112 protein-coding genes, 2 tRNA genes and 2 pseudogenes (2 of these 116 running past the window's edge) are annotated in these 112,911 nt (G+C 75.5%); 60 read left to right on the forward strand and 56 right to left on the reverse strand.

All coding sequences use genetic code 11. The annotated features are described in order from the left end of the window. From PGB27_RS00520 to PGB27_RS00540, 5 genes are all read left to right on the forward strand, one after another. Positions 1–402: the 3' end of an acyl-CoA carboxylase subunit beta gene (locus PGB27_RS00520; RefSeq protein ID WP_274198375.1), read on the forward strand. 1,242 nt of this gene lie to the left of the window's left edge; only the last 402 of its 1,644 coding nucleotides appear in the window; its start codon lies off the left edge, out of view; it ends in the stop codon at positions 400–402. Positions 403–485: 83 nt separating this feature from the next. Next, on the forward strand, positions 486–728 hold the full coding sequence (locus tag PGB27_RS00525; RefSeq protein WP_274198376.1) for an acyl-CoA carboxylase subunit epsilon: 243 nt from the start codon (positions 486–488) through the stop codon (positions 726–728). Between the two features lie 27 nt (positions 729–755). Next, positions 756–1,646 carry a YceI family protein gene (locus tag PGB27_RS00530; RefSeq protein WP_274198377.1) on the forward strand — a complete coding sequence of 297 codons (891 nt, stop codon included), beginning with the start codon at positions 756–758 and terminating at the stop codon, positions 1,644–1,646. 80 nt (positions 1,647–1,726) lie between these two features. Next, positions 1,727–2,470: a DUF899 domain-containing protein gene (locus PGB27_RS00535; protein WP_274198378.1), complete on the forward strand. Its 744-nt coding sequence runs from the start codon at positions 1,727–1,729 to the stop codon at positions 2,468–2,470. Between the two features lie 99 nt (positions 2,471–2,569). After that, positions 2,570–3,205, forward strand: coding sequence for a Maf family protein (locus tag PGB27_RS00540; RefSeq protein ID WP_274198379.1), 636 nt, complete (start codon positions 2,570–2,572; stop codon positions 3,203–3,205). A gap of 13 nt (positions 3,206–3,218) precedes the next feature. On the opposite strand, the gene PGB27_RS00545 is transcribed toward PGB27_RS00540, so the two are convergent. Next, positions 3,219–3,983: a hypothetical protein gene (locus PGB27_RS00545; RefSeq protein ID WP_274198380.1), complete on the reverse strand. Its 765-nt coding sequence runs from the start codon at positions 3,981–3,983 to the stop codon at positions 3,219–3,221. A 222-nt stretch (positions 3,984–4,205) separates the two neighbouring features. Here PGB27_RS00545 and PGB27_RS00550 point away from each other — a divergent pair, with 222 nt between their 5' ends. The 3 genes from PGB27_RS00550 to PGB27_RS00560 all read left to right on the forward strand — a co-directional run bounded on the left by PGB27_RS00550 (position 4,206) and on the right by PGB27_RS00560 (position 8,151). After that, on the forward strand, positions 4,206–6,020 hold the full coding sequence (locus PGB27_RS00550; protein ID WP_274198381.1) for an acetyl/propionyl/methylcrotonyl-CoA carboxylase subunit alpha: 1,815 nt from the start codon (positions 4,206–4,208) through the stop codon (positions 6,018–6,020). Between the two features lie 19 nt (positions 6,021–6,039). After that, entirely contained in the window at positions 6,040–6,471 is a 432-nt protein-coding gene (locus PGB27_RS00555; protein WP_274198382.1) for a DUF1707 domain-containing protein, read from the forward strand. Positions 6,472–6,669: 198 nt separating this feature from the next. After that, positions 6,670–8,151, forward strand: a complete 1,482-nt coding sequence (locus tag PGB27_RS00560; protein ID WP_274198383.1) for an MDR family MFS transporter — start codon at positions 6,670–6,672, stop codon at positions 8,149–8,151. Positions 8,152–8,166: 15 nt separating this feature from the next. On the opposite strand, the gene PGB27_RS00565 is transcribed toward PGB27_RS00560, so the two are convergent. Continuing rightward, the gene (locus PGB27_RS00565; protein WP_274198384.1) at positions 8,167–8,640 is read right to left on the reverse strand and encodes an anthrone oxygenase family protein; all 474 of its coding nucleotides are present in this window, start codon (positions 8,638–8,640) and stop codon (positions 8,167–8,169) included. 139 nt (positions 8,641–8,779) lie between these two features. Beyond that, positions 8,780–10,507 (reverse strand): glycerol-3-phosphate dehydrogenase/oxidase, encoded by a 1,728-nt coding sequence (locus PGB27_RS00570; RefSeq protein WP_274198977.1) that lies wholly within the window; start codon positions 10,505–10,507, stop codon positions 8,780–8,782. Between the two features lie 411 nt (positions 10,508–10,918). On the opposite strand from PGB27_RS00570, the gene PGB27_RS00575 reads away from it, so the two are divergent. Together PGB27_RS00575 and glpK are read left to right on the forward strand one after the other, a co-directional pair. Beyond that, positions 10,919–11,641: an MIP/aquaporin family protein gene (locus PGB27_RS00575; protein ID WP_274198385.1), complete on the forward strand. Its 723-nt coding sequence runs from the start codon at positions 10,919–10,921 to the stop codon at positions 11,639–11,641. A gap of 91 nt (positions 11,642–11,732) precedes the next feature. Next, on the forward strand, positions 11,733–13,235 hold the full coding sequence (gene glpK, locus PGB27_RS00580; protein ID WP_274198386.1) for a glycerol kinase GlpK: 1,503 nt from the start codon (positions 11,733–11,735) through the stop codon (positions 13,233–13,235). A gap of 198 nt (positions 13,236–13,433) precedes the next feature. Here glpK and PGB27_RS00585 read toward each other — a convergent pair whose 3' ends face one another. Further along, positions 13,434–14,831, reverse strand: coding sequence for an NAD(P)H-quinone dehydrogenase (locus PGB27_RS00585; protein ID WP_274198387.1), 1,398 nt, complete (start codon positions 14,829–14,831; stop codon positions 13,434–13,436). A 143-nt stretch (positions 14,832–14,974) separates the two neighbouring features. On the opposite strand from PGB27_RS00585, the gene PGB27_RS00590 reads away from it, so the two are divergent. Then, positions 14,975–15,445 carry a gamma-glutamylcyclotransferase gene (locus PGB27_RS00590; RefSeq protein ID WP_274198388.1) on the forward strand — a complete coding sequence of 157 codons (471 nt, stop codon included), beginning with the start codon at positions 14,975–14,977 and terminating at the stop codon, positions 15,443–15,445. A 556-nt stretch (positions 15,446–16,001) separates the two neighbouring features. Here the strand turns inward: PGB27_RS00590 and PGB27_RS00595 are convergent. Both PGB27_RS00595 and PGB27_RS00600 read right to left on the reverse strand, forming a co-directional pair. Continuing rightward, positions 16,002–18,386, reverse strand: a pseudogene (locus PGB27_RS00595) (Tex family protein); the annotation flags it as partial. A gap of 110 nt (positions 18,387–18,496) precedes the next feature. After that, positions 18,497–19,717, reverse strand: a complete 1,221-nt coding sequence (locus PGB27_RS00600) for an amidohydrolase (RefSeq protein ID WP_274198389.1) — start codon at positions 19,715–19,717, stop codon at positions 18,497–18,499. Between the two features lie 287 nt (positions 19,718–20,004). Here PGB27_RS00600 and PGB27_RS00605 point away from each other — a divergent pair, with 287 nt between their 5' ends. The 4 genes from PGB27_RS00605 (at position 20,005) to PGB27_RS00620 (ending at position 25,568) form a co-directional block, all read left to right on the forward strand. Continuing rightward, positions 20,005–23,241 (forward strand): serine/threonine-protein kinase, encoded by a 3,237-nt coding sequence (locus PGB27_RS00605; protein ID WP_274198390.1) that lies wholly within the window; start codon positions 20,005–20,007, stop codon positions 23,239–23,241. Beyond that, entirely contained in the window at positions 23,238–24,077 is an 840-nt protein-coding gene (locus PGB27_RS00610; protein ID WP_274198391.1) for a purine-nucleoside phosphorylase, read from the forward strand. The genes PGB27_RS00605 and PGB27_RS00610 overlap by 4 nt, the downstream gene beginning before the upstream one ends. Then, complete coding sequence (locus PGB27_RS00615; protein WP_274198392.1) at positions 24,074–24,550, forward strand: flavodoxin family protein; 477 nt, start codon at positions 24,074–24,076, stop codon at positions 24,548–24,550. The genes PGB27_RS00610 and PGB27_RS00615 overlap by 4 nt, the downstream gene beginning before the upstream one ends. 82 nt (positions 24,551–24,632) lie before the next feature. Further along, complete coding sequence (locus PGB27_RS00620; RefSeq protein ID WP_274198393.1) at positions 24,633–25,568, forward strand: NADP-dependent oxidoreductase; 936 nt, start codon at positions 24,633–24,635, stop codon at positions 25,566–25,568. Between the two features lie 13 nt (positions 25,569–25,581). On the opposite strand, the gene rsmI is transcribed toward PGB27_RS00620, so the two are convergent. Then, positions 25,582–26,427 (reverse strand): 16S rRNA (cytidine(1402)-2'-O)-methyltransferase, encoded by an 846-nt coding sequence (gene rsmI, locus PGB27_RS00625; RefSeq protein ID WP_274198394.1) that lies wholly within the window; start codon positions 26,425–26,427, stop codon positions 25,582–25,584. A 25-nt stretch (positions 26,428–26,452) separates the two neighbouring features. On the opposite strand from rsmI, the gene PGB27_RS00630 reads away from it, so the two are divergent. The 3 genes and pseudogenes from PGB27_RS00630 to PGB27_RS00635 all read left to right on the forward strand — a co-directional run bounded on the left by PGB27_RS00630 (position 26,453) and on the right by PGB27_RS00635 (position 29,561). Beyond that, the gene (locus tag PGB27_RS00630; protein WP_408629985.1) at positions 26,453–28,018 is read left to right on the forward strand and encodes a dolichyl-phosphate-mannose--protein mannosyltransferase; all 1,566 of its coding nucleotides are present in this window, start codon (positions 26,453–26,455) and stop codon (positions 28,016–28,018) included. A 153-nt stretch (positions 28,019–28,171) separates the two neighbouring features. After that, positions 28,172–28,462, forward strand: a pseudogene (locus PGB27_RS29390) (hypothetical protein); the annotation flags it as partial. A 22-nt stretch (positions 28,463–28,484) separates the two neighbouring features. Beyond that, positions 28,485–29,561, forward strand: a complete 1,077-nt coding sequence (locus tag PGB27_RS00635; RefSeq protein WP_274198395.1) for an HNH endonuclease signature motif containing protein — start codon at positions 28,485–28,487, stop codon at positions 29,559–29,561. Between the two features lie 136 nt (positions 29,562–29,697). Here the strand turns inward: PGB27_RS00635 and PGB27_RS00640 are convergent. From PGB27_RS00640 to glp, 4 genes are all read right to left on the reverse strand, one after another. Next, positions 29,698–29,770 (reverse strand) — tRNA-Ala (locus tag PGB27_RS00640). Between the two features lie 50 nt (positions 29,771–29,820). Continuing rightward, entirely contained in the window at positions 29,821–31,053 is a 1,233-nt protein-coding gene (sepX, locus tag PGB27_RS00645) for a divisome protein SepX/GlpR (protein ID WP_274198396.1), read from the reverse strand. 250 nt (positions 31,054–31,303) lie between these two features. Further along, entirely contained in the window at positions 31,304–31,975 is a 672-nt protein-coding gene (locus PGB27_RS00650) for a GNAT family N-acetyltransferase (RefSeq protein ID WP_274198397.1), read from the reverse strand. Between the two features lie 5 nt (positions 31,976–31,980). Beyond that, complete coding sequence (gene glp / locus PGB27_RS00655) at positions 31,981–33,234, reverse strand: molybdotransferase-like divisome protein Glp (protein WP_274198398.1); 1,254 nt, start codon at positions 33,232–33,234, stop codon at positions 31,981–31,983. 126 nt (positions 33,235–33,360) lie between these two features. Here glp and PGB27_RS00660 point away from each other — a divergent pair, with 126 nt between their 5' ends. The 3 genes from PGB27_RS00660 to PGB27_RS00670 all read left to right on the forward strand — a co-directional run bounded on the left by PGB27_RS00660 (position 33,361) and on the right by PGB27_RS00670 (position 35,857). Beyond that, positions 33,361–34,722: a UTP--glucose-1-phosphate uridylyltransferase gene (locus tag PGB27_RS00660; protein ID WP_274198399.1), complete on the forward strand. Its 1,362-nt coding sequence runs from the start codon at positions 33,361–33,363 to the stop codon at positions 34,720–34,722. Beyond that, entirely contained in the window at positions 34,719–35,324 is a 606-nt protein-coding gene (locus PGB27_RS00665; RefSeq protein ID WP_274198400.1) for a 5-formyltetrahydrofolate cyclo-ligase, read from the forward strand. Before PGB27_RS00660 ends, PGB27_RS00665 begins: the two co-directional genes overlap by 4 nt. Positions 35,325–35,488: 164 nt before the next feature. Next, positions 35,489–35,857 (forward strand): FmdB family zinc ribbon protein, encoded by a 369-nt coding sequence (locus PGB27_RS00670; protein ID WP_274198401.1) that lies wholly within the window; start codon positions 35,489–35,491, stop codon positions 35,855–35,857. Positions 35,858–36,052: 195 nt separating this feature from the next. On the opposite strand, the gene PGB27_RS00675 is transcribed toward PGB27_RS00670, so the two are convergent. Beyond that, complete coding sequence (locus tag PGB27_RS00675) at positions 36,053–36,964, reverse strand: DMT family transporter (RefSeq protein ID WP_274198402.1); 912 nt, start codon at positions 36,962–36,964, stop codon at positions 36,053–36,055. Between the two features lie 234 nt (positions 36,965–37,198). On the opposite strand from PGB27_RS00675, the gene PGB27_RS00680 reads away from it, so the two are divergent. Further along, positions 37,199–37,990, forward strand: a complete 792-nt coding sequence (locus PGB27_RS00680) for an SAF domain-containing protein (protein ID WP_274198403.1) — start codon at positions 37,199–37,201, stop codon at positions 37,988–37,990. 218 nt (positions 37,991–38,208) lie between these two features. Here the strand turns inward: PGB27_RS00680 and PGB27_RS00685 are convergent, their stop codons facing one another. Continuing rightward, entirely contained in the window at positions 38,209–38,727 is a 519-nt protein-coding gene (locus PGB27_RS00685; RefSeq protein WP_274198404.1) for a MogA/MoaB family molybdenum cofactor biosynthesis protein, read from the reverse strand. Positions 38,728–38,792: 65 nt separating this feature from the next. Then, entirely contained in the window at positions 38,793–40,712 is a 1,920-nt protein-coding gene (locus PGB27_RS00690) for a S1C family serine protease (RefSeq protein ID WP_274198405.1), read from the reverse strand. A gap of 83 nt (positions 40,713–40,795) precedes the next feature. On the opposite strand from PGB27_RS00690, the gene PGB27_RS00695 reads away from it, so the two are divergent. Together PGB27_RS00695 and PGB27_RS00700 are read left to right on the forward strand one after the other, a co-directional pair. Continuing rightward, positions 40,796–42,427, forward strand: a complete 1,632-nt coding sequence (locus PGB27_RS00695) for a HAMP domain-containing sensor histidine kinase (protein WP_274198406.1) — start codon at positions 40,796–40,798, stop codon at positions 42,425–42,427. A 128-nt stretch (positions 42,428–42,555) separates the two neighbouring features. After that, positions 42,556–43,746: an LLM class flavin-dependent oxidoreductase gene (locus PGB27_RS00700; RefSeq protein WP_274198407.1), complete on the forward strand. Its 1,191-nt coding sequence runs from the start codon at positions 42,556–42,558 to the stop codon at positions 43,744–43,746. Between the two features lie 51 nt (positions 43,747–43,797). Here the strand turns inward: PGB27_RS00700 and PGB27_RS00705 are convergent, their stop codons facing one another. Continuing rightward, positions 43,798–44,490: a response regulator transcription factor gene (locus PGB27_RS00705; protein ID WP_274198408.1), complete on the reverse strand. Its 693-nt coding sequence runs from the start codon at positions 44,488–44,490 to the stop codon at positions 43,798–43,800. 207 nt (positions 44,491–44,697) lie between these two features. Between PGB27_RS00705 and PGB27_RS00710 the strand changes: the two genes are divergently transcribed. Beyond that, complete coding sequence (locus PGB27_RS00710; RefSeq protein WP_274198409.1) at positions 44,698–45,912, forward strand: L,D-transpeptidase; 1,215 nt, start codon at positions 44,698–44,700, stop codon at positions 45,910–45,912. On the opposite strand, the gene PGB27_RS00715 is transcribed toward PGB27_RS00710, so the two are convergent. From PGB27_RS00715 to PGB27_RS00725, 3 genes are read right to left on the reverse strand one after another with little or no spacing between them, the layout of a single operon-like run. Further along, complete coding sequence (locus PGB27_RS00715; protein ID WP_274198410.1) at positions 45,904–46,809, reverse strand: family 43 glycosylhydrolase; 906 nt, start codon at positions 46,807–46,809, stop codon at positions 45,904–45,906. The genes PGB27_RS00710 and PGB27_RS00715 overlap by 9 nt on opposite strands. A 40-nt stretch (positions 46,810–46,849) precedes the next feature. Then, a complete protein-coding gene (locus PGB27_RS00720) occupies positions 46,850–47,425 on the reverse strand; it encodes a hypothetical protein (protein ID WP_274198411.1) in 576 nt (191 codons plus the stop codon). 11 nt (positions 47,426–47,436) lie between these two features. Further along, on the reverse strand, positions 47,437–48,435 hold the full coding sequence (locus PGB27_RS00725) for a helix-turn-helix transcriptional regulator (protein ID WP_274198412.1): 999 nt from the start codon (positions 48,433–48,435) through the stop codon (positions 47,437–47,439). Positions 48,436–48,524: 89 nt separating this feature from the next. On the opposite strand from PGB27_RS00725, the gene PGB27_RS00730 reads away from it, so the two are divergent. From PGB27_RS00730 to PGB27_RS00775, 10 genes are all read left to right on the forward strand, one after another. Beyond that, positions 48,525–49,151 carry a TIGR03086 family metal-binding protein gene (locus tag PGB27_RS00730; protein WP_274198413.1) on the forward strand — a complete coding sequence of 209 codons (627 nt, stop codon included), beginning with the start codon at positions 48,525–48,527 and terminating at the stop codon, positions 49,149–49,151. 145 nt (positions 49,152–49,296) lie between these two features. Further along, positions 49,297–49,818 carry a MarR family winged helix-turn-helix transcriptional regulator gene (locus PGB27_RS00735; protein ID WP_332843726.1) on the forward strand — a complete coding sequence of 174 codons (522 nt, stop codon included), beginning with the start codon at positions 49,297–49,299 and terminating at the stop codon, positions 49,816–49,818. Positions 49,819–49,969: 151 nt separating this feature from the next. After that, the gene (locus PGB27_RS00740; RefSeq protein WP_274198414.1) at positions 49,970–51,238 is read left to right on the forward strand and encodes an FAD-dependent monooxygenase; all 1,269 of its coding nucleotides are present in this window, start codon (positions 49,970–49,972) and stop codon (positions 51,236–51,238) included. A gap of 47 nt (positions 51,239–51,285) precedes the next feature. Beyond that, on the forward strand, positions 51,286–52,698 hold the full coding sequence (locus tag PGB27_RS00745; protein WP_274198415.1) for an MFS transporter: 1,413 nt from the start codon (positions 51,286–51,288) through the stop codon (positions 52,696–52,698). 112 nt (positions 52,699–52,810) lie between these two features. Beyond that, a complete protein-coding gene (locus PGB27_RS00750) occupies positions 52,811–53,701 on the forward strand; it encodes an FAD binding domain-containing protein (protein ID WP_274198416.1) in 891 nt (296 codons plus the stop codon). A gap of 77 nt (positions 53,702–53,778) precedes the next feature. Then, positions 53,779–56,238, forward strand: a complete 2,460-nt coding sequence (locus PGB27_RS00755; protein ID WP_274198980.1) for a xanthine dehydrogenase family protein molybdopterin-binding subunit — start codon at positions 53,779–53,781, stop codon at positions 56,236–56,238. Next, positions 56,235–56,756 carry a (2Fe-2S)-binding protein gene (locus PGB27_RS00760; RefSeq protein ID WP_274198417.1) on the forward strand — a complete coding sequence of 174 codons (522 nt, stop codon included), beginning with the start codon at positions 56,235–56,237 and terminating at the stop codon, positions 56,754–56,756. The genes PGB27_RS00755 and PGB27_RS00760 overlap by 4 nt, the downstream gene beginning before the upstream one ends. Beyond that, entirely contained in the window at positions 56,753–57,478 is a 726-nt protein-coding gene (locus tag PGB27_RS00765) for an SRPBCC family protein (RefSeq protein ID WP_274198418.1), read from the forward strand. Before PGB27_RS00760 ends, PGB27_RS00765 begins: the two co-directional genes overlap by 4 nt. Further along, positions 57,468–58,127 carry an isochorismatase family protein gene (locus PGB27_RS00770; protein ID WP_274198419.1) on the forward strand — a complete coding sequence of 220 codons (660 nt, stop codon included), beginning with the start codon at positions 57,468–57,470 and terminating at the stop codon, positions 58,125–58,127. Before PGB27_RS00765 ends, PGB27_RS00770 begins: the two co-directional genes overlap by 11 nt. After that, on the forward strand, positions 58,124–58,993 hold the full coding sequence (locus tag PGB27_RS00775; RefSeq protein WP_274198420.1) for an alpha/beta fold hydrolase: 870 nt from the start codon (positions 58,124–58,126) through the stop codon (positions 58,991–58,993). Before PGB27_RS00770 ends, PGB27_RS00775 begins: the two co-directional genes overlap by 4 nt. Positions 58,994–59,072: 79 nt before the next feature. Here PGB27_RS00775 and PGB27_RS00780 read toward each other — a convergent pair whose 3' ends face one another. Beyond that, positions 59,073–59,834: a maleate cis-trans isomerase family protein gene (locus PGB27_RS00780; protein WP_274198421.1), complete on the reverse strand. Its 762-nt coding sequence runs from the start codon at positions 59,832–59,834 to the stop codon at positions 59,073–59,075. A 56-nt stretch (positions 59,835–59,890) separates the two neighbouring features. After that, entirely contained in the window at positions 59,891–60,922 is a 1,032-nt protein-coding gene (locus PGB27_RS00785; protein ID WP_274198422.1) for a M29 family metallopeptidase, read from the reverse strand. A gap of 112 nt (positions 60,923–61,034) precedes the next feature. Here PGB27_RS00785 and PGB27_RS00790 point away from each other — a divergent pair, with 112 nt between their 5' ends. After that, positions 61,035–62,132, forward strand: a complete 1,098-nt coding sequence (locus tag PGB27_RS00790; RefSeq protein WP_274198423.1) for an NYN domain-containing protein — start codon at positions 61,035–61,037, stop codon at positions 62,130–62,132. Between the two features lie 6 nt (positions 62,133–62,138). Here the strand turns inward: PGB27_RS00790 and PGB27_RS00795 are convergent, their stop codons facing one another. The 6 genes from PGB27_RS00795 to PGB27_RS00820 all read right to left on the reverse strand — a co-directional run bounded on the left by PGB27_RS00795 (position 62,139) and on the right by PGB27_RS00820 (position 67,029). After that, positions 62,139–62,858: a DsbA family protein gene (locus tag PGB27_RS00795; protein ID WP_274198424.1), complete on the reverse strand. Its 720-nt coding sequence runs from the start codon at positions 62,856–62,858 to the stop codon at positions 62,139–62,141. A 23-nt stretch (positions 62,859–62,881) separates the two neighbouring features. Beyond that, positions 62,882–63,508 carry a maleylpyruvate isomerase family mycothiol-dependent enzyme gene (locus PGB27_RS00800; protein WP_274198425.1) on the reverse strand — a complete coding sequence of 209 codons (627 nt, stop codon included), beginning with the start codon at positions 63,506–63,508 and terminating at the stop codon, positions 62,882–62,884. Positions 63,509–63,553: 45 nt separating this feature from the next. Beyond that, on the reverse strand, positions 63,554–64,339 hold the full coding sequence (locus PGB27_RS00805; RefSeq protein WP_274198426.1) for an SDR family oxidoreductase: 786 nt from the start codon (positions 64,337–64,339) through the stop codon (positions 63,554–63,556). Positions 64,340–64,351: 12 nt separating this feature from the next. Further along, on the reverse strand, positions 64,352–65,500 hold the full coding sequence (locus PGB27_RS00810) for an acetyl-CoA C-acetyltransferase (RefSeq protein ID WP_274198427.1): 1,149 nt from the start codon (positions 65,498–65,500) through the stop codon (positions 64,352–64,354). A gap of 109 nt (positions 65,501–65,609) precedes the next feature. After that, the gene (locus PGB27_RS00815) at positions 65,610–66,461 is read right to left on the reverse strand and encodes an oxygenase MpaB family protein (RefSeq protein ID WP_274198428.1); all 852 of its coding nucleotides are present in this window, start codon (positions 66,459–66,461) and stop codon (positions 65,610–65,612) included. A gap of 49 nt (positions 66,462–66,510) precedes the next feature. After that, positions 66,511–67,029 carry a hypothetical protein gene (locus tag PGB27_RS00820; RefSeq protein WP_274198429.1) on the reverse strand — a complete coding sequence of 173 codons (519 nt, stop codon included), beginning with the start codon at positions 67,027–67,029 and terminating at the stop codon, positions 66,511–66,513. A 107-nt stretch (positions 67,030–67,136) separates the two neighbouring features. Here PGB27_RS00820 and PGB27_RS00825 point away from each other — a divergent pair, with 107 nt between their 5' ends. Next, positions 67,137–67,907: a bestrophin-like domain gene (locus tag PGB27_RS00825; RefSeq protein ID WP_274198430.1), complete on the forward strand. Its 771-nt coding sequence runs from the start codon at positions 67,137–67,139 to the stop codon at positions 67,905–67,907. On the opposite strand, the gene PGB27_RS00830 is transcribed toward PGB27_RS00825, so the two are convergent. Beyond that, entirely contained in the window at positions 67,904–68,692 is a 789-nt protein-coding gene (locus PGB27_RS00830) for an SIR2 family NAD-dependent protein deacylase (RefSeq protein ID WP_274198431.1), read from the reverse strand. The genes PGB27_RS00825 and PGB27_RS00830 overlap by 4 nt on opposite strands. Before the next feature lie 130 nt (positions 68,693–68,822). Between PGB27_RS00830 and PGB27_RS00835 the strand changes: the two genes are divergently transcribed. Together PGB27_RS00835 and PGB27_RS00840 are read left to right on the forward strand one after the other, a co-directional pair. Further along, entirely contained in the window at positions 68,823–69,353 is a 531-nt protein-coding gene (locus PGB27_RS00835; RefSeq protein WP_274198432.1) for a hypothetical protein, read from the forward strand. 167 nt (positions 69,354–69,520) lie between these two features. Then, positions 69,521–69,593, forward strand: a tRNA-Arg gene (locus PGB27_RS00840). An 86-nt stretch (positions 69,594–69,679) separates the two neighbouring features. On the opposite strand, the gene PGB27_RS00845 is transcribed toward PGB27_RS00840, so the two are convergent. Both PGB27_RS00845 and PGB27_RS00850 read right to left on the reverse strand, forming a co-directional pair. Next, on the reverse strand, positions 69,680–70,087 hold the full coding sequence (locus tag PGB27_RS00845) for an MmpS family transport accessory protein (protein WP_274198433.1): 408 nt from the start codon (positions 70,085–70,087) through the stop codon (positions 69,680–69,682). A 622-nt stretch (positions 70,088–70,709) separates the two neighbouring features. Further along, the gene (locus PGB27_RS00850) at positions 70,710–71,477 is read right to left on the reverse strand and encodes an ANTAR domain-containing protein (RefSeq protein WP_274198434.1); all 768 of its coding nucleotides are present in this window, start codon (positions 71,475–71,477) and stop codon (positions 70,710–70,712) included. A gap of 215 nt (positions 71,478–71,692) precedes the next feature. On the opposite strand from PGB27_RS00850, the gene PGB27_RS00855 reads away from it, so the two are divergent. The 3 genes from PGB27_RS00855 (at position 71,693) to PGB27_RS00865 (ending at position 74,003) form a co-directional block, all read left to right on the forward strand. Beyond that, a complete protein-coding gene (locus PGB27_RS00855) occupies positions 71,693–72,172 on the forward strand; it encodes a MarR family winged helix-turn-helix transcriptional regulator (RefSeq protein ID WP_274198435.1) in 480 nt (159 codons plus the stop codon). A gap of 74 nt (positions 72,173–72,246) precedes the next feature. After that, complete coding sequence (locus PGB27_RS00860) at positions 72,247–73,611, forward strand: chloride channel protein (RefSeq protein ID WP_274198436.1); 1,365 nt, start codon at positions 72,247–72,249, stop codon at positions 73,609–73,611. A gap of 56 nt (positions 73,612–73,667) precedes the next feature. Continuing rightward, the gene (locus tag PGB27_RS00865) at positions 73,668–74,003 is read left to right on the forward strand and encodes a DUF1330 domain-containing protein (protein ID WP_274198437.1); all 336 of its coding nucleotides are present in this window, start codon (positions 73,668–73,670) and stop codon (positions 74,001–74,003) included. Between the two features lie 146 nt (positions 74,004–74,149). Here the strand turns inward: PGB27_RS00865 and PGB27_RS00870 are convergent, their stop codons facing one another. Next, entirely contained in the window at positions 74,150–74,815 is a 666-nt protein-coding gene (locus PGB27_RS00870; RefSeq protein WP_274198438.1) for a hypothetical protein, read from the reverse strand. Between the two features lie 155 nt (positions 74,816–74,970). On the opposite strand from PGB27_RS00870, the gene PGB27_RS00875 reads away from it, so the two are divergent. From PGB27_RS00875 to PGB27_RS00895, 5 genes are all read left to right on the forward strand, one after another. Further along, complete coding sequence (locus PGB27_RS00875) at positions 74,971–75,453, forward strand: phage holin family protein (protein ID WP_274198439.1); 483 nt, start codon at positions 74,971–74,973, stop codon at positions 75,451–75,453. A 171-nt stretch (positions 75,454–75,624) separates the two neighbouring features. After that, positions 75,625–75,825 carry a hypothetical protein gene (locus PGB27_RS00880; protein WP_274198440.1) on the forward strand — a complete coding sequence of 67 codons (201 nt, stop codon included), beginning with the start codon at positions 75,625–75,627 and terminating at the stop codon, positions 75,823–75,825. Positions 75,826–76,027: 202 nt separating this feature from the next. Further along, positions 76,028–76,327 (forward strand): hypothetical protein, encoded by a 300-nt coding sequence (locus PGB27_RS00885; RefSeq protein WP_274198441.1) that lies wholly within the window; start codon positions 76,028–76,030, stop codon positions 76,325–76,327. Further along, positions 76,285–76,863 (forward strand): hypothetical protein, encoded by a 579-nt coding sequence (locus tag PGB27_RS00890; RefSeq protein WP_274198442.1) that lies wholly within the window; start codon positions 76,285–76,287, stop codon positions 76,861–76,863. Before PGB27_RS00885 ends, PGB27_RS00890 begins: the two co-directional genes overlap by 43 nt. A gap of 84 nt (positions 76,864–76,947) precedes the next feature. Continuing rightward, positions 76,948–77,328, forward strand: a complete 381-nt coding sequence (locus tag PGB27_RS00895) for a Rieske (2Fe-2S) protein (RefSeq protein WP_274198443.1) — start codon at positions 76,948–76,950, stop codon at positions 77,326–77,328. Here the strand turns inward: PGB27_RS00895 and PGB27_RS00900 are convergent. From PGB27_RS00900 to PGB27_RS00930, 7 genes are read right to left on the reverse strand one after another with little or no spacing between them, the layout of a single operon-like run. Continuing rightward, positions 77,275–78,009 carry a uracil-DNA glycosylase gene (locus PGB27_RS00900; RefSeq protein WP_274198444.1) on the reverse strand — a complete coding sequence of 245 codons (735 nt, stop codon included), beginning with the start codon at positions 78,007–78,009 and terminating at the stop codon, positions 77,275–77,277. The genes PGB27_RS00895 and PGB27_RS00900 overlap by 54 nt on opposite strands. Then, complete coding sequence (locus tag PGB27_RS00905; protein ID WP_274198445.1) at positions 78,006–79,046, reverse strand: NAD(P)/FAD-dependent oxidoreductase; 1,041 nt, start codon at positions 79,044–79,046, stop codon at positions 78,006–78,008. The genes PGB27_RS00900 and PGB27_RS00905 overlap by 4 nt, the downstream gene beginning before the upstream one ends. Next, the gene (locus tag PGB27_RS00910; protein WP_332843728.1) at positions 79,043–79,342 is read right to left on the reverse strand and encodes an isoprenylcysteine carboxylmethyltransferase family protein; all 300 of its coding nucleotides are present in this window, start codon (positions 79,340–79,342) and stop codon (positions 79,043–79,045) included. The genes PGB27_RS00905 and PGB27_RS00910 overlap by 4 nt, the downstream gene beginning before the upstream one ends. Further along, positions 79,228–79,563: a hypothetical protein gene (locus tag PGB27_RS00915; protein WP_274198447.1), complete on the reverse strand. Its 336-nt coding sequence runs from the start codon at positions 79,561–79,563 to the stop codon at positions 79,228–79,230. Before PGB27_RS00915 ends, PGB27_RS00910 begins: the two co-directional genes overlap by 115 nt. After that, complete coding sequence (locus PGB27_RS00920) at positions 79,560–80,636, reverse strand: type III polyketide synthase (protein ID WP_274198448.1); 1,077 nt, start codon at positions 80,634–80,636, stop codon at positions 79,560–79,562. The genes PGB27_RS00915 and PGB27_RS00920 overlap by 4 nt, the downstream gene beginning before the upstream one ends. Further along, positions 80,624–81,793, reverse strand: a complete 1,170-nt coding sequence (locus PGB27_RS00925; protein WP_274198449.1) for an NAD(P)/FAD-dependent oxidoreductase — start codon at positions 81,791–81,793, stop codon at positions 80,624–80,626. The genes PGB27_RS00920 and PGB27_RS00925 overlap by 13 nt, the downstream gene beginning before the upstream one ends. Then, positions 81,793–82,635, reverse strand: coding sequence for a UbiA family prenyltransferase (locus tag PGB27_RS00930; RefSeq protein WP_274198450.1), 843 nt, complete (start codon positions 82,633–82,635; stop codon positions 81,793–81,795). Before PGB27_RS00930 ends, PGB27_RS00925 begins: the two co-directional genes overlap by 1 nt. Positions 82,636–82,920: 285 nt before the next feature. Here PGB27_RS00930 and PGB27_RS00935 point away from each other — a divergent pair, with 285 nt between their 5' ends. The 3 genes from PGB27_RS00935 to PGB27_RS00945 all read left to right on the forward strand — a co-directional run bounded on the left by PGB27_RS00935 (position 82,921) and on the right by PGB27_RS00945 (position 86,877). After that, on the forward strand, positions 82,921–83,112 hold the full coding sequence (locus tag PGB27_RS00935; protein WP_274198451.1) for a hypothetical protein: 192 nt from the start codon (positions 82,921–82,923) through the stop codon (positions 83,110–83,112). Between the two features lie 162 nt (positions 83,113–83,274). Continuing rightward, positions 83,275–84,933: a flavin-containing monooxygenase gene (locus PGB27_RS00940; protein WP_274198452.1), complete on the forward strand. Its 1,659-nt coding sequence runs from the start codon at positions 83,275–83,277 to the stop codon at positions 84,931–84,933. Between the two features lie 51 nt (positions 84,934–84,984). Then, positions 84,985–86,877 carry a serine/threonine-protein kinase gene (locus PGB27_RS00945; RefSeq protein WP_274198453.1) on the forward strand — a complete coding sequence of 631 codons (1,893 nt, stop codon included), beginning with the start codon at positions 84,985–84,987 and terminating at the stop codon, positions 86,875–86,877. Positions 86,878–86,880: 3 nt separating this feature from the next. On the opposite strand, the gene ptsP is transcribed toward PGB27_RS00945, so the two are convergent. The 7 genes from ptsP to PGB27_RS00980 form a co-directional block, all read right to left on the reverse strand. Continuing rightward, positions 86,881–89,379 carry a phosphoenolpyruvate--protein phosphotransferase gene (ptsP, locus tag PGB27_RS00950; RefSeq protein WP_274198454.1) on the reverse strand — a complete coding sequence of 833 codons (2,499 nt, stop codon included), beginning with the start codon at positions 89,377–89,379 and terminating at the stop codon, positions 86,881–86,883. Next, a complete protein-coding gene (gene dhaL, locus PGB27_RS00955) occupies positions 89,376–90,023 on the reverse strand; it encodes a dihydroxyacetone kinase subunit DhaL (protein ID WP_274198455.1) in 648 nt (215 codons plus the stop codon). The genes ptsP and dhaL overlap by 4 nt, the downstream gene beginning before the upstream one ends. Continuing rightward, positions 90,023–91,024 carry a dihydroxyacetone kinase subunit DhaK gene (gene dhaK / locus PGB27_RS00960; RefSeq protein ID WP_274198456.1) on the reverse strand — a complete coding sequence of 334 codons (1,002 nt, stop codon included), beginning with the start codon at positions 91,022–91,024 and terminating at the stop codon, positions 90,023–90,025. The genes dhaL and dhaK overlap by 1 nt, the downstream gene beginning before the upstream one ends. 130 nt (positions 91,025–91,154) lie before the next feature. Continuing rightward, the gene (locus PGB27_RS00965; protein ID WP_274198457.1) at positions 91,155–92,234 is read right to left on the reverse strand and encodes a M28 family metallopeptidase; all 1,080 of its coding nucleotides are present in this window, start codon (positions 92,232–92,234) and stop codon (positions 91,155–91,157) included. 53 nt (positions 92,235–92,287) lie between these two features. Beyond that, positions 92,288–93,394 carry a glycosyltransferase gene (locus tag PGB27_RS00970; RefSeq protein WP_274198458.1) on the reverse strand — a complete coding sequence of 369 codons (1,107 nt, stop codon included), beginning with the start codon at positions 93,392–93,394 and terminating at the stop codon, positions 92,288–92,290. A 130-nt stretch (positions 93,395–93,524) separates the two neighbouring features. Then, complete coding sequence (locus PGB27_RS00975) at positions 93,525–93,893, reverse strand: MerR family transcriptional regulator (RefSeq protein ID WP_274198459.1); 369 nt, start codon at positions 93,891–93,893, stop codon at positions 93,525–93,527. Positions 93,894–93,922: 29 nt separating this feature from the next. Beyond that, positions 93,923–95,365 carry a dihydrolipoyl dehydrogenase family protein gene (locus tag PGB27_RS00980; RefSeq protein ID WP_274198460.1) on the reverse strand — a complete coding sequence of 481 codons (1,443 nt, stop codon included), beginning with the start codon at positions 95,363–95,365 and terminating at the stop codon, positions 93,923–93,925. Positions 95,366–95,595: 230 nt separating this feature from the next. On the opposite strand from PGB27_RS00980, the gene PGB27_RS00985 reads away from it, so the two are divergent. Then, on the forward strand, positions 95,596–96,750 hold the full coding sequence (locus PGB27_RS00985) for a sodium:calcium antiporter (RefSeq protein ID WP_274198461.1): 1,155 nt from the start codon (positions 95,596–95,598) through the stop codon (positions 96,748–96,750). 31 nt (positions 96,751–96,781) lie between these two features. Continuing rightward, positions 96,782–97,045 carry a hypothetical protein gene (locus PGB27_RS00990; protein ID WP_274198462.1) on the forward strand — a complete coding sequence of 88 codons (264 nt, stop codon included), beginning with the start codon at positions 96,782–96,784 and terminating at the stop codon, positions 97,043–97,045. A 9-nt stretch (positions 97,046–97,054) separates the two neighbouring features. Here the strand turns inward: PGB27_RS00990 and PGB27_RS00995 are convergent, their stop codons facing one another. After that, entirely contained in the window at positions 97,055–97,714 is a 660-nt protein-coding gene (locus PGB27_RS00995) for a maleylpyruvate isomerase family mycothiol-dependent enzyme (RefSeq protein ID WP_274198463.1), read from the reverse strand. A gap of 126 nt (positions 97,715–97,840) precedes the next feature. Between PGB27_RS00995 and PGB27_RS01000 the strand changes: the two genes are divergently transcribed. Further along, a complete protein-coding gene (locus PGB27_RS01000; protein ID WP_274198464.1) occupies positions 97,841–98,770 on the forward strand; it encodes a GntR family transcriptional regulator in 930 nt (309 codons plus the stop codon). Positions 98,771–98,802: 32 nt separating this feature from the next. Next, entirely contained in the window at positions 98,803–100,086 is a 1,284-nt protein-coding gene (locus PGB27_RS01005) for an aspartate aminotransferase family protein (RefSeq protein WP_274198465.1), read from the forward strand. A gap of 19 nt (positions 100,087–100,105) precedes the next feature. Here PGB27_RS01005 and PGB27_RS01010 read toward each other — a convergent pair whose 3' ends face one another. From PGB27_RS01010 to ypfJ, 3 genes are all read right to left on the reverse strand, one after another. Then, positions 100,106–100,657: a DUF6790 family protein gene (locus PGB27_RS01010; protein ID WP_274198466.1), complete on the reverse strand. Its 552-nt coding sequence runs from the start codon at positions 100,655–100,657 to the stop codon at positions 100,106–100,108. A gap of 42 nt (positions 100,658–100,699) precedes the next feature. Next, entirely contained in the window at positions 100,700–100,918 is a 219-nt protein-coding gene (locus PGB27_RS01015) for a hypothetical protein (RefSeq protein ID WP_274198467.1), read from the reverse strand. 209 nt (positions 100,919–101,127) lie between these two features. Beyond that, a complete protein-coding gene (gene ypfJ, locus PGB27_RS01020) occupies positions 101,128–102,135 on the reverse strand; it encodes a KPN_02809 family neutral zinc metallopeptidase (RefSeq protein ID WP_274198468.1) in 1,008 nt (335 codons plus the stop codon). Between the two features lie 90 nt (positions 102,136–102,225). Here ypfJ and PGB27_RS01025 point away from each other — a divergent pair, with 90 nt between their 5' ends. Further along, positions 102,226–102,780 carry an AAA family ATPase gene (locus tag PGB27_RS01025; RefSeq protein ID WP_274198469.1) on the forward strand — a complete coding sequence of 185 codons (555 nt, stop codon included), beginning with the start codon at positions 102,226–102,228 and terminating at the stop codon, positions 102,778–102,780. Positions 102,781–102,806: 26 nt separating this feature from the next. Then, complete coding sequence (locus tag PGB27_RS01030; protein WP_274198470.1) at positions 102,807–104,279, forward strand: flavin-containing monooxygenase; 1,473 nt, start codon at positions 102,807–102,809, stop codon at positions 104,277–104,279. A 7-nt stretch (positions 104,280–104,286) separates the two neighbouring features. Here PGB27_RS01030 and PGB27_RS01035 read toward each other — a convergent pair whose 3' ends face one another. Further along, positions 104,287–105,054, reverse strand: coding sequence for a DUF4190 domain-containing protein (locus PGB27_RS01035; protein ID WP_274198471.1), 768 nt, complete (start codon positions 105,052–105,054; stop codon positions 104,287–104,289). Positions 105,055–105,223: 169 nt separating this feature from the next. Between PGB27_RS01035 and PGB27_RS01040 the strand changes: the two genes are divergently transcribed. Beyond that, the gene (locus PGB27_RS01040) at positions 105,224–105,595 is read left to right on the forward strand and encodes a VOC family protein (protein ID WP_274198472.1); all 372 of its coding nucleotides are present in this window, start codon (positions 105,224–105,226) and stop codon (positions 105,593–105,595) included. A 38-nt stretch (positions 105,596–105,633) separates the two neighbouring features. Continuing rightward, positions 105,634–105,900: a hypothetical protein gene (locus PGB27_RS01045; RefSeq protein ID WP_274198473.1), complete on the forward strand. Its 267-nt coding sequence runs from the start codon at positions 105,634–105,636 to the stop codon at positions 105,898–105,900. Between the two features lie 15 nt (positions 105,901–105,915). Here PGB27_RS01045 and PGB27_RS01050 read toward each other — a convergent pair whose 3' ends face one another. After that, positions 105,916–106,965, reverse strand: a complete 1,050-nt coding sequence (locus PGB27_RS01050) for a YihY/virulence factor BrkB family protein (RefSeq protein ID WP_274198474.1) — start codon at positions 106,963–106,965, stop codon at positions 105,916–105,918. A gap of 205 nt (positions 106,966–107,170) precedes the next feature. On the opposite strand from PGB27_RS01050, the gene PGB27_RS01055 reads away from it, so the two are divergent. Continuing rightward, the gene (locus PGB27_RS01055) at positions 107,171–108,169 is read left to right on the forward strand and encodes a mechanosensitive ion channel family protein (protein ID WP_274198475.1); all 999 of its coding nucleotides are present in this window, start codon (positions 107,171–107,173) and stop codon (positions 108,167–108,169) included. A gap of 183 nt (positions 108,170–108,352) precedes the next feature. Next, positions 108,353–108,649 carry a hypothetical protein gene (locus PGB27_RS01060; RefSeq protein WP_274198476.1) on the forward strand — a complete coding sequence of 99 codons (297 nt, stop codon included), beginning with the start codon at positions 108,353–108,355 and terminating at the stop codon, positions 108,647–108,649. A gap of 6 nt (positions 108,650–108,655) precedes the next feature. On the opposite strand, the gene PGB27_RS01065 is transcribed toward PGB27_RS01060, so the two are convergent. The 6 genes from PGB27_RS01065 to PGB27_RS01090 form a co-directional block, all read right to left on the reverse strand. Further along, positions 108,656–109,918 (reverse strand): alpha/beta fold hydrolase, encoded by a 1,263-nt coding sequence (locus tag PGB27_RS01065; RefSeq protein ID WP_274198477.1) that lies wholly within the window; start codon positions 109,916–109,918, stop codon positions 108,656–108,658. Next, positions 109,915–110,160 (reverse strand): hypothetical protein, encoded by a 246-nt coding sequence (locus tag PGB27_RS01070; RefSeq protein ID WP_274198478.1) that lies wholly within the window; start codon positions 110,158–110,160, stop codon positions 109,915–109,917. Before PGB27_RS01070 ends, PGB27_RS01065 begins: the two co-directional genes overlap by 4 nt. Continuing rightward, entirely contained in the window at positions 110,157–110,831 is a 675-nt protein-coding gene (locus tag PGB27_RS01075) for a VOC family protein (RefSeq protein WP_274198479.1), read from the reverse strand. The genes PGB27_RS01070 and PGB27_RS01075 overlap by 4 nt, the downstream gene beginning before the upstream one ends. Before the next feature lie 33 nt (positions 110,832–110,864). Further along, complete coding sequence (locus tag PGB27_RS01080; RefSeq protein ID WP_274198480.1) at positions 110,865–111,602, reverse strand: TetR/AcrR family transcriptional regulator; 738 nt, start codon at positions 111,600–111,602, stop codon at positions 110,865–110,867. A gap of 72 nt (positions 111,603–111,674) precedes the next feature. After that, positions 111,675–112,862: a cytochrome P450 gene (locus tag PGB27_RS01085; protein ID WP_274198481.1), complete on the reverse strand. Its 1,188-nt coding sequence runs from the start codon at positions 112,860–112,862 to the stop codon at positions 111,675–111,677. A 10-nt stretch (positions 112,863–112,872) separates the two neighbouring features. Continuing rightward, positions 112,873–112,911 carry the 3' portion of a maleate cis-trans isomerase family protein gene (locus PGB27_RS01090; RefSeq protein ID WP_274198482.1) on the reverse strand. It continues 723 nt past the right edge of the window, so only the last 39 of its 762 coding nucleotides appear in the window; its start codon lies off the right edge, out of view — the gene reads right to left on this strand; its stop codon occupies positions 112,873–112,875.

Raw genomic sequence — 112,911 nt, forward strand, 5'->3', positions numbered from 1 at the left:
TACGCCGAGGCGACGGTCCCGCTCGTCACGGTCATCTGCCGCAAGGCCTACGGCGGCGCCTACGACGTCATGGGCTCCAAGCACCTCGGGGCCGACGTCAACATCGCGTGGCCCACCGCGCAGATCGCCGTCACCGGGGCGTCCGGTGCCGTGAGCATCCTCTACCGCAAGGAGCTCAAGAAGGTCGAGGACGCCGGCGGCGACGTCGAGGCCCGGCGCGCGGAGCTGCAGCAGGAGTACGAGGACACCCTCGCCAACCCGTACGTGGCCGCCGAGCGGGGCTACGTCGACGCCGTCGTCCCGCCGTCGCACACCCGCGGCTACGTCGCCCGGGCGCTGCGGATGCTCGAGACCAAGCGCGAGACGCTGCCGCCGCGCAAGCACGGGAACGTGCCCCTGTGAGCGCAGCGAACGAGGAGGTGCGGCGGTGAGCGCAGCGAACGAGGAGGCGCGGCGGTGAGCGCAGCGAACGAGGAGGTGCGGCGGTGAGCGACGCACCGGACGACCAGGAGGCCCCGGCCCGCCCGCTCCTGCGCATCGTGCGCGGGGAGCCGGACGCCGCCGAGATCGCCGCGCTGACCGCCGTGCTCGCCGCCACCGGCGGCGGTGCTCCCGACGAGACCCCCGACCCGACACCGACGTCGGGCTGGGCGCGCCACGTCGACCTCGTGCGCGGCCCGGTCCACCCCGGACCGGGCGGCTGGCGGGCCTCCGCCCGACCGCGATGACCCCTTCCCCGACCCTCCGGTGACCTGATGGCCCTGCTGCGCCGACGCCGTCGCACGCCGATCGGTGGCGAGAGCTACCGCGACGCCGACCACGCCCTCATGCCCATCCCGCCCACGGGCGGGCTCGTCAGCGCCCAGCTGCGCAACGTCGAGGGCCGCCCGTTGCCCGGGGTCACCGTCGCGGTGATCGAGACCGAGGGCCTGCGGCGGGTGGTCACCGAGACGGTCACCGACCCCTTCGGCTTCTACACCGCCGCCGTGCCCAGCGGCTCGTACACGCTGCGCGCGACCCTCGGCGGCTACTCCACCCTGACCCGCGACCTCGTCGTCGGCCGGGGCGAGCACGCCGCCCTCGGCGCGCTGACGATGTCCGCCGACCAGGGCAGCACGCGCCCGTCGCCCGGCGAGTGGGTCATCGACGACGCCCACAGCCGCCTGGGGTTCGTCGCGCGGCACATCGCGCTGTCGCGGGTCTACGGCCAGTTCACGCGGTTCCGCGGCTCGATCCACATCGCCGAGGACCTGGAGGACTCGAGCGTCGACGTCGTCATCGACGCGGCCAGCATCGAGACCCACAACGCTCAGCGCGACGCCCACCTGCGCTCGCAGGACTTCCTGGCCGTCGACGACTACCCGCAGCTCCAGTTCTCGAGCACGCGGTTCGGCGTCCGCGCGGGCAACGCCTGGACCATCGACGGCGAGCTCTCGATCCGCGGGCGCACCAACGACGTCCGCCTCGACACGACCTACCTCGGCACGCAGTCGTGGAACGGCACGCGCGTGGGCGCCACGGCGACGACGTCGCTGCACCGGGAGCACTTCACGCTCAACTGGCAGCAGATGGTGGCTCGCGGCATCCCCGTCGTCGGCTCGACGATCCAGATCCACCTCGACGTCCAAGCGGTCCTCCAGCTCTGAACCCCGCCGTGCTTGCGTGATGCAACTCTCACCTCTACCGTCGTTGCATCACGCAAGTCGGACGGGACGAGGTGGGGACGATGGCGCTGCCGCAGGTGGCCACGCACGAGGAGTGGCTGGGCGCGCGGAAGAAGCTGCTCGAGCGCGAGAAGGAGCTCGTGCGGGCCCAGGACGCGGTGGCCGCCGAGCGCCGGCGTCTCCCGATGGTGCGCGTCGAGGTGGACTACCGCTTCACCGGCCCCGACGGCGAGGTCGGGCTGCTCGACCTCTTCGCGGGCCACCGGCAGCTGCTGGTCCAGCACCTCATGTTCGGCCCGGCCTGGGACGTCCCGTGCAACAGCTGCAGCGGGATGGCGTACGACCTCGGCGCCGCCACCCCGGCGCGCCTGGCCCGGCGCGACACGTCGTTCGTCGCGGTCTCGCGGGCGCCGATGGAGAAGCTCCGCCCCGTCGCCGAGGCCCGGGGCTGGACCTTCCCGTGGTTCTCGTCGTACGGCAGCCGCTTCAACCACGACTTCCACGTCACGCTCGACCCGGCCGTGGTGCCGGCGAGCTACAACTTCCTCGACACCGCCGAGCTGGCCGCCGACCCGGAGCTGTCATGGATGGTCGACCACGTCGGCGAGCAGCCCGGGATCAGCGCGTTCCTGCGCGACGGCGACGACGTGTTCCACACGTACTCGACGTACGGCCGCGGCGTCGAGGTGATGATGCACGGCTACCACCTGCTCGACCTCACGGCGCTCGGGCGCCAGGAGGACTGGGAGGAGCCCGCCGGCCGCGCACCGGTCGTGCACGAGGCCTCCGCCGGAGCCATGGCCTGACCCGTCGGGAGGCCGCCGTCAGCCGGTGATCCTCGCCGCGGTCGGGCGGCGGACCGGCGGCGCGGCGTCCCCGGAGCCGCCGACGTAGGGTGCCGCCCCGTGCGTCTGGTGCTCGCGTCCGCGTCCCCGGCCCGTCGGGCCGTCCTCCGTGCCGCCGGGGTGGAACCCCTCGTCGAGGTCTCCGACCTCGACGAGGACGCCGTCGTCGCCGAGCTCGGCGAGGGGGCGACGCCCGAGGACACGGTGTCGGCGCTGGCGCTGGCGAAGGCCCGCACGGTGGCCGCCCGCATCGCGTCCGCCGAGCCCGACTGCGTGATCGTCGGCGCGGACTCGATGCTGTGGCTCGAGGGCGAGCTCGTCGGCAAGCCGCCGTCGGTCGACGCCGCGCGCGGCCGGTGGGACCAGATGGCCGGGCGCGCCGCGGACCTGTTCACCGGGCACGCGCTGGTCCGCGTCGTCGGCGGCGCCGTGGAGCGCGAGGTCACCGGGCACGCGCGCACCGCCGTCGCGTTCGCCGAGCCCACCACCGCCGAGCTCGAGGCCTACCTCGCGAGCGGGGAGCCGATGGCCGTCGCCGGCGCGTTCACCCTCGACGGGCTGGGCGGCTGGTTCGTCGAGGGCGTCGAGGGCGACCCGTCGAACGTCGTCGGCCTGAGCCTGCCGCTGACGCGCCGCCTGCTCGCCGAGATCGGCGTCGGCGTCGACGCGCTGTGGGCGACGGCGCCCCGGAGCTGAGCCGGCGCCCTGCTCAGGCGGGGTCGACGCGCAGCGAGCGCACGACGGCGTCCGCGGCCTCGCCGTCGGCCCCGACGGTCGGCGAGGGCCGGGCGACGGCCAGCACCGCGAGGGTGCGGCCGGGCGCGGCGATCGTGCTGACGCGCACCAGCGCACCGTCCAGCTCGCCGCCCTCGACCCGGCGCACCGAGGTGCGGGTCGGCAGGTCCGCGACCGGCACGTCGTCGTCCGTGAGGTCCGCGGTCGTCGCGCCGGGGGCCAGCAGGTCGGCGTAGGCGTCCGCCAGCCGCCGCGCCTCGGCGTCCAGGGCGGCGGACCGGGCGGGGTCGGCGACGGGCGGGTCGACGGGGACCCGCTCCGGGTCGGCGAGGCCGACGAGCACCACCGTGCCCGCGCCGCGGCGCAGGATCGTGGCGTCCACGAACCGGCCCGGCGGCACCTCGACGACGTCCTGGTCCGGCACGACCCGCCACCCCGCCGGGAGCGCCAGCGTCGTGGCCGTCACCGCGTCGGGCACCCGCGGCTCGTCGGGGGCCGGAGCCTCCCCGGGGCCCACCGGGGGTTCCGCGGGCTCCTCGGACGCGGCCGGCTCCTCCGGCTCCTCGGACCCCTCCGCGGCCGGTGGCGGGCCCGACGGCGCGGACGCGACGTCCTCGGCCGCGAGCCGCAGGGAGGTCGCCTGGTCGGCCCCGACCGCGCCGGCGACCACCGCGACGAGGCCGGACAGGGCCAGCACGGACGCGCACACGGCCACCGACCGCCACCACCAAGGCTGCATCGGTCGCCGACCGTAGCCGCGGTGGGCGGGGTGATCCGCACCGGGGCGCCGGGGTGCACGGCGCGTGAGCGGGCATCCCGTGCGTGTGGTCATGACCACGCCGGTGCCCACGACGCCGCAGCGTCGAGTACGAGAGAGTGACCCGACCGGGCACCCGTCCGGCCGCCCCTACACTGCCCCGACCGTCCCGGTTTCAGCGACGATCCCCCAGGAGGTCCCTCGATGGCCGCGTCCGCCCCGACGGGGTTCGACCCGCTGCACACCGTCCTGGTGGCGAACCGCGGCGAGATCGCGGTGCGCGTCGTGCGCGCGTGCGCCGACGCCGGCCTCACGAGCGTCGCCGTGTACGCCGACCCGGACCGGGACGCCCCGCACGTGCGCCTCGCCGACCAGGCGTTCGGTCTGGGCGGGGAGACCGCGGCCGAGTCGTACCTCGACATCGAGAAGATCCTGAAGGCCGCGCGGGACTCCGGCGCGAACGCGATCCACCCGGGCTACGGGTTCCTCTCCGAGAACGCCGACTTCGCGCAGGCCGTCGTCGACGCCGGGCTGATCTGGATCGGGCCGAGCCCGCAGGCCATCCGCGACCTGGGCGACAAGGTCACCGCCCGCAAGATCGCCGAGCGCTCCGGCGCGCCGCTGGTGCCCGGCACGAAGGACCCGGTCGCCGACGCCGACGAGGTCATCGCCTTCGCCGACGAGCACGGGCTGCCGGTCGCCATCAAGGCGGCGTTCGGCGGCGGCGGACGCGGCATGCGCGTCGCGCGCGAGCGCGACGAGATCGCGGAGATGTTCGACGCCGCGGTGCGCGAAGCCGTCTCGGCGTTCGGGCGCGGCGAGTCGTTCGTCGAGCGCTACCTCGACCGCCCGCGCCACGTCGAGGCCCAGGTCCTCGCCGACCAGCACGGCAACTGCATCGTCGTCGGCACCCGCGACTGCTCGCTGCAGCGGCGTCACCAGAAGCTGGTCGAGGAGGCGCCCGCGCCGTTCCTCACCGACGAGCAGCGCAAGCGCATCCACACCTCCGCCCGCGACATCTGCGTCGAGGCCGGCTACTCCGGCGCCGGCACCGTGGAGTTCCTCGTCGGCGAGGACGGCACGATCTCGTTCCTCGAGGTCAACACGCGCCTGCAGGTCGAGCACCCGGTCTCCGAGGAGACCAGCGGCATCGACCTCGTCATCGAGCAGTTCCGCATCGCCGCCGGGCAGGAGCTGCGCTTCGGCGAGGACCCGGCCCCCCGCGGGCACGCGATCGAGTACCGGATCAACGGCGAGGACGCCGGCCGCGGCTTCCTGCCCGCCCCGGGCACGGTGACCCGCTTCGTCGCCCCCGACGGCCCCGGCGTGCGCGTCGACTCCGGCGTCGAGACCGGCACGGTGATCGGCGGTCAGTTCGACTCGATGGTCGGGAAGCTGATCGTCACCGGCGAGGACCGCGAGCAGGCCATCGCGCGCTCGAAGCGCGCGCTGGAGGAGCTGGTCGTCGAGGGCCTGCCGACGGTCATCCCGTTCCACAAGGCCGTGCTGCGCGACCCCGCGTTCACCGCGCCCGACGGGGCCGAGTCGTTCCTCGTGCACACGCGCTGGATCGAGACCGAGTTCGACAACCGGATCCCGCCGTACGAGGCCGCCGCGTCGGGCGAGGAGGCAGAGGACTCCCTGCCGCGCCAGACCGTGGTGGTCGAGGTCGGCGGCAAGCGCCTCGAGGTCTCGCTGCCCGGCGACCTCGCCATCGGTGGTGGCGGCGGGGGTGGCGCGCGCGCCGCGACGCCGAAGAAGAAGCGCGCACGCTCCGGCGGCGGCGCCAAGGTCTCCGGCGACGCCGTGACCGCGCCGATGCAGGGCACCGTGGTCAAGGTCGCGGTGTCCGAGGGCGACACGGTGTCCGCGGGCGATCTCGTCGTGGTCGTCGAGGCCATGAAGATGGAGAACCCGGTCACCGCCCACAAGGACGGCGTCGTCACCGGCCTGACCCTCGAGCCGGGCGCGAGCGTCAACCAGGGCGCCGTGATCTGCGAGATCCCCGACGCGTCCTGACCGGCGCATACTGAGGGGCATGGCCGAGGTCGGGGCGCACGAGCGGGAGCTCGCCATGGAGGCGCTCGACGCCCACCGGCGTGCCGGCCGTCTCGAGCGCGCCGAGCACGCCGGCCGCTGCGCGGCCGCGTCCCGGGCGACGTCGCGGGCCCAGCTCGAGGCGCTGTTCCGCGACCTGCCCGAGCCGCACCCGGTCTACCCGACGGCGACGGCGCCGGCCCCCGCGCAGCGCCCCGCGGTCGCCGGGCCGCCCGCGGCGCCCGAGCTCCCGGAGCTCGTGGCCCCGGGCGGGGCGGCGATCGCGCGGCACGCCGGCCTGATCTCGTTGCTGACCCCGGCCGCGGCCGCGGTGCTCTTCGCCGTCAGCGGCGGGCGCTTCCCGTGGATCTTCATCCTCGTGCCGATCGTGCTCGCGGCCGTGGCGTACGTCTCCCACCGCCACGGCGGCTGAGGCGTTCGCGCTCGGCGCAATCCCCGTCACGGCGGGAACACCATGCCGGTGAGCAGGCGTTGAGCACGTCGTCCGACCGGACACCCGGCGTCGCGTGTGCGGTCCCCGCAGGCGGAAACCGATCGCCTGTCGGGGGTGGGTGTGATGCTCTTGCCACCGGTCCGTGACCGCCACGGCCCGCCGCCACGAGGGGGAACGATGACCGGCCCGTCCGGAACCGGCCAGCGCACGGACGCGCGACCGATGGTGATCATCATGACGCTGGTCGTCTCGGCCTTCGTCATGATCCTCAACGAGACCATCCTCAGCGTGGCGCTGCCGCACCTCACCGGCGACCTCGGGGTGTCGGCCACGACGGTGCAGTGGTTGACCAGCGGCTTCCTCCTGACGATGGGCGTGGTCATCCCGACCACGGGCTACATCCTCAACCGCTTCACGCCGCGACAGGTCTTCCTCGCGGCGATGACGCTGTTCAGCCTGGGCACGCTGATCTGCGCCCTGTCGCCGGGCTTCACGCTGCTGCTCGTCGGCCGCATCGTGCAGGCCACGGGCACCGCGGTGATGATCCCGCTGCTCATGACCTCGGTCATGCGCCTCATCCCGCCGGAGCGGCGCGGCGCCACGATGGGCACGATCTCGATCGTCATCGCCGTGGCCCCCGCCGTCGGCCCGACCATCGGCGGCCTCATCCTCGCCTCGCTCGACTGGCGCTGGATGTTCTGGAGCGTGCTGCCGCTGTCCGTGGCCGCGCTGCTGGTCGGCGTCGTGCTCTTCCGCCTCTCCGGCGAGACGCGTCGCACGCCGCTCGACCTGCTGTCGGTCGTCCTGTCGTTCTTCGCCTTCGGCGGCATCGTCTACGGGCTCTCGACGCTCGGGCACGGCGGCGGCGCCGTGATCCCCCCGTGGGCCGCGCTGGTCGTGGGCGCCGTCGCGCTGACCACCTTCGTCCTGCGCCAGCGGCAGCTCCAGCGCTCCGAGTCGGCGCTGCTCGACCTGCGGCCCTTCGGCCACCGGCAGTTCGTCATCGCGATCGTGCTCTCGGCCCTGCTGTTCATGTCGCTGCTGGGCGCCGGGGCGATCCTGCTGCCGATCTACCTGCAGAACGTGCTCGGCGTCAGCGCGGCGACCACGGGCCTCGCGGTGCTGCCCGGCGGCCTCGTGCTCGGGTTCATGGGTCGCCCGGTGGGCCGGCTGTTCGACCGCGTCGGCGCCCGCCCGCTCGTCATCCCGGGCGCCGTCGGGCTCGCGACGTCGATGTGGCTGCTGGCCCTGCTCGGGGCCGGGGCGGCCCTGTGGATGGTCATCGCGGTGCACATCCTGCTCATGGCGTCGCTCGGTCTCATGATGACGCCGCTGCTCACCGAGGGACTCGCGGTGCTGCCCGAGAACCTCTACTCGCACGGCAGCGCGATCCTCACCACGCTGCAGCAGGTCGCGGGCGCGGCCGGCACGGCGGGCTTCGTCACGATCGCGGCGATCGGGTCGGCGAACGCCGCCGGCACGCCCGACGCGGCGGGCCTGCGGCTCGCGTTCATGGCTGCCGGGGTCATCGGGCTGATCGCGGTCGGTGTGTCGTTCATGGTGCGCCGCAAGCCGGCGGGCGACAGCCCGTCCGAGGGCACCGACAGCACCGGTGAGCTCGCCGGCGACACCTCGTCGACGCCGGTCGCCGGGCGCTGACCAGCGGACAGCCCGTCAGGTCAGCGGCGCCGCCAGGAGGGCCACGGCCCCCAGGGTGGTGACCGCGGTGCGCACGCCGTGCGCGCGCACCCACGGGCGCTCGAAGGCCTCGCGGGCCCGGACGACGTCACCGGCGTCGGCCGGGTCCGCGTGGTCGAGGGCCGTGTTCAGCGGGATGTTCACCCCGATCGTGATCCCGATCGACGCGACCTGCAACAGCGCCCCCGCCAGCACGAGCACCACCGGCGCGCCCGCCACCAGCGCCAGCACCATCGCCGCCACGGCGACCACCGGGGCGCCGAGGAACAGCACGACGAACGCGGGCCGCACGATCACCCGGTTCACGGTCGACATGACCGACACGAGCACCGCGTCGGGCAGCCGCGCCAGCGACGGCATCACCGTCAGCGAGAACGCGAGGTAGAGCCCCGCGAGCAGGGCGGAGAGCACGCCGGCGAGCAGCGTCACCGCGGGGACCAGGGTCGTCATGGCGACGAGTCCACCGCGGGCCGACACCCTCAGCCAGTGCCGCGCGTCCGGGGTCCCTGCCCGCCCGTCCGGGCACGAGGGACGCCCCCGCTGCGTCCCACGCAGCGGGGGCGTCCCTCGCTCCTGGCCGGAGCCGCCCTCAGCCGGTCCCGAGCGCCGCGAGCCGGGGCGCGCGGGGGTCGGGCGCGGCGACGCGCAGCTTGTCGGCCTCGACGTCGGTGTCGACGGTCTGCGAGTCCCGCTCGGCCTGCACGCGCTCGATGTACGACCGCACCTCGAGGTCGCGCTGCTCGTCGGTCCAGCCCAGCAGCTCGGCCATCTGGGCGCCGACGGCCTCGGCCGAGTCGATGCCGCGGTGGGCGTACTCGATCGAGATGCGGGTGCGCCGGGTGAGGACGTCGTCGAGGTGCAGCGCGCCCTCGTAGGCCACCGCGTAGGCGATCTCCACGCGCAGGTAGTCCGACGACGCGGGCACCGGCTCGAGCAGCGAGGCGTCGTCGTCGGCCATCGCGAGCAGGCCGTGCAGCAGCGAGCCGTAGCGGTCGAGCAGGTGCCGGACGCGGTGCGGGTGCAGCCCGTGGCGCAGGCCCAGCTGCTCGGCCTGGTTGACCAGCGCGAAGTACCCGTCGGCGCCGATGAGCGGCACCCGGTCGGTCACCGACGGCGCCACGCGCGTCGGGATGTCCTCGGCCGCCGCGTCGATCGCGTCGGCGGCCATGACCCGGTAGGTCGTGTACTTGCCGCCGGCGATCGCGACGAGGCCCGGCATGACCCGGGAGACGGCGTGCTCGCGCGAGAGCTTCGAGGTCTGCTCGGACTCGCCGGCGAGCAGCGGGCGCAGGCCCGCGTACACGCCCTCGATGTCGTCGTGGCTCAGCGGCGTGACCAGCACCGAGTTGATGTGCTCGAGCAGGTAGTCGAGGTCCTGGCGTGTCGCCGCCGGGTGGGCGAGGTCGAGGTTCCACTCGGTGTCGGTGGTGCCGACGATCCAGTGGTTGCGCCACGGGATGACGAACAGCACCGACTTCTCGGTGCGCAGGATCATCCCGGTGTCCGAGGGGATCTTGTCGCGCGCGACGAGGAAGTGGACGCCCTTGGAGGCCTTGACGCGGAACCGGCCGCGGGTGCCGGCGGCGTGCTGCATCTGGTCGGTCCAGACCCCGGTGCAGTTGACGACCACCGACGCGCGGACGTCGGTCTCCCGCCCCGACTCGACGTCGCGGACGCGGACGCCGGCGACGCGGTCGACCTCGTGCAGGAAGTCGACGACCTGGGTCGAGGTGCGGACCACCGCGCCGTACTGGGCGGCCGTGCGCCCGACCATCATCGTGTGCCGCGCGTCGTCGGCCTGGGCGTCGTAGTAGCGGATCGCGCCGACCAGGGCGCTGCGCTTGAGGGCCGGCGCCATGCGCAGCGCGCCCGACCGCGTCAGCTGCTTCTGGTGGGGCAGCGAGCTCTTGCCGCCGATCGTGTCGTAGAGCGTGACGCCGGCCGTCACGTACGGACGCTCCCAGTGCTTGGTCAGCGGGTAGAGGAAGCTGACCGGCTTGATCAGGTGCGGGGCGAGACGGGTCATGTTGAGCTCGCGCTCGCGCAGGGCCTCGCGGACCAGCCCGAAGTCGAGCTGCTCGAGGTAGCGCAGGCCCCCGTGGAAGAGCTTCGACGACCGGCTCGACGTGCCGGACGCGAGGTCGCGGGCCTCGACCAGCGCCACCTTCAGTCCCCGGGTGGCCGCGTCCAGCGCCGCGCCGGTGCCGACGACCCCGCCGCCGACCACGACGACGTCGAACTGCTCCGAGGCCAGCCGGTCCCAGGCGCGCTCCCGCGCCGCCGGTCCCAGGCGGGACGGCTCGGCCGCGGCGTCCAGCGCCTCCGCCTCGGCCGCGGCGCCCGCGTCGGGTGCCACCCCCGCGTCACCCGCTCCGCGGTCCGCGGCGCCCCCTGCACTCCGTCCAGCGCCCACGTCCGATCCCCTCTCGTTCGTCCCTGTTCGTCGCGTCGTACCAGGGCTTGCCGTACGCGGGCGATCCCCAGGGCGCTCTCCACCACTCACGCTAACGCGGCAGCGCCACCCCGGGCACCGAGCACGCGGCGCGATCACCTGGGCCGTCCCGGTAGCCGGATGCCCGTGGACACGGCGCGCCACCCGCGAGATCCGCGCGGATCATGGACACACGGTGAACCACGCCACTAGCGTCGCCGATCACGCGCGCCCTGGGCCGACCCAGGACCCCGGACGAGCGTCGCAGGGGCCGGGTCGCCGCAGACGGGAGTCCTCGTGAGCGCAGGAAGCATCATCCTCTCGGAGTTCCTCGGCACCATGGTGCTGCTCCTCTTCGGTTGCGGGGTCGTGGCCAACGTGCTGCTGACCCGCACCAACGCCGACGGGGACACCGCATCGTGGGTGCTGATCACCTTTGGCTGGGGGTTCGGCGTGTTCGCCGGTGCCAGCATCGCCGACGCCTCCGGCGGCGCGATCAACCCGGCCGTCACCCTGGCCAGCGCGATCGCCGGCGGCACGCCGTGGTCGCAGGTGCCGTGGTACTTCATCGGCCAGTTCCTGGGCGCGTTCGTCGGCGCGGTCCTGGCCTGGCTCGTCTACAAGCTGCAGTTCGACGCGAGCGCGGACAACTCCGGCACGCTGAACATCTTCTCGACCAACCCGCCGATCAAGAAGCCGGTGTGGAACATGGTCACGGAGATCATCGCGACGTTCGCGCTGGTGCTGTTCCTCCTGGTCGCCCCCTACGGCAACAGCCCGGCGATCTACGCCGCCGCCGCCGCGGTCGTCATGGGTATCGGCCAGGCCCTCGGTGGTCCGACCGGCTACGCGATCAACCCGGCCCGTGACCTCGGGCCGCGCATCGCCTACGCGGTCCTGCCGATCCGCGGCAAGGGTCGTCCCGACTGGGGCTACTCGTGGGTGCCCGTCGTGGGCCCCCTGATCGGCGCCGCGCTCGCGGCGCTCGTCGCCGCCGTCGCGCCCGTCGCGGCGGGCTGACCGAACCCGGCCGGCGCCCGCTCCCGACCACCGGGGGCGGGCGCCCCACCCTGATCTCCACGTCTCCACGATCTCGCCAGGGAGCACCCGCATGACGCAGTACGTCGCCGCGATCGACCAGGGCACGACGTCGACCCGGTGCATGATCTTCGACCACTCGGGTCGGGTCGTCGCGGTCGACCAGCTCGAGCACCAGCAGATCTTCCCGAGGGCGGGGTGGGTCGAGCACGACGCCTCGGAGATCTGGGGCAACACCCGCCAGGTGTGCGGCGGGGCGCTCGCCCGCGCCGACCTCAACGCCGACCAGATCGCGGCGGTCGGCATCACCAACCAGCGCGAGACGACGGTCATCTGGGACAAGACCACCGGCGAGCCCATCCACAACGCGATCGTCTGGCAGGACACCCGCACGCAGGCGATCTGCGACGAGCTCGGCGCCCTCGGCGGCGGCGCGGAGCGCTACCGCGGCAGGACCGGCCTCCCGCTGGCCACGTACTTCGCCGGTCCGAAGGCGCGCTGGATCCTCGACAACGTCGAGGGCGCCCGCGAGCGGGCCGAGCGCGGCGAGCTCGCGTTCGGGACGATGGACACCTGGGTGCTGTGGAACGCCACCGGCGGCACGGAGGGCGGGCTGCACATCACCGACCCGACGAACGCCTCGCGCACCCTGCTCATGAACATCGACACGCTCGAGTGGGACCCGGAGCTCTGCGAGGAGATCGGCGTCCCGATGGCGATGCTGCCGGAGATCCGGTCGTCGTCGGAGAACTACGCGCCGATCCGCGCCCGCGGCACGTTCCGCGACGTCCCCGTCGCCGGCATCCTCGGCGACCAGCAGGCCGCGACGTTCGGGCAGGCGTGCCTGGACGTCGGCGAGGCCAAGAACACCTACGGCACCGGCAACTTCGTGCTGCTCAACACGGGCACGGAGAAGGTCGAGTCGAAGAACGGCCTGCTCACGACGGTCTGCTACAAGATCGGCGACGCCCCGCAGGTCTACGCGCTCGAGGGCTCGATCGCGGTCACGGGCTCGCTGGTGCAGTGGATGCGCGACAACCTCGGGATCATCGCGTCGGCTCCCGAGATCGAGGACCTCGCGAAGTCGGTGGACGACAACGGCGGCGCGTACTTCGTGCCGGCCTTCTCCGGCCTGTTCGCGCCCTACTGGCGCTCCGACGCGCGCGGCGCGATCGTCGGCCTGACCCGCTACGTCAACAAGGGCCACCTCGCCCGCGCCGTCCTCGAGGCCACGGCGTTCCAGACCCGCGAGGTCATCGACGCGATGAACGCCGACTCCGGGGTGCCCCTGACGACACTCAAGGTCGACGGCGGCATGGTCGGCAACGAGGTGCTCATGCAGTTCCAGGCCGACCTGCTCGGCGTCGACGTCATCCGGCCGGTGGTCGCCGAGACGACGGCCCTGGGCGCGGCCTACGCGGCCGGCCTCGCCGTCGGGTTCTGGGAGTCCGAGCAGGACATCCGCGACAACTGGGCCCAGGACAAGGTCTGGTCGCCGTCGATGGACCCGAGCCTGCGCGACGAGACCTACGCGCAGTGGAAGAAGGCGGTCACGCGCACGTTCGACTGGGCCTGATCACGAGAGGTCGACGGAGCCGGGACCGCGGGTCACCCGAGCGGCCGGTCCCGGCACGTCGGCGCCGACACGGGCACGCCGCGGAGCCGTTCGTCGCGACGAAGACCGTCGAGGACCACCTGCGCACCGTGTACGGGAAGCTCGCCCCGACCGGTCGCCGTGCGCCGCGGGACCGGCTGAAGAGCCGCCGGCGCCCCCTCAGTCCAGGTCGTCGTGCTGCATCAGCCGGCGGCCCGCCTCGGTCACCGACCCCGACAGCGACGGGTAGATGGAGAACGTGTGGGCGAGGTCGTCGACGGTGAGGTTGTTCTGCACCGCCATGGCCAGCGGGAGGATGAGCTCGCTGGCCACCGGGGCCACGATCACGCCGCCGATGACGACACCGGTCGCCGGCCGGCAGAAGATCTTGACGAAGCCCTCGCGGAGCCCAGACATCTTCGCCCGCGGGTTGGTGCCCAGCGGCATGATCACCTCGCGGGCGGAGAACTCGCCGTTCTCCACCTGGGCGTGGCTGATGCCGACCGTCGCCACCTCGGGGCGCGTGAACACGGCCGAGGCGACGGTCTTGAGCCGCAGCGGGGAGACGCCCTCGCCGAGCGCGTGCCACATCGCGATCCGGCCCTGCATCGCGGCCACCGAGGCCAGGGGCAGCAGGCCGGTGCAGTCACCCGCGGCGTAGACGCCCGGGACGTCGGTGCGCGAGACACGGTCCACGGTGATGTGGCCGCTGTCGGTGAGCGCGAGGCCGATGTTCTCGGCGCCGATGTCGCCGGTGTTGGGCACCGAGCCGACCGTCATCAGGGCGTGCGAGCCCTCGACCTCACGGCCGTCGTTCAGCGTCACGCGCACGCCGTCGGCGGTGGCGACGACCTTCTCCGCCCGGGACCGCGGCTCGATGCGCACCCCGCGGGCGGTGAAGACCTCCTCCAGCGTCGCCGCGGCATCGGGGTCCTCGTGCGGGAGCACCCGGTCACGGCTGGAGATCAGGGTCACCGGCACGCCCAGCTCGGCGTACGCGGACACGAACTCGGCGCCGGTGACGCCGGACCCGACGACGACGAGGTGCTCGGGCAGCGCGTCGAGGTCGTAGAGCTGGCGCCAGGTCAGGACGCGCTTGCCGTCGGGCTGGGCGTCGGGCAGCACGCGCGGCGAGGCGCCCGTGGCGACGAGCGCGACGTCGGCGGTGACCGTCTCGGTGCTGCCGTCGGGGTGTGCGATGCAGATGTCGTGGGTGGCACTGCTGCGGTCGCTCTCCTCGAACCACGCGCGGCCCTGCACGACGCGGACCCCCGCGGTCTGCAGCGTCCCGCGCACGTCCGCCGACTGCGCGAGCGCGAGGCCGTGCACCCGGCCGTTGACCCGGGGCAGGTCGACGCGCGGGTCGTCGACGTCGACACCCATCTCGTGCGTGCTGCGGAAGCCGGCGCGCACGCCGGCCGAGGCGATGAACGTCTTGGACGGCACGCAGTCGTAGGCGACGCAGTTGCCCCCCAGGCTGTCCTGCTCGACGACGGTGACGTCGGCCTCGTGCTGGGCGGCGACCAGCGCCGCCTCGTACCCCGCGGGCCCTCCGCCGAGGATGACGATGCGGGTCATGTGGTGGTTCCCTCCTGGTTCGTCACCCTCCATGGTCCACGACGAGTCGAGGACGCGGATGACGCGCGCGCACCGATCGTGTTCCGGCGACCGACGGGCCGGGTCGGGACCCGCGGGCGTCCCTCCTGGCTACCCTGTCCGCCGTGCCGCTCTACGCCGCGTACGGATCCAACATGGACCCCGCGCAGATGATGCAACGGGCGCCCCACTCGCCCATGTCGGGTACGGGCTGGCTCGAGGGCTGGCGCCTGACCTTCGGGGGCGAGGACTACGGGTGGGAGGGCGCCCTGTCCACCGTCGTCGAGGACCCCGGGTCGCGGGTCTTCGTGGTGCTGTACGACGTCAGCCCCCTCGACGTCGACCAGCTCGACCGCTGGGAGGGCGGCGAGCTCGGCATGCACAAGAAGCTCCGCCTGCGCATCCAGACGATGGACGGGCCACAGCTCGCGTGGGTCTACGTCCTCGACGCCTACGAGGGCGGCCTGCCCTCCGCGCGCTACATCGGCGTGCTCTCCGACGCCGCCGAGAGCGCCGGCGCCCCGGACGACTACGTCCGCGCGCTGCGCGAGCGCCCCTGCCGCTCGGTCGGGCCGGGGCCCGGCTCGGAGCTGTAGGGGCGCGCCGGCCGCCGGGCGCGAGATCAGGAGCACCTCGTGCGCGCGGGGGGCCCGCCCGCGGTGCACGGAGTGCTCCTGATCATCAGCCGCCGTAGCCGGCGCGGCGCAGCGCCTCGGCCATCGCGTCGTTCGTGGGCGCGGGGCGCCGGTCGCGGCCCTGACCGCCGCGGTTGCCCTGGCCCCCACGCTGGTCGCGGCCGCCCTGGCCACCCCGAGCGCCCTGCCCGCCGCGGCCGCCCTGGCCACCGCGGCCCTGGCCGCCCTGCGGTCCGCCGCCGCCCTGGCCGCGCTCGGGACGCCCGCCGCGTCCGCCACGGCCCTCGGGGCGACCCTCGGGGCGCCCCTCCTGCTCGCGACCGCCCTGGCCCTCGTCGGGACGCCCGCGACCGGGCTGGCCGCCCTGACCGCCCTGACCACCGCGGCCGTGGCCACCGCGTCCGCCGTGTCCACCCTGTCCGCCGCGCCCACCGCGCCGTCCCCCGCCCTGGCGCTCGCCCGTCTCGGTGGCCGTCGCGGCCGGAGCGGCCTCCGGCGCGCCCTCGGCCGGCGCCTCCCCGGCCGCCGAGGCCGCCGAGGCCGCCGCGCCCGCCGCGCCCTGGCCGCCCTGGCCGCCCTGGCCGCCCTGAGCGCCCTGACCGCCCTGGCCCCGACCGCCGCCGCGACCACGTCCACCCCGCCCACGTCCGCCGCGCCCGGGACGCGCGCCCTCGGGCTTGGCCTCGCCGTCGGCCGTCTCGTCCTCGTCGACGCGCAACGTCAGCGAGATGCGCTTGCGCTCCACGTCGACGTCGAGCACCCGCACCCGCACGACGTCGCCCGGCCCCACGACCGAGCGGGGGTCGGAGACGAAGTCCTTGGACATCGCCGAGATGTGCACGAGGCCGTCCTGGTGCACGCCGACGTCGACGAACGCGCCGAACGCGGCCACGTTGGTGACCTGCCCCTCGAGCACCATGCCCGGCGTCAGGTCGGTGATCTGCTCGACGCCCTCGGCGAACTCGGCGGTGGTGAACTCCGGGCGCGGGTCGCGGCCCGGCTTGTCGAGCTCGCTGATGATGTCGAGCACGGTCGGGCGCCCGACCCGCTCGTCGGTGAAGTCGTCCGGGTTCAGCTGCCCGAGCAGGGAGCTGTTGCCGACGAGCCCGTCGACGTCCGTGCCCGTCGCGTCGGCGATCCGGTGCACCACCGGGTACGACTCGGGGTGCACCGCCGAGCGGTCGAGCGGGTCGGCGGCGCCGGGGATGCGCAGGAAGCCCGCGCTCTGCTCGAACGCCTTGGCCCCGAGCCGCGGCACGGCGTGCAGGGCGTCGCGGGAGGCGAACGGGCCGTGCTCGTCGCGGTAGCCGACGATCGTCGTGGCCAGGCCGGAGCTGATGCCCGACACGCGGCGCAGCAGCGGCGCCGAGGCGGTGTTGACGTCGACGCCGACCGCGTTCACGCAGTCCTCGACGACGGCGTCCAGCGAGCGCGACAGGGCCGTGCCGGCGATGTCGTGCTGGTACTGGCCCACGCCGATCGACTTCGGGTCGATCTTCACGAGCTCGGCCAGCGGGTCCTGCAGGCGCCGCGCGATCGACACCGCGCCGCGCAACGAGACGTCGAGGTCCGGCAGCTCGGCGGAGGCCTGCTCCGACGCGGAGTACACCGACGCGCCCGCCTCGGACACCACCGCCGCGGTGAGCCCGAGGTCGGGCTCGCGGGCGATGAGGTCGCGGACCAGGGCGTGGGTCTCGCGCGAGGCCGTGCCGTTGCCGATGGCGACGAGCTCGACGCCGTGCTCTCCGGCGAGCTCACCGAGCCGCGTGCGCGAGGCCTCCCACTGCCGGCGCGGCACGTGGGGGTGGACGGTGTCGGTGGCGACGACCTTGCCGGTGCCGTCGACGACCGCGACCTTGACGCCCGTGCGCAGCCCCGGGTCGAGGCCCATCGTCGGGCGCGCGCCGGCCGGGGCGGCGAGCAGCAGGTCGCGCAGGTTGCCGGCGAACACCAGCACCGCGCCCTCCTCGGCGACCTCGCGCAGGCGCACGCGCAGGTCGACGACCAGCCGCGACAGGATGCGCGTGCGCCAGGCCCAGCGCACGGCCTCGCCCAGCCAGCGGTCGGCGGGACGCCCGCGGTCGGCGACGCCCACCGCGCTCGCGATGCGCGCGAGGTAGACCTCGCTGATCGCGGACTCGTCGTCGTCGGCGGCCAGGGGGTCGAGCGTGAGCGCCAGGACCTCCTCGGTCTCGCCGCGCAGGACCGCGAGGATCCGGTGCGAGGGCAGGCGCGTGAACTTCTCGTCGAAGGCCGCGTAGTCGGAGAACTTCGCGGCCGCCGTGTCGCCCTCGCCGCCGCGCCCCTCGCGGTAGGTGGCGGTGAGGCGCCCACGACGCCACATCTGCTCGCGCAGGTCCTCGATGAGGTCCGCGTCCTCGGCCCACCGCTCGACGAGGATCGCGCGGGCGCCCTCGAGCGCGGCGTCACGGTCGGGGACGCCGCGGTCCGGGTCGACGTAGGCGCCCGCCGCGGTGCGCGGGATGTGCGTCGGGTCGCTGACCAGGGCGTCGGCGAGCGGCTCGAGGCCCGCCTCGCGGGCGATGGCCGCCTTGGTGCGCCGCTTCGGCTTGAAGGGCAGGTAGACGTCCTCGAGGCGGCTCTTGGTCTCCGCGCCGAGGATGCGCGCCTCGAGCTCGCCGTCGAGCTTGCCCTGGGCGCGCACCGACTCGAGGACCGCCGCCCGGCGCTCCTCGAGCTCGCGCAGGTAGGTCAGGCGCTCCTCGAGCGTGCGCAGCTGGGCGTCGTCGAGACCGCCCGTCGCCTCCTTGCGGTAGCGCGCGACGAACGGGACCGTCGCCCCGCCGTCGAGCAGCTCCACCGCCGCCGCGACCCGGCCCTCCCCGACACCGAGCTCGTCGGCGATGCGGCGTGTGACCGGGGGCAGGACAGGGGCGGACACACCGCCCTCGGCCGGGGTGGAGGCGTCCGTGGCGGTCACCGTCGCATCGCTCACGCCGCCATCGTGCCCGACGGGTCCGACGACCCGCGACGAGGATCCTGTCGGGCGGGTCAGCCGCCGAGCGACTCGAGCGCCGCGTGGACGAGCGTCCGCACGCCGACGGGCAGGGCACGCTCGTCGAGGTCGAAGGTGGGCTGGTGGATGTCGGACTTGTCGCCGACGCCCGACCACACGCCGAGCCGCCCCATCGCGCCGGGCACGTGCTCGAGGTACCAGCCGAAGTCCTCGCCGCCGCTGGACTGCTCGGTGCCGACCGACGCGTCGAGCCCGTTGGCGCGCTGCGCGGCGCGGGCGAGCAGGTCGGCCGAGACGGCGTCGTTGACCACCGGCGGCACCCCGCGACGGTGCTCGAGCACGTAGCCGACGCCGGTCGGCGCGAGCAGCGCGGTGATGAGCGAGCGCACCAGCGGCTCGAGCTCGTTCCACGTCGCGTGCTCGGCGGTGCGCAGGGTGCCGGCGAGCATCCCCTGCTGGGGCACCGCGTTCGCGGCGTGGCCGGCCTGCACCGCGCCCCACACGAGCACCGTGCCCGAGCGCGGGTCGACGCGACGGGACAGCAGGTCGGGCAGGCCGGTGATGACGGTGCCGAGCGCGTGCACGAGGTCCGCGGTGAGGTGCGGGCGCGAGGTGTGCCCGCCCGGGGAGGTCAGGCGCAGCTCGAGCATGTCGCACGCCGAGGTGATGGCGCCGGTGCGCGTGCCGACCTTGCCGACCTCGAGGCGCGGGTCGCAGTGCAGCGCGAAGACACGGTCGACGCCGTCGAGGCCGTCGTTGGCGATGACGTCGAGCGCGCCGCCGGGCTGGACCTCCTCGGCCGGCTGGAAGATCAGCCGCACGCGGCCGGGCAGCGCCGGTGCCGAGGCGAGCGCGAGGCCCGCCCCGAGCAGCATCGCCGTGTGGGCGTCGTGCCCGCACATGTGCGCGACGCCCGGGATGCGCGACGAGTAGGGCGCGTCGGTCTGCTCGGTGAGCGGGAGGGCGTCGAGGTCCGCCCGCAGCGCCACGGTGCGCGGGCCCTCGCCGATGTCGCAGATCAGGCCGGTGCCGGGCAGCAGCCGCGGACGCAGCCCGGCGTCGGTGAGGATCTCGGCGCACAGCCGCGTCGTCTCGAACTCGCGGCGGGCGAGTTCGGGCCGAGCGTGGAGCGCGCGACGCCACCCGACGACGTGGTCGGCGTGCGCGGCGAGCCACCGGTCGATCCACTCCGGGCCGTTGCCGGCGCCGAGGTCGGCCACAGGGGCCGATGCGGCACGCGGCTCCGCCAGAGTCATCGAACACACCTCCTGGTGGGGACCCGTCGCGGGTCCGACTGTCCGGCCCAGCATGCCTGCGCCGGACGGCGGTTGTGGGCGATCGAGCCGGCCTCGCGCCGAGGGGTCGCGATCGCGCTGTCGGCGGCGACCCACGTCACCGCCCCGACCGATGAGCGGCCGGTCCGTGCAGGTCACCGGCGTGCGGTGCCGCTACTCGGCAGTCGCCCCCCGTCCGTCGCACGTCATGGATCCGCGGGTACCCCGGGGGCGGCCCGCCCAATGGTCGACGTTGCCATGATGGTCGGGTGAGCCCCGCACCCACCGACGCGCCCGGCCCCCGCCGGATCGTCGGGCGCTACCGCCTCGAGCACGAGCTCGGCCGCGGCGCCATGGGCACGGTGTGGTCGGCGTACGACGAGGTCCTGCACCGCCCCGTCGCGGTGAAGGAGGTGCGCCTGTCGTCGGTGCCCGTCAACGAGCGGGCCATCGTGCGCGAGCGCACCCTGCGCGAGGCGCGGGCGACGGCGATGCTGAGCCACCCCAACGTCGTCACCCTCTACGACGTCGTCGAGGTCGCCTCCGAGCCCTACGTCGTCATGGAGCTGCTGCCCTCGCGCAGCCTCGCGAGCTACATCGGCGACCGGGGGCGGCTGACCCAGCCCGAGGCCGCGGAGATCGGGTCGGCGGTCGCCTCGGCGCTGATCACCGCCCACCGCGCGGGCATCACCCACCGCGACGTCAAGCCCGGCAACGTCCTCATCGGCGAGAACGGGCAGATCAAGCTCACCGACTTCGGCATCGCGCGCAACGCCGCCGAGCAGTCGATGACGCAGACCGGCACGGTGCTCGGCTCGCCGCCCTACATCGCGCCCGAGGTGGCCATGGGCCGCGCCGTCGGCCCCGCCGCCGACCTCTGGGGCCTCGGCGCCACCCTCTTCGCCTGTCTCGAGGGACGCCCGCCGTACGACGCGGGCGACCCGGTGGGCACGGTCACGGAGGTCGTGCACGGCGAGGTGCCGGTGCCGTCGGGACGCGGTCCGGTGATCGACGTGATCCGCGGGCTCATGGTCAAGGACCCGGCGCTGCGCATGCCGCTCGCCGCCGTGCGCCGGCGGCTGCGCCCGCTGCTCTCGGATCCCGAGGGCCCGGTGCTCGCGACGTCCTCCGCCCCCCGCACCGCGGCGATCCGCGTGCCGCGCCCCGGCCCGGGCAGCGACCAGGCGGGCCTCATCCCCGTCTCCACCACCCGCGGGCCGGCCGGGACGCTGGTCGAGGGCTCCCCCGACGCGCCCGAGCCGCCCCGCCCGCGCCCGTCGCCCGGTCCCCGGACCGGTCCCGAGACCCCGGCCGCCGTGAGCGGCGAGACGCCCGCGGCGAAGGCCGCTCCCCCGGCCCCCGCCTCGACCTCGACCTCGACCGAGGCGCCGTCCGGCGAGTCGCCGGCGGCGGACGGCGCGGAGGAGAAGGACCGGGTCGTCGCGGGCGAGGGTGCCGAGGGGAAGGTCACCGACGCTGCCGACGTGCCGGCGGCCGAACAGACCGCGGCCGAGGACGCGCCGGCCGCGTCGACCGATGGCGCCGACGGTGTCGCGGCCGCGGCGGGTGTGACGGCCGGCGCGGAGGAGGCCGATGCCGAGGAGGCCGACGCCGAGGAGGCCGACGCCGAGGCTCCCGCCGCCGACGACGCCACCACGCCGGACCCGGCCTCCGCCGCTGCGGATCCGGGCGCGGCCCCGGGGAGCGCGGCGGAGCCCACCGTGCCGTCTGCCGAGCCGGAGGCGACGGCGCCCGAGGCCGGCTCCCCGGACGCGGCGTCCGGCACCCCGGCGGCCGACGCGGAGTCCGCCGACGAGAAGGACGTGGCCGCCGGCGAGGACCCCGTGGGCGAGGGCACGCCGGCGAAGGCCGCCGGTGGGGCTGCCGCTGGTGCCGCCGTGGCCGTCGGCGCGGCCGCCGCGGCGGGCACCGGCAAGGCCGACGGCGGAGCCGCTGAGGAGGCCTCAGGTGCGGCCGCGCCGCAGGCCGAGTCCGCGGCGACGCCGGGCGCCACGGCGGCGGCGAAGACTGGCGCGAAGCCCGCGGCGACATCCGGCGGGGAGCCCGACGCGGAGTCTGCGGCCGCCTCCGACGTCGAGTCGGAGGCGTCCACCAGCACGGACACCCCCGACACCGCGAAGCCCGACACCGCGAAACCCGCCACCACGAAACCCGCCACCACGAAACCCGCCACCACGAAGCCCGCCACCGCGGAGCCTGACGCTGCCGAGCCCGAGGCCGCGAAGCCCGAGGAGGCGGCCGGAGGCGGGACGGGCGCGTCCGGCACGGAGGACGCCGACAGCGGCGCGCCCGCCGAGGACGCCCAGGCCGAGGACTCCCCCGCCGAGGACGCCCCCGCCGAGCCGGACGGGGGCGCCGCCGCCGAGGACGCCCCGGACAAGGACACCCCACCCGAGGACACCCCGACCGAGGACGCCCCCGACGAGGACGGGCCCGGCACCGGCTCGTCCGGCACCGCGTCGAACGGCAGCGGCGACACCGGCACCAGCACCGGCAGCAGCGGCGGCGGGAGCAACGGACGCAGCCCGCGACCGACGGCGTCGCGCCCGCCGTCACCGCCGGCGGACGCCGAGACGACGATGGTGGGGCCGCGGGTGGCGGCGTCCGAGGACGTCACGCGCACCGTGCGACGCCCACCCCCGCCGCCGCGTGCCGCCGCGCCACCCGCCGGTCGGTGGACGCCCCCGGGCGGCGCCCCGGCGGCCGGCTGGCGACCCGCCCCGCCCCGCCCGGCGACGCCGGGACTGGGCACGTCGGGCCAGGTCGCGCAGCCGCTGGCGGCGGACCCCGGTCCCCTGCCGTTCGCGCCGACCCAACGGCCGGCGCCGCCGAAGCGCTCGCCGTGGGTCGTGGCCGCGGTGGTGGCGCTGCTGGTGCTGATGGCGGCGCTCGGCGCGGTCGGCGCCTACGCGCTCACCCGCTCGCTCGCGGGTCAGGGCCCGCTCACGGCGTCGCTCACCCCGGCGGGCCCGGAGGTGGCGGGCACGGTGCTCATCGCGCACGCCGACACCGACGAGCGCTACAGCGGTACCGGCCTGGGCTTCAGCGCGCTCGTCCCGGCCGGCTGGCAGCAGTTCCGGCTCGAGCAGGCAGGCGGGGACATCGCCGTGCGCTTCGTCTCGCCGGACGCGAGCCGGGAGCTGCGGGTCGACCGGGTCGCGGGCTTCTACCCGTCGCAGCGCGCCGCGGACTACCTCGCGCTGCTCGCCCGTCCGGCGAGCCTCGGCGTGGACGGCAGCTCGGTCGGCCCCGTGGAGACGGTCGGCGCGGGCGCGCCCGGTGCGGAGCCGCCGCAGCAGACCGTCTACCGCACCACCTCCGGCGCCGACGACCGCACGACCTGGACGCGGCTGGTGCCGTCCGGCACCGACCTGTGGGTGGTACGCCTGACCGCGCCGAGCACCGACCCCGTCGGCGCCCCGGAGCAGTTCCGCGCCATCGCCGACAGCTTCGCCGTCCCCCCACCCGAGGCGGCCCCCCGGTGACCGTCGTCGAACCGCCCTTCTCCCCGCCGCCGACCCCCGAGGCCGCGGCCGCGGAGCTCGCCAAGCGCACCGGGGCCCTCACCCACGACGTCGCCGTCGTGCTGGGCTCGGGTTGGCGTCCCGCGGCCGACGCGTTCGGGGAGCCGGCGGCCGAGGTGCCCGTCGCCGATCTGCCCGGCTTCACCCCGCCCGGCGCCCCCGACCACGCGGGGGTGGCGCGGTCGGTGGAGGTCGCGGGCCACCGTGTCCTCGTCCTGCTCGGGCGCATCCACCTCTACGAGGGGTACGGGCCGGCGCAGGTCGTGCACCCCGTGCGCACGGCCCGCGCGGCGGGCGCCCGCACGATCGTGCTGACGAACGCGGCGGGCGGGATCGACCCGTCGTACGGGGTCGGTCAGGCGGTGCTGGTCAGCGACCACCTCAACCTGACCGCCACCTCGCCGCTGGCCGGCCCCGACTTCGTCGACCTCACCGACGCCTACGACCCCGGCCTGCGGGCCCTCGCCCGCACGATCGACCCCGACCTGCCCGAGGGCGTCTACGCCGGTCTGCGCGGCCCCCACTTCGAGACCCCCGCCGAGATCCGCATGCTGCGCACGATGGGCGCCGACCTCGTGGGCATGTCGACCGTGCTCGAGACGATCGCCGCGCGGGCGCTGGGGGCGCGGGTGGCGGGGGTGGCGCTGGTCAGCAACCCGGCCGCGGGCACCACCGACGCGCCGATCGACCACCTGTCGGTCATCGAGGCCGTGCACGCCTCCGCGGCGCGCACCGGCGCGCTGCTGCGACGTCTCGTCGAGGCCGCGCTGGAGACCCAGGAGACGCCGGGGTCGTGACGCGCCTGCTGGTGGTGCACCACACCCCGTCGCCGGCCCTGCACGAGCTGCTGGCGGCCGTGCTCGACGGGGCGGGCACCGACGAGATCGAGGGCGACGTCGAGGTGCTCAGCCGGCCGGCGCTCACCGCGGGTGCGGCCGACGCGCTGGCCTGCGACGGGATCGTGCTCGGCACGCCGGCCAACATCGGCACGATGTCGGGCGCGCTCAAGCACTTCTTCGACCAGGTGTACTACCCCTGCCTCGACCAGACCGCCGGCCGCCCGTTCGGGCTGTACGTGCACGGCGGGTCGGACACCGCGGGCGCCGTGCGCGACGTCCTGAAGATCACGGGCGCGCTCGGGTGGGAGCAGGCGGCGGAGGTCGTCACCTCGACGGGGGAGATCGGCGCCGCCGAGCGCGAGGCCGCGTGGGAGCTCGGGGCGACGGTCGCGCTGCAGGCGGTGGAGCGGACGGGGAGCTCGTCCCCCTAGGAGCGACGATTCCAGGGGAGCACGCCGATAGGCCGTTCGCTGTGGGAGGAAGCCCCGCGGGGTCCGGCGCGTTGGGCGGGGCATGACATCGCGAGTGGTGCAGTACCGCCGCTTCGGCGGACCCGAGGTCCTCGAGGTCACCGAGCGCGAGGACCCGGAGCCCGGCGAGGGCCAGGTCCGCCTGCGGGTCCGCGCTGCGGCGGTGAACCCGCTGGACTGGAAGCTGCGGTCGGGGGCCATGGCGCGCGGGGACGCGCCCGCCGAGCCCAAGGTGCCCGGGTTCGACGTGGCCGGGGTCGTGGACGCGGTCGGTGACGGCGTGGTCGACCTGGCCGTCGGCGACGAGGTGGTCGGCAAGGCGACCGGCGGCGCCTACGGCGAGACGGCGCTGGCCGCGGCCAAGGCGCTCACCCGCAAGCCCGCCGAGGTGTCCTGGGAGGTCGCGGCGTCGGTGCCCACGGGGGCCACGACCGCGGCCCGCGCGCTCGCCCTGCTCGGGCTGGGCGAGGGCGACCACACCGGCACGACGCTGGTCGTCGACGGCGCGTCGGGCGGGGTCGGCGTCTACGCGGTGCAGTTCGCCGTCGCGCGCGGCGTGACCGTCATCGGCACCGCGAGCGAGACCCACCAGGACGACGTCCGTGCGCTCGGCGCGACCCCGGTCGTCTACGGCGAGGGCGTCGCCGACCGCATCCGGGAGGTCGCGCCGCAGGGCGTCGACCGCGCCTTCGACACGTCGGGCAAGGGCGCGCTGCGCGACCTCGTCGCCCTCACCGGCTCCCCCGACAAGGCCGTGACGATCGCCGACTACGCGGGCGCGCAGGAGCTCGGGGTGACCTTCACCTCCGGCGGCGACGCCGACACCGAGCGCGCCGTGCTCGCCGACGCGCTCGCCCGCGTCGCCGACGGGCGGCTGCGCACCCCCGCCGTCGTCACCTACCCGCTCGACCAGGCCGGGAAGGCGCAGGACGACAACCAGTACGGGCGCGTGTCGGGGAAGCTCGTCCTGCTGCCGTGACGCCCGTGGGCGGCTACCCGCGGGCCCGCAGCGCCGCCTCGTAGAGCGCGTTCGCCGAGACGCCGTGGGCCGCGGCCACCTCGCGCGCGGCGTCCTTGAGACGACGCCCGTCGGCCGCGAGCCCGAGGACCTCCGCGGCGAGATCCTCGGGCTCCGGCGTCACGGGCGCCGCCGGGCCCAGCACCACGGTGATCTCGCCCAGGATGTCGCGCTCCCCCGCCCACGCCGCGAGCTCGGCGAGGGTGCCGCGCACGACCTCCTCGTGGGTCTTGGTCAGCTCGCGGCAGACCGCGCCGCGCCGCTCGCCCCCGAGCTCGGCCACCGCCACCGCGAGCAGGCCGGCCAGCCGCCGCGGCGACTCGAAGAAGACGACGGTGCGGGGCTCGGTCGCGAGCTCGCGGAACCACGTCCGGCGCTTGCCGTCGGCCCGGGGGGCGAAGCCCTCGAAGCAGAACCGGTCGGTGGGCAGCCCGGACACCGCCAGCGCCGCCAGCACCGCGGACGGGCCCGGCAGGCAGCGCACCGCGAGGTCCTCGGCGAGGCACGCGGCGACGGCGCGGTAGCCGGGGTCGGACACGCTCGGCATGCCGCCGTCGGTGACGAGCAGCACGGTCTCGCCGCGCCGGACCGCGTCCACCAGCCCTGGGGTCCGCGCCACCTCGTTGTCCTCGCGGAACGTCACGACCCGCCCCGCGACCTCGACGCCCAGGTCGGCGGCCAGGCGCGCCAGCCGTCGGGTGTCCTCGGCGGCCACGACGTCGGCCGTCGCCAGGGCGTCGCGCAGGCGGGCGGAGGCGTCGGCCGGGTCGCCGAGCGGGACACCACCCAGCAGGAGCACCCCGTCCGACCCCGTCGCCATCGCCGCAACCCTACGATCGGTCCCCGTGACGGCCCCGAGCACCATCGCGCGCCCGGCCCCGCCGGCCCCGCGCCCGGCGCCGCAGGACGCCCCGGCCGTCGCGCAGCTCCTCGGGCGTCCCATGCCCACCGACCGCGTGCGTGGCTGGGTCGTCGCGCTGGTCCTCACGGTGATCGGCGGTGTCGTCCGGTTCTGGGACCTCGGGTGGCCCACCGACCAGGGCACACCGATCTTCGACGAGAAGCACTACGTGCCCCAGGCGTGGCAGGTGCTGCGCAACGGCGGCTACGAGGACAACCCGGGCTACGAGCTCGTCGTCCACCCGCCGCTGTCGAAGCAGCTCATGGCCGTCGGACAGTGGATCTTCGGGTACGACCCGGTCGGCTGGCGGGCGGCGTCCGCGCTCGCCGGGACGCTGTGCATCCTCGTCATCGTCCGGGTCGCGCGGCGGATGACACGGTCGACCCTGCTCGGCGGGCTCGCCGGCGTGCTGCTCATCGCCGACGGCGTCAGCCACGTCTCCGCGCGCGTCGGGATGATCGACGTCTTCCCGGCCTTGTTCGTGCTGCTCGCGTTCGCCGCGCTGCTGGTCGACCGCGACGACGTGCGCGCCCGCCTCGCCGTCGTCGTCGCCGAGGGGCGGATCGCGGACACGCTGTACGGGCCGCGGCTGGGCGTGCGCTGGTGGCGGCTCGCCGCCGGCGCCTGCCTCGGGCTGTCGCTCGCGGCGAAGTGGTCGGGGCTCTACTACATCGTCTTCTTCGGCGCCCTGCTGCTCGGGTTCGACGCCGCCGCCCGTCGCGCCGCCGGCGTCGCGCGGCCGTTCCTCGGGACGCTCGTGCGCGACGTCGCGCCCGCGGCGTGGGCGTTCCTCGCCGTGCCGGTGCTCTGTTACCTCGCGAGCTGGCTGCCCTGGATCGCCAGCGAGACGGGCACCGACCGCCACGCCGTCGGCCAGCAGATCCCCGTCGGCGGGCCGCTGGGCTTCCTGCCCGACTGGCTGCAGGGCCTGGCGTACTACAGCACCAAGGTCCTCGAGTTCCACGCCACGCTCGACACGCCGCGGGGGTCGCCGCACCCGTGGGAGTCGAAGCCGTGGAGCTGGCCGATGGGCCTGCGCCCGATGCTCTACTACTACGAGTCGGGCACCGGCGACCTCGGCTGCGGGTCGCCGTCGTGCGTGTCCGCGGTGATGCTCATCGGCACCCCGGCGCTGTGGTGGATCTCCCTGCCCGTCCTCGGGTGGTCGATCTGGCGGGTCGCGACGGCCTTCGACTGGCGTCACGCCGCCGTGCTCGTCGGCTACGGGGCGGGTTTCCTGCCCTGGTTCACCAACCTCGACCGGCAGATGTACTTCTTCTACATGACGCCGGTCGCGCCGTTCCTCGTGCTGGCGGTCGTGCTGGCGCTCGGCGAGTTCCTCGGCCGCCGCGAGCAGGGCCTGGAACGCCGGCGCACCGGCACCCTCGTCGTCGGTGTCTACACCGGCTTCGTCGTCGCGAACTTCGCGTGGCTCTGGCCGATCCTGGTGGGGACGTGGATCACCGCCGACCGTTGGAACGCGGAGCTCTGGCTGCCGTCCTGGCGCTGACGCCGCCGGTTCCACGCACAGCCTCGACACCGGCGCGGCAAGACATCCCGTGCCACGGCCGTGGCTGAGACCGTCTCAGCAACCTGGGCGGGAGTGTCGGGGGTCGGGGCTAGGTTCGAACACGTGAGCGAACGGGTGGGTGTGGCCGGGCGGGTGCTGCTCGAGCGTGCCCGGGCGCGGATGGTCGCGCTGCGCGCCGAGCAGTTCCGGTTGTTGGAGGACATCGCCGCGCTCGAGGCCGCCGGGGTCGCCGAGCAGACGGGGGATCGGGGGACTTCCCGGCTGGTGGGCGACCTGTGGCACGTGGACGCCCACGACGCCAAGCGGTGGTGCGACGAGGCCGCCGACCTCACCGCGAGGGTGTCGTTGCTGGGGGAGTCGTTGCCGCCGCGGCTGGCGGCCACGGCCACCGTCGCGGCGGCGGGGGAGATCGGGCCGGGGCACGTGGCGGTGATCCCGCCGCACGATGGCGCGCCTGGAGCGGGTGGACAGCGTGAGCGTCGAGCAGTGGGGCCAGGCGGAGGCCACGTTGGCCGAGCAGGCCACGTGGCTGGCCCCGCGCCAGCTCGCCAAGGCCGCCGACGCGTTGCTGGCGCGGCTGGACCCCGACGGGGTGGCCCCTTCCGATGGGGAGGACTGTCGCGATGAGTTGGTGTGGGTGCGGCGGCGCCGGGACGGGTCGTTGGCGTTCAAGGGCCGGTTGCACGATCCGCTCGATGCCGAGGCGTTCTGCGAGGTGATCGACGGGCTGTCCGAGCCGTGCGGGCCCGACGACCGGCGCGAGCTCGGGCGGCGGCGGGCCGACGGGCTCAAGGACCTGGTCCAGGACGCCCGCCGCCCCGGCGGCCTGGCCACCCACCCCGACACCGACACCGACACCCACACCGACACCGACACCGACACCGACGGACCCGACCCCGACACCGGCGAGGCCGGCGAGGCCGGCGAGGCCGGGCCCAGCGGGACCGCGGCCGAGGAGGATGCGCTGATTCCCGCGCCGCGCCGCCCCGAGCAGCGCCCGACGCCCGCACGCCCGTCCGGGTCGACGGGCGTCGAGCGGGCGGGGCGGGCGTTGCTGACGATCACGATGGACCACCGGTGGCTGCGCGCGGCCGTCGGTCACGCCACCCTGGACTCCGGGCAGCGGGTCGCCGCGGCCACGGTGCGCCGCTGGGCCTGCGATGCCGAGGTCGTGCCCGTGGTGCTCGGCTCGCGCGCCGAGCCCCTCGACGTCGGGCGGGCCACCCGCACCGTGCCCGACGCCCTGCGCCGCGCGCTGAACCTGCGCGACGGCGGCTGCGCCCACCCCGGCTGCGACCGCCGGCCCCGCCGCTGCCACGCCCACCACATCCACCACTGGGGCCAGGGCGGCGACACCTGCCTGGCCAACCTGGTGCTGCTCTGCCGCTACCACCACCGGCTCATCCACCACGGCCAGTGGCAGGTCACCATCGTCGACGGGCTGCCCTGGTTCACCCCACCACCCTGGATCGACCCCGACCAACGACCCCGACCCGGCGGCCGACCCCGCGTCCCCCTCTGAGGCAGTTCCGAGCGCCGGGGGTGGGGAGTCGACCGAGGTGGCGCGACCTTCGCGGACGTGCCGTGAGCGGCACCGCTCTCCAACCCCGGAGACGACGAACGCCCGGGCCGATCGGCCCGGGCGTCGCGGTGAGGAGTGGAGCTGAGGGGAATCGAACCCCTGACCTACTCGATGCGAACGAGTCGCGCTACCAACTGCGCCACAGCCCCTGGTGCGACGCCAACTCTAGCAACGCCGCGGATCAGTTCCGGACAGCGGGTCAGGCCCCGGCCGCCCGGCGGTAGCCGTAGGTCCGCTCGCCGTCGAGGTCGTGGAAGGCCGGGTCGTCCTCGGTGTCGTCGACCAGCTCCATGTCGGCCGGCACCGGCGGCGGCGGCGTGCGCGGGGCCGCCCAGCGGGGGGCCTCGTCGCGGTCCCGGTGGTCGTCGCGGAGGTCCTCCGGGCGCGCCTCGTCCTCGAGGTCGTCGTCGTGCGCGTCGTACTCGGCGTCGATCCAGTCGGCGTCGCGGTACGCGGCCATGCGGGCCTCGTGCTCGGCCTGGCGGGCACGGCGCGCCTCCAGGGCCCGGCGCTCCCCGGACTGGCGCGCGGCACGGCGGGCGCGCACCTCCTCCTCGATGCGCGTCTGGCGCCGCAGGAAGACGAGGTAGCCGACCAGGACGACGTCGGCGGCGATGTGCAGCCACCACATCGCACTCGAGACCACGAGTGCCGCGAGCGCGGAGAGCACCGCGACCGCGATCAGGCCGATGGCGACCCGCTGCCGGAACGCGTAGCGCGCGTGCGCCGCGGCCTCGGCGGCCTCGGCGTCGAACCCGCCGCGTCCCGGCCGGTACGGACGCAGCGCGCGGGCGGGCTCGGGGTCGTCGTCCTCGTCGAGGTCGTCGTCGCGGTCGTCGAGGTCGTCGTCGCGCAGGTCGTCGTCGCGATCATCCCGCTCGTCGAGGTCCTCGTCGAGGTCCTCGTCGCGCAGGTCCTCGTCGCGCAGGTCGTCGTCGCGCAGGTCGTCGTCGTAGCGGTCGTCGAGCTCGTCCACGTCGACCTCGTCCACCACCGGCCGGCGCGGCAGCACGCGCTCGCGGCCTGCGGGGCGGGGGTCCTCGTCCAGGTCGTCCAGGTCGTCCAGGTCGTCCAGGTCGTCCAGGTCGTCGCGCTCGGCGTCGAGGTCGAGCTCGGCGTCGACGGCCTCGGGGGTCTCGTCGTCGCGCTCGGCGACCGCCGTCGCGGCGCCCCGTCCCCCGGCGGCGCCGGACCCCGATCCGGCTCCCGATCCGGCCACCACCGTGCGCTCGCCGCCGGCACGTCCGTCCGTCTGCGCTGTGGTCACGGCGACCTCCTCGATCAGGGGCGCGCCGGCCGACCGCGGCAGCACCCGGGCACTCAGGTCGGCCTCGGCGGGACGCGGGACCATCTGGCGGCGGCGTGCGACGACCGGCACGAGCACGACCAGCCACGCCAGGACCAGGGCCGCGAACACGACCGAGCTCGGCACCGCAGACCTCCCACCCCGACCGACCGCGACGCCCGGATCCGGGCCGTCGCACGCGCCACGCTAGTCACACGAGCCCCGCGCGCCCCGGAGTTCGCGCGGCGTGTCGTGCGCGGGCGGTGACGACATCGCTCCAGTAGGGGAAGCGACGCGTCGAGGGTTTCGGCTCATTACCACTCGACCGGATGGTGCGCCAGCCTCGACCTCTGGGCCGTGTGGGTGTGGTTGCGCGAATCGCCCGGGGGCGCCCACGTCACGCCCGCTCAGCCCGACCGGCGCGCAGCAGCCGCGCGACCAGGCCGTCGGGCAGCACGTCCTCCTCGGTGACGGCGAGGACGAGGTGATCGCGCCAGTCGCCGTCGACCTCGAGGTAGCGGCGCAGCAGGCCCTCCTCGCGGAACCCGAGCTTGGCGAGCACCCGCAGGCTGCGGGCGTTCTCGGGGCGCACGGTCGCCTCGACGCGGTGCAGGCCGACGCGGCTGAAGCAGTGGTCGACGGCGAGCGCCACCCCCGCGGTCGCCGCGCCCCCGCCCGCGACGTGCGCGCCGACCCAGTAGCCCACGTAGGCCGAGAGCAGCGGCTCGCGCACCACGTTGCCGATGACGACCTGCCCGGCGAACTGCCCGTCGACGAGCAGCGTGAACGGCAGCGCCTGCCCGGCGCGGCCCATCGAGCGCAGCGCGGCCCAGCGCGCGGGCCACTCGGCGAGCGCGTTGCGGTCGGCCCAGGGCCCGGGCAGCGTCGGCTCCCAGGGCGCGAGGTGCTCCTCGTCGCGCAGCCGGGTCCGCGACCACGCGGCGCCGTCGCGCAGGCGGACCGGCCGCAGCTCGACGACCCCCGCCGGCACCCGCAGCGCGCGGGTGCGCGCCGGCCAGCCCGGGTGGCGACCGGTCGGCCGGGCACCGCCCCAGGGAGATCGGGACACGCGCGTCAGCTGCGCGGCGCGAGGAACGACACCCGCACCGGGGCGTCCATGCCGAGCTCGGTGGTGTCCTCGTCGACGAGGATCAGCGCGTTGGCCTCGGCGAGCGACGAGAGCAGGTGCGAGCCGGAGCTGCCCAGCGGCTGGGCGAGGTACTCCCCGCTCGCGCGGTCGCGCAGCAGCCGCCCGCGCACGTAGCTGCGCCGCCCGGGCGGCGAGGCGACCGGGGAGAGCAGGGCGGCGGTGACCTCGCGGCGGTGCAGCTCCTGCTTGCCGAGGGTCAGGCGGATGAGCGGGCGCACGAGCACCTCGAACACCACCAGCGCCGACACCGGGTTCGCGGGCAGCAGGAACGTCGGGATCTCCTCGCTGCCCAGGCGCCCGAAGCCCTGCACGGAGCCGGGGTGCATGGCGACGCGCGAGACGTCGACGGGCCCGAGCTCGGACAGCGTGTCCTGGACGTCCTCGCCGAGCCGCCCGCCGACGCCGCCCGCGATGACGACGATCTCCGAGCGCGCCATCGCCGATTCCACGGCCTCGCGCAGCGCCGCCGGCTCGGTCGACGCGATGCCCAGGCGCGTCACCTCGGCGCCGGCATCGGCGGCCGCGGCGGCCAGGGCGTAGGAGTTGACGTCGACGACCTGCCCGGTGCCGGGCGTGCGGTCGAGGTCGACGAGCTCGTCACCGACGGCGAGCACCGACACCCGGGGCCGCGGGTGCACCAGCACCTTCGTGCGCCCGACCGCGGCGAGCAGTCCCACCTGGGCCGGGCCCACCGCGGCGCCGCGGCGCACGGCGACGTCGCCCGGCGCCACGTCCTCGCCGACCCGGCGCACCCACCCGGCCGAGGGCACGGGCGTCTTGACGGTGAGGCGGGCGCGGTGGCCGGTGCCGCGGTGGCCGGGGTCGTCGGCGGCGTCGGTGTGGTCGTAGGGGGCGACGGCGTCGGCGAGGGTCGGCAGCGGCGCGCCGGTGGCCACGCGGACGGCCTGGCCGGGCTGCAGCCGGTGCGCCTGCCGGGAGCCGACCGCGACCTCGCCGACGACGGGCAGCTCGACCGGCTCCTCGGCCGCGGCGCGCACGTCGACGCTGCGCACGGCGAAGCCGTCGACGGCGGCCTGGTCGAAGCCGGGCAGCGCCCGGTCGGCGACGACCTCCTCGGCGCAGAGGAGACCCTGGGCGGAGGAGATGTCCACCCGGATGGGGGCCGGCCGGACCGCGGCGTCGAGCACGCGGCGCAGCTGGGCCTCGACCGTCCTCACCGCTGCGGCCTTTCCCCTGGCTGGCTCCGCATGGCCCCCATCGTCCTACGCCGGGCGCGCCCCGGGGGGTTCCGACGCGCCCGACGCCGGGGTTCCGGCGTGGCCGGTCACCGGGAAGATGTGGCCATGTCCTACGTCGACGACGCCCTGGCCGCCCTCACCGCGCGGGACGCCCACCCCGCCGAGGTCGAGGCCTTCCGCCGCCGCCTCGAGCAGCTCGCCAAGCCGGAGAGCGCGGTGATGCCCGGGGAGGAGCTCGAGCCCGTCGACGACCTGCCGACGCTCGACAGCCTGCCCGAGCCCGACGACGCGGCCGCCCGGGACGCGCTCGACCGCCTCGCGGTGATCAAGCTCAACGGCGGCCTGGGCACCAGCATGGGGCTCGACGGACCGAAGTCGCTGCTGGAGATCAAGCCCGGCACCAGCTTCCTCGACGCCGTCGCGCGCCAGACCCTCGCGCTGCGCGAGGCCCACGGCGCCCGGCTGCCGCTGCTGCTCATGAACTCCGAGGGCACCCGCGGGCCCTCGCTCGGGGCGCTGCGCCGGCACCCGGGCCTCGAGGACGACGAGCTGCCCCTGGACTTCCTCCAGGGCGCCGAGCCGAAGCTGCGCACCGACGACTGGCGCCCCGTGTCGTGGCCCGCCGACCCGCGCCTGGAGTGGTGCCCGCCCGGCCACGGCGACCTCTACACCGCGCTGGCGGCGTCGGGGGCGCTCGACGCGCTCCTCGCGGCCGGCGTGCGGTGGTGCTTCGTGTCGAACTCCGACAACCTCGGCGCGGTCCCGGACGTGCGGATCGCGGCGTGGATGGCGGCCGAGGAGGTGCCGTTCGCGCTCGAGGTGGCGCGCCGTACGGCGATGGACCGCAAGGGCGGCCACCTCGCCTCCCACCGGGGCTCGCTCGTGCTGCGCGAGACCGCCCAGGTCCCCGAGGGCGACGACTCCTTCCAGGACATCGACCGCTTCAGCTACTTCAACACGAACAACCTGTGGTTCGACCTCGAGCACCTGCGGGCCCTGCAGGAGGCCGACCCCGCGGCCCCGTACCTGCCACTGATCGTCAACAAGAAGACGGTCGACCCCACCGACAAGTCCTCGACGCCGGTGCTGCAGCTCGAGACGGCGATGGGCGCGGCGATCGGGTCGGTCGAGGGGGCGCGGGCCCTCGAGGTGCCGCGGACGCGGTTCGCGCCGGTCAAGACCACCGACGACCTGCTCGTCGCCCGCTCCGACCTGTACGACCTCACCGACGACGGGCGCATGGTGCCGACGTGGTCGGGCGAGGCTCCGGTGGTCGAGCTCGGTCAGGAGTTCAAGATGCTCGGCGACTTCGAGCGCCGGTTCGCCGGCGGTGCGCCGTCGCTGGCGCGCGCCACCGCGCTGACCGTCGAGGGCGACGTCACGTTCGGGGCGGACGTGACCGTCGAGGGCGACGTGACGGTCGCGGGCCCGCGCCACGTCGACGACGGCGAGACGCTGCGCGGGTGACGCGCACCAAGGCCGAGCTGCGCCGCGAGCTGCTGGCCGCCCGCCGGGCGCGCACGGGCGAGCAGCGCCGCGCCGACGCCGCCCGGCTCGCCGCGGGGCTGCCGGCGGTGCTCGAGGGCGTCGCGAACCCCGTCTGCCTGTTCGTCGCCGTCGGCGGGGAGCCGGGCGCGACGCCCGAGGGCGGGCTGCCCGTGCTCGACGCGGCCCGCGCGCTCGGGCGCCGGGTCCTGCTGCCCGTCACGGTCGGCGCGGCGCCGCTGGACTGGGCGGAGTTCACCGGCGCCGAGTCGCTCGGACCCGGCCCGCACGGCCTGCTCGAGCCGACCGGCCCGCGGCTGGGCCCCGGCGCGGTCACCGGCGCCGGGCTCGTCGTCGTCCCGGCCCTGGCCGTCGACCGGCGCGGCGTGCGCCTCGGCCGCGGCGGCGGGCACTACGACCGCACCCTCCCCCACGCGGGCCCGGCGACGCGGCTCGTCGCCCTCGTGGCCGACGACGGCCTCCTCGACGAGGACCTGCCCGCCGAGCCCCACGACGTCCCCGTCCACGCCGTTTGGCGCCCGTCGTCCGGGCTGACGGGTTTGTCAGCCTGGCGTCCACGCTGACGTTGAGCGTCAGGAAATCCCCCACCTCGCGTCGTGCGCCGCCCCGCCGCACGGAACAGCCGTGACGCTCACGGCGTTGGCACTCTCATGGCGCGAGTGCCATCTACACTGCGCGCGGACATCACCACCCCCGTCGCGGGGGGCGGACGACTTCAGGAGTGCACGTGCCGACCTATCCCTACGCCTGCACCGCCTGCGACCACCGCTTCGAGCAGGTGCAGGCGTTCTCCGACCCGTCGCTGACCGAGTGCCCGGTGTGCGGCGGGCGGCTGCGCAAGGTGTTCTCGTCGGTGGGGATCGTGTTCAAGGGCAGCGGCTTCTACCGCAACGACGCGCGCGCGGGGTCCGGCTCGTCGTCGGAGAAGTCCTCGTCGTCGGAGTCGTCGGAGAAGACGACGGCGGACGCGTCGTCGGGCTCGAACGGGTCGAAGAGCTCGGGCGACACGGCCACCTCGAGCTCGTCGACCTCGGGCTCCTCGAGCAGCTCGTCGGGGTCAGCGACGACGTCGTCCAGCTCGGCGAAGTCGGCCTGAGGCGGACACGGGCGGAGGGGTGGTCCGGGACGCCGACCCCGAGTCGGCGTCCCGGACCCTGCCCGACACCCACCCGCTCCCCAGCGGCCGGCGTCGAGTGCCTCGCACCCTGGATGACGGCTCAGTGGCCCCAAAGGTTGCGACGTCCGGCGTAGATCACCCTGACGAGTGACACGCGGCGGGTTTCGAGACCCGTCAGAGGGGTCGGCGCCGCGTGCCCGTGCCGTTGCGGGCAGCGCCGGAGGTGTCCCGCGGGCCGCCCTCCTGGGCCGCGAGCAGCGGCGAGCGCGACAGCAGGAACACCCCGACGACCATGAGCACGGCGCCGGCCAGCCCGCCCAGCAGCGCCGCGCCGCCGTTGATCTCCTCCCCCAGCAGCCCGATGCCCCAGATCGACGAGAGCAGCGGGTTGCCGAGGATCAGACCCGGCTGCGACGCGAGCAGCCGCCCGGCCCGCAGCGCATGCTGCAGCGTCAGGAACGCCGCCGGCGCGACGGGGATGAGCAGGTAGCTCTGCCAGGTCGTCAGGACGCCGACGCCGCCGTCGCGGATGAGCGCCTCGGACATCGCCTTGACGATCACGGCGACGAACCCGGACCCGATGCCCGCCGCGATCCCGTACCAGGCGGCCCGCCCCACCGGCCGGGAGCGCTTGGCGATCGAGCTGGTCAGCCCGAGCAGGCCGAGCGTCACGATCGTGCCGAGGATCCAGACGAGCGTGCCCGCGCCGAGCGCGTCACCACCGCTGGGCTGCAGCGTGACGAGCAGGACGACGAGGCCGATGGACATGATCGCGACCGCGATCCACTCCCGCCGCCGCAGCGCACCGCCCAGCACCAGCCAGCCGAGCAGCAGGGTGAACGGCAGCTCCATCACCAGGACCGGCTGCACCAGCGCGATCGACCCGATGCTCAGGGCCGTGGCCTGCAGCGCGACGGCGACCGCGAAGATCGCGGTGCCGACCAGCCACGCCGGGCGCTGGACCATGTCGCGGAGCGTCCCGGCGCTGACGCCCCGGGCCCGGGCGCTGTCCTGCGCGGCCTTGCGCTGCAGGACCAGGGCCGTCGCGTTCGCGATGGTGGCGAGCAGCACGAGCACGACGGCCATGCCTGCGCCCGCCTCTTCCCGCTGTCGGTTCCCGCTGTCGATGACGTCTCGCGGTGACCCCGCGGTGACCCCGTCGGCCGCAAACTACCGGGCCGGCCGGCGGGGTCGCCGCGCCGGGCCGGGCGTACGACCCGAGCGCGCTGCGCCGGATGCCGTCCCCATCGTCCGTCCGCGTCCACAGCCGCACGGGTGATCACTGGGGCGCGGGGCAGGGGCCCACCTAGCGTCGGCGACGTGCGAGAACGCGACGAGCCGCCCTCCGAGGGACGGCGCCGGCGGGTCCACCGGGGCCGGCGGTGGCGGGTGCCGCCGCCCGGATGGCGACGGACGGTGGCGCTGCGCCGCGCCGCCGCGGGGCTGCTCGCCGTGCTGGCCCTCGGTCTGCTCGCCGCGCCCGGGGTCGCGCCGGCGGGGACGCCCGTGCTCGTCGCCGCGCGCGACCTCGCGCCCGGGGTCGCGCTCGGTCCCGCGGACGTGGCGGTGCGGACGGTGCCGCTCGAGCTCGTGCCGGTCGGGGCGCTCGCGGAGCCGGGGGTGGTCGCGGGCCGTCAGGTCGTGGGCGGGGTGCGCGCCGGGGAGGCGCTGACCGACGTGCGGCTCCTGGGTCCGGTCGCCGCCGTCGCCGCCGCCGGGATGCCGGACGCCGCGGGCGTGCCGGTCCGACTCGCCGACGCGGGCGTGGCCGCCCTGCTGACGCCGGGGACGCGGGTCGACCTCGTGGCGGCCGGGGCGGCGGACGGGGCGGCGGACGGGGCCGTCTCCGGGTCCGCGGGTGGTGGCGGGACCGGCGAGAGCGCCCTGGACGGGGACCGGTCGGCGGCGAGGGTGCCGGGCGGCCCGGAGCCGCGCGACGCCGCCGCCGAGCCGGCCGTGCTCGCGCCGGGGGCCGTGGTGCTCGCGGTGCTGCCCGCCCCCGAGCGGACGGCAGGCGCGGCGCCGGTGGTGGTCGTGGCGCTGCCGGGCGAGCTCGCGGCGCGGGTGGCCACCGTGTCCCTGCGCGAGGAGGTCACGGTGACGCTGCGATGAGCGCGCCGACCGGCGGATACGTCAGGGACGGTCGTGGTGCGGGGGGCGCTCGGCCTCGTACCGGCGGCGGTCCTCGTCGTCGCGGCCGGTGGGAGCGCCCAGGTCCCGCTCGTCGGACGACGCCACCGGGTCCTCCCCGAAGATCGCCGCACGCCGGGCCGCCCGGCGCCGCGCCTCGTCCCGTGCCGCGGCGTCGTCCGAGGGGCCTGGCGCGGGGCTCAGTGCTCCTCCAGCCCCGAGAGCTCGGCGATCACGTGGGAGATCATCGGGGTGAGGGTGGCCATGCCGTCGCGGACGGCCGCGCGGGACGACGCGAGGTTCACCACCAGCGTGCTGCCCGAGACGCCGACGAGCCCGCGGGAGAGGCCGGCGTCGACGGCGCCGGCGGCGAGGCCCGAGGCGCGGATCGCCTCGGCGATGCCGGGGATCGGCCGGTCGAGCACGCCGGCGGTGGCGTCGGCGGTGACCGCGCGGGGGGACACGCCGGTGCCGCCGACGGTCACGACGAGGTCGACGCCGCCGATGACGGCGGTGTTGAGCGCGTTGCGGATCGCGACCGACTCGCCGGGCACGACGATCGTGCCGTCCACCACGAGGTTCGCCTCACCGAGCAGCTCGGTCACCAGCGGCCCGATGGTGTCCGAGGTCTCGCCGCGGCTGACCCGGTCGTCGACCACGACGACGAGGGCCCGTCCCAGCATCTCCTCCGTGCCGCCGACCAGCGGCTGGTTCTCCATGGTCACCAAGGTAGTCGGGAGCGCCGGGACGCCACGCAGCGGAGGATCGCCGGACGCCACCCGGCTCAACGCCCGCCGATGACGCGGCTGCCCAGCGTCACCGTCACCTGCCGCGTGCCGCCCGGGGCCTGCAGCGCGAGCGTCACGGACTCGCCCGGCGCCCGCGACTGGATGGCCGCGACGAACGCGTTCGCGTCCTCGATGACCCGGTTGTCGACGCCGACCACGACGTCGCCCGCGACGATGCCCGCGGTCGCGGCGGGCCCGCCCGGCTGCACGTCGGCCATCGCCGCGCCGCGCGGGGCCGCGTCGGCCACCCCGACGCCGATGACGGCCTGGGTCGCCCGGCCGGTGTCGACGAGCTCGGTGGCGAGGCGGCGGGCCTGGTTGATGGGGATCGCGAACCCGAGCCCGATGGAGCCGGCCTCCTGGCCCGCGCTGCCGGTGACGCTGGCGATCGCGGTGTTCACGCCGATCACGCGGCCCTGGCCGTCGACGAGGGGCCCGCCGGAGTTGCCGGGGTTGATCGCGGCGTCGGTCTGGATCGCGTCGAGGACGCTGCTCTGCCCCGCGCCCGAGCCGCCCGCCTCGACCGGGCGCTGCAGGGCGCTGACGATGCCGGTGGTGACGGTGCCGGAGAGGCCGAGCGGCGAGCCGACGGCGACGACGGTCTGGCCCTGCACGAGATCGTCGGAGTTGCCGAGCGTCGCCGCGCGCAGCCCGTTGACCCCGGTCGCGCGCACGACGGCGATGTCGGCCGCCGGGGCCGTGCCCACGATCTGCACCGGGGCGGCGCGCCCGTCGGAGAAGACTGCCTCGAGCCCGCCGCCCTGACCCGCCTGCAGGACGTGGTTGTTGGTCATGATCAGTCCGTCGGCGGAGAGCACGATGCCCGAGCCCTCCCCTGCCGTGCCGCGGATCTGCACGGCGCTGGGCAGCACGTTCGCGGCGATCTCCTCGATCGACCCGGGCGCCGGCGCCCGCGCGCCGCCTCCGGGGGCCGGCTCGTCGAGGGCGGTGCCCTGCGAGGAGCTCGACGACCCGCCGCCGCCGATCCCGCCGACGACGACCGCCGCGAGCGCCCCGCCGATCAGGCCCGCGACCAGCGCCAGGGCCACCAGCGCCGCCGTGCCGGGGCGTCGCGACGACCCCCCGCCGGCGCCGCCGCCGTACCCGCCCGGCCCCGGGGTGGGCGAACCTCCCCAGCCCCCGCCGGCGTCACGGGGCCAGCCGCCCGGCGGCGTCGCCGGACCCGCCCCGCTGCCGCCCCAGCCGTAGCCGCCGGACGCCCCGCCCGGCGGCGTCCCGGACGGCCCGACCGCCGGCGCCTCGCGGGTCTGGGGCGCCGTCGACGGGTACGACGGCGAGGTGCCGAAGGCCGCCGTCGGACCCGAGCCCGCGCCCGGACCCGAGCCCGCGCCCGGCGACGTCGGCCCGCCCCCGAGCCCCGGGCCCTGCCCGTAGCCCGCGGTCGGCCCGTGTCCCGACGCATGCCCCGCGCCCTGCCCGCGTCCCGACGCCTGCCCCGCGCCCTGCGCGAACTCGGCCGTCGGACCGCCCGGTCCCGTCCCGAATCCCTGGGTCGCCTGCCCGGAGCCCTGCCCCGAGCCCGGGGCGAACCCCTGCCCGTACCCCGGTGCCGCGGGCACGCCGGCGGCGGGGGTGGGCGCGCTGTAGGGCGTCGCGCCCTCGTTCGCGCCACCACGGCCGGTCGACGCGGTGTCGTACTCGCGCGCCGTGCCCTCGGCCCAGCGCACGCCGCCGGGCCCGGACGGGGTCGACGACCCCGACCCCGACGACCCCGACGACCCGAACGCCCCGCCCGCACCACCGGCCCCGCCTGCCGAGGCCGGCGAGCCCGACGCGCCGGACGGACCCGCCCCGCCGGTCGAGCCCACCGAGCCCGACGCCGGGTCCGCCGGCGTGTCGGATCCCGCCCGGCCGGTGCCGTCCGGGGCGGAGGACGCGGCGTCGTTCTCGCTCATGTCCCAACCCTCTCGCATCGCCCGTGAGGACGCGTCGCCCGGCGCCCGTGCCCGCCGGGGCGCGAACAGGGGAAGCTGGAGGCGTGGAACGTCCCGTCACCGGCCCGTCGAGCGCCGGTCCGCCGGCCGTCGACGACGGCCTCCCGGCGGACCCGCACGACCGGGTGGAGGTCCCGCCCGGCCCCCCGCCCGGTACCCAGGCCGGCACCCAACCCAGTACATCGAGCAGTACACCGAGCAGCACGACCAGCACGCCCACCCCGAGCACCGCCCCGGCCGGTCGGGACGACGACACCGACGACCCGCCCCCCGGGCTGGTGCGCCACATCCTCCAGGGCATCCCGCTGCGCCGGCGGGTCGGCATCCTGGTCTCGGTCGGCGGCGGGCTGCTCGTCGCGCTCATCGCCATCGCGGTGTTCTTCACCGCCCAGCGGGCGCTCTACGACCAGCTCGACGAGAGCCTCGTGCAGCGCGCCACGGTGGCCGCGTCCGGTGACCTCGCCGACCCCGCGATCCTGCTGCGCGTCTCGTCCGACGCCCTGGCCGCGGGCGAGGTGCGGGTGGCGATCGTGACCGCCGGCGGCGAGTTCGTCACCCTGCGCGGGAACTCCCCGCCGCTCGGCGCCGCCGAGGTGTCCGCCGCCCGCCAGGACCCGCCGACCTCGGTGCGTACGGGGGTCGCCGACGGCGAGGTCTACCGCGTGGTCGCGGTGTACGCGGGCGAGGGCCGGGCCCTGGTGCTCGCCCAGGAGCTCGAACCCACGCGGCGCACGCTCTCGAAGCTCGCCGTCGTCCTGCTCGTCGCGGGCGCCTCGGGCGTGCTGCTCGCCGCGCTGACCGGCGTCGCGATCGCGCGGGCGGGCCTGCGCCCGGTCGAGCGCCTCATCTCAGCCACCGAGCGGGTGGCGCGCACCGGCGACCTGCGGCCGATCCCGGTCACCGGCGGCGACGAGATCGCGCGGCTGACCAGCAGCTTCAACGCCATGCTCGCGGCGCTGGCGTCGTCGATCGAACGCCAGCGACGGCTCGTCGCCGACGCCGGGCACGAGCTGCGCACGCCGCTGACCTCGCTGCGCACCAACCTCGAGCTGCTCATGGCCTCCGACCGCGCCTCCGACCGACCCGGCGCGCCCACCCTGTCCGCGCAGGACCGCGAGGAGCTCCAGGCCGACCTGCGCGCGCAGGTCGACGAGCTGGCGAACCTCATCGGCGACGTCGTCGAGCTCGCGCGCGACGACCCGCCCGAGGTCGCCGCCGAGCCGCTGGACCTCGCCGACGTCGTCGAACGCGCGCTCGACCGGGCCCGGCGCCGCGCCACCGCGGAGAACGTGACGTTCCAGGTCGACCTCGCCTCGTGCGAGGTCACCGGCGACGCGAACGCCCTCGAGCGGGCCGCGCTGAACCTGCTCGACAACGCCGCGAAGTGGAGCCCGCCGGGCGGGACGGTGCGGGTGACCCTCCGGGCCGGCGTCGCGCCGGAGCGGCCGGGCACGGCGGTGCTCGAGGTGGCCGACAGCGGCCCGGGCATCGCCGACGAGGAGCTCGACCTCGTCTTCGAGCGCTTCTACCGCTCGCTCGACGCGCGGACGATGAGCGGGTCGGGGCTCGGGCTCTCGATCGTCGCCCAGGTCGCCGACCGGCACCACGGCGGCGTCTCGGCGCACCGGGCTCCCGAGGGCGGGGCGCTCCTGCGGTTCTGGATGCCCCGCCGCTGACGGTGCTCTGCACACGGCACCCCGCCGACGTTCCACAGGCCGCTCACGGAGCGTCACCCGGTCTGTACGTATCCCTGTGACGCGGCTTACGGTCGGCTTGGATACAAGCACGCCGAGAGGGAGACCCCGTGAGCAGACTGCGCTTCGGCACGTTCCTGGCCCCGTTCCACCGGGCCGGTGAGAACCCGACCCTCGCCCTGCAGCGCGACCTCGAGCTGATGGAGCACCTCGACGCGCTGGGCGTCGACGAGGCCTGGATCGGCGAGCACCACTCGGCGGGCAGCGAGATCATCGCGTCGCCGGAGATCTTCATCGCGGCCGCGGCCGAGCGGACCCGGCGGATCAATCTCGGCACCGGCGTCACCTCGGCGAGCTACCACAACCCGCTGTGGGTGGCCGACCGCATGGTCCTGCTCGACCACCTCACCCGCGGCCGCTCGATGCTCGGCGTCGGCCCCGGCTCGCTGCCCAGCGACTCGTCGATGATCGGCCTGAACCCCACCGACACCCGCGAGCTGCTCGACGTCAACCTCGACATCATCATGCGGCTGCTGCGCGGCGAGGTCGTCACCGAGCAGACCAAGACCCACAACCTCGTCGAGGCCCAGCTGCAGCTGCGCCCCTACACCGAGCCGTGCTTCGACATCGCGGTCGCGGCCGTCGCGTCGCCCACCGGGCCGCGGATGGCGGGGCGCCACGGCGTGGGCCTGCTCTCGATCGGCGCGACGCTGACCCAGGACGGGTTCGACGCGCTCGCCCACCACTGGAGCGTCGTCGAGGAGCGCGCCCAGCACTACGGGCAGCCGACCCCGGACCGCGAGAAGTGGCGGCTGGTCGGGCTCATGCACATCGCGGAGACCAAGGAGCAGGCGTACCGGGACGTCGAGTACGGCATCGAGTCCTGGTTCCGCTACTTCCAGAAGACGGCGGCCTTCCCGCAGATGGCGGTCGAGGGCGGCGACGTCAAGGAGATGATCGACTTCATCAACGAGGCCGGCATCGGGGCGATCGGGACGCCGGAGGACGCGCGGGCGCAGGTCCAGCGCCTGGCCGACCAGTCCGGCGGCTTCGGCGCCATGCTGCTCCTCGGCCACGAGTGGGCCAACCCGCAGGCGACGAAGCGCTCGTGGGAGCTCCTCGCCCAGGAGGTCATGCCCCACTTCCAGGGCGCGACGTGGGGCGGGCGCACGCACGCCGAGTCGACCCAGGCCGCCAAGGAGCGCGCGGGCCTGCGGCGTGACGAGTTCGCGGCCACGCAGCTCGAGGCCGTCGACCACATGACCAAGAAGTACGCCGACGAGGTGGCGGCGAAGGGCTGACCTCTCCGCGAGCGGACTTCGGGGCTGTGGCCCCGAAGTCCGCTCACGTCCTCACGGCGCCGTCTCCCGCAGCACGTAGCCGACGCCGCGGACGGTGTGGATGAGGCGCGCCTCGCCCTCGGCCTCGGTCTTGCGCCGCAGGTAGCCGACGTAGACCTCGAGGGCGTTGCCCGTCGTGGGGAAGTCGTAGCCCCAGACGTCCTCGAGGATGCGGCTGCGGGTCAGCACGCGGCGCGGGTTGGCCATGAACAGCTCGAGCAGCGAGAACTCCGTGCGCGTGAGGCTGATCGGCCGCTCGCCGCGACGGACCTCGCGGGTCACGGGGTCGAGGGAGAGGTCGGCGAAGCGCAGCGGCTCGGGGTCGGGCGTGCCCGCCTCCTCCGGCGTCGTCCGGCGCAGCAGCGCGCGCAGCCGGGCCAGCAGCTCCTCGAGGGCGAAGGGCTTGGCGAGGTAGTCGTCGGCGCCCGCATCGAGGCCGGCGACACGGTCGGACACCGCCTCGCGCGCGGTGAGCACGAGCACGGGGATGTCGTCGCCGGCGTTGCGCAGCCGCCGGCACACCTCGAGCCCGTCGACCCGCGGCATCATCACGTCGAGGACGAGCGCGTCGGGACGCTGGCCGGCGATGGCGTCGAGCGCCTGCTGCCCGTCGGCGGCGAGCTCGACCTGGTAGCCGTTGAACGCCAGCGAGCGGCGCAGGGAGTCGCGCACCGCCCGGTCGTCGTCCGCGACGAGGATCCGCATGGGGACAGTGTGAGCCCGGGGCCTGAGATCGTCCTGAGACGTCGGACGACCTGACCACGTGCCGGGGGTATCCGATCCGCCCGACATGTCTGGGATGTCCGAGACCGGATCGACACCCGCGACACGCAACCGCGCCCGGTCCCCCGGCGTCTCGGTCGTGGAGGATGTCGGGGCAGGATCTCCCCGGATCGGGACAAGGGGGACGGTGTGGCGAGGACGCAGTGCAGCCGGGGCGGCCGCGCGGTGCGGGGTGGCGGGCTCGGACGGGCGACGATGGGCCCGCTCGTGGTGCTGCTCGCGGTGGTGGCCCTGGTGGCCGGGTGCGCGGGGACGGTCGCGCCCCCGCCCGTGCCGCCGGTCGCCCTGAGCGCCTCGGTCGCGCCGGGCGCGGTCGACGTCGCGCCCGCCGAGCCCCTCGTCGTGTCCGCCGCGGGCGGGCGGCTGACCGCGGTGACCGTGACGCCCACCGGCGCGGCCCCGCTCCAGGGCACCCTCGACCCGGCGGGTACGCGCTGGACGAGCCCGCAGCTCGCCTACGGCACGGAGTACCGCGTGTCGGCCGCGGGCGTCGACGAGCAGGGCCGGCCGGGCGCCCCGCTGGAGCAGACGTTCCGCACGGTCGCGCCCGAGGAGATGCTCGAGATCAGGAGCATCCGGCCCACCGACGGGCAGACCGTCGGGATCGCCATGCCGATCTCGATCACCTTCGAGTCGCCGGTCACCGACCGGGCCGCGGTGGAGCGCCGCGTGTCGGTGCAGACCTCGGTGCCGACCGAGGGCTCGTTCCGCTGGATGTCCGACGAGCAGCTCAACTGGCGCCCGAAGGAGTACTGGCGGCCGGGGACGCAGGTCACGGTGGACGCACGGCTGCACGGCGTCGACAGCGGCGGGGGCGTCTGGGGCGAGGAGGACCGGTCGTTCTCGTTCACCATCGGCCGCGACCAGCGCGCCCGCGGCGACGTCAACCAGCACACGCTCGTGCTCTACCAGGACGGCCAGGAGCTGCGCAGCCTCCCGGCGTCGTACGGCCGCGACATCTACCCGACGCAGTACGGCATCCACGTCGCGTTCGAGAAGCACGAGATCAAGCGCATGCGCTCGGACACGTGGGGCGGGCCCGCCGAGGGCCAGCCCGGGTTCTACGACCAGAACCTGCCGCTCGCCGTGCGCATCTCCAACAACGGCGAGTTCGTGCACGTCAACCCGGACTCGGTCAGCGCGCAGGGCCGTCGCAACGTCTCGCACGGCTGCGTCAACCTGTCGCCGGCCAACGGCGAGTTCTTCTACAACTGGGTGCAGATGGGCGACCCGGTGGAGATCGTCGGCTCGAGCCGCCCGCTGACCACGCGCGACGGCGACATCGCGGACTGGACGATCCCCTGGGACGAGTACCGCCGGGGCTCGGCGCTCGCGTCAGCCTGACGCGAGCGGTCCCTCGCTGGTCATCCGGACCCGCTCGAGGCGCCCGTCGGGGTCGTGGTGGAGGCGGTCGACGCACACCGAGCGGCGTCGGCTGCCCCCGCCCGGCAGCCCGCCGTTGTGGTAGAAGAACCACCACCGTCCCCCGAACGCCACAGGACACGGGCGGTTGGTCGCGCAGTTGCCCGCGAGCTCGTTGACGATCCCCTCGACCGTCCACGGCCCCTCGGGCCGGCGGCTGCGCGCCCAGGCGACGCGCTGCGGGTAGCCGTGGCCGTAGCAGAGGTAGAACCAACCGTCCCGCTCGTGGACGTGCACGCCCTCCTCGAAGCCGGGCAGCTCGATCTCGGTGACCGGCCCCGCGAGGGCGGTCATGGTGTCGTCGAGCGGCGCGGTGAAGCACCGGTGCTTGCCCCACCACAGGCGCGCCTGCCCGTCGTGGACGTGCACCCACGGGTCGTTGGTGTGGTCCTGCCCGTCGCCGACACGACCGTCGGGCACGTCATCGGTGACGAGCGCGGCCCCGAGCGCGTCGCGGAACGGGCCGGTCGGGCTGTCGGCGACGGCCACCCCGATCGCCCCGCCCGGCACCGTGGCGTGGTTCGTCGCGACGTACCACCAGAACCGGCCGTGCCGCTCGACGACGCAGCCCGCCTTGGCCCCGTCGCGCGCCCAGGCGAAGTCCTCGACGCGCAGCAGCGGGCCGTGCGGGGTCCACGTCCGCAGGTCGGACGAGGAGAAGCACAGCCAGTCGCGCATGACGTAGCGCGACGCGTCGGGCGGGGCCTCGTCGTGGCCGGTGTAGAGGTAGGCGACCCCGTCGTGGACGAGGACGGCCGGGTCGGACGTGTAGACGTCCCGGATGATCGGGTTGCCGTCGGGGACCGGTACCTCGCCCATGCCGACGCACCGTACGGGCGGGGACCGACAGCCCCGGACCTCAGAACTCCGCGCGGACCAGGCCGAGCACCTCGGCGCGCCAGTCGGCGTAGGCCTTGCCGATCGCCTCGCGGTTGCCGGTCTGCTCGGGGGTCGACGAGCTCTCGGGGTCCGACGCGTCGATCTTGGCGGCGATGTCGGCGCCGCTCCAGTCCGGCCCGGCGGTGCGCACGCGCAGGTGGGCGGGCGCGCGCTCGGCGCGCAGGGCGTGGGCGAGCACCCGCATCAGCGCGGTGCGGGCCTGCTGGTCGTCGGGGGCGTCGATGTCGACGTTGGTCTGCCCGCCGACGAGGATCACCGTCGCCGACTCCGCGAGGTGGGGCAGCACGGTCTCGGCGGCGCGGAAGCGGGAGAGCAGGCCCTCGGAGAGGAACTGCTCGACGCGGGAGACGAGGCTGCCGGAGCGCGGCGTCATGGCCACCGGCAGCTGCACGTACGCGTCGAACGTCGTCCCGCGCACCGCTTCCCCGAGCCGGTCGAGGGTGTCGACCACCGTCGTCTCCGCCCCCGTCGCACGGATGGCCTCGGCCACCTCCGCCAGTCGCTCGCCGCCACCGGTCACCAACACCGTCGTCATGGCGCGAGACCCTAATCTGCGCCCGGCGGTGACGGCAGGGATGATCGTGCCGCTCCCCCGCGGTAGAGAGCCACGACACGTGCCGCCGCCTCCGCCATGTCCGCCCGCAGGCTCTCCGGCTCGAGCACCTCGACCGCGTCGCCGTAGCCGAGCAGGCCCGCCCGCGCGGCCAGGACCGACCGGAACGGCGCGACGAGGACCTCCCGGCCGTCGGGGGCGGTGCCCTCCTGCCGCCACGGCCCGGCGAGCACGGCGAGCGCGACGCGGCGCAGGGTCGACGCCCACGCCGGGTCGACGAGCACGCGGACCTCGACCTCGGCGGTCGGCTCCTGCAGCCGGTCGCGCAGCTCGGCCCACACCTCGGCGAGATCGCGGTCGTCGGGGCGGCGGGCGGGCGTGCCCGTGCGCGCGACGTCGCGGACCCGGCTGACCCGGTACATCTTCGGACGCCCGCGGTGCGCCGCGACGAGATACCAGGTGCCGGCCTTGCTGACCAGGCCGTACGGGTCGACCGTGCGCCAGGTGGCCACGGCGGCGTCGCCCGTCGCGTAGTGCAGGCGGACGCGCTCGTCGGCGACCAGCGCGGCGTCGAGGGCGGGCAGGGCGGGCAGGTCCTCGGGCGCGCGCCGCCAGCCCTGGTGCTCGACGAGCAGGCGGCGCCGGGCCCGGTCGACGCCCTCGCGGCGGGCCGCGGGCAGCGCCGCCAGCAGCTTGCGCGACGCCGAGGCCAGGGCCGGGCCGAGCGCCCCGTCCGACGACCCGAGCGCGACGAGCGCGCGCAGCTCGTCGTCGGTCATCCCGGTGACGTCGGTGCGGTAACCCTCGAGCAGCGCCACCCCGCCCCGCCGCCCGCGCTCGCAGTACACCGGCACGCCCGCCGACGACAGGGCGTCGACGTCGCGGCGCACGGTGCGCGTCGAGACCTCGAGGCGCCGCGCGATCTCCGGCGCGGGCAGCCGGCCGTGGGTCTGCAGGAGCAGCAACGTCGCGAGCAGACGGTCCGAACGCACGCCGTCGAGGATGGCAGGAAAACAGGACGCCAGGTGTCCGGTATCGGGGCGCACGATCCTGCGCACACCCCGCACCCAGGAGGCTCCCGATGACCGCTCCCGACCCCCGTCCCCTGCTCCGCGCCGCGCTCGACCAGGTCGGCGGGCTCGTCGCCGACACCCCCGCCGACGCGCTCGACCGCCCGACCCCGTGCACCGACTGGGACGTCCGCGCCCTGCTCGGCCACCTCGTCGGCGTGCACCGCCGCGTCGCCCACGTCGGCGCCGGCGGGCACTTCGCCGACATCGACGCGGTGCCCGAGGTCGCGGCCGGCACCCACGCCGCGGCGATCGCCACCGCCCGCGCCGACATCGACCGCGTCTGGGGCCTGGACGGCGCCGACGACGCCGACGACGCGGTGCTCGACCGCGTGCTCACCGTGCCGTGGGGCACGATGCCCGGCCGGTTCGTCGGCTTCGGCTACGTCCAGGAGCTCACCGTCCACGCGTGGGACCTCGCCGTGGCCACGGGCCGCGCGGACGGCCTCGACCCCGCGCTCGCCGAGGCCGTCGAGGAGAACGCGCACCGCGTGCTGCCCGCCGAGCCCCGCGGCGGCCCGATCCCCTTCGGCCCGCCCGTCCCCGCCGCTCCCGACGCCGACGCGTACACCCGCCTCGCCGCGTGGCTGGGCCGCGACCCCGCGTTCGCCGCGGACGGGAGCCTCGCCGGACGGTGACGTCGCCGACCCCCGCCCGCCGTTCCGGACACGTACTATCTGGGGCGGGAGCGACGGGCGGGGCCCGGGGGACCGTCGACCCGCAATCACGTGCCCGGGCCGGCGCCGAGGGCGAGGTGGGCCGGTGACGGCGAGGTCGGCATCCGTGGAGAGCGAGCACGACGACGGGCAGGCCGGTCGCGAGACCCGCGGCGCCGCCCGCCAGCGCGTCAGCCTCGCACCGCCGGCGGATCTCGTCGCCGCGCCGGGCTACGGGGCGCGCCGCCTCTACCAGGCCTACCTCGCCGCCTGGAGCCGCCACGTCGACGGCGTGCTGACCGGCCCCCAGTTCGCCGTGCTCTCGGCGATCCGCGCCTACCCGGACGCCGACCAGACCGCGCTCGCCGGGGCGGTCGCGCTCGACACCTCGACGATGGCCGACGTCTGCCGGCGCATGGAGCGGCGCGGTCTCATCTCGCGGACGGCCTCGCCGCACGACGCGCGCGCCAAGGTCCTGACGCTCACCGACGAGGGCGACACCGCGCTCGCGGAGACGTTCCGCCGGGCCCGCGCGCTCGACGACGCCCTGCTCGCGGGCTGCCCGCCGGAGCAGCGTCCGCACCTCGCGTCGCTGTTCAACGACCTCGGTGCGCACTGGGAGCAGGTCGCGGAGCGCGACCAGCTCTGACCTCGCCCACGGGCTCTCCGACGGGATCTCCACCGGTCCGACGATCTGTTACGGCCACATCTCGGGACCCGCCAAGGTATTGCGTCCTCGGATAGTACGTGCTCGGATTTAACGCAGCCGGACGCGAGCACCACATCGGAGGAACGGCACCATGGCGAGCCAGTCGTTCGAGGTCACCATCGTCGGCGGGGGTCTGGGCGGCCTCTGCGCGGCGCTCTCGCTGCGCCAGCGCGGCCTGCGGGTCACCGTCGTCGAGGCCGCCCCGGAGCTGGGCGAGATCGGTGCCGGCATCCAGACCGCCCCGAACGCCAGCCGCATCCTCATCGGCCTGGGGCTGCGCGCGCAGCTCGAGGCGGTGCGCACCCAGCCCGAGGACCAGGTCCGGCGCCGCTGGGCCGACGGCAGCATCATCGCCCAGCTCCCGCTGGGCCGGCGCGTCATCGACCAGTACGGCGCCCCGTACTGGCACTACCACCGCGCCGACCTGCACCGCGTCCTGCTCGACGCCTGCGTCGACCCGGACCTCCCCGGCCCGCTGGTCTCGCTGCACACCGGCGCCAAGGTCGCCGAGCTCGACCGGAGCGACCCGCTGCGGCCGGTCGCCGTCGCCGAGGACGGGCGCCGCTTCGAAGGCGACGTGCTGATCGGCGCCGACGGCATCCGCTCGGCCGTGCGCGACCTCGCGGGCTTCGACGACACGCTCGTCTTCTCCGGCGAGATGGCCTACCGGGCGCTGATCCCCGGCGAGCTGATCGCCGCGGACCCGGCCACCCGCTTCCTCGTCGACCGCTACCACTCGACGATCTGGTACGGCCCCGACAAGCACCTCGTGCACTACGTGATCCGCAACGGGCAGTACCTCAACGTCGTCGCGATCGTGCCGTGCTCGGAGGGCATCGAGCGCGACTGGAGCGGCCCGGCCACCCCCGAGCAGCTCGCGGCCGACTTCGCCGACTGGGACGACCGCGTGCCCGCGATGCTGTCCAAGGCCAAGCCCGAGGACGTCTCGCTCTGGGCCATGTACCGCCGGCGCCGCGACCCGGTGTGGGTCGACGGCCGGGTCGCCCTGCTCGGCGACGCCTGCCACGCGATGCTGCCCTACCAGGCGCAGGGCGCCTCGCAGTCGATGGAGGACGCCGCGGTGCTCGCCGAGGAGCTGGGCCGGGTCACCCGCGACGACATCGACGGCGCCCTCGTGCGCTACGTCGACCGCCGGGCCAAGCACGCGGGCATGGTGCAGGACGCCTCGCTGCAGAACATGTCCTTCTACCACCTGCCCGACGGCCCCGAGCAGCGTGAGCGCGACGAGAAGCTGGCCCGCTTCGACGGCGAGTCGGACGTCTCCTACGACTGGCTCTGGAACGGCAGCCCGCTCCACGACCACGACACCGAGTCCATCCACTACCAGTTCGCCCGCTGACGCGCGGACCGAGCGACCCCACCCCTTCCGCGACGGGAGCGAACCGCATGCGCACCGGAGACCAGATCGTCCAGGACCTGCCCTGGCGCTGGGGCGTCCAAGGCAAGATCTTCCTCATCGGCGGCCTCGGCTACATGTTCGACGCCTGGGACGTCGCCCTCAACGGCTTCCTCACCCCGCTGGTCGGCACCGAGTTCGGGCTGACGCCGGGACAGAAGGGCCTGGTCGCGACGGCCAACCTCATCGGCATGGCGGTCGGCGCCGTGGCCTGGGGCACCGTGGCCGACCGCATCGGGCGCAAGAAGGCCTTCAGCATCACCCTGCTGATCTTCGCGCTGTTCTCGGTGCTCGGCGCGCTGTCGCCGAACATCGAGATGTTCCTGCTGCTGCGCTTCCTCGCCGGCGTCGGCCTCGGCGGCTGCATCCCGGTCGACTACGCGATCGTCAGCGAGTTCTCGCCGAAGAAGCAGCGCGGCCGGGTGCTCGCCGCGATGGACGGGTGGTGGCCGATCGGCGCCACGCTCGCCGGCGTGTCCGCGACGCTGCTCGTCCCGGTCACGGGCAACTGGCGCTGGATGCTCGTGCTCATGATCCTGCCGGCCCTGCTGCTGTTCTGGGTGCGCCGCGGGGTGCCCGAGTCGCCGCTCTACCTCTCCCGTATGGGCCGTGAGGCCGAGGCCCGCGCCGTCATCGACGACATGGTGACCCGCACCGGCGCCACCGCCGAGCCCTACGCCATCCCCGAGCCCGTCGCCGAGGACAAGAGGGGCGGCGCCTGGGCCGCGGCCGTCGACCAGCTGCGTCGCGTCTGGGCGTTCAACCCGCGCATCACCGCCGTCGCGTGGTCGCTGTTCATCGCCGTCATGCTCGTCTACTACGCCGCCCTGAGCTGGATGCCCTCGATCCTGCGCGCCGAGGGCTTCGGCGAGATCGCCGCGTTCGCCTCGACGACCCTGATGAACGCGCTCGGCATCGTCGGTGTCGCGCTCTCGGTGCTGGTCGTCGACCGCTGGGGCCGCAAGAAGGTCATCGCGCTGGCCGGCCCGATCGCGGCCGCCACGCTCGTCGCCTTCTCGCTGCTGCTCGGCACCCCGACCCTCGCGGTGATCGCCATCGGCGCGTTCGGGCTGTTCGCGCTGGTGGTCATCCCGGTCATGTACGCCTACGTCTCCGAGCTCTATCCCACCGAGCTGCGCGCCTCGGGCTTCGGCTGGGCGTCGTCGTCGAGCCGCGCGATCACCGGGTTCGCCCCGCTGCTGTTCGGCAGCGTGCTCTGGCCCGTGCTCGGCCTGCCGCTGACGTTCACCCTGCTCGGGGTGCTCGTCCTCGCCGCGGTGGTGTTCATGTGGGTCGGCGCGCCGGAGACCGCGGGTCGCGAGCTCGACCGGATCACCACCGACGTGCCGGACGCCCCGCTCGACGCCAGCACCCCGACCGACACCGAGCGCACCCGCGCCTGACCCGCTCCCCCGACCCGAGCGAAGGGCACCCTCGGTCGGTCTACCCGACCGGGGGCGCCCTTCGCCGGATCCCGGACCGGAGCCCGCCCGAGTCCCGAGGAGGCCCGCGGCCGTGAAGCCCGCCGCGTTCACCTACCACCGCGCGCACGACGTCGCGGACGCCGTCGGTCTGCTCACCGACCTGGCCGCGGCGGGCGAGGACCCCAAGATCATCGCCGGCGGGCAGAGCCTCATGCCGATGATGACCTTCCGCCTCTCGCGGCCGTCGGCGCTGGTCGACCTCGGCCCGCTGCGGCGGGTGCCGTCGATGACGGCGATCGACCACGACGGGCACACGCTGGCCCTCGGCGCCCTCGTCACCCACCGCGCCGTCGAGACCGCGAAGCTGCCCGAGGGCTTCGCGGTCCTCGCCCGCGCCATGCGCTGGGTCGGGCACCTGCCCATCCGCAGCCGCGGCACCGTCGCCGGGAGCCTCGTGCACGGCGACGCCACCGCCGAGTGGTGCCTGCTCGCGCTGCTGCTCGACGCCGTCGTCGTCGCCGAGGGCCCCGGCGGGCGCCGTGAGATCCCCGCCGACCAGCTCTTCCACGGCTTCTACGCCACCGCGGTCGATCCCGACGAGGTCGTCGTCGAGGTCCGCTTCACCCGGCCCGCCCCGCACGCGGCGCTGACGGAGTTCGCCCGCCGCCACGGCGACTTCGCGATCGTCGACGCCGCGGTCGCCCTGGACCTCGACGGCAGCGACGTCACCGGCGGGCGCGTCGTGCTCGGTGGCGTGGCGCCCGCCCCGATCCGGGTGCCGGAGGCCGAGGCGGTGCTCGCCGCCGGTGGCGACGCCCGGGACGACGCGCTGGTCGGCGCCGTCGCCGACGCGGCCGCCGCGGCGATCGACCCGCCCGACGATCCGCAGACCACCGCCACCTACCGCCGCCGGCTCACCCGCACCCTCGTGGCGGACGCGTGCCGGCAGGCGGCCGGGACCCTGCAGGAGCCGCAGCCGTGACGGACCTGACCACCACCGACCGGCCCGACCAGACCGCGCCGCACGAGGCCGCCGACCCCGACCGGCCCGTCCACCCCCTGTCCGCCGGTCACGAGCACCGTCCCGACGAGCCGCGCTTCGACGGCCGCCGGGGCCGCTGGGTGGGCGCGTCGGTGCCCCGGCGCGAGGACCCGCGCCTGCTCACCGGCCGCGGCCGGTTCGTCGACGACATCGCGCTGCCCGGGATGCTGCACGCGGGCTTCGTGCGCGCGACCGTCGCGCACGCCCACGTCACCGACGTCGACCTGAGCGCGACCCGCGAGGTGCCCGGTGTCGTCGCCGCCTTCGACGGCGCCGATCTCGCGCTCGGCGACATCGTCGCGATCCTCGACCGCCCGCCCGAGGAGTTCACGCCGACCGCGATGCCGGTGCTCGCGAAGGGCAAGGTCCGGTTCGTCGGCGAGCCGATCGCCCTGGTCGTCGCGTCCGACCCGTACGCGGTGGAGGACGGCATCGAGGCCGCGCGGGTGTCCTACGACGTGCTCGACGCCGTCGTCTCGTCCGCGTCGGCGCTGGCCCCGGGCGCGGCGGTGGTGCACGAGGAGGCCCCGGACAACGTCCTGCTCGACGTGTCGATGTTCGACACCCCCGGCGTGGACGAGGCGTTCGCGGAGGCTGCGGGAGACGACGCGGAGCGGAGCTCGACCCGTCGAGGCTGTGTCGTCGAGGTCACGACGCGCAGCGGCCGGCAGAACGCCCTGCCGCTCGAGACCCGCGGCGCGGTGGCGTCGTGGGACGCGCGCGACGACCAGCTGCTCGTGCAGACGTGCACCCAGGTCCCCCACCAGGTCCGCACGGTGCTGGCCCGCTCGCTCGGGATCCCCGAGCGCACCGTGCGCGTGACCGTCCCGGACATGGGCGGCGGCTTCGGGCAGAAGTGCGTCGTCGGCCGCGAGGAGATCGCGGTGGCCGCGGCGGCGCGGCGTCTCGACCGTCCCGTCAAGTGGATCGAGGACCGGCGCGAGGCCCTGACCGCGGGCTTCCTGGCCCGCGAGCAGGAGTACCGCACGCGTGCGGCGTTCGACGCCGACGGGCACATCACCGCGCTCGACGTCGACGTCGTCTGCGACATGGGCGCCTACTCCTGCTACCCCTTCACCGCCGGCATCGAGCCGCTCATGGCCTCCGCGGAGATGCCCAGCGTGTACCGGGTGCCCGCCTACCGGGTGCGCGGCCGCGCGATCACCAGCACCAAGGCCCCGACCGCGCCCTACCGCGGGGTGAGCCGCCCGCAGTACGTGATGGCGATCGAGCGCGTCATGGAGAAGGCGGCGCGGGCGCTCGGCATGGACCCGGTCGAGGTGCGGCGGCGCAACGTCATCACCGCGTTCCCGTACACCGGGATCAACGGCGTCACCTACGACCCCGGCACCTACCGCGAGTCGCTCGACCTCGCCGAGGCGACGATCCGCGAGGAGGGCTGGTTCGAGGCGCGGGAGCGGGGTGACCGGCACCTGGGCATCGGCTTCTGCTGCTTCTCCGAGCGCACCGGCTACGGGTCGGAGGCGTTCGCCAAGCGGAAGATGACCGTCGTCCCCGGGTTCGACATCTCCGAGATCCGCATGGACACCACCGGCTCGGTGGTGGTCACCAGCGGCACGATGAACCACGGGCAGTCGCACGAGACGACGTTCGCGCAGATCGTCGCCGACCGGCTCGGCCTCGACCCCGAGCAGGTCAAGCTGCGCCAGGGCGACACCGAGCGCATCTCCTACGGGTGGGGCACGTTCGCGTCGCGGTCGGTGACGATCGGCGGCTCGGCGGTCGCGCTGGCCTCCGAGCGGCTCGGCGAGCTGCTCTGCCGCATCGCCGCGCACCTGCTCGAGACCCGCCCGGAGAACGTCGCGCTCGACGGCGACGGCGGGGTGGTGCAGCTCGACGACCCGTCGCGGACGCGCAGCGGAGCGGAGCCGGACCCGTCACCCAAACGGCTGTCGTTCGCCGACATCGCCGACGTCGCCCACCTGCGTGCCCACCTCCTGCCCAAGGACGTCGACCCGACGCTGACGGCCACCGCGAGCTTCGACGTCCCCGGCGACGGCACGTTCTCGAACGCCACGCACGCCGCCGTCGTCGAGGCCGACCCGGGCACGGGGCAGGTGCGCATCCTGCGCTACGTGTGCGTCGAGGACTGCGGGGTCGTCATCCACCCGCAGGTCGTCGACGGGCAGTGCCGCGGCGGGATCGCCCAGGGCATCGCGGGCGCGCTGTTCGAGGAGGTCACGTACGACGACCAGGGCGAGCCGTCGGCCGCGTCGTTCATCGACTACCTCGTCCCCACCGCCACCGAGATCCCCGACGTCTCGATCGCGCACCTGGAGACGCCGTGCGCGTTCACCGCCAATGGCGCGAAGGGCGCGGGCGAGGGCGGCACGATCGGCGCGCCGGCGGCCGTGCTGAACGCCGTCAACGACGCCCTGCGCCACACCGGCGTCGAGCTCGACACCACCCCGATCCACCCCGGGACGGTCCTGGACGCGCTGGAGGGCACCTCGTGAACGACCCGCACCTGCTGTCGCTGACGGTCAACGGCGCCGAGCACGAGGTGGTCGTCGAACCGCGGCGCACGCTCGCCGACGTCCTGCGCCACGACCTGCGCCTCACCGGCACCCACGTCGGGTGCGAGCACGGGGTGTGCGGGGCGTGCACCGTGCTGGTCGACGGCGCCCCGACGCGCGCGTGCCTGGTGTTCGCGGTGCAGGCCGAGGGCGCCGACGTACGCACGGTGGAGTCGCTCGCCCGGGACGGGGAGCTCTCCGACCTGCAGCGGGCGTTCGGCGACCACCACGCCCTGCAGTGCGGCTTCTGCACGCCCGGCTTCCTCATGCTCGCCGAGGGCGTGCTGGCCGAGCAGCCCGACGCTTCGCGCGAGGACATCCGCGAGGCGCTCTCGGCGAACCTGTGCCGCTGCACGGGCTACCAGACCATCGTCGACGCGGTGCACGCGACGGCCTGCTCACGACGGGAGACGGAGCGCAGCGGAGCTCGACCCGTGGACTGGGAGAGCTGCTCGTGATCCTGGACAACCACCTCGACGTGCCGGCCGCGCCGGACGCGGTGTTCGCGCTGCTCAACGACGTCGAGCGGGTCGCCGGCTGCCTGCCGGGCGCGACGCTCGAGGGCCGCGACGGCGAGGCGTACCGGGGCCGGGTGAAGGTCAAGGTCGGGCCGATCAGCGCCGCGTACGCGGGCACGCTGCGGTTCACCGAGGTCGTGCCCGAGCAGCGCACGCTGCGCCTGTCGGCCCGGGCGTCGGACGCCCACGGCGCGGGCGACGCGGAGGCCGACGTCGTGCTGTCGGTGGCCGAGGCCGACGGCGGCTCGACCCTCGACCTGCACACCGACCTGCTCATCCGGGGCAAGATCGCGCAGTTCGGCAAGGGCGCCATCACGACGGTCTCCAGCCGCCTGCTCGACCAGTTCGCCCGCAACCTCGCCGGCGAGCTCTCCTCCGACGCCGCGCCGGCACCCGGGGATGCCAGCCTGGCGTCCACGCTGGCATCAGACGCCAGGAAATCCCCCACCTCGACCACCTCGGCCACCTCGACCACCTCGGCCGCGCCCTCTACCCCCGCCGGCGGCGAGGCCCTCGACGGCCTGGCGATGTTCCTGCCCCCCAACGCCGGCCGCTGGGCCGCGCTGGCGGGCGTCGCGGCCGTCGGCGTGTTCCAGGGCTACCTGCTCGGGCGGCTGCGCGGGCAGAAGGACCTCATCCGGGAGCTGCGCCGTGGCCGCTGAGCACACGCCCGTCGACGCCGTCTACGCCCGCGCCGGCTTCGGCGCCGCCGTGCCCCGCGGGTCGCGCCCGGCGCTGGTCGTCGTCGACCTCACCCGCGGCTTCACCGAGGCCGCCTTCCCCTCGGGCTCGGACCTGACCGCCGAGGTCGCCGCCACGAACCGCCTCGTCGACGCCGCCCGCCGCGGCGGCGCGCCGGTCGTCTGGACCGTCATCAGCTACACCCCCGCCGAGGCCGACGGCGACGCGATCGCCTGGCTGCGCAAGGCCCCCGGCATGCGCGCGCTGCGCGAGGGCAGCGAGGCCGTGGCGATCGACCCGCGCCTCGACCACCGCGGCGACGACCCGTTGATCGTCAAGAAGGGCGCCTCGGCGTTCCACGGCTCGGGGCTGGCGTCCCTCCTCACCGGCCTGCACGTCGACACGGCCGTGGTCTGCGGCGCCACCACCTCGGGCTGCGTGCGGGCGACCGCGGTGGACGCCGTCCAGTCCGGCTTCGACACCCTCGTCGTCGCCGACGCCTGCGGCGACCGTGCGCGGGCCCCGCACGACGCGGCACTGTTCGACCTGCAGGCCAAGTACGCCGACGTCGTCACGCTCGACGACGCCGTGTCCTACCTCGACGACCCCTTCCGGAAGGCCGACACGTGACACAGCCCGAGCCCGCGGACCGCCGCGTCCTGTCCCAGCCGGCGCTCGCCGACCTCGGCGAGGTCCCGGCCGACAGCCGCTGGGTGCGCTCGCGCGGCCCGCTGCTGCACCTGCTCGACTACGGCCCCGAGGGGCGCCCGCCGCTCGTCGTCGTCCCGGGCATCACGAGCCCCGCGATCAGCATGGACTTCGTCGTGCGCGGGCTCACCGACCTCGTGCGCCCGGTCGTCCTCGACGTCCGCGGTCGCGGCCTGTCCGACAACGGCCCCGACCCCACGGCCTACGACCTCGACACCTACGCCCGCGACGTCGAGGCCGTCGTGCGCGGGCTGCGCCTCGAGCGCCCGATCCTGCTCGGCCACTCGATGGGCGCGCGCATCGTCGCGGCCACCGCCGCGGCCGGCCGGGTCGGGTCGCGCGGCTCCGTCCTCGTCGACCCGCCCATGAGCGGACCGGGTCGCGGGCCCTACCCGACCACGCTGGAGGCGTTCCTCGGCCAGCTCGACCAGGCCCGCCGGGGGACGACCGCCGACGAGGTCGCGCAGTCGTGGCCCCGCTGGCCCCGCCGCGAGCAGGAGCTGCGCGCCCGCTGGATGGGCTCGATCTCGCGCGACGCGATCGTCGCCACGCACGCGGGCTTCGAGTCCGAGGACTTCTTCGCCATCTGGCCCTCGGTGCCCGCCCCGACCGTGCTCATCCACGGCGGCGACAGCCCGGTGGTCACCGCCGCCGGCGCGGAGGAGGCCGCGAAGGCCAACCCGGAGGCGGCGATCGTCGAGGTCCCGGGCACCGGCCACATGGTCTTCTGGGACGACCCCGCCGCGGCGCTCGAGGCCACGCGCCAGGCCCTGCGCGCCCTGATCTGAGCGAAGGGCACCTTCGCTCGACTAGATCGAGCGAAGGTGCCCTTCGGTCACGAACACACACGCACAACAGGCGCCGGCGTCACGCCGCCCGCGTCACGTCCCCCGGGTCGGTGACCGAACCGCTCAGCAGCGCGCCCGCGTCGGGGACGCGCGTCTCGAGGCCCAGCTCGGACAGGATGCGGAAGGTCGTCGCGGTGGCCGCGGACAGCACCGGCAGGCCCACCTCGTCCTGCACCGCCTCGATCACCGGCAGCGAGGGCATCTGCACGCACGCCGAGAGCACGAGGGCGTCGGCGCCCGTCACGTCCACCTTCTTGTAGTGCTCCCGCAGGTCCTGCGGGTCGAGCCGGGCGACGGCCAGGTTGTCGGGCACCTGCAGCGACAGGGAGTCGACGACCTCGACGCCCGCGTCCTCCAGGTAGGCCACGACCGCCTGCGTCAGCGGCTCCATGTACGGCGTCACGATGGCCACCCGCTTCGCCCCGAGGGCCGCGATGCCCGACAGCAGGGCACCCGCGCTCGAGACGACCGGGGCCGAAGAACCCTCGGCGCGCAGCGCGGCGGTGATGTCGTCCTCGGCGGTGCAGTGGAAGCCCGGGCCCTGGGCCATGATCGCCACGAGGCACGCGGTGGCGACGACGTCCGGGCGGGCGTCGGCGAGCTCGGTGGCCGCGCGGGCCGCCTGCTCGTTCATGGCCTTGAGCTGCTCGGGCGTCACGTGCTGCATGCGCGCCCGGGCGGCGTGGAAGACGAACCGGTCGTCGGGCAGCACCCGCTCCCGCGCGGCGAGCATGCGCGGGAGCTCGGTCTCCATCGTCAGGTTCGAGCTCGGGACGATCATCCCGATGTGGTGGTCGCGAGACGAAGCGGAGCGGAGCTCGACTTCTGCTGGGTCGGTCACCGCGTCGCCACCGGCTTCATCTCGGGGATGGTCAGTTCACCCTGGTCGACGACGAGCTCGTCGTCCAGGTAGAGCGAGTTGCCGCGCATCGGGATGTCGAAGTGGCACGGGGTGTCGTTCGGGCCGCCGAGCTCGTTGTTCGGACCGATCGAGAACATGACGTTGCCGTAGAAGCTGCGCAGCTCCATGCCCATGCCGCCGGGGAACTGGGTCAGGCCGTGCCAGTGGGCGCGCTCGTCGAGGCCCCAGCCGACGTGGGACATGCCGTAGCCGCGGGGGTCGTCGAAGCTCTTGATGTAGCTCGACAGGAGCTCCGCGTCGAGGCCACCACGGATGTCGCGGATGAAGCCCTGCTCGATCTGGAGCGTCACCGGCGTCTGCACGTAGGTGTTGAACGGCAGCAGCACGTCGCCCGGCGAGAGCACGATCTGCCCGTCGACGCCGTCGTCGGCGCCGCCGGTGAACACGAACGCGGCGGGCCAGTGGTCCCAGCGCCCGGGGGTGTCGGTGTAGCCGTACTCGCTCATCGTCGGGTAGACGCCGAGGCGGTAGGTGACGTCGGTGCCCGCGGGGCTGGTGATGCGCATCGTCTGCGCCTTGGCGAGCAGGTCGGCGCCGTACTCGACGCGCTCGCGCAGCTCCGTGGTGGGCATGAGGCGGGCGAGCAGCTCGGGCGGCTCGACGGCGGTGAGGATGCGGGTGCCGGCGTCCTGGATCGCGAACTGCTCCGGTGAGAACAGCAGGAACGTGCAGTCGACGAGCATGTCGACCGACTTGAGCGCCTCGACGGCCAGCGGGATGTTCCCGAGGCCGGAGTCGCCCACGGCCCACGCGCCCGACGCGCTGGCGGGCGGGGGCAGGCGCAGGTGGAAGGTCGCCGCCCCGAGCTGCTGCGCCGCCCAGAGGAACGCGTCGGCGTACTCCCCGCGCTCGGCGCCGCGGGTCAGCACGGCGACCGTCTCGCCCTCGTGCACGCCGGAGAGCCGCAGCTGCTGCAGGCAGATGTCGTTGAACAGGTTCTGGTCCATCGGTCGACCACCTCCGGCTTCAATCCGAGCACGTACTATCCGAGCACGCAAGGTCTGCAACCCAATCGTCATGCCCGGACGGCCGGACGGCGCAGGGGCCTAGGCTGCCCCGATGGCACCCGAGGACGAACGCATCGCCCTGTTCCTCGACTACGAGAACCTCGCGATCGGGGCGCGGGACGGGCTGGGCGTGTCCCCGTTCGACTTCGGGCCGGTCGCCGACGCGCTCGCCGAGCGGGGCCGGGTCGTGACGCGCCGCGCGTACGGCGACTGGTCGGCGTTCGACGAGGACCGCCGCCTGCTCGCGCGCGCCCAGGTCGAGCTGATCGAGATCCCGCAGCGGATCGGCGGCTCCCGCAAGAACGCGGCGGACATCAAGATGGCCGTCGACGCCATCGAGCTCGCCTACGAGCGCGGGTTCGTCACCACCTTCGCGATCGGCACCGGCGACTCCGACTTCACCCCGCTCATGCACAAGCTCCGCGAGATGGACAAGCGCGTCATCGGCATCGGCGTGCAGTCGTCCACCTCGAAGCTGCTGCCCGCGGCGTGCGACGAGTTCCTCTTCTACGACCGGCTGCCCGGTGTGGAGGCCCGCCCGCTCCTGGCGCGCCCGTCCCGGCGCCGCCCGGCCACACCGGCCGCCGCTCCGGGGCCCGTCGAGCCGGAGCCCGTCGAGCCGGAGGCCCCCGAGCCGGTCGAGGAGACCGCCCCCGCGGCGTCCGACCCCGACCTCGCCGCCGTCGTCACCAGCACCCTCGCGGGACTGGCGCGTGCCACCGACGGACCGGTCCGGGCGTCGACACTCAAGCGCGCGATCCTGCGCAAGGACCCCACGTTCGACGAGGGCGACCACGGCTTCCGCGGTTTCGGTGAGCTCCTGCGTCACCTCGAGCACCGCGGTGTCCTCGCCCTCGCCCCGGGCACGGCCGCCGGCGACCCCGAGGTCGCGTTCCCCGAGGACGCCTCGGCCGAGGACGAGGCCTTCGCCCTCTTCGCCACCACGGTGCGCGACCTGGAGGAGGCCGCGGGCGCACCGCCCCAGCTCTCGGGCCTCAAGGACCAGATGCGCAAGCGGGAGCCGGGGTTCTCGGAGAAGCGCTACGGGTTCTCCAACTTCCTGGCCTTCGCCCGCGCCGCCCGCGCCCGTGACCTCGTGACGATGGACTGGGACGACGGCCGCGGGGACTACCAGCTCTCGGTGTACTGAGCCCGCTCAACGGTGCTGGCGACGGCTCCCGCCGTGCCAGTCCTCCATGACGCCGACCTCGTCGGTGGACACCCCGAACGACGGGAGCTGCGGCTGCTCGCGCAGCGAGCGCTTGAGCTCGGCGAAGCCGGGGAAGCGCGCGAGCCCGACCGCGTGGTCCCACAGCTCGCCCGCCTGCTCGGCGGTCGGCATGCGGCTGATCACGGGGCCGAAGAACGCGAGCCCGTCCGGCGGGTCGACCTGGATGATCGGGGTGCCGACGTCCCGTCCGGTCAGGGCGAGCGCCTCATCGGTCTCGGCCTGCACGACCTCGTCCCACGCGGTGTCGTCGGCGGCCTCCACGAGCGTCGTCGGCAGCTCCGCGGTGGTCAGCACGCCGGCGAGGAACGTGTCGCTGCCCTGCGCCTCGCGCGCCACGGAGGTGTCGGGCACCGGCTCCTGCTCGAAGACGTGGCGGCCGAACGCCTCCTGGAGGCGGTCGAGGGCGTCGGTACCGTGCTCCTTGCGCGCCCGGGCCGCGACCCGCAGCCCGCGCAGGCCTGCGGTGTGGCCCGCCTCGTACTCGGGCGGGAACTGCGCGGCGTAGTCCACCCCGGCGTTGACCAGGCGCAGCGAGATGAAGCGCCACTCGATGTCGAGGTCGCGCTGGCCTGCGACCAGGCGCAGCCACTTGCTCGTCATCCAGCAGAAGGGGCAGATCGGGTCGAACCAGAAGCGGACGTCCACCCCGCGACCCTAGGTCGGGCTGATCACGCCCGCACGCGGTCGGCGAGGGTGCCCGCGCCCGGGCCGTCGAGCTCGTCGAGGGCGTCGGCCCGCCCGGCCGCCGCCATGAGCACCGCCTCGCCCGGGCCGGTCACCTCCCGACCCTTCCCCCAGGTCCAGTCGACGTCGGTGGCCACGAGGCGCAGCCCGCGGATGCGGGGGGCCGCGTGGATCGGCGGGGCGACCACGGCGAAGGCGAGGACCGCCCGCAGGCGCTCCGGCGGGATCGTGCGCGGCAGCCCGAGGGGACGGCGGATGTCCTGGTGGTGGATCGTGCCGTCGGTCAGCGCGATCCGGTACCCGAACCGCGCCGCGAGCCCCTCCGGGGTGCGGTAGCGGCGCACGAGGTCGACGAGGTTCCAGGGGTCGAGCTCGTGCAGGGCGTCGACGGCGCGCCGGTTGGCGCGGTCCGGGGAGAAGCCCGACTGCGCGAGGATGCGCACGAACCCGGTCATGCCCTGCACGTCGTAGCTGATGACGTGGGCGACGACGTCGCGCACCGACCATCCGGGACACAGCGTCGGCGCGTCCCACTGCTCGGGGGTGAGCGTCGCGAGGAAGTCGGCGAGGTCACCGCGCTCCTCGCGCGCGAGGGCGAGCACGTCGGCCATGCGCGGCATCGTGGCAGCCCGCACCGGCCGGGCACGAGTCGCCGGTCAGTCCAGCGTGTCCTGCAGGCGGCGCATGCCCGCGAGCCACCGCTCGTAGTCGCCGGCCTTGCGCCGGAAGAAGGTCAGCACCTCGGGGTGGGGCAGGACGAGGAACTCCTCGCGCCGCACGCCCTCGACGACGGCGTCCGCCACCGCCTCGGGGGTGAGCACCTCGCCGGCCGCACGGACCGCACCGGTGGCCCGCGAGCCCATGCCGCCCGGATCGATCTCGAGCATCGGCGTCGCCACGCCCATCGGGCAGACGGTGCTGACCCGGACCCCCCGCGCGCCGTAGGTCACCGAGAGCCACTCGGCGAACGCCACCGCCGCGTGCTTGCTGACCGCGTAGGGCGCCGACCCGATCTGCGTCAGCAGCCCCGCCGCCGACGCGGTCGCGACGAAGTAGCCCTCGCCGCGCTCGAGCCAGCCGGGCAGCAGCAGGCGCGCGGCGGTGATGTGCGCGCGCACGTTGACGTCGAGGACGGTGTCCCAGACGTCGTCGGTGGTCTCGACGGGGTCGGTGCCCGCGGCGACACCCGCGTTGGCGAAGAACAGCTCGACGGGCCCGAGCGCGCCCTCGACCTCGGCGAGCATCGCGGCGGTGGCGTCGGCGTCGGTGACGTCGAGGGGGCGGACGAGGTCGGCGTCCGTCCCGTCGCGCACGGCGTCGAGGGCACCGTCCCGGTCGGTGGCCGCGACCCGCGCCCCCGCCCCGCGCAGCGCGGCCACCAGCGCCCGCCCGATGCCGCCGCCGGCCCCGGTGACGACGGCGACCCGATCAGTCAGCTCCATGCGGTGACGGTGTCAGACCCGCTCGATGATCGTCGCGTTGGACTGGCCGCCGCCCTCGCACATCGTCTGCAGGCCGCGGGTGCCGCCCGTGCGGTGCAGCTCGTGGACCAGCTTGGTCGCGAGGATCGCGCCGGTGGCGCCGAGCGGGTGGCCCATGGCGATGGCGCCGCCGTTGACGTTGGTGCGCTCCAGCGGCGCCCCGGTCTCCTGCGCCCAGGCCAGCACGACGGGCGCGAACGCCTCGTTGCACTCGAACAGGTCGATGTCGTCGATCGTCAGCCCCGCGCGCCGCAGGACGTCGCGCGTCGCGGGGATCGGGCCGGTGAGCATGAAGACCGGGTCCTCACCGACCACCGACAGCGTCGTGACCTTCGCGACCGGGGTCAGGCCGTGGGTGCGCAGGGCGTCCTCGGACACGACGAGCAACGCCGCGGCGCCCACCGACACCTGGCTGGACACCGCCGCCGTGAGCTCGTAGCCCTCGCGCAGGGGCGGCAGCGTCGACATCTTCTCGACGTTCGCGTCCGGGCGGATGCCCTCGTCGCGGTCGAGTCCGCCCAGCGGTGCGATCTGGCTGGCGAAGCGGCCCTCGTCGGTCGCCCGCGCGGCACGGCGGTGGCTCTCGACCGCGAACTCCTCGAGCTGCGGGCGACGCAGGTCCCACTTCTCGGCGATGAGCTGTGCGCCGCGGAACTGGCTGATCTCCTGCTCGCCGTAGCGCTCGATCCAGCCCGGGCCCTCGCGGCGGGTGCCCATGCGCTCCAGCACGGCGGCGTTGGCGTCGATGGGGACGATCGCCATGTTCTCGACGCCGGCCGCGATGACCATGTCCTGGGTGCCCGACAGCACCGCCTGCGCGGCGAAGTGCAGCGCCTGCTGCGACGAGCCGCAGGCGCGGTTGATCGTCGTACCGGGGACGTGCTCGGGGAAGCCGGCCGAGAGCCACGCCGTGCGCCCGATGACGCCGGCCTGGGGGCCCAGCTGCGAGACGCAGCCCATGAGGACGTCCTCGACGGCGCCGGGGTCGATGCCGGTGCGCTCCACGAGGGCCGTCAGCGCGTGCGCGCCGAGGTCGGCGGGGTGCACGTCGGCCAGCACGCCCTTGCGGGTGCCGACCGGCGTGCGGACGGCGTCGACGATGTAGGCCTCGGTGACGGCCACGGTGCCTCCGGTGATCCAGGGTGATTTCCTGGCGTCCAGTGTCAGCGGGGACGCCAGGCTGGCACCAGGGGTGACCTCGTCACCCCGGTCCGTCACCCAGGCGATCGGATCATCCGGCGGCGCGGGCCTCGCGGACCAGCCGGCGGGCGCGGTCGACGTCCGGCGGTGCGGGGAGGTCGGGCAGCAGGGTCGTCGCCCGGTAGAGCGCGCGCAGGGCGAGGGTGACGCCGAGGTCGGTGGTCGGCAGGCCCGGCAGCCCGTACATGCGCCGTGCCCAGCGGGGCAGCGTCGAGAACGAGATCGCCGCGATCGACGACAGCGTCAGCGCGATCCCCGTCGGCGCGCTGGGCTGCGGGGTGAGCAGGCCCCCGACGCCGCGCCGCGCCTCGTCGGTGAGCCGCAGCCGCGGACGCACGCGGTCGAAGTAGGCGGCGAGCTCGGCCCGCGACGCCGGGACGATCGCCGGGTCGAGGCCCACGACCTCGGCGGCCCGCACGCTCTCGGCGACGTAGGCGTCGGCCTCGGCGTCGTCGACCACGCCCGCGCGGCGGGCGACGTCGACGTACGAGTCGATCTCGGCGTTGTGCACCCAGAGCAGGTTCTCCGGGTCGTCGAGGGCGATCTCGGTGCCGTCGGGGTCGCGACCGCGCAGGGTGGCGTGCAGGCGCCGGACCCGCGAGCCCGCAGCCTCCACGTCGGCCCGCGTCCCGAAGGTCCGGGTGCCGACGAAGCCGACCGTGCGCTGGAAGCGCGGCCACGCCTTCTTCGGGTCGAAGAGCGCGGAGTTCTGGAAGGTCGCGCGCATGACCTGCGGGTGCAGCGACTGCAGCAGCAGCGCCCGCATCCCGGCCACCCACAGCACCGGCTCCAGCTGCACCCGCCACGTCACCGACGTCGGGCCGAAGAGGCCGAGGTCGCCGAGCTCGCCGGGCTCGCCGAGGTCGCCGGCCCCGTCCGTCACGCCCGCCACGTCCGTCCCCATGAGGACGGGGTCACCGATCGGCGGCGCGTCAACCACGCTCGCTCGCGAGCTCCGCCGCGGTCTGCGACACCTTCGCCTCGGCCAGGGCCGCCCGCCGTTCGGCCTTCCACACCCGCTTCTCGGCCTTCTTCTCCGCGCGACGGCGCCCGGACCCGAGCAGCAGCGCCGCACCGATGCCGAGCATCCAGATGTCCTTGGCGATCGGTGTGCCCTGCTGCGTCGGGCGCAGCTTGCCGTCGTGCATCCCCGGCGTGCGCAGGTAGAGCCCGAGCATCCCCGCCGAGAACCCGGTCAGCGCGGCACCGGCGACGCGGCCGGAGACGAACGGCGCGAGCAGCGTGGCGCCGACGGCCATCTCCCCGATGGACAGCGCCTTGAGGAAGGTCGGCGGGTCCATGTCCTTGAGGAACGGGTACGCGCCCGACGCGAAGCCGTGCAGCCCGGACGCGGTCTCCTCGTCGCCGGTCCACTTCTGGAGGCCGGAGTTGAGGATGAAGGCGCCGGTCGCGAGACGCTGCGGCACCTGGGCGAGGTCGACGGAGGTCATGAGGCGCATGGTGCTCCCGTCGCCGCCCGCTCGCACAGCGTGGCCGGTCGGTCCATCCCGCTGAGCCGTTAGGCTCGCCTCGTGTCCGCCGCGGACCCGGGCCCCCGATGACCATGCTGCCGGTCTGGGCGCTGTTCGTGCTGCTCGTCGTCGTCGCGCCGGCCCTGGTCGTCGGGCTGCAGCTGCTCGTGCGCCGCCGGTGGCCCCACCTCGCCGAGGGCGAGCACAACGACGTCGCCGGCTACCTCATCGCCATCGTCGGCGTGATCTACGCGGTGCTCCTGGCGTTCGTCGTGGTCGTGACGTGGCAGCAGTTCAGCGCGGCGCAGAACGTCGTCGGGCAGGAGGCGAGCGCCCTGCGCGGACTCGAGCGCGAGAGCGCGGCGTTCCCGCCGGAGGTCCGCGAGCAGCTCGCGGCGGACGTCCGCGACTACGCCACGGCCGTGGTGACCCACGAGTGGCCGGCGATGAGCCGCGGCGAGGCCGGCCACCCGGCGGTCGTCGCCGTGCTCGACCGGATCGCCGACCACCTCGCCGCCCTGCCGGTGGACACGCCCGCCCGGCAGGAGTACCTCGGCGTCGAGGCCGACCGGTTCGCGGAGGTCGTGTCCTTCCGCTCGCAGCGCCTCGACTTCGTCGGCCAGGGGCTGCCCGGCGTGCTGTGGATCGCGCTCGTGCTCGGCGCGGCGGTCACCATTGGCTTCGGCCTGGTCTTCGGGCTGCGCAGCACGGCGCTGCACCTGCTCATGACCGGCAGCCTCGCCGCGACCATCGGCGTGCTGCTCTTCGTCGCCATCGCGATCGACCAGCCGTTCCGCGGCGACGTCGCGGTGACGCCGGCGCCGTTGCAGCGGGTGCTCACCGACTTCGCCCGTTAACCGTCCACGCCCGCCACGAGACGCGGGAGCAGCTCGCCCGTCCCGCCGCGCAGCACGACCGTCGCGACGTCGTCGTACGGCGTCGGCTCGGCGTTGACGATGACGACCGCCGCCCCCGCGGCCGCCGCCAGGTCGACGACGCCGGCCGCCGGGTGCACGCCCAGCGACGTGCCGGCCGCGAGCAGGACATCGGCCTCGACCGCGGCCCGGCGCGCGCGCATGATCACGCCGGCGTCGAGCTCCTGGCCGAACGAGATCGTCGCCGACTTGAGGATGCCGCCGCACAGGGCGCACGGCGGGTCCTCCTCGCCGGCCGCGACGCGCGCGAGCGTCTCGGCCATCGGCGCGCGGGCGCCGCACGACAGGCACTGCGTGTGGTGCACCGTCCCGTGCAGCTCGACGACGAGGTCCGGTGACGACCCGGCCGCCTGGTGCAGCTCGTCGATGTTCTGGGTCAGCAGCGCGAGCAGGCGCCCGGAGCGCTCGAGGTCGACGAGCGCTTTGTGCGCGGGACCGGGGCGGGCCTCCCAGACCGGGTGCACGGCACGCTGGCGCCACGACTCCCGGCGGACCTCCGGGTCGGCGACGTAGGCCTGCAGCGTCGAGAGCCGCTCGGCCGCGGGGTTGCGGGTCCAGACGCCCTGCGGCCCGCGGAAGTCGGGGATGCCGGAGTCGGTGGAGACGCCCGCGCCGGTGAGCACGGTGACCCGCTGCGCCCGCGCGAGGAGGTCCGCGGCCCGGGCCACGTCCGCGTCGTCGGGGCCGTCGTCCAGGTCCTCTCCCATGCCCCCACGGTCCCCCACTCGGGGGGCGGGTGTAACACGCCCTTGATTCACCCCGACCTCACCCGTGCGGCGTCGCGAGCACCTCCGGGTGATGGATCCCCGGCTCGGGCGCCCACCGGGGAGGGGTGTCGTGGGGACCCACCGTCAGCCGTCATCGCGTGTCATCGGCGTGCACAGCCTGCCGACCGCCGTCATCTCGCTCATCCAGGAGCAGGCCGAGGTCCGCGGGCTGGCCCGCGACCCGCTGCCCGAGGTCACGCACGCCGTGCGCACCGACGTCGTCGTCGGGACCTCGGGCTGGTTCGGGCGGGGCCGTCCGCGCCGCCGGACCACGGAGCTCCTGCTCACGCCCGATCTCCTCGTGGTCACCGACCGCGACCCCGACCGCGACGGGTCCGACCCGGACGCGCAGGTCGCGTTCCACCGTCTCCACCAGCTCGAGGTCACCCGCGTCGAGGGGCCCGAGCCCGGCATCGGCCTGCTGTCCACGCCCGTCGGCGCCACGGAGCGCGGCTCGCGGGTGGTCGTCACCGACGGCGGCCCCGAGACCGACCGCTTCCACCGCGCGCTCGCCGAGGCCGCGGAGCGCTCGCGGCGGGTCGACGTCCCGTCCTCGCGGATGCCGGCCGAAGCGGTGCACGCCCCGTCCGAGGTGTCCTAGCGCGAGCGCGCACGCGGCAACGACTCCGCCGGTGCTGGTGGCTCAACGGCCGGCGGAGCCGTCCCGACCGCCGGCCTTCGGCCGGCGGTGATGAGTCGTTTCCCGAACAGACGCCGGCGCGAAACGGCGCGAGGGCATGAGCGCGGCGACCGCTACGCTGGCGCCGGGCCCCCGTAGCTCAGGGGATAGAGCACGGCTCTCCTAAAGCCGGTGTCGCAGGTTCGAATCCTGCCGGGGGCGCCCGCAGCCTGACCCGTGTGCCGGCGCCGTCGGCGTCGAGCAGGGCCACGACCTCGCCGGGCACGACCCGCAGGTCACGACATCCGTCATCGTCCGGTCGCCGGGCGCTGGTCCGGGCTCCCCACGCAGGACACCGCCGAGTACCGGGCGGACGACGTCTGCGCGGCGATCACCTCTCCGTCCACCCGGATCCGGCACGTGATCAGCCCGGCGACGGCGGTCGACGACTGCACCGTGAGGGTGTAGGTGTCGTGACCGTCGCCCGAGGTCGACCTCGTGCTCCACGGGAGACCGACGCCGTTCTCCCGCGACGCGGCCCCGTTGCGGCCGTAGGTCACCAGGGCTCGAACGGCGTCGCCGGTGGCCTCGTAGACCACACCCGACCCGGTCGACAGCGGTGGCGCCGTGCGACCGGACGGGGTGGGCACCGCCGCTCGGACCGCGGCGAGGAGCGCGATGACGAGCACCGCGCCGATCGCGACGGCGAGGACCACCCCGCGCCACCGGGCTCGCCGATCGGTCGGCCGGGGGCGGGACGGCTTCCGGGCCGGTGAGACGAGCCGCACGTCGCGCGGGACCGGCGGGACACCCGGGTGGCCGGGGGCGAGGGCAGGACGCAGAGGAGTGGTCGGGGCGTCCGCACCGGGTGGGCCCGGGATCGCGGGATCGGAGCGTCTCGCGGGAGCGCCCGTCCGTCGCGGTCGACGCCGACCGGGACCCGGTGGAGCCTGCCCCTGAGAGCCCGGCTGTCCGTGCGGGTCTCGTGGCTGATCCACGCGAACCTCTCGATGTCGGACCAGAGCTGGTCGAGGACGGGTGCCGCAGCCCGCGGACCGCCCTCACGGCGACGACGCCGGGCCGGACGGGGCAGGGGGATGGCCTCGTCCGGACCCGACGCGGCGCGCGGCAGCCGGTGCCGGCGCCGCCCGCACTCTCCCAGCGGACCCGCCCCGCAGGCCCCGGTCCGACCTTGCGACTCCCTGACGACTCGGCCGACGACTCGCCGACGACTCGCCCAGGCGGCCGTCGACGCACCTCTGCCGAGTGAACGCCACAGTCCGTCGCGCGCGGCCCGCGCCTCCTGCGGCGCTGCTCGGCGTCCGCCGCGGCGACGTCTCACACCCCGGACGCGGTCTCGACCTCGTCGACGAGCCGCGCGGCCACGACCGCGAGGCGGGTGTTGCTCTCCTGCGAGAGCCGCACGAGGTGCTCGAACGCGGAGGTGGCGTCGATGCCCCGGCGTGCCATGAGCACGCCCTTGGCCTGCCCGATCAGGTCGCGCGAGGCCAGACCGCGCTCCAGCGCGGCGACGCGGTGGGCCGCCGGGAGGGCGACGGCGAGCGGGGCGGCGAAGGCCTGCGCGGTCGCGGCACTCGAGGCACCGAAGGTCCCGGGGAGCGGCCCGTAGAGGCTGAGCAGCCGGGTCCGTCGACGCGCGCCGCACGGCAGGACCACCGTCAGCACCGCGCCGACACCGGCCGTGCGGGCTCGTCTCGCCCAGCGCGGCCACCGTCGCATCGAGGTGTCGTCCAGGTCCGTGACCATCGCCGACCCCGGCCGCGCCCCCGTCGCCTCCACCAGGGGGCCCTCGTTCGTCGCGACGGCGAGGTGAGCGAGCTCCTCCACCACGGGCAGGCTGGCGGCGCGCGACCGCGCGTCGTCGTCGCCCAGCTCATCGACGCCGCTGGCGTCGGCGGCCGGGACGGCCTGCACGGCGCCCGCGACGAGCCGGTGCACGAGCCCCTCCGCGTCGTGACGGCCCGGCGTCCTGAGCCCGCCCAGGCACGCCAGTGGAGGGGTCACCCCGGCCGCCTCCCCACGCATCTCGGGGTCCCCGCCGATGTCGGCCGGGACGTCGTGCGCCGCGTCTCCGTCACGTGCCATGGCCTCCCTCTCCGTCGTCGTCGGGACGGGGCCACCGAACCGGTCCCGTCCCGCGTCCCACCAGCGTCGCCACCCGGGGGCCGGTCAGGCCCGCCCGGCACCTGTCGCTCGTCTGACGTTCGTCGAGCGGGGCCGGGACGGCAGACGTCGCTGGAACAGCCGCCCTCGGCGGAGCAGACTTGCCGAGTAGCGTTGCCCAGGGCAATGATGTGCTGATGCAACGTTTCGACGAGCCGGGCGAGGAACTCGTCGATGCGGTCATGACGGCCAGCCGGGCCCTGCTGGCGGTGGTCGTGCGCTCCCTCGCAGCGGTCGACGAGGACGTGACGCTGCCGCAGTACCGGGCCCTGGTCGTCCTGGGCCAGCGGGGCACGGTGCGTCCGGCCGAGCTCGCGGTCGCGCTGGCCGTGACACCCCCGACGTGCACCCGGATGTGCCGTCGACTCGAGGGCAAGGGACTGGTGATCCGGGAGCGTCCCGACGACGACCGTCGGGCTGTGACCGTCGCGCTGTCGTCCGCCGGCCGCGACCTCGTCGACGAGGTGAGCCGCCGACGGCGCGGCGAGCTGCGCACGCTGCTCGCCGGGGTGCCCGCCGGACGACGTGCGGGCGTGGTCGAGGGGCTGCGGTCGCTCGCCGAGGCCGCCGGCGAGGTCCCCGAGCCCGACTGGGCCGTCCGCGGGGCGGCGCGGTGAGCGAGCCCCACCCTGTGGAGGAGACGACCGACCCGGTCGACGGGGAGCCGCGGCGGTCGTGGCGGAGCCGACTCGTGCGCGCCGGGGAGGTCCTGCACCGGTGGCTGACCGACTCCCGCCCCGGGCTCGTCGGGCTCGCGCTGATCATCGGCGCCGGCGCCGGCCTCGGCGCCGTGGTGTTCCGTTCCCTGATCTCCAGCATCACCTGGCTGGTCACCGGCCGGGACGACTTCTCCGATGCCGGGCGGGTCGCGAGCACCCACCTCGCCGCCCTGGGCCCGTGGTTCCTCCTGCTGGCGCCCGTCGTCGGCGGGCTCGTCCACGGACCGCTGGTGACGCGGTTCGCCCCGGAGGCGCGGGGGCACGGCGTGCCCGAGGTGATGGTCGCCGTCGCGCGGAACGGTGGCCGCATCCCTGCGAAGGTGGCCGGGGTCAAGGCCCTGGCCTCGGCGCTGTGCATCGGCACCGGCGGATCGGTCGGGCGCGAGGGCCCGATCGTGCAGATCGGCTCGGCCTTGGGCTCCTCGATCGGCCAGGCCCTGCGCGTCCCGTCGGGCCGGCTCACCCTCATGGTGGCGTGCGGCGCCGCGGGCGGGATCTCGGCCACCTTCAACGCGCCGATGGCCGGCGTCGTCTTCGCCCTCGAGCTCATCCTGCGCGCCTTCGCCGCGCAGTCCTTCGGCGTCCTGGTGATCTCCTCGGTCACCGCGAACGTCGTGGCCCGCCTCATCGTCGGCGACGACATCATCCTGCACCTGCCGCACTACACCCTCGGCTCGTCGACCGAGCTGCTGCTCTACGCACTGCTCGGTCTGTTCGCCGGCCTCGTGGGCTGGGGCTTCGCCCGCACGCTCTACGCCGTCGAGGACGCCTGCGACGCGGTGTGGCGCGGGCCCGAGTGGCTGCGCCCCGCCGTCGGCGGTGTGGTGCTCGGAGGGGTGCTGCTCGCGCTACCGCAGCTCTACGGCGTCGGCTATCCGGTGCTCGAGGACGGTCTGGTCGGGCAGTACGCGGTGGGCCTGCTGCTCGTACTGATGGTCGGCAAGGTGGTCGCGACCAGCCTCACCATCGGGATCGGCGGCTCGGGCGGGGTGTTCGCGCCGTCCCTGTTCATCGGCGCGATGGCCGGGACGACCTTCGGCACGCTCGCCGCGGCCCTCTTCCCGGGCCTGCACCTCGCCCCCGGCGCCTTCGGGCTGGTCGGCATGGCGGCGGTGTTCGCCGGCGCCGCACACGCGCCGATCACCTCGGTGCTGATCGTGTTCGAGCTCACGGGGAACGACGACGTCATCCTCCCCCTCATGATCGCCGTCGTGCTCGCCACGGGCCTGAGCCACCTCGTCTCGCACCGGAACATCTACACGCGCAAGCTCCTCCGACGCGGCGTCGACATCGACACCGCGCCGCCGACGCCCGAGACGGCGCTGCCGGGTCGCTGACGGGGAGGGCGAGGCCGAGGCGAACGGCACGCCGCCGTGCCGGGCAGACTGCCGACATGAGTGCCGTGTACGCCCTGAACCTGTTCGACCTCGCCCCGAACGACGACTACAAGGCCTACTCGAAGCGATCGGTCGCCGCCGTCGGCAAGCACGGCGGTCGCGTCGTGGCGCTCGGCCGGCTGAGTGAGGACTCCCCCAGCACGGGAGGGTCCCCCCGCCAGGTCCTCGTGCTGGTCGAGTGGCCCTCGAACGAGGCGTTCCAGGCGTTCAAGGACGACCCCGACCACGTCGACCTCCACCCCCTGCGCGAAGGCGGCACGGAGAACTACCTCTGGTGGGCCTACGACAAGCTCGAGGACCTGCGGCCGGTGCTCAGCGACAGGAACGTCTGACACGAGGGCCTCCTGGGGAACGGCCCCTCGCCGTGCCGGTCCCTGACGGCCTGACTCCCCGCTCCTGTCGGGTCAGGGGTCGACGCTGATCGGGCGTCGTGGCCCTCGGGGCCCGGGTCCTCGGAGCGCGACCCGCGGGCGTGAGGTCAGCCCGTCACGGGCCGGAGGCGGAGCTCGAGGTCGGCCCGGGTGAGCGGCGGCGGGAGGTCGACTCCGAGACGGTCGCGGATCACCCCGCGCACGTCGTCGGTCATCGTCGCGGAGACGTCGACGACCGTCGCCGGCAGCGACGGCAGGTCCTCGACGCGGGCGCGGGAGAGGTCGAGGTCGAACACGGTGGCCGGGCGTCCGTCGACGGAGCCGGTGACGCGAGCGGCGTCGAGGTCGACCACGAGGTCGGCGAGGTCGACCGTTCCGCCGCGCCGGCTCAGCATCAGCGACCCGGACGTCTGGACGCGTCCCCGCGGCGGCGGCGCGAGGAACACCTGGCCGTCGGTGATCGGCAGGTGCACGGTGTCCTGCCCGTCGGCCCACCCCGGCAGCTGGCCGAGCGTCGGCTCCTCGGTGCGCACCTCGATCTGGGCGTCCTCCAGCGCCCGCTGCGTGGCCGGCTCGACCTCGATCGCGGCCTCCTCACCGTCGACGCGGGCCTGTGCGGGCGGCGTCACCCCGGCGATCGCGGGCGGCGCCGGGACGTCGGTGGCCACCGGGGTCGGGACGGAGGTGGCGGGTCCGGGGCCGTTGGCGCAGCCCCCGAGTGCCAGGGCCGTCACCAGGAGCGACACGACGAGCACGGCACGACCACGAGGCACGGCGGACCTCCTCCAGCAGGGGGCGGCCGGGCTGGGGCGGTCAACCGGGACGGGAGCAGGAGACCGGTGATCGGCGCCGTGCGCAACCGCGGCCGCCAGGGTCCGTCCCCGGGGCCCGGTTCGTCCGGCAAGGTCCGACGGGTAGCCACGACCTCATGACCGAACCCCAGCAGTCGCCCCAGGCCGGCATCGCGGGAGCGCTGACCGACCTGTCCGAACAGACCCGGGTCCTCGTGCGCGGGGAGATCACCGCCGCGCAGCGGGAGACGTGGAGCAAGCTCACCGCGGCCGCCCCTGCCCTCGGCCTCCTCGGCGGCGCGGCGGTGCTCGGTGTCGCGGCGTCGGCATCCGCCTACCGCCTGAGCCTGCGCCTGTTGGAGCGATGGCTCCCGCCGTCGGGTGCCGCGCTCGTGGCCACCGCCGTCTACGGCGGCGGAGCGGCGGCCGCCGGCGCGATCGGCGTGCAGCAGCTCCGCACGCTCCCCGCGCCCTTCCCGACCGAGACCATGGCCGAGACCGGGGCCCTGGTCGAGGAGACCGCCGCCGAGGTCCGCCGCGGCTCCGCCGGCGCGACCGGCGGCCTCTCCGAGCGCGCCGCGGGGGCGATGCCCTCGGGACCCGATCTGCCTCGCCCCTGAGCCCCGCGGGCACCCGCCACCGCGGGGCCGCGACCGCGCTCAGGCGATCGCGCCCGCGTCCTGCGACGACTCCGGCAGCACGTGCGAAACCGCTTGCGCCCACACCCACGTCGCGCATCTCGGCGGACGTGAGGTGGTTCGGCGCCCGCGCGACGGGCATCCTGTGACGTCATGACCGCGACCCCGGATTCCCACGCCGAGGGCGAGCCCGACGCCGGTGCCGCCCGGGCGCCGCTGCACCTCGACGCCACCTACGACGACCCGGTGCTGACGGTCTTCCGCACCGCCGAGTGGATTCCGCCGGCCTACCGCCAGGCGTACCTCGAGGGCGCGGCGCGCGTCCTCGGGCGCGAGGCGCTCCGCGACTGCTGACCGGGTCGGCTGACCCGGCGGCAGCGCAACGAGGGGTCTCACCCGCCCAGTCTCACCCGCCCAGGCGCGCCTCGAGCGTGTCGACGTCGGGCTGCTCGCCGCGGGTCCGGGGCTGCCCGCAGCGGCCGGCGCGCGCAGCGCACCGCGAGCTCGAGGGCCGCGGCCCGGTGCCCGTGGGGTGTCGAGCCACCGGATCATGTCGGTGGGCTCGAGGACGCCCGGACCCGCGGTCGACGGGCGGTGCTCCCCCTGCTCGGCGGCGAGGACGCGCAGGCGCAGCGAGCGCAGCTCCTCGCCGGGCCCGTCGGCGCCCCGCTCGACCGACTACGTCGGCGACAACCGCACGCTGTGGGTCGACCGCTACGGCGACCCCGTCCCGCCGCCCCGCGACGCGGTCGAGGTCGTCGTCCTCGCGGCGCCGGTCCTCGCGGTCGCCGCGGCCGCGGGGATGATCGGGGCGTGGCTGGTCACGACGCGACGGTCCCCGGGACGACGGTGCTGACGCGGCGCCCCGGCTGGTGGGAGGCGCTCGTCGGGCCGGGCGCCGGTCCGGTGGAGTCCGCGGGCACGGTGGCGAGCGCGGTCGCCGGCGCGGTGCTCGCCCCCGCGCTCGCGCGCCGCCCGGTGGGGCACGCGGCCCGGCTCGTCCTGCGGGTGCTCGCCGCCGACCTGTGGGGCGGCGCGTGGTGCCTCAACACCCCGGCGGGCGCGCGCTGGTACGGCCGCCCCGAGCGCGGGGGCCGGGAGCGCAGCGCCTTCGCGGCGGCGCACGTCCACCCGTTCGTCGTGGCGGCGCTCGACCCGCGGCCCCGGTTCGACCGGGCGCTCGCGCAGTACGCGTACGTGCTGGTCGCGACGGCGGTGCTGGGACGCGTCGGCCACCGGCGCGCCGCGGCGGTGCTCGCGACGCTCGGCGGACTCGCGCTCGACCGGTGGTGGCGCGTCTCCGACGTCGCACCGTGGTCCGGGCCGGTCATCGCCGTCAAGCTGCTGGCCGGGCACGCGGGCGGCGGCGTCCTCGTGCGGCCCGTGCGGTGACCGTCCGCCGTTTCGTCGCGTGGTACCCGGACACCCTTCTGCGCGGGCCGTCGCCGGCGGCCGCCCGACGCGGGGAGGCAGCGCGTGACGCACGCCGAGGACACCGAGGACACCAGCACCTGGACCGAGATCGAGGAGCCCGCCCCGGGTGAGGTCCGCCGGGTCGGGACGTGGGCGGTCGGCACGAGCCGCGGCGAGCCGTTCGCGGTGGGACGGCGCTGCCGCCACCAGCTGCGCGACCTCTCCGACGGCCGGGTGGACGACGACGGCTGCCTGGTGTGCCCGTGGCACGGCGCGCGCTACGACGTCCGCAACGGCGAGATGGTCGGCGGGCCCCGCGGCATCGCGTTCTACGTCGGCCCGACGCCGGGCTACACGCAGCTCGTGCGGGTGCTGGCGCGGTGGGTGCCGCTACGGGTCGGCCGTGCGGTGCGCTGGGGCCGGGGGCGTCTGCGGGTGCGCTGACCACGCCACGGTCACCGCCCGGGCGATCACGGCGTCGAGCATCGCCGGGGTGAGCCGGCGGCTGCGGGTGTTCTGCGGGCTCGGGTGGTAGGACCCGAGCAGGCGCAGGCCCGGACGAGGCCCGGTGGCGAGGACGTGCTCGGCACCGTGCGCGAAGCGGGGTCGCGGGCGCACGCCGGCCCAGTCGCACGCCGCCTCCCACGCGAGGCGGCCCAGGCAGAGCACGACCGCAACGTCCGGCAGGGCCGCGAGCTCCGCGGTCAGCCAGCCGGCGCAGGCCTCGCGCTCGGCGCGGGTCGGGCGGTGGCCGGGCGGCGGGCAGCGCACCGCGGAGGCCATCCACGCCCCGCGCAGGCGCAGCCCGTCGCCGGCGTGCTCGGACGTGGGGCGGTTCGCGAGCCCGGCGCGGTGCAGGGCGGCGACGAGCGTGTCGGCCGTCGGGTTGCCGGTGAACGCGCGGCCCGTGCGGTTGCCGCCGTGCGGCGCGGTCGCGAGGCCGAGCACGTGGACACGCGCCGACGGGTCGCCGAAGCCCGGCACCGGGCGCGCCCAGTACGACCCCGCGCCGGCGTCGGCCGCCGCGCGTCGGGACGCCACCAGCCGCGGGCAGGCCGTGCAGTCCGCGATCCTCGCGCCGAGGTCGGCGAGGTCGGCGAGCCGTGCGGACCGATCGGCGCTCACGCCCCCACCGGCCGCGCCAGCCCGTTGACCGCGCCGTCGAACAGCGGCGGCAGGAGCCGGGCGGCGGGGACCAGGGCCCGACGGGCGGGACGCGGGCGCGTGCCGAGCAGCAGCGCCCCGGTCAGCCAGCGGTAGCGCCGCGTCAGGCGCGCCCAGTCGCGGTCGTAGCGTCGCGGCGCCCCGTCGGTGATCGCGCGGACGGCGGCCCCGGCCTGCGCGAACGCGAGGGCCAGGCCCTCCCCCGTCAGCGCATCGACGTAGCCGGCGGCGTCCCCGACCAGCAGCACCCGGCCCGCGACCCGACGACGGACGCGCTGGCGCAGCGGCCCGGCGCCGCGCACGTCGCTCGCCGGCTCCGCGCCCGCCAGCAGGGACTGCAGGCCGGGCAATGCGGCCAGCCGGTCGTCGAACGTGCCGCGGCTCGAGGCCAGGACGGCGACGCCGACGAGGTCGTCGGCCACCGGCGTCACGTACGCCTCGACCTCGGGCGCCCAGTGCACCTCGACGTAGGGCGACCAGGGCGCGGTGCGGAAGTGCCGGCGCAGCCCGTAGCGGCGGTGGCGCGCCGGAGCCGGGTCGAGGCCGAGCCCCCGGCGCACGGGCGAGTGCAGCCCGTCCGCGGCCACCAGGTGCCGGGCCCGCACGCCGTCGACCGTGACGCCCTCGTCGTCCTGGCGCAGCTCGCCGACGGCGCGCTGCTCGACCCGCGCGCCCGCCGCGGCGACCGCCGCCGCGAGCGCCCCGTGCAGCGTCGTCCGGCGGATGCCGCGGCCCGCGCCGGCGCGGAACGCGGCGTCGGCGCGCCGGTCGCCGTCGACGTAGCGGATGCCGTGGAACGCGTGCCCCGGCGGGTCGACGCCGAGCTCCTGCAGGGCGGCCAGCGCGCCGGGCATGAGGCCCTCGCCGCAGGCCTTGTCGACCGCGCCCGGACGCGGCTCCCACACCTCGACGTCCAGGCCCGCGCGGGCGGCGTGCAGGGCGGTGACCAGGCCCGCCGGTCCGCCGCCGGCGACCAGCAGATCCACCTGCCGGGTCACGCCGGCACCGCCTCGCGCAGCGCCCGCCGCTCGACGCGCAGGCGCACCGTCAACAGGGCCGCGTTCGCCACCGTGAACACCAGCGCGGTGACCCAGGCCGTGTGCACGAGCGGGAGCGCGACGCCCTCGACGACGACCACCACGTAGTTCGGGTGCGCGACCCACCGGTACGGCCCCGACGTCACCGGCGGCATCCCGGGCACGACGATGACGCGCGTGTTCCACCGCGGCCCGAGCGCCGTGACGCACCACCACCGCACCCCTGGCACGCGACGAGCAGCGCCAGCATCGGCCACCCCAGCGCGGGCAGGAACGGGCGCCCGGCGAGCCACACCTCGGCGACGCAGCCGGCGAGCAGGCCGGTGTGCAGCACGACCATCACCGGGAAGTGCGCGCGCCCGGACTCCACGCCGCCGCGGGCGAACGCCCACACCGCGTTGCGTCGCGACACGGCCATCTCGCCGAGGCGCTCCACCCCGACGGCGACGACCAGCAGCGTGTACAGCACCGCACTCACGATGGCACCCGCAGCAGCACCAGCTCCGAGCAGAACCCCGGTCCCATCGCCAGCATGAGGCCGTGGGAGCCCGGGCGGGGCGGCCGCGTGGCGAGGGTGTCGGCGAGGACGTGGAGCACCGACGCCGAGGAGAGGTTGCCGATGCGGCGCAGCGAGTCCCACGTGACCGCCAGCGCCTCGCGGTCGACGCCGAGCGCGTCCTGCAGCGCCTCGAGCACCTTCGGGCCGCCGGGGTGCGCGACGTACCACCCGACGTCGTCGCGGCTGAGCCCGTGGTCGGCGAGGAAGCGGCGGACGTCGTCGCCGAGGAAGTGGCGCACGACGTCGGGGACCGCGCCGTCGAGCACGATCTTCAGCCCGCCCGCGCCGACGTCCCAGCCCATCGTGCGCTCGGAGTCGGGGTAGAGCCGGCTGCGCGTGGCCACGACCTCCGGCTGCACGCGGCGGTCGTCGAGCAGCGGCGCCGCCCGCTGCGACCCCGCCGCGACGACCGCGGCCGCGCCGTCGCCGAACAGCCCGCTCGCCACGAGGTTCGGCATCGAGACGTCGTCGCGCTGCAGCGTCAGCGAGCACAGCTCGACGCCGACCAGCACCGCGACCGCGTCGGGGCGGCCGGCGAGGAAGTCGCGCAGGCGGGCGACGCCGGCGGCCCCGGCGACGCAGCCGAGGCCCACGATCGGCACGCGCACGACGTCGTCGCGCATCCCGATCTGCGCGGCGATGCGCGCGTCGAGCGAGGGGACGGCGAGCCCGGTGACGGTCGCGGAGACGACGATGTCGACGTCGGACGGCGCGAGGTCGACGGCCTTGAGCGCGTCGACGACCGCCCGCGCCCCGAGGTCCACGCCCGCGGCGATGAACGCGTCGTTGGCCTCCCCGAAGTCGCGCAGCCGGCCGTAGCGCTCCAGCGGCAGCGCGGTGTGGCGGGTCTCGACGCCGGCGTTGCGGTGCAGCCGGTCGAGGACGCTCCGGTTCACCGCGCCGCGCAGCATCGCCCCGGCGAAGGCCTCGGTGATCTCCTCCTGCCGGTACCGGTGGTCGGGCAGGGCGCCGCGGACGCTCAGGACGCGCATGGTCGTCTCATCTCTGCGAGGGAGGGCAGCAGTGCGGTCGCCAGGCCGCGGGCGACGGCCGGGGTGATCCGGCCGCGGGCGAGCCCGAGCTCGACGAGGTCGTCGAACACCCGCTGGTCGCCGGCCGCGGCGCGCAGCCCCGCGTCGAGCACCGGGCCGGTGCGGCTGAGCACCCCGGCCGCCGCGGTGTGGCGCAGGTGCGGGAAGAGGTGCGCGCGGGCCGCGCGGGCGTAGCGCCGCCCCGCCGTCGCCGGCCGGCCGTCGGCCAGCGCCCGCGCGGCCGCCCGGCCGGCGGCGATGCCCGTCGCGACCGCGTAGTAGATGCCCTCGCCGGTCATCGGGTTGACGAGACCCGCCGCGTCGCCGACGAGCAGCACCCGGCCGTCCGGCGGGCGCCAGCGCGGCCCCGAGAGCGGCAGGTGGTGCCCGCGCCAGTCGCCGGCGTCGCGGGTGCTGCCGGGCAGCAGGTCCTCGAGGTGCCCGACGAGGTCGGCCTTGCCGGGCGCGGGGCCGTCGCCGAGCACCTCCCCGTACCCCACGTTGGCGAACCCGTCGCCGCGGTCGAACGACCACGCGTACGACGGCTGCCGCAGCGTCCCGAACGCGATGACCTGCGCGCCCTCCCGGCCCGCGGTCACCGGCGCGTACCCGCGCAGGGCGAGCGCCGTCGTGCCCGGCGCCCACCCGAGCCGGCGTCGCAGCACCGAGCGCGCCCCGTCCGCGCCGACGACGAGGGGCGCGCTCACGGCGTCGTCGAGGACGACGTCGGTGCCGATCGCGACGTCGCGGACACGGTGGCGCACCAGCTGCGCGCCCGCCGCCTGGGCGGCCTCGACGAGGCGGGCGTCGAGGACCCGGCGCGGCACGACGTACGACGGGCGCGCCATGGTCCGCTCGGCGCCCCGCCCGCCGCGGTCGAGGCGCAGGCGCGCGACGGGCACGCGGTCGTCGAGCAGGCCTGTGACGCCGACGTCGGCGAGCCGGTCGAGCACGTGCGGGGCGACCCCGTCGCCGCAGGCCTTGTCGCGGGGGAAGTCGGCGCGGTCGAGCAGGGCCACCCGCAGCCCCGGCTCGGCGTGCAGCGCGCCGAGCGCCGCGGCCGTGCCGGCGGGCCCGGCCCCGACGACGGCCAGGTCGTGGTGCTGGAGGAGCGGCATCAGCCGGCGGCCACGAGCAGCACGACGTCGAGCAGCGCGATCGCCAGGGCCGCACGGAAGGGTCCGCGGCCGCGGCCGAGGACGGCCACCGTCGCCAGCGCGACCACTACGAGGAGCACCAGCCACACCCACGCCGCGGGTCGCCCGGGGGGCCCGAGGGCCGCGAGCACCGACGCGGCGACGAGCAGCGCGGCGGCCAGCGGGCGCGCGACCGGCTCCCCGACCCGGTGCGGCAGCCCGCGCACACCGGTGCGCAGGTCGTCGGCGAGGTCGGGCAGCGCGTTCACGACGTGCGCGCCGACCCCGAGCGCGGCTCCGGCCGCGACCATCCACCACGGCGGCCACGCGGGGACGTCGGCGGCGAGGCTGGCGACGGCCGGCAGCGTCCCGAACGTGACGGCGTACGGGAGCCACGACAGCGCCGTGCGCTTGAGCCCCAGGTTGTAGGCCTGGCCCGACGCGATGCCGAGCACGAGGTGGACGAGGCCGCTGCGCCAGCCGAGGGCCAGCGACAGCACGACGCACGCGAGCGCGGCCACGGCGAGCGCGGTCCCGACAGCGCGGGGGGTCGTCCGCCCCGTCGTCAGGGGCTTGTCCGCGCGGCCGACGGCACGGTCGCGCGGGAGGTCGAGGAGGTCGTTGGCCCAGCCGAGGGTGAGGTGCCCGGTGAGCACGGCGCCGGTGACGACCACGGCGGTCCCGATCGGGAGGCCGGCGTCCACGGCCAGCAGCGCGGCGACCGTCGCCACCGCGACCGCGGGGCCCGGGTGGGCGGCGGCGACCAGCCCGGCCGCGGAGGGCCGGGTGACGACGGACGGGGTGCCGGCACCGGCGACGTGCATGCTGCCTCCCCGACTGCCGCCCACGATCCGGAACCCGGGAGGTGTCCCCGCCCCTCCGACCTCCCACACGCGCGGGTGCTCGCCCGGGCAGGGTGGGTAGCCCCCCGGGATCGGTTGACCGTCCAGCCGCCGCGCGAGGGGCGGGAGGTCGACCCGGATGGCACAGGTGGGCTGGGAGCGGGCGGTCACGGCCGTCCTGGAACGGGCCGGTCGCGCGGTGATGGCGCTGGTCGACGGCGAGGACGAGGACCGGCGCGCGGTCCGGTCCGCGAGCTCGGGGCCGGTGTGCGGTTCACCAGCATCGACAGCCGCCAGGACGCCGCCGTGCCCTGGCAGGCCAGCGCCGACCCGCACGCCGACAACGTCGAGGTCGGCGCCGGGCACCTCGCGCTGCTGACCCACCCCGACGCCGTGCGCGCCGTCGCGGCCGCCCTCGAACCAACCGAGGAGGCCGCGGGGACCGTCACGGCGGCCTGACCGACGTCGTGGACCGATCCGGCTCAGCCGTCCGGCGGTCGAGGATCCGGCTCCTCTGCGTCACCATGTGGTGACGCTCGCCACACACCGGTCATCGGGGGCCGGTGACCGCGGACGGGCGCCGACGGCGTCCGTGTGGGACGCCGGACGAGGAGGACACCGATGTCCGACGCCGAGTCGACCGACCGCAGCGACCACCGCAGCGACCTCGATGCCCTCGTCATCGGGGCCGGCTTCTCCGGGCTCTACATGCTCCACCGCCTGCGCGACTCCCTCGGCCTGTCGGCGCTGGTGCTCGAGGCCGCCGACGACGTGGGCGGCACCTGGTACTGGAACCGGTACCCGGGCGCGCGGTGCGACTCGGAGAGCTACTTCTACAGCTTCTCCGACCGGCTCTCCCCGGACCTCCTCGAGGAGTGGACCTGGAGCGAGCGCTTCGCCGGCCAGCCGGAGATCCTGCGCTACCTGCAGACCGTCGCCGACCGCTTCGACCTGCGCCGCGACATCCGTTTCGGCACCACCGTCACCTCCGCGTCGTGGGACGACGACGCCGGGCACTGGACGGTCGGGACCGCGGGCGGGGAGCGCGTCACCGCGCGCTTCCTCGTCACGGCCGTCGGCTGCCTGTCGACGACGAACCTGCCCGACTTCCCGGGCCGCGACGGCTTCCGGGGCGCCTCGTACCACACTGGGCTCTGGCCGCACGAGGGCGTGGACTTCACCGGACAGCGCGTCGCCGTCATCGGCACCGGCGCCACCGGCGTCCAGCTCATCCCCGAGGTCGCCGAGGAGGCCGCGCACGTCACCGTCTTCCAGCGCACGCCGAACTACGACATCGCCGGCGGCAACCACCCGGTCACTCCGGAGTTCGACCGCAAGATCAAGGACGACTACCCGACGATCTGGGCGCGGACCCGCGAGACGGCCTTCGGCTTCCCGTACGACGTCGCCGAGCGCACCGCCCTCTCCGTCCCCGACGACGAGCGCCAGGCGATCTTCGAGGAGGCGTGGGCGCAGGGCGGCTTCCGGCTCGGCACGACGTTCAACGACCTCCTCCTCGACGAGGACGCCAACGAGACGGCCGCCGAGTTCCTGCGCAACAAGATCCGGGAGCGGGTGCACGACCCCGAGATCGCCGAGATGCTCGCGCCGAAGGACCACCCGTTCTTCACCAAGCGCCCGCCGCTGGAGAACGGCTACTACGAGACCTACAACCGGGAGAACGTCACGCTGGTCGACGTCCGCCGCTCGCCGATCGAGGCCATCACGCCGACGGGGGTGCGCACCGCGGACGGCGAGTACGAGGTCGACAGCATCGTCTACGCCACCGGCTTCGACGCCATGACCGGCACGCTCTACAAGCTGGGCATCACCGGGCGCGGCGGGCTCTCGCTCGCCGACAAGTGGGCAGAGGGCCCGCGGACCTACCTCGGGATCGCCACCCACGACTTCCCGAACCTCTTCATGATCACCGGCCCGCAGAGCCCGTCGGTGCTGTCGAACATGCCGGTCTCGATCGAGCAGCACGTCGACTGGGTCGCCGACTGCCTGCGCCACCTGCACGAGCAGGGCGTGGAGCGGATCGAGCCGACCGTCGAGGCCGAGGACGGCTGGGTCGCCCACCACGACGAGGTCACCGCGATGACGCTCCTGCCGCGCGCGAACTCGTGGTGGGTCGGGGCCAACATCCCCGGCAAGCACCGCAGCCTCTACCCCTACGTCGGCGGGGTCGGCGTCTACCGCGGCATCTGTGACGACGTCGCCGCGAAGGGCTACGAGGGCTTCGAGCTCAGCCGGACCGGGGTGACCGCGCCCGCCTGACGCCCCGCCGGACGCTGGTGACCGCCCCGCCGCTCGGGGAGGCTGGGCCGCGTGGCCGCCGAGCTGGGTCCCTACCGTCTCGGCCGGCTGCTGGGCAGGGGCGGGATGGGCGAGGTGTTCCACGCGTGGGACACCCGGCGCGCGCGCTGGGTTGCCCTCAAGCTCCTCCACCCCCGGTTCGGAGCCGACGAGGCCTACCGGCAGCGGTTCCGCCGCGAGGCCGAGGCGGCCGCCGAGCTGCGGGAGCCACACGTGGTGCCCGTGCACGACTACGGCGAGATCGACGGCCAGCTCTACCTCGACATGCGGCTCATCGACGGCACCGACCTCGCCACGCTGCTCCGGTCGGGGCCCCTCGAGCCCCGGCGGGCGGTCGGGCTGATCACCCAGGTCGCGGCCGCGCTCGACGCGGCCCACGCCGCGGGGCTGGTGCACCGCGACGTCAAGCCGTCGAACGTCCTCGTGGGCCCGGACGACTTCGCCCACCTCACGGACTTCGGCATCGCCCGCCCCGCGGGGTCGATGAGCGTCGCCGAGAACGGCATGGTGATCGGCACGCTCGCCTACATGGCGCCCGAGCGGCTGCGCGCCGAGCCCGCGGACGCCCGGTCCGACGTGTACGCGCTCGCCTGCGTCCTCCACGCGTGCCTCACCGGGACGGCACCGTTCGGCGAGGGCGACTCGTCGGCGCTGGTCGGGGCGCACCTCTACCTCTCGCCGCCCGTCCTGCCCGACGACGTCCCCGCCGCGCTGGGCGAGGTGGTCGCGCGCGGCATGGCCAAGGACCCCGCAGCCCGCTACCCGCGCGCCGGGGCGCTGGCCGCGGACGCGGCGGCGGCCCTGCGGCGCCGGCCGACCGCCCCGCTGGACCCACCGGAGCCGGAACCGGAGCCGACGGAGCCGGAGCCGGCCGATCGCCTCGCCGTGCCGCGCCGCTGGTCGATGCCGGCGCCCTGGCCCCTGCCGACGTGGTTCCGTCGCGCGCTGGTCGTCGCGCTCGTCGCCCTCCTGGTCGTCGTGGGTGTCTCCGCCGTGCGCCGCTACACCGGGACCGGGATCTCCATCGGGGTCGGCCCGGTCGCCGTGGCCTTCACCGCGAGCGGGGCCGAGGCCGTCATCGCCAACGCGGGCAGCCGGACGGTCTCGGTGCTCGACGTCCGCGGGCGCACCGTCGTCACGGAGATCCTGCTCGGCGCGGGCCGCACCGTCGGCGCCGTCCCCGACGCGGCCGGGGAGCAGCTCTTCGTGACCACCACCCAGCGGGCGGGCGACGAGCTCGTCGTGGTCGACCTGCGGCGATCGGCCGTCGCAGCCACCATCCCGCTGCCCGAGCCGACGGTGGGGGCACCGGTCGTCGACGCGCGCCGGACGACCGTGTTCGTGCCGGTCCGCAGCGGCGTCGTGGTCGTCGACCTGGCGACCGGGCGGGTCACGGGCCGGCTCGACCGCGGAGCGACCGGCCTCGCCCCGAGCGCCGACGGCACCCGGCTCCTGGGCGTCGACGACCGCCGGTCCACCGCGGACGTCGTCGACGTCCGGACCGGTGCCCCCGCGCGGTCGATCCGGCTCGGCGCGCCCGCCCACCTCGCCGTCGCCGCACCGGACGGCGAGGTCGTCTACCTCGGCAGCGCCGACCCGCGGCACGCCCTGACCGTCGTCGACCCCGACCGCGCCACCCCGATCGACGAGGTGGCGTTGCCCGGGCCGGTGACGGGGCTGGCCGTCTCCCGCGACGGTGACCGCGTGTTCGCCACACTGGCCACGGACCCGCCGGTGCTCGCCGCCGTCGACACCGCGACGGAGGCGGTCACCGCCGGCTGGTTCGTGGAGGAGTTCGCGGACAGCGTCGCCCTCGCGGTCTCCCCGGACGGCACCGAGGTCTGGATCGCCAACACCGACCTGGGCACGCTCACCATCGACGACGTCTCCCGCCCGCCGTCCTAGCGGTCACGGGTGCCGGCTGCTCCGCTGTTCGACCAACCGCCGCACCGCCGGCGCATCGGGGCACGTCAGGGCCGTGGTGGCCAGCTCCCGCGCCTCGTCCATGTCCACCTCCCGCACCGCCTGCTTGACGACGCCGACCGCGGCGGGGGCCACGGACAGCTCGCGCACCCCCAGCCCGAGCAGCAGCGCCACCGCCTGCTCGTCCGCGGCCACCTCCCCGCACACCGCGACCAGCACGTCGTCGCCCGCGCCCTCGACCGTCGCCGCGATCAGCGCCAGCACCCCGGGGTCGAGGGGGTCGGCGAGGGCGGCGAGGTCCTCGTTGCCGCGCTCGGCGGCCAGGGCGTACTGGGTGAGGTCGTTGGTGCCGATCGAGAGGAAGTCGACGGACGGCGCGAACGACGCCGCCTTGAGCGCCGCCGCCGGCACCTCGACCATGATCCCGACCCGCAGCTCCGGGCGCCCCCGACCGACGGTCTCGACCGCGTCGTCGAGCGCCCGGCGGGCAGCCGTGAGCTCGTCGACCGTGGTGACCATCGGGAACATGACGTCGACCGGGTGGTCGTGGGCGACCCGCACGATCGCCTCGAGCTGGTCGGCGAGCAGCTGCGGGCGGGCGAGCGCCAGGCGCAGCCCACGGACCCCGAGGAACGGGTTCGCCTCGGCGGGCATCGGCAGGTAGTCCAGCGGCTTGTCGCCCCCGACGTCGAGGGTGCGCAGCGTGATCCGCTGGCCGCCCATCGCCTCCGCGATCGCGCGGTAGGCCGCCTCCTGCTCGGCGACGTCGGGGGCGTCGTGCCGGTCGAGGAAACCGAACTCGGTGCGCACGAGGCCCGCGAGGTCGGCCCCGACCGCCGCCACGGCGTCGTCGACCGAGCCCACGTTGGCGCCGACGAGCACCGTGGTGCCGTCGCGCGTCACCGCCGGCTCGTGGGCCCGCCGCAGCGCGTCGTCGCGACGGGCCGTGTGCGCGGCGGCGCGGGCGCGGAAGTCGGCGAGGACCGACTCGTCGGGGTCGACGACCAGCTCGCCGGTGGTCCCGTCGACGGCGAGGACCCCGGCCTGCCGCGCGCGGGCGGCCAGGTCGCTGCCCACCCCGACCACGGCCGGCACGCCCCGGGCGCGCAGCAGGATCGCGGCGTGCGCGGTGGGGCTGCTGCCGGCGAGGACCACCGCCGCCGTCCGCCCCGGGTCGATCACCGCGGCGTCGGCGGGCGTCAGGTCGTCCGCGACGAGGACGCCGTCGGACGCGGCCGCGGTCTCGGCGTGCCCGCCGAGGGCGGCCAGGACCTGGTCGCGCACGTCGCGGACGTCGCGCGCCCGTCCGCGCAGGTACTCGTCGGTGGCGGCCGCGAGCGCCGCCTCGACGGCGTCCATGGCGTCCGCCCACGCCTGGGCCGCGTCGGCCCCGGCCTCGACGCGGGCGTCGGCGTCGGCGAGCACGTCGGGGTCGTCGAGCAGCAGCATCTGGGCGTCGAAGATCGTCGCCTCGGCCTCGCCGATCTCGCGGGCCGCCCGGTCGCGCACCGCGCGCAGGTGCTCGCGGCCGGTTGCCCGGGCCTCGGCGAGGCGGTCGCGCTGCTCGGCCGGGGAGCCGGGCACGGGTGCCGGCAGCATGATCCCGGCGGGCGCCGCGACCCGGACCGGGCCGATCCCGACGCCGGGCGAGGCGGGGATCGGCCGGCCCGTGCCCCGGGCCGCCGGAGTCGGGGCGGGCGCCGCCGGCGCCGTCTCCCCGAAGGACTCCTCGGCGAGCTCCTGCAGCCGGCGCACCGCGACGGCGGCGTCGGGACCGTGCGCCCGGACGGCGACCTCGTGGCCCTGCAGCGCGCCGAGGGTCGCCACCTTCGACATGCTCGCCGCCGACACCTCCGGGCCGTCGAGGGCGAGGTTGCGCAAGCGCACGTCGGCGTCGAGACCCCGCACCGCCGCGACCAGCGCCGCCGCCGGGCGGGCGTGCAGCCCGTGTGGCATGCGGACGGTGAAGGTGCCGGTCTCCTCGCCCGCCCCGGCCACGGACGCCTCGGCCACGGGGGCCGCGGCGGCAGGCGTGACGGCCTCGCCCAGGTGCCCCGACTTCGCCGCCAGCGCGTCCCCCGCCTCCGCCGCGACCTCGGCCGCCGACGCCCCGCCGGCCGCGCTGACCACGGCGACGACCAGGCCCTCGACCAGCGGCGCGGGGCAGAGCACCACGCGCTCGCGGACGTCGTCGTCGACCAGCTCCAGCGCGAGCTCCGCGGAGAGCACGGCGCTGCCCATGTCCATGAGCACGACGACGCCGTCGCCCTGGTCGGCGCTCGTGAGGGCCTCGCTGATGGCGACGGCGTCGGTGCCGAAGCCCCCGTCGTCGAGGCCGGCGGCGACCTCCACGGACGGGGGACGGGGCGCCGCGGAGCTCGACCCGTCGGCGTGGTCGGCGCCCTGGAGCATCTCCCCCGCCAGGCCCACCGCCGCCTCGGCGAGGGCCCGGCTGTGGGAGACGACGACGATCCCGACCGTCACGCGGCCTCCTGGTCGGCGACGACCGAGGCCGCCGCGGCGAGGAGCAGCGCCGCCGAGGTGGCGCCCGGGTCCTGGTGGCCGATGCTGCGCTCGCCGAGGTAGCTCGCCCGCCCCTTGCGGGCGAGCATCGGCGTGGTCTCGTCGCGGCCCCGGTCGGCGGCGTCCGAGGCCGCCCGCAGCGCCTCCGCGAGGGGCTCCCCCGCCGCCAGCGCGGCGTCGAGCGCGTCGAGGGCCGGGGCGAGGGCGTCGACCATCGTCTTGTCCCCCAGCTCGGCCTTCCCGCGGGCGACGACCCCGTCGAGCCCGGCCCGCAGCGCCTTCGCGAACACGTCGGGCTCGAGCGCCCCGGCGCCGCCGGTGGCCGGGGCCATGCGCAGGAACAGGGTGCCGTAGAGCGGGCCGCTCGCGCCCCCGACCGACTTCACCAGCGTCATCCCGGTCTGCTTGAACAGCGCCGCCGGGTCCGCGGGCGGCGTCGCGTCCAGGAAGGCGACCACCGCGGCCATGCCACGGTCCATGTTGGCCCCGTGGTCGGCGTCGCCGATCGCGGCGTCGAGCGCGGTCAGGGCGTCCTTCTGCTCGGCCACCGACGCGGCGAACGCCCGCAGCCACCGTTGCAGGGTGTCGTTGTCGACCCCCGCCATCACATGCCCCACCGCAGGCCGGCGGTGGCGACCGGGGCGTCCCACAGCCGGAGCAGCTCGTCGTCGAGGCGGGTGATCGTCACCGAGCACCCGGCCATGTCCAGGCTCGTGACGTAGGGCCCGACCAGGGTGCGGACCGGGACGATGCCCGCCTTGTCGAGGAGCGCGGCGACCTCGTTGTACATGAGGTACAGCTCGAGCATCGGCGTGGCGCCCATGCCGTTGACGAAGACGAGCACGCCCTCGCCGCCGGTGAAGTCCCGGTCGGCGAGCACGGGGTCGACGAGCATCTGGGCGATGTCGTGCGCCGAGGCGAGCGGGACCCGCCGGCGGCCCGGCTCGCCGTGGATCCCGATCCCGATCTCGATCTCGTCCTCGGGGAGGTCGAACGTGGGGCTGCCCTTGGCCGGCACGGTGCAGGAGGTCAGCGCCATCCCCATGCTGCGGGAGTTGTCGTTGACCCGACGGGCCAGGTCGGCCAGCTCGGACAGGCTGCGGCCCTGCTCGGCGGCGGCGCCGACGATCTTCTCGACGGGGATCGCGGCGCCGGTCCCGCGGCGGCCGGCGGTGAAGAGGCTGTCCTCGACCGCGACGTCGTCGTTCATGACGACGGCCTCCACCGTCGTGTCGGTCTCCGCGGCGGCGAGCTCGGCGGCCATGTCGAAGTTCATGACGTCGCCGGTGTAGTTCCAGACGAGGTGCAGCACGCCGGCGCCGCCGTCGATGTTCTTGGTCGCCTCGGCCATCTGGTCGGGGACCGGCGAGGTGAAGACCTCGCCCGCGCAGACCGCGTCGAGCATCCCGGGGCCGATGAACCCGGCGTGGGCGGGCTCGTGCCCGCTGCCGCCGCCGGAGAGCAGCCCGACCTTGCCCGACACCGGGGCGTCGGCGCGGTAGATGATGCGGTTCTCGTGGTCGACGCGCAGCTCCGGGTGTGCGCGCTCCACCCCCCGCAGCGATTCCGCGACGAGATCGGCCGGGTCGTTGAGAAGCTTCTTCACGGTTCCACTCCTGGGACTCCGAGCCCGGCGCGGGGCTCACGGGCAGGTGCGCGCCGACGGTGATTCCACTCCGTCCGGGCGGGGCGAGACCAGAGGCAACAGGGCCCCTGCACGGCGCGCGTCGGGGCGATCACCGCTGGTCACGAGCCGCGCGGGGCGGGATGCCGCCCAGGTCGACCGCGAACGACCCGACGGCGAAGGCGATGGTGTCGACCATCCGGTCGAACGCGAGGCGGTCGATGTTGGCCAGGGTGTCGCACGCCTGGTGGTAGCAGCGGTCGTACGGCACGCCGGGCTCGCCGCCCCAGAGCGCCGCCTGCTCCGGGGTCTTGAGGGGCGCGTCACCGGTGTTCACGCCGCCGGCGGGGATGCCGGCCTCGACGAACGGGCCGTAGTCGGAGCCGCCGGACAGGTCCACGTCGCCGGCCGGGACACCGATCGCGGCGAGCCGGGCCTTGAGACGGCGCTCGATGACGTCGGAGCCGGGCGGCGCGGGCTCGTCCGCGGTCCCGTCGGCGTCGTCGCCGTCGTAGGTGAGGTAGGCGGCGTTGGGCGACGCGATCATGTCCGTGTTGAGCATCAGCGCGATGTCCCGCCGCTCCTCCTCGGCGAGGCCGTCGACGTAGGCCTGCGAGCCGAGCAGCCCGTCCTCCTCGGCGCCGAACCACACGAACCGCACGGCGTTCTGCACCGGCGGCGCGCTGCCCAGGGCCAGCGCGACGTCGAGGTGCGCCGCCGACCCGCTCGCGTTGTCGTTGATCCCCGGACCCTCGGGGACGCTGTCGAGATGGGCGCCGACGAGCACGACCTCGTCGGTGCGCCCGGTGGTGGTCTGGGCGACGACGTTGCGCGTCGTGATCGGCGGGCCGTCCTCGGACTCGACGGTGACCACCGGCGTCTCCACGCGGAACCCCGCCGCGCGCAGGGCCCCGGCGACGTACTCGACGCTCGCTTCGTAGCCCGGCGACCCCGCCGCACGCTGCCCGCCGTTCCCGTCGGCGACGGCCTGCAACGCCTGGAGGTGGACGAACGCGGCGTCCCCGCTGGTGGTCGCGGACAGCCGGTCGGCGAGACGGGTGTCGGTCGGCAGATCGGACGAGGGTGGCGCGGACCGACCCGGACCGCCCGAGCACCCGGACGCCAGCAGGACGACGCCCGCCAGCACCACGCCCGCCCGACGTCGCCACCCGATCGCGTCGACCACCCTCATCCCCCCTTGGGAGGAGAGCAGCGCCGATCGGCGAGCGTGTCAAGGGGATCCGGTCAGACGAGGGCGCCCTCGAGCCACCAGGCCACGACGTCGGTCTTGGTGGCGCCCCGCGGCCCGACCTGCTCCGCGTCGGTATCGGCGGCGTGGTCGGCGTGGTCGGTGTCGGCGGTGTCGGCGGCGTCCATCGCCCGCCGCAGGCCGGCGGCGAGGTCCGCGACGTCGCCGGGGGCGGTGAGGACGACGCGGGGGTGGTCGCGCAGGTCGTCGGCGAGGCCGGTCTCGGTGGTCGTGACGACGCGGCAGCCGTGCGTCAGCCCCTCCACCAGCGGCAGCCCGATCTGCTCGCGCCAGCCCGGCCGCCGCACCGAGGGCATGGCGACCACGGCGGCGGCGCGCAGGAGCGCGTGGACGGTCGCGCGGGGCGGGTCCGCCACGATCGACACCCCGGTGGGCACGGGCCGGTCGGTGGCCCCGCTCGGGTCGGCGACCACGAGCCGCCAGCCCCGGTCCACCGAGCCGGCGTGCTCCCAGGCGGCGGTGAGCACCGCGAAGCCCTTGCGCTCGCTGGGCGTGCCGAGGAACAGGACGGTCCGCTCGCGCGGCGTGCCGCCGTCGACGCGGGGGCCGCACACGCTGCACGCGCTCAGCCGCGGCGTGAGCACCGTCTGCCGGGTCCCGCGCAGCGCCCAGCCGAAGGCGCGCCGGTAGTTCTCGGCGGCGCCGCTCGTCCCGAACACCACGGCGTCGAGGGCCAGCAGCACCGACACGCCCATCCCGAGGACGGCCAGGCGCGTGGCCGCGGCACCGAGGACGGGCCGGTGCCCCAGCGAGCGGGGAGCGAGGCGCGCGCGGGCGTCGAGGTTCTCGATGGCGTAGGTCGCGACGGTGATCCGCGGGCGGCGCAGCTTCGCGAGCGCGATCCAGCGCAGCGCCCGCACCCACTCCCCCGTCCACAGCGGCTCGGCGACCTCGAGCACCGCCAGCTCGCGGTCACGCAGCGCCGTGAGCAGCCGGCGCGGGGTGAAGGGTGCGACCCGCGGGTCGGCGAGCAGGGCGGGGTCGGCGTCGGCGCGGCGGGACGTGAACAGCAGCGCCTGGGTCGCGGGCATCTCCTCGACGACCGAGCTCCGCAGGTCCGGCACGATCCGCAGCGTCTGCACGCGAGGAGGTTCCCCGGTGGCGCCGGACCATGCGGCCGGCACGACACGTCACGCCCGGCAGGTCGTCGCGCGACGACGATGCGGTGGAGCCGGGTGCTGCACGCGACGACCGGGGATCACCCGCCCGACGTCAGGCCACCGGCGCGACCGCCCGGGACCGGCGGTTGACGTCGATCAGCTCGTCGAGGGCGTCGCGGGTGCGCACCAGGTCGGCGATGTGCCCGGTCAGCCGGTCGCGCTCGGCGACCATGAGGTCGAAGGCGTCGTCGGAGGTGGCGTCGCTCGGGCGGTCCACGCACGGGAGCACGGCGGCGATGGTGCGGCTGGAGAGCCCGGCGGCGTAGAGGCGCTGGAGCAGCAGCACCCGGTCGACGTCGTGCTCGGCGAAGCGGCGGTGGCCGCCGGCGCTGCGCGTGCTGGTCAGCAGCCCCTGCTCCTCGTAGTACCGCAGCGACCGCACGCTCGCGCCGGTGCGCGCCGACAGGTCCCCGATCTGCATCCCGGCCTCCTCGTGTGTCGACCTCCGGTCTACAGGCCGTAGGTCTCGAGCAGGCGCAGCCAGACCTCGCTCATCGTCGGGAACGACGGGACGGCGTGCCAGAGCCGCTCGAGCGGCACCTCGCCGACGATCGCGATCGTCGCCGCGTGGACCATGTCCGCGACGTCCTGCCCGACGAAGGTCGCGCCGACGATGACGGCGCGGTCGGTGTCGACGACGATCGTCGCGAACCCGTCGTACCCGTCGGCCTGCAGCGAGCCGCCCGCGACGCTGCCGATCTCGTAGGACACCGCGCGCACCGGCAGCCCGGCGTCGCGGGCCCCGGCCTCGGTGTACCCGACGGCCGCGACCTGCGGGTCGGTGAAGATGACCTGCGGGACGGCGGTGTGCTCGGCGGTCGCGGCGTGGTGCGAGTACCGCCCGCCCAGCTCCTGGCCCCGCGAGCGCGCGACGACCACGTCACCGCAGATGCGCGCCTGGTACTTGCCCATGTGCGTCAGCTTCGCGCCGGTGCTGGCGTCGCCGACCGCGTAGAGCCAGTCGCCCAGCACCGTGGTGCTCTCGTCGGCGTCGAGCGGGCGGCCGGGCTCCAGCCCGACGGTGTCGACGCCCAGGTCGGACGTGGCAGGCCGGCGGCCCGCGGCCACGAGCAGCTCCGACCCGCGCACCTCGGACCCGTCGTCGAGGGTCGCCACGACCTCACCCCCGGTCGAGCTCCGCTCCGCTCCGTCTCCCGAGCCCCCGTCGCGCCGGACCGCGGTCATCGACGTCGAGAGCCGGACGTCGACGCCGTCGGCCTCGAGCGCGGCCTGCAGCCGGCGGCCGGCCTCCGGCTCGGTGGTGGGGATCAGGCGGTCGCCGTGCTGGACGAGCGTGACCCGCGCGCCGAGCCGCCGGAACACCGTCGCCATCTCGACCCCGACCACCCCGCCGCCGAGGATCAGCAGCGACGCCGGGATCTCCTTGACCTGGGTGGCCTCCTGGTTGGTCCACGCGTTCACCGTGTCCAGCCCGTCGATCGGCGGCCGCGCGGGCGTCGAGCCCGTGGCCACGACGACGTACCGGGCGGCGACCGAGGTGGTCGTGCCGTCGTGGTGGGTCACCTCGACCGCGCGCTCGCCGGCCAGCCGCCCGTGCCCGCGCAGCAGGGTGATGCCGGCGCCGGAGAGCCAGTCGGCCTGCCCCGTGTCGTCCTCGGCGGCGAACGCGTCGCGCCGGGCGAGCACCGCCGACACGTCGACGCCCCCGGACACGGCCTCGGCGACACCGGGCATGCGCTGGGTGGCCGCGTACAGGTCGACGGGACGCAGCAGCGCCTTCGACGGGATGCACGCGTAGTACGAGCACTCGCCCCCGACCAGGCGGGACTCGACGATCGCGGCCGACAGGCCCTGCTGGTGCGCGCGGCCGGCCACGTTCTCGCCGACCGGTCCGGCGCCGATCACCACGACGTCGACCTCGAGGTCGCTCATCCGTCCGACTCCTCCTCGCGGGCTGGGCGCGTCGGGGGCATCCTCCGGGCCCCGTGCCCGGGGGCGCCACCCGTGCCGGACGTGTCACCCGCCCGGTCCGGCCGCCGTTGCGCCGTCCGGCCCTACGCGGATCTGTGACGCACGTCAACCCGTTGCACCACGCGATGATCCCGATCACCATCACCTCGACGCGATCTCTGTCGACATCGGCGTATCCGAGGAGCTGAGCCGTGGCCGCGATCCCCATCATCGAGTTCGTCCTGGGCATCGCGGTGCTCGTCTACAGCGCGGAGAAACTCATCGGCTACCTGGTCGGCGTCGCCAGCCGCTGGGCGGTCTCGCTCTTCCTCATCGCCGTGGTGTTCACCGGCATCGAGTTCGACGACCTCGCGTTCGGGATCGCGCTGAACCTCGAGGACCTCAGCGAGGTCGCGCTCGGCACGGTCATCGGCACGACCATCGCGATGACGGGCATCGTGCTCGCGCTCATGGCGATCGTGGCGCCGTGCGCCGTCGACGTGCCGAAGAGCTACCTCGCGCTGTTCGTCGCCGCGCCCGTCGTCATGTACGCGCTGGCGCTGACCGGGGCGCTGTCGGTGGCCACCGGTGTCGTCCTGCTGCTGCTCTTCGTCGCGTTCGTGGGCTGGATCGCCTACCGCGAGTACTCCGCGCGCCGCCCGGTCTTCCGGAACGCCGAGCTCTACGAGCAGCTGGAGAAGGCCGGTGTCGGCGCCGGTGGGGGCGGGACGGCCATCCTGACCCGCGAGGGTCCGGGCGACGACGCCGGCGGGACCGCGACCGCGAGCACCGGCGGCACCGGCGGCACCGGCGGCGGCGGTGACGGGAAGGGCGGGGGTTTCCACCTCCCGCCCGACCTGCGCGTCGACCAGGGCTTCCTCAAGGCCCGGCAGGCCTCGCCGGCCGGCACGATCCTGCTCGCGGTGGTCGCCCTCGTCGGCCTCGTCGTCGGCGCGCTCATCGCCGGTCAGGGCACGGAGGGCATCCTCGAGAACTTCGAGATCGAGGGCACCGTCTTCGGCGTCACCATCGCGACGCTGGCGCTGACGCTCGAGGACATCCTGCTGTCCGTCGAGCCCTCCCGCCGTGGCGCGCCGGAGATCGGGATCGCCAACGTCATCGGCAGCGTCGTCTTCTCGGTGACGGGCAAGCTCGGGATCATCCTGCTGATCGGCGGCGCCATCCTCGTCGACGACGACACGCTCGTCTGGCACATGCCCGTGCTGCTCGTGTTCACCGTGCTCTCGGCGGTCTTCCTCGCCACCGGGCGACTGCGTCGCTGGCACGGCGTCGTCCTGCTCGCCCTCTACGTCACCTACTTCGTCCTGAGCCTCGTGCTCTTCGGCGAGGTCCCGGTCGACGACTGAGCCGGCCCGCCCCGAGAGAAGGAGGACGACGGTGACCAAGGATCGAGTCGGAGCCGGGCTCGCGGTCCTCGCCGCGATCATCGGTCTGGTGCTGGTCTTCCAGTTCCCGCAGATGGAGCCGGGCGGGGACGACGACGACGACGCGCCCGCCACGGGGCAGGTCGTCGAGGCGCCGGGGCAGCCGGCGCCGATCCCCGGGCAGCCGCAGCAGCCTGCGCCGGGGGGCCAGGTCCAGCAGCCGGCGCCGGCGGAGCAGCCCGCGGACGCCGACGGCGACGACGATGACGACGGCTGAGGCCGGCCCCTAGGCGGAGGGCGGGGCGAGGCGCTCCCGCAGCGTCGCCACCCCGGGGCCGTGGAGGTCGTCGAGGTGCGCCGCGCGGCCGGCCATGACCATGACGAGCGCGAGGGTCGGGCCGGTGACCTCCGGTCCGTCCCCGACGTCGAAGGGACCGTCGGTGGCGCGCAGGTGCAGGCCTGCGGACACCGTCCGCCCGCTGACCGTGAAGTCGCGGCTCGCGAAGAACGCCGCCACCGCGGTCGTCGTCGCGACCGGCGGGGCGTACCCGATCCCGAGCGGCCGGCGGACGTCCTCGCCGTGCACGACGACCTCGCCGAGCCACGCCGCCTTCGGCCCCCACGTCGACGTCGTGCTGTCGATGACCCCCCGGAACCGCGCGAGGGTCTCGGCCGGGGTCGCGCCGCGGTGCTCGGCGAGGCGCCGAGCGTTGTGGAGGTCGAAGTCGAAGCGCGCGCCGAGCACGCTGCGCAGCCAGCGCCAGGGCCCGACGCTCGCCGCGGCCGTGAGGTGGGCGACGGTGTCCTCGACCGTCCAGCGGTCGCACAGTGACGGCGCCGCCCACTGCGCGGCGCTGAGCCCGGCGAGGTCAGCGGCGAGCGCGGCCCGCTCGGTACGGGTGGCGGCGAGCACGGTGGCGGTGTCGGCGGGGTCGGCCACGGTCATGAGCATTCCTCCCGGCGCTGCGGTGCGGTCACGGAGGTGGACGGCCGGGAGGGCCGGGAGTCATCGGTCGCCGACGAGGGCCGTTCCGCACGCCCGACCCCGTTGTCCTAGGACTACGCTCGCCCCGTGCCCGATCTGCGCCTCGACGCGACGTCGGGGACGCCCGTGTACCGGCAGATCGTCGAGCAGGTCCGCTCGCTGGTCGAGGACGGCGGGCTGCTCCCGGGCGAGCGCCTGCCGACCGTGCGCCGGCTCGCCGACAGCCTCGGGGTCAACCGCAACACCGTGTCGAAGGCGTACGCCACGCTGCGCGGGCTCGGCGTGATCGAGACCCGGGCCGGCGGCGGCACGGCGGTGACGGCGCGAGCCCCGCGCCCCGGCCCGCAGCCCGACGCCCACCGGGCCCCCGGCCCCCTCGTCGACGCCGTGCGCGAGGCGGTGCGGTCCGGCCTGTCGCCCGGCGAGGTCCGTGACCTCGCCTTCGTCCTCGCGCAGCGGGCCGCGACCGAGGTGCGCACCGTGTTCGTCGAGTGCAACCACGAGCGCGCGCAGGCCTTCGCGAAGGAGCTCGGCGACCGCCTGCACGCCGAGGTCCGCCCCAGCCTCCTCGACGAGCTGGACGCGACCGCCACCGACGGCGACCTCGTCGTCACCACGTTCTTCCACCTCGCCGAGGTGCGGCGGTGGGCGCACCACGCGCAGCGCGACGTCGAGACCGTCGCCGTCGTGGTGGCGCCGCACATCCGCACGCTGGCGCGGGTCGCGGACCTGCCGGCGGGCGCGCGGGTCGGCGTGCGCTACTCGACCCCGCACCAGGCCGAGCAGGTCCGGGACTGGTTCCGCACGGCCGGGCTCGCCGACGTCGTCGTCGTGCCGCACGACGGGGACGTCCCGCCCGACCTCGCGGTGCTCGTCGTGCCCAGCGAGGACCCCGGGCTCGCGGCGGGCGTCGGGCGGGGCACCGAGGTGGTCGAGTTCGGCAACGTCCTCGACGAGGGCTCCATCCGGATGGTCGGGGAGGTCCGGGACCAGATCCGGCAGACGCGCACCTCTTGACCTAGGACAACTTCCGGCCCACCCTCGGGAGGGTGTCCGACCGCACCGAGCACCTCGTCCGCTACGGCGTCCCGTTCGCCCCGGAGCTCGTCGCGCGGGCGCACGGCTCGCGGGTGGTGACCGTCGACGGCACGGAGCTCCTCGACTTCACCTCGGGGCAGATGAGCTCGGTGCTGGGGCACAGCCACCCCGAGGTCGTCGAGACGGTCACGCGGGCGGTCGCGACGCTGGACCACCTGCACAGCGGCATGCTCAGCCCGCCGCTGCTCGACCTCGCCGCGGCGCTCACCGACACGCTGCCGGAGCCCCTGAGCAAGGTGCTGCTCGTGAGCACCGGCGCGGAGTCGAACGAGGCCGCGCTGAAGATGGCCAAGCTCGCCACCGGCCGGTACGAGGTCGTGTCGTTCGACCGCTCGTGGCACGGCATGACCCACGGCGCGGGCGCCGCGACGTTCTCGGCCGGGCGGCGCGGGTACGGCCCGCCGGTCCCCGGCAACCTCGCGCTGCCGACGCCCGACGCGTACCGCTCGCCGTTCCGCCGCGCCGACGGCAGCCACGACTGGTCCGCCGAGCTGGACTTCGGCTTCGAGCTCGTCGACCGCCAGTCCGCGGGGAGCCTCGCCGCCTGCCTCGTCGAACCGATCCTGTCGTCGGGCGGCATCATCGAGCTCCCGCCCGGCTACCTCGCGCGGCTGCGGGAGAAGTGCGACGAGCGCGGGATGCTGCTCGTCCTCGACGAGGCCCAGACCGGCGTCGGGCGCACCGGCACGATGTACGCCTTCGAGCGTGACGGCGTCGCCCCCGACCTGCTGACCCTGTCGAAGACGCTGGGCGCCGGGCTGCCCGTGGCCGCCGTCGTCACGTCGCCGGAGATCGAGGCGGTCTGCCACGAGCGCGACTTCCTCTTCTACACGACCCACGTCTCCGACCCGCTCGCCGCGGCGGTCGCACACACCGTGCTGCGCGTGGTGACGCGCGACGGGCTCGCCGACCGGGTCCGCGGGCTGGGCGAGGTCATGAGCGCGCGCCTCGGCGAGCTGCGCGACCGCCACGAGCAGGTCGGCGACGTGCGCGGGCGCGGGCTGCTCCAGGGCGTCGAGCTCGTCGCGGACAAGGCCAGCCGGACGCCGGACCTCGCGCTCAACCACGAGCTCACCGCCGAGTGCCTGCGCCGCGGCCTGCACGTCAACATCGTCCAGCTGCCCGGGCTCGGCGGTGTGATCCGCATGGCGCCGCCGCTGACGATCACCGATCACGACCTGCACCTCGGGCTCGACATCCTGCGCGACGCGCTGGCGACGACGGCCGGGCGCTGAGTCGCGCGTCGGGGCTGCCTCAGGTCGCCACGTAGAGGCCGATGACGACCAGCGGCGCGACGACGTCGAACCAGAAGATGAACCCGGTGTTGCCCGGCGACGTGTTGCCCGCGCGGAGCCGCTGGACCACGTGCCCGACGGCCGCGCCCAGGTAGAAGATCGAGAACGCGATGACGGTGGCGAGCTGGAAGCCCCGGTCGAACCCGGGCGCCATCACCCCGAGCACGCCGATCAGCACGCCCGCGAGCCCGACCTCCCACTGGAACGGGCTCCCGCGCGGCCAGCCGATGGCGTCGGCGATCGGGTCGGGCATCAGGAGGTGCCCGGAGCCGATCATGATCGCGTTGACGCCGACGATCCAGGCCAGCGCGTTGTCCAGCGTCGCCGGGAGCAGGCCCGCGGTGCCGTGCTGCGCCAGCTGCACGACCTCGGCGACGACGAAGCCGACGATCCCGACGTAGGTCGTCAGGCTCAGCAGCCGCAGCACCCACGGCGGCGGGCCGTCGCCCGGGGTCGCGGCGGGCGCCGTGACGCCCGCGTCGGTCCGCACCGGCGGCTCCTCGGTGGTCACCGGCCCATCGTCACAGCGCCGGGCCCGGGAGGCACCACCCGCTCAGGTGGTCCGGTGCGCCCGCGGGTCGACGATCGCCAACGGCGCCGTCGGCTGGTGCGTCGCGTAGCGGCGGGGCCGGCCGTCCCGCGGGGGCGGCGGCGGGGCCGCCGGCACGCCACGGGTGTCGACGGTTGCGAGGACCTCCGTCCCGAACGGCCACCCGGTGCGCCGCGCCGCACGCGCGGCGTCGGCGAGCTGGTCGAGGTCCCGGCCGCTCACACCGCCCGCGCGGGGCGCGGGCGGGACGTCACCGGCCGGCGGCCCCGGCTCCGGGCGCGGGGTTCCGGGTGCCGCCTCGCGACGCCGGCCGGACCGGGTCCTCCTGTGGTGTCCCATCGCCGACCACTCCCCCCGCGTCGTGCCCGCCGTCACCCCGGAGAACGAGCGACGTCGCCCCGGGCAACGACGGGCCCGCGATCGGGCGAGGGTCAGCCGAGGTCGTCGGTGCGGAAGGTGTCGCAGCGGGTGGGGTCGCCGGTGGCGTAGCCCGTGGTCAGCCACTTCTTGCGCTGCGCGGACGTGCCGTGTGTGAACGAGTCCGGGTCGACCGTGCCGCCGCCGAGTCGCCCCTGGATGTAGTCGTCGCCGATGCGCTGCGCGGCGTCGATCGCGCCGTCGAGGTCGGCCTGCGTGACGTCGGTGATCAGCGCGGGACGCCCGTCGGCGGGCGCCGTCGCGTGGTTCATCCAGACCCCGGCGTAGCAGTCGGCCTGCAGCTCCAGCCGCACGGCGTCCGACGTCGCGCCCTGGCGCGTGCGGACCGCGGCCTCGGTGCCGAGCAGGTCCTGCACGTGGTGGCCGTACTCGTGGGCGAGCACGTAGGCGTTGGTCAGCCCGCCGCCCTGGGCGCCGAACTGCTGGCGCAGCTGGTCGTAGAACGTCAGGTCGATGTACACGAGGTCGTCGGCCGGGCAGTAGAACGGCCCGGCGCTGGAGTCGGCGCTGCCGCACCGGGTGTTCACCCGGTCGGAGAAGAAGACCGTGTCGACGCGCTGGTAGGTCGGCGCCGCCCCGCGGGTCACCCGGGCGACCCGGGCGTAGCCGCCGCCCGCCCAGTACGCCTGGATCGAGTTGATGTCCGCGACGATCGCGCAGTCGGGGTTGGTGTTCGCGTCCGCGCCGGTGCGGCACTCGCTCGCGAGCTCGGACGTCCCGGCGACCGGCGGCCCGCCCGGCTCGCCGAAGCCGCCCGCCACCGGCACCGACGTCCCGGCGCCCCCGCCCAGGAACGACACGGCGAGGAACCCGACGACGACCACGACGACGACGACCCAGCTGACCTTGCCGCTGCGCCCCCGGAAGAGCAGCGACACGAGCATCGGCAGCAGGCCGCCGGCCGGCCCGCCGCCACCACCCCCGAACGACCCGCCACCGCTCCGGCCCCGCTGGTCGGTGACCTCGGACGCGTCGAGCTGGGCGTCGTCGTCGTAGCGCATCGCGTGGCTCCCGGCCGGGTGGGGACGTCGTGTCGGGGACGATCCTGACGCAGGCGGGCCGCAGGCGTCGCCTCGTGCGACGGTGTGCCGGTGCGCGCGGAGGTGTACGTCGTCGCGGGTGCCCCCGGCGCGGGCAAGAGCACGGTGGCCGACCGGTTGATCGACCTGCTCTCGCCGCCCCCGGCCCTGCTCGACAAGGACACGATGTACGGCGGGTTCGTCGCGGCGACGCTCGCGGCCGCCGGGCGGCCGGACGGCGAGCGCGAGGGCCCCTGGTACGACGAGCACGTCAAGGTCCACGAGTACGCGGGCATGACCGCGGTCGCCCGGGAGGTCCGCGCGCGGGGCTGCCCGGTGGTGCTGTGCGCGCCCTTCACCGGACAGATCCGCGACCCCGCGCGGTGGCGGGCGTGGGTCGAGGAGCTCGGCGGCGAGCCCGTGCACCTGATCTGGGTGTCGTGCGACCCGTCGACGCTCTGGCGGCGCCTCGAGGCTCGTGGCCGGGCGCACGACGCCGGGAAGCTCGCGGCGTTCGACGCCTTCGTCGAACGCATGCGCCCGGCCACGCCGCCCCCGGTGCCGCACCTGCCGGTGGACACCACCGCGGCGATCGACGATCAGCTCCCGCACGCGCAGAATCCCTGATCGGGACTTCCGCAGAGGGGGCGGCCGTGGTCGACCGGGAGCTCGACGCCCTCGTCATCGGGGCGGGGGTCGGCGGCCTCGCCGCGCTCCACCTGCTGCGCGAGCAGGGCCTGCGCGTCCGGGCCTACGACGCCGCCGAGGACGTCGGCGGGGCGTGGTGGTGGCACGGCTACCCCGGGTCGCACCTCGACACCGAGGGCGCCGCGTACCAGTACTCCTTCTCCGAGGCGCTCTACCGCGACTGGGGCTGGAGCGAGCGGTACCCCGCGGGCTACGAGGTGCTGCGCTGGCTGCGCTTCGTCGCCGACCGGCTGGACCTGCGCCGTGACCTGGCCCTCGCCACCCGCGTCGTCAGCGCCCACCTCGACGAGGCCCACGGGCGCTGGACGGTGCGCACCGACCGCGGCGAGACCGTCGACACGCGGTTCGTGGTCGCGTGCACCGGCCTGCTCCCCGGGCCGGCCGCCGACCTCGCGACCGGGGACTTCGCCGGCACCGTGCTGCGCACCTCGCACTGGCCGGAGGGCCGCCACGACCTCGCCGGACGGCGCGTCGGCGTCGTCGGTCCGGGCACGGCCGGCGTGCAGCTCGTGCCGTGGATCGCCCGCGACACCGCGCACGTGACGGTGCTCTCGCGGGCGCCGGTGTGGGTCGTGGCGCGGTCGAACCCCGTCTACGGCTGGGCGGAGCGCGACGCCTACCGCGCGCGGTTCGCCGAGCTGCGCACGACGCTGCCGACCACCGCGACCGGGGACCGCTACGCACCCCGTCACCGCCCCGCCGACCTCGACCCGGCGCAGCGCCGGGGCCTGCTCGAGGGCCTGCTGCGCGACGGCTCCCGGCGGCTGTGGCTCGACGGCCTCACCGGGCTGGGCACCGATCCCGCGGTGGACGCCGAGGTCACCGCCGTCGTCCGCGACGCCATGGTCGTCCGCCTCGGCGACCCGCGGCTCGTCACGGCGCTCGTGCCCGACGACCACGGCGTCGCCGCCGGCCCGGTCGCCCTCGACGACGGCTACCTCGAGGCGTGCACGCGCCCGGACGTCGACGTCGTCGACCTGCGCCGCGACCCGGTCGCGGCCGTGCGCCCGGAGGGTGTCGCGCTGGTGTCGGGGGCCGTCCACGAGCTCGACGTCCTCGTGCTCACCGAGGAGCCCGACGCGGGCCCGCCCGCGCTGGGCGGCATCGACGTGCGGGGGCGCGACGGGCGCCCGCTGGACCCGGAGACATCACTGCTGGGGCTCGCCACGCCCGGCTTCCCGAACCTCCTCACCACCGCCGCCCCGCCCGCCCCCACGTCGCGGCACGCGGTGATGACGACGGTCCGCGAGCACCAGGCCGCGTGGATCGCCCGCGCGGTCGGGGACCTCGACGCGGCGGGGTGCACGACGCTCGAGGCGGTCGGCTCCGGGCCCGCGTCGGTCGACGGGGTCGGCGACTACCTGGCGCGCTGCGCGGCGGAGGCCGCGGCGGGCTACCCGTCGTTCCGCCGTCGCTGACGGGGTCCTACGACGCGGGCGACCAGACGCAGTCGCCGCTGAACTCGACGAGGCCGTCGCTCGCGCGCACGGTGATGTAGGCGGGACCCTCGTTCGTGGTCTCCGGGATGCCGATGGGGGTGCCGTCGGCCTGCTTGCGATAGGCGGCGCAGAACGGGAAGAGGCTGTCCGCGGGCGCGCCGGCGGTGCGGTAGCGGCCGGGCGCGATCTCGCCGCCGACGGTGTAGGTGCCCTGCCCGAAGCTGCCGGCCGGGACGGCCGGCGCGGGAGCACTCGCCGAGGACGGCGCGGAGGAGTACGTCGGCGCGGTCGAGCCGGTGCCGGACGTCGACGGGGTGCTCGTGGCGGAGGCGAAGGCGGACACCCAGAGCACGCAGATGAGCAGGCCGACCGCGCCCAGCACGATACCGGCGTTCGCGAGACCGCGGCCGACGCCGCCGCGCCGGATCGCGGCCGCCTGGGCCACGATCGACAGCACCAGCCCCACCGGGCTGATCACCCACGCCACGATCCCGACGAACGGCACGAGCGCCAGCACGGCACCGACGAGCGCGACGACGAAGCCACCGGTCGCCAGGCCGTTGGTCGGCTGGGGCACGACGGGCGGGGGCCCGTAGTACCCGGCCGACCCGTACGGCGACGGGTACCCGGGGGCCGGCTGCCCGTACGGGGACCGGCCGTACGGGGACTCGCCGTACGCCGGCTGCGCGTACGGCTGCGGTCCCGGCTGGGCCGGCGGCCCGGGCCGGTACGGCGGCGGGTGCTGCTGCGTCATCGCTCGTCTCCCCCGACTGATCACCTGCTCGCCGGTGTCTCGTCGGCCACGGACCGGACGTTACGGGGCGTCACCCCACCGGGTCGGGCGCCGCACCCCGCGGACGTGACGCCACCCATCCGCCGGGCCCGCCCGCCGCGCGGTCCGGCCCCGATAGCCTGGAGAGGCCATGACACCTCGCCGTGCCCAGCCGATCGCCGTGGCCGTCGACGCCCGCGACCCCGAGGTGCTCGCGTGGTTCTGGTGCGGGGTCCTCGGGTCGTCGGTCGTGCGCCGCTGGCACGACGCGCACGGCACCGCGTACGTCGAGGTCGGCCTCGTCGGCGACGTCGTGCTGCTGTTCCAGGCCGTCGCGACGCCGACGGCGGGCAAGAACCGGATGCACCTCGACCTCGCCGCGCCCGGGGAGCAGCGCGCCGAGGTGGAGCGTCTGGTGGGTCTCGGGGCGCGGGTGCTCGACGAGGCGCCCGACCACCCGTGGGTCGTGCTCGCCGACCCCGAGGGCAACGAGTTCTGCGTGCTGCCGGCGCGCGCGTCGTGAGCCGCCTCGTCCCGCGCCGCCCGGCCCCCGTGCGGCACGTGCCCCGTCTGCTCGCCGGCCTGCTCTGGCGCACCGTCGGCGCCGGGTGGTGGGTCAGCCGGGGCTGGTGGACCGCCCGCACCGCCGTGCTCACCACGATCGCCGAGGTCGGGTCGCGGCGCCGCCCCCACCACCCCCACCTCGGCGCCCACCGCCGCGACGACCGGAGCCGTCCCCGCCGCCGTGTCCACGCCGGCCGGACCCCGGCGCGACCGGTGTCCGCGGCGCGCCCGGGCGGCCGGGCGCGCCGGCGGCCCCGTCGGTGACGCCGGTCGGGCCCGTCAGGCGTCCACGGCGTCGTCGGCCTTCGCCGCGCCGCGGGTGCCCATCGGCTGCGGCGGGCCCTTCGTCGTGTCCTGCTCGGTCTGGTACTCCGCCTCGGAGTTGATCTCGGCGCCGAGCAGCACGATGTAGGCGGTCAGGTAGAGCCACAGCAGGAACACGACGATGCCGGCGAGGGTGCCGTAGGTCTTGTTGTAGCTGCCGAAGTTGTCGACGTAGAAGCTGAAGGCGACGCTGCCGACGACCCACAGCACGGTCGCGAACAGCGAGCCCGGCGTCACCCAGCGCATGCGCGGGGCGTCCCGGTCGGGCGCGATCCGGTAGGCCACGGCGAGACCCGCGACGACGAGCACGACCAGCAGCACCCAGCGCACGATCTGCGCGAGGATCCGACCCGCGGTGCCGAGGGCGTCGAGCAGCACCGGGGCGACGGCCACGAGGGCGACCGCGACCACGATGAAGACGATCGCGCCGAGCGTGAGGGCGAGCGCGATGGCGCGCAGCTTCACCGCGCCGCGGCCCTCGGTCTCGTCGTAGGCGATGTTGATCGCCGCCATGAGGTTCTGCGTCCCGCTCGACGCGCTGAACAGGGCGGCGAGGATCGAGATGACGAGGCCGGTGGTCAGGCTCCCGGTCCCGGCGTTGACCACCGCGCCGATCTGGTCGGTGACGAGGCTCTGGGCGCTGGCCGGCAGCGCCTGCGACAGGCTCTCGATGGTGGCCGCCACCTGCGCCGGGTCGGCCACGAGCCCGTAGAGCGACACCAGGGCGATGAGCGCCGGGATGATCGCCAGGAACCCGAAGAACGCGACGCCGCCCGCGAGCATGCTCACGTTGTCGGTGCTGCTCTCCTTGAACGCGCGGCGCACGATCTGCCACCACCCGCGCGGCGGCACCTGCTGCGGCGAGGACGCGCGGCCCCCGGGGACGCCCGGAGCGGCGGTGGTCGTCGCGGTCCGCGGTCGGGTGCGGGGCCGGGTCTCGTCGGGACCCCGCACGACCGCGCGGGCGACGAGCACGGCGGACAGCAGTCGGGTGGCGACACCCACGGCGACCTCCTCGCTGGACGGCAGGCGCGGCTGGTACCCGGAGCGTCGTCGCCGGAATCACCGGCCCGGGTGGGGAGACCCGGCTCGCGAGCACCGCGACGGCCGATCGGGTGATGGCGTGGTTCTGTCCGTCACCGATCGGGCACCACGGCCGCGCACCACGGAGTGAGTCGGCGAACGACGTCGACGGACGAGGAGTCGAGCCATGAACCCTGCGCCGCCGAGCGGGGGTGGGTTCAACGTGCTGCAGAGCCTGCAGAACGCGTTCACCACCCTGCTGAACTACGTACCGAACGTGATCGGGGCCCTGCTGGTCCTGCTCATCGGCTACATCATCGCCCGCCTCATCCGGGCCGGGATCACCAAGCTGCTGCGCCGCGTGCGCCTCGACGAGCGCCTGACCCACGGCCGTGGCGGTGAGTACGTCGCCCGCTTCTCCCCCGACGGCAGCCCCTCGAAGCTCGTCGGGCTGGTCGTGCAGTGGGTCCTGCTCGTGTTCGTGATCGTCACGGCGGTCGGGACGCTGAACATCCCCGCGGTCACCGGGTTCGTGAGCCTGGTCCTGTCGTACCTGCCGAACGTGCTCGCCGCGGTGCTGATCTTCCTGGTCGCCGCCGCGATCGCCGCCGCCGTCGGTGGGCTGGTGCACCGCACGATGGGCGAGACCCCGACCGGCCGCGTCGCGCGCAGCGCCGCCCCCACGCTGGTCATGGCGATCGCCGTCTTCATGATCCTCAACCAGCTCGGCATCGCCGAGACGATCGTCACCGCCACCTACATCGCGCTGATCGGCGCGGTGGCGCTCGGGTCGGCGCTGGCCTTCGGTCTCGGCGGGCGCGACGCGGCCGCCGACCTCATCAACTCCGGCTACCGCCGCGCCCAGCAGCAGTCCGACCAGGTCCGCCAGGACATGCAGGTCGGCCGCCAGCGGGCTGAGGCCGACGCCCGGGCGCACGCCCCGAGCGGGCTGCAGGACGACGGCCGGGGGAACGCCCCCGCCGGGGCCCCGACGCCGCCCAACGGCACGCCGGTCCCGGGCAACGACCCCTACGCGGGCGCCCCGGGAGCCGGGCCGAGCCAGCCCGGCAGCGCCGGCCCGGCCACCCGTCCCGGCGACCCCTACGGTCCCGGTGACGCCTACGGGCCCGGCGCGACCGAGCCCGTCACGCCCGGCACCCCGCCCGGGGGCACGCCCCGGCGCTGACCCTCGTCCCTCCTGACCCGACCGCCCCGGCGCGTGCCACGCGCCGGGGCGGTCGTGCGTCCGGGTCCGGTGGGCGGCCGCCCTCGCGCCGACGCCTCACGCGTCACCCGGCCGAGGGCGGGGTACACGGCCTCGACGCCGGTTGACCGGTCCAGCCCGCGATCCCCGTCGAGCGGGAGGACCATGGATGCGACAGGAGACCGCGGGATCCCGCACCACACGGCTGATGGCCGGCGTGGTGGCCCCGCCGTCGCACGGGTCCGCGCCGCCGCCACCGAGCTCAAGGCCCTGCTCACCGGCGACGGCCCGGGACCCGAGGAGGCGGACGACGTCGTCGACGAGCTCGCCGCCCTCGTGCAGCTCGCCGCGCTCGCCGGGCACGCCTCGCTCGGTCGTCGCAGCAGTGACGTCGAGGCCGCCGCGGTGCGGTTCACCCTGGCGCTGCAGTCGCTGCGCGACGACCCCGGCCGGGACGACTGAGCCCGGTCAGTCCCGCGGGGGCGCGAGCTCGTGGCGCTCGCGCAGCCACGCCGCGATCTGCTCCGCGGCGAGCTCGTTGCCCGTCGGTTCGCCGGCGGCGATGGCGCCGCCGAAGTGGGTCCCGCGCACGGTGACGTGGGTGCGGTCGGCGGCACCGAGCGCGCCGACCATCGCGCGGGTGTCCGACGGGAACGCCGCCTGGTCGCCGGTGAGCTCGACGAACAGGGTCGGCACGGTGACGCCCGGCGCGCAGCGGACGAAGTCGGCGTTCGTCGAGAGCCCGGACCACGTCGAGAGCCACGCCTCGGGGGTCGTCAGCCGCCCGAAGCCGACCTGCCCGTAGTTGATGAGGTCGGGCCGCGCGCCGAACAGCGAGCCGTAGGGCCGCTCGCTGGGGTCGAGCGAGAGGTCGACCGTGCGGGGGTCGGCGTCGGTGCGGAACACCGTGATGACGTGCGGGGCGAGCGCGCGGCGCCGGTCGGCGGGGTCGCCGGAGGCCCGGTGCGCGGCGCGCGCCTCCGCGACCCGGGCGACGTGCTCGCGCGCGACGGCGTCGATGCGCGCGACGCGGTCGCGCTGGGCGGCGCGGTAGCGCTCCAGGAAGGCCGGGGCGTACGACGCGCTGCGCGGCGGCTCGACGAACCCGTTCTCCGCCCGGAACGGGTCGAGGTCGGGCACGACGGACAGGGGGTCGCGCTCGTCGGCGACCGACGGGTCGATGCAGCCCAGCAGCAGGCGCCCCTGCCCGGGGTGCGGGGCCAGGAACACGACGCCGTCGACGGCGGGCATGCTCGCGGCGGCGAGCGTCGTCGGCCGGCCCGCCGGGGTGGTGGCCAGCCGGTGGTCCGGCGCGAGGCCGGCCTGCTCGAGGTAGAACGCGTAGAGGGTGCCGCCCCCGGAGTGCCCGAGCGGCACGATCGCGTCGAACCCCCGCTCGCGCAGGAAGACCATGCCCGCCGCGACGTCGAGCAGCGCCTGCTCGTGCACGAGCGTCAGGTCGTTGTTCACCGAGCGGGTGTGCTGGGTCCACACCGCCGTCCCGGCGCGCAGCAGGTGCGGCACCAGCGCGTGGTGGGTGAGGTCCTGGCGCGGGTGCATCAGGCACACCACGGTGCGCGCGCCCGGCACGGTCGCGAGCACCCCGCGCACCGTGGCGCCGTCCGACGTCGTCAGCTCGTGGACGCTCGTGACGGTCGCGGCCGGGCGCTCGTCGGCCGCCACGTAGCGTCCCGCGCCCAGGCCCTCGGTCGCCGCCGTCGGCGCGCTCATGCGGGCTCGACGCGCAGCGCGTCCTTGTCGTGCTGGACGATGCGCCCGCCCGCGATCCCGGCGACGCACGAGTACCAGACCGCGTGCCGGCAGCCCGTCGCGCGGCGGTCGACGACGATCGACCCGTCGGCGGTGATCTCGAAGTAGGGCCCGACGCGGCCGACCGTGACCTCCGGGTCCTCCGCCGCGACCTTGGCGACGCCGGTGTTCTCGGGGACGTCGAGGACGTAGAGGGCGGTCACGACGTCACCCCCTGCGCCGGCTCCTGCTCCTGCTGCCGGGTGCGCTCCTGGGCGAGCTCCCAGTCGGCGGCGCGCTCGACGATGAGCTCGGCCTTGCGCGCGAGGAGCTTGCCGAAGGTCGGCTCCGGCTCGCCGACGACGTCGAGCAGCGCGTCGATGGTGAGGTTGGCGTCGAGGTCCTCCTGCGGCGTCACCGGCCGCATCGCGCGGGTGAACTCGACCATGTAGCCGTTCGGGTCGTGGGTGTAGATCGACTCGATGGTCTCGTGCTGGATCTGCATCTCCACCGGCCACGACGACGCGTCGAGACGGCGCCGGTACTCCAGCAGGTCGTCCTGGTCGTCGACGTGGATGGCCAGGTGGCGCGACCGGACGAAGAACTCCGGCACCTCCGGGCCGAACCCGGCGTAGGCGTCGCCGCGGGCCTGCTCGTGCTGGCGCTCGAGCCCGAAGTAGTAGAAGAACGCGATCCGGTCGTCGTTGCCGATGTCGAAGAAGAAGTGGATGAAGTCCGGGTGGTCCTCCGGGCCCCACCCGGCGGCACAGATCGAGTGCACGACCGGGAAGCCGAGGACGTCACGGTAGAAGCGCACCGTGGCGGCGGGGTCGAAGGTGGGGAACGCCGCGTGGTCCACGCCGCGCACCTTGTGCTCGAGCGGTGCGTCCGTCATGGCGTCGACGGTACGCCGCCGTCGACGCGAGTGTCAATCTTTCGACGGTGGCGATGAGCCACCGTTGAGGACGTGCTCGAGGTAGTCGAGGTCCTGGCGCAGCAGGGCGACCGCGGCGGCGGGGTCGTCGGGCCGCGGGCTCGCCGGACGGCGGTCGGCGGCCTGCGCGACCAGCGCCACCGCCATCTCGGCCATCTGCTCGGCGACCTCGTCGACCGAGCGCGCGCCGCCGGGGTGGAACCACCAGGCGATCCAGTTGCACATGCCGATGAGCGCGAGCGCGGTGGTGCGCACGTCCCCGGGCCGGAACTCCCCGCTGCGCACGCCCTGGTCGACGACGCGCACGACACCGTCGAGCACCCGGCGCTTGGCGACCTCGTGCGCCTGCGCGAGGTCCCCGGGCAGCTCGGACTCCGAGCGGATGACGAGCCGGAACCGCGCCGCGTGCCCGGCCTGGCGCGCCGCGAGGTGGCGGACCAGCCCGCGGATCTTCGCGGTGGCGTCGAGGTCCTGCGCGGCGATCTCCTCGACCATGTCGGCCGGGCCCTCGGTGATCTCGGTGACCAGCCGCGCGAGGAGCTCGTCCTTGTTCCTGACGTAGTAGTAGAGCGCCGGCCGGGTCATGCCCATGGCGTCGGCGATGTCCTGCAGGCTCGTGCCCGCGAAGCCGCGCTCGGCGAACAGGCGCGTGGCCTGCTCGTAGATCTGCGACTCCACCAGCTCGCGGCGGGTCGACGCCCGGCCCTGGGCTGCGGGTCCGGTCGAGCTCATGACCGGCGACGATACGGCGGCGGCGGGCTCACGCGGCGGTCGCGTCCACGGCGTCGCGCGCCGGGGCGGCGCTCACCAGACCACGTCCACCCGCTGCGGGCCGCAGAACATCGGGCTCGCGACGTCGTCGTACGTCGCACCCGGGGCGAGCGCGAGCGTGGGCAGCCGGTCGAGCAGGGCGTCGAGCACGGTCGAGATCTCGATGCGGGAGAGCTCGGCGCCCAGGCACAGGTGCACGCCGTGCCCGAACGAGAAGTGGCGCCGCGCGGTCGGGCGGTCCAGGACGAACGTGCCCGCGTCCGCCCCGAACACCGCCTCGTCGCCGTTCGCCGACTCCAGGCCGACGATGAGCCGCTCCTGCGCGCCCAGGGCCTCCCCGGCGAGCTGCGTGTCCGTGGTGACCGTGCGCAGGACCCAGCGGATCGCCGAGCCGTACCGCAGCCCCTCCTCGCGCGCACCCTCGACGAGGGTCCGGTCGGCGAGCAGCCGCTCCCACCGCGAACGGTCGACCAGCAGCTGCCACAGCGTCGAGCCGATCGTGTACGCCGTGCTCTCCAGCCCGGCGACGAACAGCTGCCAGGAGTGGAAGGCGACCTCCTGGTCGGTGAGCTCGCGCCCGTCCACGCGCCCCCGGGCCAGGCGCGTGATGAGGTCGTCGGGCGGGTCGGCGTCGTCCCGGCGCGCGCGGGCGGCCGCGGTGAAGTACTCCTCCAGGCGGCGCCACTCGTCGGTGCCGACGAAGCTCGCGGGCAGGATCGCGGTGATCGCGAGCGAGAGCCGGGCGAGCTCGTCGGAGTCCTCCGCCGGGACGCCGACGAGGCGGGCGATGACCCGGGCGGTCAGCGGCAGGGCGACCTGGCCGACGAGGTCCGCGGGGCTGCCGGGCGGGAGCGCGTCGATCAGCTCGTCGGCGTACGCCCGCACCCACGGCGCCGCCTCGGTGATGGCCCGGCGCGCGAAGCCGGGACGCAGCAGCGCGCGCAGGGCGGTGTGCTCCGGCGGGTCGCTCTGGGTGATCAGCGCCGGCGGCGGCTCGCCGTCACCGTCGCCCTCGAGCACGAAGTTGCCCTGGTTGCTGAAGGTGCCGTGGTCGAGCAGGGCCTCCCGGACCACCTCGTGCCGGCCCGCGAAGTGCAGGCCCGGGGCGACCCGGTGCACCGGGCACCCGGCACGGACCTCGGCGAGCTCGGCGCGCACCTCGTCGAGGGGGCCGGGCGCGAGCGGGTCGAACGACGCGGCGTCGGACGCGGTGGTGGTCACGGGTGGCTCCTCAGGGGTGGAGGGCGGCGGTGGTGGCGCCGGCGCGCAG

Source organism: Actinomycetospora lemnae (assembly GCF_028737315.1).
Classification (GTDB): domain Bacteria; phylum Actinomycetota; class Actinomycetes; order Mycobacteriales; family Pseudonocardiaceae; genus Actinomycetospora; species Actinomycetospora lemnae.

Coding starts and splice junctions, on each gene's coding strand:
- PGB27_RS00530 (WP_274198377.1), top strand. CDS start 756: ATGGCCCTGCTGCGCCGACGCCGTCGCACGCCGATCGGTGGCGAGAGC.
- PGB27_RS00535 (WP_274198378.1), top strand. CDS start 1,727: ATGGCGCTGCCGCAGGTGGCCACGCACGAGGAGTGGCTGGGCGCGCGG.
- PGB27_RS00545 (WP_274198380.1), bottom strand. CDS start 3,983: ATGCAGCCTTGGTGGTGGCGGTCGGTGGCCGTGTGCGCGTCCGTGCTG.
- PGB27_RS00550 (WP_274198381.1), top strand. CDS start 4,206: ATGGCCGCGTCCGCCCCGACGGGGTTCGACCCGCTGCACACCGTCCTG.
- PGB27_RS00555 (WP_274198382.1), top strand. CDS start 6,040: ATGGCCGAGGTCGGGGCGCACGAGCGGGAGCTCGCCATGGAGGCGCTC.
- PGB27_RS00560 (WP_274198383.1), top strand. CDS start 6,670: ATGACCGGCCCGTCCGGAACCGGCCAGCGCACGGACGCGCGACCGATG.
- PGB27_RS00565 (WP_274198384.1), bottom strand. CDS start 8,640: ATGACGACCCTGGTCCCCGCGGTGACGCTGCTCGCCGGCGTGCTCTCC.
- glpK (WP_274198386.1), top strand. CDS start 11,733: ATGACGCAGTACGTCGCCGCGATCGACCAGGGCACGACGTCGACCCGG.
- PGB27_RS00585 (WP_274198387.1), bottom strand. CDS start 14,831: ATGACCCGCATCGTCATCCTCGGCGGAGGGCCCGCGGGGTACGAGGCG.
- PGB27_RS00600 (WP_274198389.1), bottom strand. CDS start 19,717: ATGACTCTGGCGGAGCCGCGTGCCGCATCGGCCCCTGTGGCCGACCTC.
- PGB27_RS00620 (WP_274198393.1), top strand. CDS start 24,633: ATGACATCGCGAGTGGTGCAGTACCGCCGCTTCGGCGGACCCGAGGTC.
- rsmI (WP_274198394.1), bottom strand. CDS start 26,427: ATGGCGACGGGGTCGGACGGGGTGCTCCTGCTGGGTGGTGTCCCGCTC.
- PGB27_RS00635 (WP_274198395.1), top strand. CDS start 28,485: ATGGCGCGCCTGGAGCGGGTGGACAGCGTGAGCGTCGAGCAGTGGGGC.
- PGB27_RS00660 (WP_274198399.1), top strand. CDS start 33,361: ATGTCCTACGTCGACGACGCCCTGGCCGCCCTCACCGCGCGGGACGCC.
- PGB27_RS00675 (WP_274198402.1), bottom strand. CDS start 36,964: ATGGCCGTCGTGCTCGTGCTGCTCGCCACCATCGCGAACGCGACGGCC.
- PGB27_RS00685 (WP_274198404.1), bottom strand. CDS start 38,727: ATGGAGAACCAGCCGCTGGTCGGCGGCACGGAGGAGATGCTGGGACGG.
- PGB27_RS00690 (WP_274198405.1), bottom strand. CDS start 40,712: ATGAGCGAGAACGACGCCGCGTCCTCCGCCCCGGACGGCACCGGCCGG.
- PGB27_RS00705 (WP_274198408.1), bottom strand. CDS start 44,490: ATGCGGATCCTCGTCGCGGACGACGACCGGGCGGTGCGCGACTCCCTG.
- PGB27_RS00715 (WP_274198410.1), bottom strand. CDS start 46,809: ATGGGCGAGGTACCGGTCCCCGACGGCAACCCGATCATCCGGGACGTC.
- PGB27_RS00720 (WP_274198411.1), bottom strand. CDS start 47,425: ATGACGACGGTGTTGGTGACCGGTGGCGGCGAGCGACTGGCGGAGGTG.
- PGB27_RS00730 (WP_274198413.1), top strand. CDS start 48,525: ATGACCGCTCCCGACCCCCGTCCCCTGCTCCGCGCCGCGCTCGACCAG.
- PGB27_RS00740 (WP_274198414.1), top strand. CDS start 49,970: ATGGCGAGCCAGTCGTTCGAGGTCACCATCGTCGGCGGGGGTCTGGGC.
- PGB27_RS00745 (WP_274198415.1), top strand. CDS start 51,286: ATGCGCACCGGAGACCAGATCGTCCAGGACCTGCCCTGGCGCTGGGGC.
- PGB27_RS00780 (WP_274198421.1), bottom strand. CDS start 59,834: ATGATCGTCCCGAGCTCGAACCTGACGATGGAGACCGAGCTCCCGCGC.
- PGB27_RS00785 (WP_274198422.1), bottom strand. CDS start 60,922: ATGGACCAGAACCTGTTCAACGACATCTGCCTGCAGCAGCTGCGGCTC.
- PGB27_RS00790 (WP_274198423.1), top strand. CDS start 61,035: ATGGCACCCGAGGACGAACGCATCGCCCTGTTCCTCGACTACGAGAAC.
- PGB27_RS00800 (WP_274198425.1), bottom strand. CDS start 63,508: ATGGCCGACGTGCTCGCCCTCGCGCGCGAGGAGCGCGGTGACCTCGCC.
- PGB27_RS00805 (WP_274198426.1), bottom strand. CDS start 64,339: ATGGAGCTGACTGATCGGGTCGCCGTCGTCACCGGGGCCGGCGGCGGC.
- PGB27_RS00820 (WP_274198429.1), bottom strand. CDS start 67,029: ATGACCTCCGTCGACCTCGCCCAGGTGCCGCAGCGTCTCGCGACCGGC.
- PGB27_RS00825 (WP_274198430.1), top strand. CDS start 67,137: ATGACCATGCTGCCGGTCTGGGCGCTGTTCGTGCTGCTCGTCGTCGTC.
- PGB27_RS00830 (WP_274198431.1), bottom strand. CDS start 68,692: ATGGGAGAGGACCTGGACGACGGCCCCGACGACGCGGACGTGGCCCGG.
- PGB27_RS00850 (WP_274198434.1), bottom strand. CDS start 71,477: ATGGCACGTGACGGAGACGCGGCGCACGACGTCCCGGCCGACATCGGC.
- PGB27_RS00855 (WP_274198435.1), top strand. CDS start 71,693: ATGCAACGTTTCGACGAGCCGGGCGAGGAACTCGTCGATGCGGTCATG.
- PGB27_RS00865 (WP_274198437.1), top strand. CDS start 73,668: ATGAGTGCCGTGTACGCCCTGAACCTGTTCGACCTCGCCCCGAACGAC.
- PGB27_RS00875 (WP_274198439.1), top strand. CDS start 74,971: ATGACCGAACCCCAGCAGTCGCCCCAGGCCGGCATCGCGGGAGCGCTG.
- PGB27_RS00880 (WP_274198440.1), top strand. CDS start 75,625: ATGACCGCGACCCCGGATTCCCACGCCGAGGGCGAGCCCGACGCCGGT.
- PGB27_RS00920 (WP_274198448.1), bottom strand. CDS start 80,636: ATGCGCGTCCTGAGCGTCCGCGGCGCCCTGCCCGACCACCGGTACCGG.
- PGB27_RS00925 (WP_274198449.1), bottom strand. CDS start 81,793: ATGCCGCTCCTCCAGCACCACGACCTGGCCGTCGTCGGGGCCGGGCCC.
- PGB27_RS00930 (WP_274198450.1), bottom strand. CDS start 82,635: ATGCACGTCGCCGGTGCCGGCACCCCGTCCGTCGTCACCCGGCCCTCC.
- PGB27_RS00940 (WP_274198452.1), top strand. CDS start 83,275: ATGTCCGACGCCGAGTCGACCGACCGCAGCGACCACCGCAGCGACCTC.
- dhaL (WP_274198455.1), bottom strand. CDS start 90,023: ATGGCGGGGGTCGACAACGACACCCTGCAACGGTGGCTGCGGGCGTTC.
- PGB27_RS00965 (WP_274198457.1), bottom strand. CDS start 92,234: ATGAGGGTGGTCGACGCGATCGGGTGGCGACGTCGGGCGGGCGTGGTG.
- PGB27_RS00975 (WP_274198459.1), bottom strand. CDS start 93,893: ATGCAGATCGGGGACCTGTCGGCGCGCACCGGCGCGAGCGTGCGGTCG.
- PGB27_RS00980 (WP_274198460.1), bottom strand. CDS start 95,365: ATGAGCGACCTCGAGGTCGACGTCGTGGTGATCGGCGCCGGACCGGTC.
- PGB27_RS00995 (WP_274198463.1), bottom strand. CDS start 97,714: ATGACCGTGGCCGACCCCGCCGACACCGCCACCGTGCTCGCCGCCACC.
- ypfJ (WP_274198468.1), bottom strand. CDS start 102,135: ATGCGCTACGACGACGACGCCCAGCTCGACGCGTCCGAGGTCACCGAC.
- PGB27_RS01035 (WP_274198471.1), bottom strand. CDS start 105,054: ATGACGCAGCAGCACCCGCCGCCGTACCGGCCCGGGCCGCCGGCCCAG.
- PGB27_RS01040 (WP_274198472.1), top strand. CDS start 105,224: ATGACACCTCGCCGTGCCCAGCCGATCGCCGTGGCCGTCGACGCCCGC.
- PGB27_RS01055 (WP_274198475.1), top strand. CDS start 107,171: ATGAACCCTGCGCCGCCGAGCGGGGGTGGGTTCAACGTGCTGCAGAGC.
- PGB27_RS01060 (WP_274198476.1), top strand. CDS start 108,353: ATGGATGCGACAGGAGACCGCGGGATCCCGCACCACACGGCTGATGGC.
- PGB27_RS01065 (WP_274198477.1), bottom strand. CDS start 109,918: ATGAGCGCGCCGACGGCGGCGACCGAGGGCCTGGGCGCGGGACGCTAC.
- PGB27_RS01075 (WP_274198479.1), bottom strand. CDS start 110,831: ATGACGGACGCACCGCTCGAGCACAAGGTGCGCGGCGTGGACCACGCG.
- PGB27_RS01080 (WP_274198480.1), bottom strand. CDS start 111,602: ATGAGCTCGACCGGACCCGCAGCCCAGGGCCGGGCGTCGACCCGCCGC.